The sequence below is a fragment of the Streptomyces sp. NPDC001381 genome, assembly GCF_042895685.1.
Taxonomy (GTDB): domain Bacteria; phylum Actinomycetota; class Actinomycetes; order Streptomycetales; family Streptomycetaceae; genus Streptomyces.
In genome coordinates, this window is the sequence record NZ_JBIAWO010000002.1 from 623,283 (window position 1) to 736,022 (window position 112,740).

General features: G+C 73.1%; 99 protein-coding genes and 3 pseudogenes (2 of these 102 running past the window's edge). 53 read left to right on the forward strand and 49 right to left on the reverse strand.

Features of this window, described 5'->3' with window-relative positions; all coding sequences use genetic code 11:
* The 3 genes from ACFY2L_RS09835 to ACFY2L_RS09845 all read right to left on the reverse strand — a co-directional run.
* Window positions 1-799 carry the 5' portion of an FAD-dependent oxidoreductase gene (locus ACFY2L_RS09835; protein ID WP_390821984.1) on the reverse strand. It extends 431 nt beyond the left edge of the window, so only the first 799 of its 1,230 coding nucleotides appear in the window; it begins with the start codon at window positions 797-799; the stop codon falls past the left edge of the window.
* 47 nt (window positions 800-846) lie between these two features.
* On the reverse strand, window positions 847-1,173 hold the full coding sequence (locus tag ACFY2L_RS09840; RefSeq protein WP_390821985.1) for a rhodanese-like domain-containing protein: 327 nt from the start codon (window positions 1,171-1,173) through the stop codon (window positions 847-849).
* Window positions 1,174-1,327: 154 nt separating this feature from the next.
* Window positions 1,328-1,498: an ATP-binding protein gene (locus ACFY2L_RS09845; protein ID WP_390821986.1), complete on the reverse strand. Its 171-nt coding sequence runs from the start codon at window positions 1,496-1,498 to the stop codon at window positions 1,328-1,330.
* A gap of 32 nt (window positions 1,499-1,530) precedes the next feature.
* Between ACFY2L_RS09845 and ACFY2L_RS09850 the strand changes: the two are divergent.
* The 3 genes and pseudogenes from ACFY2L_RS09850 to ACFY2L_RS09860 all read left to right on the forward strand — a co-directional run.
* A pseudogene (locus tag ACFY2L_RS09850) lies at window positions 1,531-1,884 on the forward strand (multicopper oxidase family protein); the annotation flags it as partial.
* Between the two features lie 481 nt (window positions 1,885-2,365).
* Window positions 2,366-2,719 (forward strand): general stress protein, encoded by a 354-nt coding sequence (locus ACFY2L_RS09855; RefSeq protein WP_390821987.1) that lies wholly within the window; start codon window positions 2,366-2,368, stop codon window positions 2,717-2,719.
* Between the two features lie 228 nt (window positions 2,720-2,947).
* Window positions 2,948-5,482, forward strand: a complete 2,535-nt coding sequence (locus ACFY2L_RS09860) for a heavy metal translocating P-type ATPase (RefSeq protein WP_390821988.1) — start codon at window positions 2,948-2,950, stop codon at window positions 5,480-5,482.
* A 370-nt stretch (window positions 5,483-5,852) separates the two neighbouring features.
* On the opposite strand, the gene ACFY2L_RS09865 is transcribed toward ACFY2L_RS09860, so the two are convergent.
* On the reverse strand, window positions 5,853-6,521 hold the full coding sequence (locus ACFY2L_RS09865) for an ArsR/SmtB family transcription factor (protein ID WP_390656397.1): 669 nt from the start codon (window positions 6,519-6,521) through the stop codon (window positions 5,853-5,855).
* A gap of 85 nt (window positions 6,522-6,606) precedes the next feature.
* Here ACFY2L_RS09865 and ACFY2L_RS09870 point away from each other — a divergent pair, with 85 nt between their 5' ends.
* From ACFY2L_RS09870 to ACFY2L_RS09885, 4 genes are all read left to right on the forward strand, one after another.
* Complete coding sequence (locus ACFY2L_RS09870) at window positions 6,607-7,971, forward strand: rhodanese-like domain-containing protein (RefSeq protein ID WP_390821989.1); 1,365 nt, start codon at window positions 6,607-6,609, stop codon at window positions 7,969-7,971.
* Window positions 7,968-9,230, forward strand: a complete 1,263-nt coding sequence (locus ACFY2L_RS09875) for an MFS transporter (protein WP_390821990.1) — start codon at window positions 7,968-7,970, stop codon at window positions 9,228-9,230. Before ACFY2L_RS09870 ends, ACFY2L_RS09875 begins: the two co-directional genes overlap by 4 nt.
* Before the next feature lie 574 nt (window positions 9,231-9,804).
* Window positions 9,805-10,224, forward strand: a complete 420-nt coding sequence (gene panD / locus ACFY2L_RS09880) for an aspartate 1-decarboxylase (RefSeq protein WP_390656400.1) — start codon at window positions 9,805-9,807, stop codon at window positions 10,222-10,224.
* A gap of 47 nt (window positions 10,225-10,271) precedes the next feature.
* The gene (locus tag ACFY2L_RS09885) at window positions 10,272-10,619 is read left to right on the forward strand and encodes a GNAT family N-acetyltransferase (protein WP_390656401.1); all 348 of its coding nucleotides are present in this window, start codon (window positions 10,272-10,274) and stop codon (window positions 10,617-10,619) included.
* 493 nt (window positions 10,620-11,112) lie between these two features.
* Here the strand turns inward: ACFY2L_RS09885 and gndA are convergent, their stop codons facing one another.
* Window positions 11,113-12,552, reverse strand: coding sequence for an NADP-dependent phosphogluconate dehydrogenase (gndA, locus tag ACFY2L_RS09890; protein WP_390656402.1), 1,440 nt, complete (start codon window positions 12,550-12,552; stop codon window positions 11,113-11,115).
* Window positions 12,553-12,713: 161 nt separating this feature from the next.
* On the opposite strand from gndA, the gene ACFY2L_RS09895 reads away from it, so the two are divergent.
* The gene (locus tag ACFY2L_RS09895; RefSeq protein WP_390657108.1) at window positions 12,714-13,874 is read left to right on the forward strand and encodes a transglycosylase family protein; all 1,161 of its coding nucleotides are present in this window, start codon (window positions 12,714-12,716) and stop codon (window positions 13,872-13,874) included.
* Here the strand turns inward: ACFY2L_RS09895 and ACFY2L_RS09900 are convergent.
* The gene (locus tag ACFY2L_RS09900; protein WP_390656403.1) at window positions 13,864-14,979 is read right to left on the reverse strand and encodes a DMT family transporter; all 1,116 of its coding nucleotides are present in this window, start codon (window positions 14,977-14,979) and stop codon (window positions 13,864-13,866) included. The two genes, ACFY2L_RS09895 and ACFY2L_RS09900, sit on opposite strands and share 11 nt — an antisense overlap.
* 227 nt (window positions 14,980-15,206) lie before the next feature.
* On the opposite strand from ACFY2L_RS09900, the gene ACFY2L_RS09905 reads away from it, so the two are divergent.
* The 5 genes from ACFY2L_RS09905 (at window position 15,207) to ACFY2L_RS09925 (ending at window position 21,509) form a co-directional block, all read left to right on the forward strand.
* Window positions 15,207-15,956 (forward strand): (2Fe-2S)-binding protein, encoded by a 750-nt coding sequence (locus ACFY2L_RS09905; protein ID WP_390821991.1) that lies wholly within the window; start codon window positions 15,207-15,209, stop codon window positions 15,954-15,956.
* 39 nt (window positions 15,957-15,995) lie between these two features.
* Window positions 15,996-17,168, forward strand: a complete 1,173-nt coding sequence (gene glgA / locus ACFY2L_RS09910; protein ID WP_390656405.1) for a glycogen synthase — start codon at window positions 15,996-15,998, stop codon at window positions 17,166-17,168.
* 51 nt (window positions 17,169-17,219) lie between these two features.
* A complete protein-coding gene (glgC, locus tag ACFY2L_RS09915; protein WP_390656406.1) occupies window positions 17,220-18,440 on the forward strand; it encodes a glucose-1-phosphate adenylyltransferase in 1,221 nt (406 codons plus the stop codon).
* A gap of 102 nt (window positions 18,441-18,542) precedes the next feature.
* Window positions 18,543-19,901, forward strand: a complete 1,359-nt coding sequence (locus tag ACFY2L_RS09920; protein ID WP_390656407.1) for a wax ester/triacylglycerol synthase family O-acyltransferase — start codon at window positions 18,543-18,545, stop codon at window positions 19,899-19,901.
* 102 nt (window positions 19,902-20,003) lie between these two features.
* Complete coding sequence (locus ACFY2L_RS09925) at window positions 20,004-21,509, forward strand: SDR family NAD(P)-dependent oxidoreductase (protein ID WP_390656408.1); 1,506 nt, start codon at window positions 20,004-20,006, stop codon at window positions 21,507-21,509.
* Between the two features lie 23 nt (window positions 21,510-21,532).
* On the opposite strand, the gene ACFY2L_RS09930 is transcribed toward ACFY2L_RS09925, so the two are convergent.
* Entirely contained in the window at window positions 21,533-21,982 is a 450-nt protein-coding gene (locus tag ACFY2L_RS09930) for a hypothetical protein (protein ID WP_390821992.1), read from the reverse strand.
* A 465-nt stretch (window positions 21,983-22,447) separates the two neighbouring features.
* Here ACFY2L_RS09930 and ACFY2L_RS09935 point away from each other — a divergent pair, with 465 nt between their 5' ends.
* Complete coding sequence (locus ACFY2L_RS09935; protein ID WP_390656410.1) at window positions 22,448-22,621, forward strand: hypothetical protein; 174 nt, start codon at window positions 22,448-22,450, stop codon at window positions 22,619-22,621.
* 88 nt (window positions 22,622-22,709) lie between these two features.
* Here the strand turns inward: ACFY2L_RS09935 and ACFY2L_RS09940 are convergent, their stop codons facing one another.
* On the reverse strand, window positions 22,710-24,056 hold the full coding sequence (locus ACFY2L_RS09940) for an amidase (RefSeq protein WP_390821993.1): 1,347 nt from the start codon (window positions 24,054-24,056) through the stop codon (window positions 22,710-22,712).
* Between the two features lie 171 nt (window positions 24,057-24,227).
* Entirely contained in the window at window positions 24,228-25,655 is a 1,428-nt protein-coding gene (locus ACFY2L_RS09945) for a lipase maturation factor family protein (protein ID WP_390821994.1), read from the reverse strand.
* 444 nt (window positions 25,656-26,099) lie between these two features.
* Here ACFY2L_RS09945 and ACFY2L_RS09950 point away from each other — a divergent pair, with 444 nt between their 5' ends.
* Window positions 26,100-28,190: a SpoIIE family protein phosphatase gene (locus tag ACFY2L_RS09950; RefSeq protein ID WP_390821995.1), complete on the forward strand. Its 2,091-nt coding sequence runs from the start codon at window positions 26,100-26,102 to the stop codon at window positions 28,188-28,190.
* 22 nt (window positions 28,191-28,212) lie between these two features.
* Window positions 28,213-29,076, forward strand: a complete 864-nt coding sequence (locus ACFY2L_RS09955; protein WP_390656414.1) for an Fpg/Nei family DNA glycosylase — start codon at window positions 28,213-28,215, stop codon at window positions 29,074-29,076.
* Window positions 29,077-29,091: 15 nt separating this feature from the next.
* Here the strand turns inward: ACFY2L_RS09955 and ACFY2L_RS09960 are convergent, their stop codons facing one another.
* From ACFY2L_RS09960 to ACFY2L_RS09980, 5 genes are all read right to left on the reverse strand, one after another.
* A complete protein-coding gene (locus ACFY2L_RS09960) occupies window positions 29,092-31,776 on the reverse strand; it encodes a caspase family protein (RefSeq protein ID WP_390821996.1) in 2,685 nt (894 codons plus the stop codon).
* A gap of 3 nt (window positions 31,777-31,779) precedes the next feature.
* On the reverse strand, window positions 31,780-32,169 hold the full coding sequence (locus ACFY2L_RS09965; RefSeq protein WP_390821997.1) for a hypothetical protein: 390 nt from the start codon (window positions 32,167-32,169) through the stop codon (window positions 31,780-31,782).
* 158 nt (window positions 32,170-32,327) lie between these two features.
* Window positions 32,328-32,984, reverse strand: coding sequence for a zf-HC2 domain-containing protein (locus tag ACFY2L_RS09970; RefSeq protein ID WP_390656417.1), 657 nt, complete (start codon window positions 32,982-32,984; stop codon window positions 32,328-32,330).
* A 141-nt stretch (window positions 32,985-33,125) separates the two neighbouring features.
* Window positions 33,126-33,638, reverse strand: coding sequence for a hypothetical protein (locus tag ACFY2L_RS09975; RefSeq protein WP_390656418.1), 513 nt, complete (start codon window positions 33,636-33,638; stop codon window positions 33,126-33,128).
* A gap of 157 nt (window positions 33,639-33,795) precedes the next feature.
* Window positions 33,796-34,344 carry a sigma-70 family RNA polymerase sigma factor gene (locus ACFY2L_RS09980; protein ID WP_390656419.1) on the reverse strand — a complete coding sequence of 183 codons (549 nt, stop codon included), beginning with the start codon at window positions 34,342-34,344 and terminating at the stop codon, window positions 33,796-33,798.
* A 275-nt stretch (window positions 34,345-34,619) separates the two neighbouring features.
* On the opposite strand from ACFY2L_RS09980, the gene ACFY2L_RS09985 reads away from it, so the two are divergent.
* Entirely contained in the window at window positions 34,620-35,768 is a 1,149-nt protein-coding gene (locus ACFY2L_RS09985) for a CapA family protein (protein ID WP_390657109.1), read from the forward strand.
* A gap of 14 nt (window positions 35,769-35,782) precedes the next feature.
* Here ACFY2L_RS09985 and ACFY2L_RS09990 read toward each other — a convergent pair whose 3' ends face one another.
* Window positions 35,783-36,295, reverse strand: a complete 513-nt coding sequence (locus tag ACFY2L_RS09990; RefSeq protein ID WP_390656420.1) for a MarR family winged helix-turn-helix transcriptional regulator — start codon at window positions 36,293-36,295, stop codon at window positions 35,783-35,785.
* A 71-nt stretch (window positions 36,296-36,366) separates the two neighbouring features.
* On the opposite strand from ACFY2L_RS09990, the gene ACFY2L_RS09995 reads away from it, so the two are divergent.
* The gene (locus ACFY2L_RS09995; RefSeq protein ID WP_390821998.1) at window positions 36,367-37,182 is read left to right on the forward strand and encodes an alpha/beta fold hydrolase; all 816 of its coding nucleotides are present in this window, start codon (window positions 36,367-36,369) and stop codon (window positions 37,180-37,182) included.
* A 9-nt stretch (window positions 37,183-37,191) separates the two neighbouring features.
* Here ACFY2L_RS09995 and ACFY2L_RS10000 read toward each other — a convergent pair whose 3' ends face one another.
* A complete protein-coding gene (locus ACFY2L_RS10000) occupies window positions 37,192-37,665 on the reverse strand; it encodes a universal stress protein (protein WP_390821999.1) in 474 nt (157 codons plus the stop codon).
* 166 nt (window positions 37,666-37,831) lie between these two features.
* Here ACFY2L_RS10000 and ACFY2L_RS10005 point away from each other — a divergent pair, with 166 nt between their 5' ends.
* Window positions 37,832-38,674, forward strand: a complete 843-nt coding sequence (locus tag ACFY2L_RS10005) for a polysaccharide deacetylase family protein (RefSeq protein ID WP_390656423.1) — start codon at window positions 37,832-37,834, stop codon at window positions 38,672-38,674.
* A 34-nt stretch (window positions 38,675-38,708) separates the two neighbouring features.
* On the opposite strand, the gene ACFY2L_RS10010 is transcribed toward ACFY2L_RS10005, so the two are convergent.
* Window positions 38,709-39,380 (reverse strand): class F sortase, encoded by a 672-nt coding sequence (locus ACFY2L_RS10010; protein WP_390656424.1) that lies wholly within the window; start codon window positions 39,378-39,380, stop codon window positions 38,709-38,711.
* A 333-nt stretch (window positions 39,381-39,713) separates the two neighbouring features.
* Between ACFY2L_RS10010 and ACFY2L_RS10015 the strand changes: the two genes are divergently transcribed.
* Window positions 39,714-40,229 carry a hypothetical protein gene (locus tag ACFY2L_RS10015; RefSeq protein WP_390656425.1) on the forward strand — a complete coding sequence of 172 codons (516 nt, stop codon included), beginning with the start codon at window positions 39,714-39,716 and terminating at the stop codon, window positions 40,227-40,229.
* 147 nt (window positions 40,230-40,376) lie between these two features.
* Here the strand turns inward: ACFY2L_RS10015 and ACFY2L_RS10020 are convergent, their stop codons facing one another.
* The 3 genes from ACFY2L_RS10020 to ACFY2L_RS10030 form a co-directional block, all read right to left on the reverse strand.
* Complete coding sequence (locus ACFY2L_RS10020) at window positions 40,377-40,916, reverse strand: hypothetical protein (protein WP_390656426.1); 540 nt, start codon at window positions 40,914-40,916, stop codon at window positions 40,377-40,379.
* Window positions 40,917-41,141: 225 nt separating this feature from the next.
* A complete protein-coding gene (locus ACFY2L_RS10025) occupies window positions 41,142-41,906 on the reverse strand; it encodes a hypothetical protein (protein WP_390822000.1) in 765 nt (254 codons plus the stop codon).
* A 21-nt stretch (window positions 41,907-41,927) separates the two neighbouring features.
* Window positions 41,928-42,545: a hypothetical protein gene (locus ACFY2L_RS10030; protein WP_390656428.1), complete on the reverse strand. Its 618-nt coding sequence runs from the start codon at window positions 42,543-42,545 to the stop codon at window positions 41,928-41,930.
* Between the two features lie 343 nt (window positions 42,546-42,888).
* Here ACFY2L_RS10030 and ACFY2L_RS10035 point away from each other — a divergent pair, with 343 nt between their 5' ends.
* From ACFY2L_RS10035 to ACFY2L_RS10045, 3 genes are all read left to right on the forward strand, one after another.
* Window positions 42,889-43,851 (forward strand): SCO0930 family lipoprotein, encoded by a 963-nt coding sequence (locus ACFY2L_RS10035; protein ID WP_390656429.1) that lies wholly within the window; start codon window positions 42,889-42,891, stop codon window positions 43,849-43,851.
* Between the two features lie 323 nt (window positions 43,852-44,174).
* Window positions 44,175-44,987 carry an SAM-dependent methyltransferase gene (locus ACFY2L_RS10040; RefSeq protein WP_390656430.1) on the forward strand — a complete coding sequence of 271 codons (813 nt, stop codon included), beginning with the start codon at window positions 44,175-44,177 and terminating at the stop codon, window positions 44,985-44,987.
* Window positions 44,984-47,131, forward strand: coding sequence for a putative bifunctional diguanylate cyclase/phosphodiesterase (locus ACFY2L_RS10045; RefSeq protein ID WP_390656431.1), 2,148 nt, complete (start codon window positions 44,984-44,986; stop codon window positions 47,129-47,131). Before ACFY2L_RS10040 ends, ACFY2L_RS10045 begins: the two co-directional genes overlap by 4 nt.
* Window positions 47,132-47,378: 247 nt before the next feature.
* On the opposite strand, the gene ACFY2L_RS10050 is transcribed toward ACFY2L_RS10045, so the two are convergent.
* Window positions 47,379-48,263, reverse strand: a complete 885-nt coding sequence (locus ACFY2L_RS10050; protein ID WP_390656432.1) for a LysR family transcriptional regulator — start codon at window positions 48,261-48,263, stop codon at window positions 47,379-47,381.
* Between the two features lie 120 nt (window positions 48,264-48,383).
* Here ACFY2L_RS10050 and ACFY2L_RS10055 point away from each other — a divergent pair, with 120 nt between their 5' ends.
* The 7 genes from ACFY2L_RS10055 to ACFY2L_RS10085 all read left to right on the forward strand — a co-directional run bounded on the left by ACFY2L_RS10055 (window position 48,384) and on the right by ACFY2L_RS10085 (window position 57,711).
* Window positions 48,384-49,055, forward strand: coding sequence for a succinate dehydrogenase (locus ACFY2L_RS10055; protein ID WP_390822404.1), 672 nt, complete (start codon window positions 48,384-48,386; stop codon window positions 49,053-49,055).
* A 1-nt stretch (window position 49,056) separates the two neighbouring features.
* Entirely contained in the window at window positions 49,057-51,006 is a 1,950-nt protein-coding gene (locus ACFY2L_RS10060; RefSeq protein ID WP_390822001.1) for a fumarate reductase/succinate dehydrogenase flavoprotein subunit, read from the forward strand.
* Entirely contained in the window at window positions 51,003-51,752 is a 750-nt protein-coding gene (locus ACFY2L_RS10065) for a succinate dehydrogenase/fumarate reductase iron-sulfur subunit (protein ID WP_390656434.1), read from the forward strand. Before ACFY2L_RS10060 ends, ACFY2L_RS10065 begins: the two co-directional genes overlap by 4 nt.
* A gap of 225 nt (window positions 51,753-51,977) precedes the next feature.
* Complete coding sequence (locus tag ACFY2L_RS10070; RefSeq protein ID WP_390822002.1) at window positions 51,978-52,751, forward strand: GNAT family N-acetyltransferase; 774 nt, start codon at window positions 51,978-51,980, stop codon at window positions 52,749-52,751.
* Complete coding sequence (locus ACFY2L_RS10075) at window positions 52,748-53,608, forward strand: lysophospholipid acyltransferase family protein (RefSeq protein WP_390822003.1); 861 nt, start codon at window positions 52,748-52,750, stop codon at window positions 53,606-53,608. Before ACFY2L_RS10070 ends, ACFY2L_RS10075 begins: the two co-directional genes overlap by 4 nt.
* 788 nt (window positions 53,609-54,396) lie before the next feature.
* A complete protein-coding gene (locus tag ACFY2L_RS10080) occupies window positions 54,397-56,583 on the forward strand; it encodes a bifunctional polysaccharide deacetylase/glycosyltransferase family 2 protein (protein WP_390822004.1) in 2,187 nt (728 codons plus the stop codon).
* Window positions 56,584-56,643: 60 nt separating this feature from the next.
* The gene (locus ACFY2L_RS10085; protein ID WP_390822005.1) at window positions 56,644-57,711 is read left to right on the forward strand and encodes an NAD-dependent epimerase/dehydratase family protein; all 1,068 of its coding nucleotides are present in this window, start codon (window positions 56,644-56,646) and stop codon (window positions 57,709-57,711) included.
* A 39-nt stretch (window positions 57,712-57,750) separates the two neighbouring features.
* Here the strand turns inward: ACFY2L_RS10085 and ACFY2L_RS10090 are convergent, their stop codons facing one another.
* The gene (locus ACFY2L_RS10090) at window positions 57,751-60,141 is read right to left on the reverse strand and encodes an ATP-binding cassette domain-containing protein (protein ID WP_390822006.1); all 2,391 of its coding nucleotides are present in this window, start codon (window positions 60,139-60,141) and stop codon (window positions 57,751-57,753) included.
* Between the two features lie 137 nt (window positions 60,142-60,278).
* The gene (locus ACFY2L_RS10095; protein ID WP_390822007.1) at window positions 60,279-61,292 is read right to left on the reverse strand and encodes an LLM class flavin-dependent oxidoreductase; all 1,014 of its coding nucleotides are present in this window, start codon (window positions 61,290-61,292) and stop codon (window positions 60,279-60,281) included.
* A gap of 135 nt (window positions 61,293-61,427) precedes the next feature.
* On the opposite strand from ACFY2L_RS10095, the gene ACFY2L_RS10100 reads away from it, so the two are divergent.
* Complete coding sequence (locus ACFY2L_RS10100; protein ID WP_390656441.1) at window positions 61,428-61,919, forward strand: hypothetical protein; 492 nt, start codon at window positions 61,428-61,430, stop codon at window positions 61,917-61,919.
* Between the two features lie 9 nt (window positions 61,920-61,928).
* On the opposite strand, the gene ACFY2L_RS10105 is transcribed toward ACFY2L_RS10100, so the two are convergent.
* Window positions 61,929-62,144, reverse strand: coding sequence for a dodecin (locus ACFY2L_RS10105; protein WP_390656442.1), 216 nt, complete (start codon window positions 62,142-62,144; stop codon window positions 61,929-61,931).
* Window positions 62,145-62,434: 290 nt separating this feature from the next.
* On the opposite strand from ACFY2L_RS10105, the gene ACFY2L_RS10110 reads away from it, so the two are divergent.
* From ACFY2L_RS10110 to ACFY2L_RS10120, 3 genes are all read left to right on the forward strand, one after another.
* Window positions 62,435-63,796: a sugar transferase gene (locus tag ACFY2L_RS10110; RefSeq protein WP_390657111.1), complete on the forward strand. Its 1,362-nt coding sequence runs from the start codon at window positions 62,435-62,437 to the stop codon at window positions 63,794-63,796.
* A gap of 109 nt (window positions 63,797-63,905) precedes the next feature.
* A complete protein-coding gene (locus ACFY2L_RS10115) occupies window positions 63,906-64,472 on the forward strand; it encodes a putative colanic acid biosynthesis acetyltransferase (RefSeq protein WP_390822008.1) in 567 nt (188 codons plus the stop codon).
* On the forward strand, window positions 64,469-65,614 hold the full coding sequence (locus ACFY2L_RS10120; RefSeq protein ID WP_390822010.1) for a glycosyltransferase: 1,146 nt from the start codon (window positions 64,469-64,471) through the stop codon (window positions 65,612-65,614). The genes ACFY2L_RS10115 and ACFY2L_RS10120 overlap by 4 nt, the downstream gene beginning before the upstream one ends.
* A 54-nt stretch (window positions 65,615-65,668) precedes the next feature.
* Here ACFY2L_RS10120 and ACFY2L_RS10125 read toward each other — a convergent pair whose 3' ends face one another.
* Together ACFY2L_RS10125 and ACFY2L_RS10130 are read right to left on the reverse strand one after the other, a co-directional pair.
* On the reverse strand, window positions 65,669-66,883 hold the full coding sequence (locus ACFY2L_RS10125; RefSeq protein ID WP_390822011.1) for a glycosyltransferase family 4 protein: 1,215 nt from the start codon (window positions 66,881-66,883) through the stop codon (window positions 65,669-65,671).
* Between the two features lie 32 nt (window positions 66,884-66,915).
* Window positions 66,916-67,896, reverse strand: coding sequence for an NAD-dependent epimerase/dehydratase family protein (locus tag ACFY2L_RS10130; RefSeq protein WP_390656446.1), 981 nt, complete (start codon window positions 67,894-67,896; stop codon window positions 66,916-66,918).
* 187 nt (window positions 67,897-68,083) lie between these two features.
* Between ACFY2L_RS10130 and ACFY2L_RS10135 the strand changes: the two genes are divergently transcribed.
* From ACFY2L_RS10135 to ACFY2L_RS10155, 5 genes and pseudogenes are all read left to right on the forward strand, one after another.
* The gene (locus ACFY2L_RS10135) at window positions 68,084-69,556 is read left to right on the forward strand and encodes a hypothetical protein (protein ID WP_390656447.1); all 1,473 of its coding nucleotides are present in this window, start codon (window positions 68,084-68,086) and stop codon (window positions 69,554-69,556) included.
* Window positions 69,553-71,127 carry a hypothetical protein gene (locus ACFY2L_RS10140; RefSeq protein WP_390822012.1) on the forward strand — a complete coding sequence of 525 codons (1,575 nt, stop codon included), beginning with the start codon at window positions 69,553-69,555 and terminating at the stop codon, window positions 71,125-71,127. The genes ACFY2L_RS10135 and ACFY2L_RS10140 overlap by 4 nt, the downstream gene beginning before the upstream one ends.
* Complete coding sequence (locus ACFY2L_RS10145) at window positions 71,124-72,665, forward strand: oligosaccharide flippase family protein (protein ID WP_390822013.1); 1,542 nt, start codon at window positions 71,124-71,126, stop codon at window positions 72,663-72,665. Before ACFY2L_RS10140 ends, ACFY2L_RS10145 begins: the two co-directional genes overlap by 4 nt.
* Before the next feature lie 88 nt (window positions 72,666-72,753).
* On the forward strand, window positions 72,754-74,334 hold the full coding sequence (locus ACFY2L_RS10150; protein ID WP_390656450.1) for a fibronectin type III domain-containing protein: 1,581 nt from the start codon (window positions 72,754-72,756) through the stop codon (window positions 74,332-74,334).
* Window positions 74,331-74,741: pseudogene (locus ACFY2L_RS10155) on the forward strand (adenylyltransferase/cytidyltransferase family protein); the annotation flags it as partial. The gene ACFY2L_RS10150 and the pseudogene ACFY2L_RS10155, both read left to right, overlap by 4 nt.
* Window positions 74,742-74,768: 27 nt before the next feature.
* On the opposite strand, the gene ACFY2L_RS10160 reads toward ACFY2L_RS10155, so the two are convergent.
* A complete protein-coding gene (locus tag ACFY2L_RS10160; RefSeq protein WP_390656451.1) occupies window positions 74,769-75,470 on the reverse strand; it encodes a CDP-alcohol phosphatidyltransferase family protein in 702 nt (233 codons plus the stop codon).
* Between the two features lie 40 nt (window positions 75,471-75,510).
* Between ACFY2L_RS10160 and ACFY2L_RS10165 the strand changes: the two genes are divergently transcribed.
* The gene (locus tag ACFY2L_RS10165; protein ID WP_390822014.1) at window positions 75,511-77,109 is read left to right on the forward strand and encodes a glycosyl hydrolase family 28-related protein; all 1,599 of its coding nucleotides are present in this window, start codon (window positions 75,511-75,513) and stop codon (window positions 77,107-77,109) included.
* 18 nt (window positions 77,110-77,127) lie between these two features.
* On the opposite strand, the gene egtD is transcribed toward ACFY2L_RS10165, so the two are convergent.
* The 4 genes from egtD to egtA are packed head-to-tail and all read right to left on the reverse strand — an operon-like array spanning window position 77,128 to window position 81,507.
* Window positions 77,128-78,090 (reverse strand): L-histidine N(alpha)-methyltransferase, encoded by a 963-nt coding sequence (gene egtD, locus ACFY2L_RS10170; protein ID WP_390656453.1) that lies wholly within the window; start codon window positions 78,088-78,090, stop codon window positions 77,128-77,130.
* The gene (gene egtC / locus ACFY2L_RS10175) at window positions 78,087-78,878 is read right to left on the reverse strand and encodes an ergothioneine biosynthesis protein EgtC (RefSeq protein ID WP_390656454.1); all 792 of its coding nucleotides are present in this window, start codon (window positions 78,876-78,878) and stop codon (window positions 78,087-78,089) included. Before egtC ends, egtD begins: the two co-directional genes overlap by 4 nt.
* Entirely contained in the window at window positions 78,878-80,197 is a 1,320-nt protein-coding gene (gene egtB / locus ACFY2L_RS10180; RefSeq protein ID WP_390822015.1) for an ergothioneine biosynthesis protein EgtB, read from the reverse strand. The genes egtC and egtB overlap by 1 nt, the downstream gene beginning before the upstream one ends.
* Window positions 80,194-81,507, reverse strand: a complete 1,314-nt coding sequence (egtA, locus tag ACFY2L_RS10185; protein WP_390656456.1) for an ergothioneine biosynthesis glutamate--cysteine ligase EgtA — start codon at window positions 81,505-81,507, stop codon at window positions 80,194-80,196. The genes egtB and egtA overlap by 4 nt, the downstream gene beginning before the upstream one ends.
* Before the next feature lie 300 nt (window positions 81,508-81,807).
* Here egtA and ACFY2L_RS10190 point away from each other — a divergent pair, with 300 nt between their 5' ends.
* Entirely contained in the window at window positions 81,808-82,656 is an 849-nt protein-coding gene (locus tag ACFY2L_RS10190) for a TIGR02452 family protein (protein ID WP_390822016.1), read from the forward strand.
* Here ACFY2L_RS10190 and ACFY2L_RS10195 read toward each other — a convergent pair.
* The 4 genes from ACFY2L_RS10195 to ACFY2L_RS10210 all read right to left on the reverse strand — a co-directional run bounded on the left by ACFY2L_RS10195 (window position 82,641) and on the right by ACFY2L_RS10210 (window position 86,311).
* Window positions 82,641-83,087 (reverse strand): type II toxin-antitoxin system PemK/MazF family toxin, encoded by a 447-nt coding sequence (locus tag ACFY2L_RS10195; RefSeq protein ID WP_390656458.1) that lies wholly within the window; start codon window positions 83,085-83,087, stop codon window positions 82,641-82,643. The genes ACFY2L_RS10190 and ACFY2L_RS10195 overlap by 16 nt on opposite strands.
* A gap of 38 nt (window positions 83,088-83,125) precedes the next feature.
* Window positions 83,126-84,508, reverse strand: a complete 1,383-nt coding sequence (locus ACFY2L_RS10200; RefSeq protein WP_390656459.1) for a flotillin family protein — start codon at window positions 84,506-84,508, stop codon at window positions 83,126-83,128.
* A 135-nt stretch (window positions 84,509-84,643) separates the two neighbouring features.
* Window positions 84,644-84,859 (reverse strand): hypothetical protein, encoded by a 216-nt coding sequence (locus ACFY2L_RS10205; protein WP_390656460.1) that lies wholly within the window; start codon window positions 84,857-84,859, stop codon window positions 84,644-84,646.
* Between the two features lie 27 nt (window positions 84,860-84,886).
* Window positions 84,887-86,311 (reverse strand): amidase, encoded by a 1,425-nt coding sequence (locus ACFY2L_RS10210; RefSeq protein ID WP_390656461.1) that lies wholly within the window; start codon window positions 86,309-86,311, stop codon window positions 84,887-84,889.
* Window positions 86,312-86,549: 238 nt separating this feature from the next.
* Here ACFY2L_RS10210 and ACFY2L_RS10215 point away from each other — a divergent pair, with 238 nt between their 5' ends.
* Complete coding sequence (locus ACFY2L_RS10215) at window positions 86,550-87,944, forward strand: glycoside hydrolase family 43 protein (RefSeq protein WP_390822017.1); 1,395 nt, start codon at window positions 86,550-86,552, stop codon at window positions 87,942-87,944.
* A 20-nt stretch (window positions 87,945-87,964) separates the two neighbouring features.
* Here the strand turns inward: ACFY2L_RS10215 and ACFY2L_RS10220 are convergent, their stop codons facing one another.
* Both ACFY2L_RS10220 and ACFY2L_RS10225 read right to left on the reverse strand, forming a co-directional pair.
* The gene (locus ACFY2L_RS10220; RefSeq protein ID WP_390822018.1) at window positions 87,965-90,043 is read right to left on the reverse strand and encodes a TerD family protein; all 2,079 of its coding nucleotides are present in this window, start codon (window positions 90,041-90,043) and stop codon (window positions 87,965-87,967) included.
* Between the two features lie 89 nt (window positions 90,044-90,132).
* Window positions 90,133-90,723: a TetR/AcrR family transcriptional regulator gene (locus ACFY2L_RS10225; RefSeq protein WP_390822020.1), complete on the reverse strand. Its 591-nt coding sequence runs from the start codon at window positions 90,721-90,723 to the stop codon at window positions 90,133-90,135.
* A 155-nt stretch (window positions 90,724-90,878) separates the two neighbouring features.
* Between ACFY2L_RS10225 and ACFY2L_RS10230 the strand changes: the two genes are divergently transcribed.
* Together ACFY2L_RS10230 and ACFY2L_RS10235 are read left to right on the forward strand one after the other, a co-directional pair.
* Window positions 90,879-91,898: an aldo/keto reductase gene (locus ACFY2L_RS10230; protein ID WP_390822021.1), complete on the forward strand. Its 1,020-nt coding sequence runs from the start codon at window positions 90,879-90,881 to the stop codon at window positions 91,896-91,898.
* 54 nt (window positions 91,899-91,952) lie between these two features.
* Window positions 91,953-92,828, forward strand: coding sequence for an LLM class flavin-dependent oxidoreductase (locus ACFY2L_RS10235; RefSeq protein WP_390822022.1), 876 nt, complete (start codon window positions 91,953-91,955; stop codon window positions 92,826-92,828).
* A gap of 603 nt (window positions 92,829-93,431) precedes the next feature.
* Here ACFY2L_RS10235 and ACFY2L_RS10240 read toward each other — a convergent pair.
* Window positions 93,432-94,001, reverse strand: a complete 570-nt coding sequence (locus tag ACFY2L_RS10240) for a hypothetical protein (RefSeq protein ID WP_390822023.1) — start codon at window positions 93,999-94,001, stop codon at window positions 93,432-93,434.
* A 173-nt stretch (window positions 94,002-94,174) separates the two neighbouring features.
* On the opposite strand from ACFY2L_RS10240, the gene ACFY2L_RS10245 reads away from it, so the two are divergent.
* Window positions 94,175-94,846 (forward strand): formylglycine-generating enzyme family protein, encoded by a 672-nt coding sequence (locus tag ACFY2L_RS10245; protein WP_390822024.1) that lies wholly within the window; start codon window positions 94,175-94,177, stop codon window positions 94,844-94,846.
* A 150-nt stretch (window positions 94,847-94,996) separates the two neighbouring features.
* Here ACFY2L_RS10245 and ACFY2L_RS10250 read toward each other — a convergent pair whose 3' ends face one another.
* The 4 genes from ACFY2L_RS10250 to ACFY2L_RS10265 form a co-directional block, all read right to left on the reverse strand.
* Window positions 94,997-96,106, reverse strand: a complete 1,110-nt coding sequence (locus tag ACFY2L_RS10250; RefSeq protein WP_390822025.1) for a helix-turn-helix domain-containing protein — start codon at window positions 96,104-96,106, stop codon at window positions 94,997-94,999.
* A gap of 103 nt (window positions 96,107-96,209) precedes the next feature.
* The gene (locus tag ACFY2L_RS10255; protein ID WP_390656470.1) at window positions 96,210-97,184 is read right to left on the reverse strand and encodes an alpha/beta hydrolase; all 975 of its coding nucleotides are present in this window, start codon (window positions 97,182-97,184) and stop codon (window positions 96,210-96,212) included.
* Window positions 97,185-97,609: 425 nt separating this feature from the next.
* On the reverse strand, window positions 97,610-98,620 hold the full coding sequence (locus tag ACFY2L_RS10260; RefSeq protein ID WP_390656471.1) for an FkbM family methyltransferase: 1,011 nt from the start codon (window positions 98,618-98,620) through the stop codon (window positions 97,610-97,612).
* 178 nt (window positions 98,621-98,798) lie between these two features.
* Window positions 98,799-99,359, reverse strand: coding sequence for an NADPH-dependent FMN reductase (locus tag ACFY2L_RS10265; RefSeq protein WP_390656472.1), 561 nt, complete (start codon window positions 99,357-99,359; stop codon window positions 98,799-98,801).
* A gap of 117 nt (window positions 99,360-99,476) precedes the next feature.
* Here ACFY2L_RS10265 and ACFY2L_RS10270 point away from each other — a divergent pair, with 117 nt between their 5' ends.
* From ACFY2L_RS10270 to ACFY2L_RS10280, 3 genes are all read left to right on the forward strand, one after another.
* The gene (locus tag ACFY2L_RS10270; RefSeq protein ID WP_390656473.1) at window positions 99,477-100,130 is read left to right on the forward strand and encodes a TetR/AcrR family transcriptional regulator; all 654 of its coding nucleotides are present in this window, start codon (window positions 99,477-99,479) and stop codon (window positions 100,128-100,130) included.
* 112 nt (window positions 100,131-100,242) lie between these two features.
* A complete protein-coding gene (locus ACFY2L_RS10275; RefSeq protein ID WP_390656474.1) occupies window positions 100,243-101,292 on the forward strand; it encodes a LacI family DNA-binding transcriptional regulator in 1,050 nt (349 codons plus the stop codon).
* 110 nt (window positions 101,293-101,402) lie between these two features.
* Window positions 101,403-102,848, forward strand: coding sequence for an aldehyde dehydrogenase family protein (locus ACFY2L_RS10280; RefSeq protein WP_390822026.1), 1,446 nt, complete (start codon window positions 101,403-101,405; stop codon window positions 102,846-102,848).
* A 73-nt stretch (window positions 102,849-102,921) separates the two neighbouring features.
* Here the strand turns inward: ACFY2L_RS10280 and trxA are convergent, their stop codons facing one another.
* Window positions 102,922-103,302, reverse strand: coding sequence for a thioredoxin (gene trxA / locus ACFY2L_RS10285; RefSeq protein WP_390656476.1), 381 nt, complete (start codon window positions 103,300-103,302; stop codon window positions 102,922-102,924).
* Window positions 103,303-103,445: 143 nt separating this feature from the next.
* On the opposite strand from trxA, the gene ACFY2L_RS10290 reads away from it, so the two are divergent.
* A complete protein-coding gene (locus ACFY2L_RS10290) occupies window positions 103,446-104,864 on the forward strand; it encodes a dihydrolipoyl dehydrogenase family protein (protein ID WP_390822027.1) in 1,419 nt (472 codons plus the stop codon).
* A 407-nt stretch (window positions 104,865-105,271) separates the two neighbouring features.
* Here ACFY2L_RS10290 and ACFY2L_RS10295 read toward each other — a convergent pair whose 3' ends face one another.
* Window positions 105,272-105,919: a peptide deformylase gene (locus tag ACFY2L_RS10295; RefSeq protein WP_390822028.1), complete on the reverse strand. Its 648-nt coding sequence runs from the start codon at window positions 105,917-105,919 to the stop codon at window positions 105,272-105,274.
* A 132-nt stretch (window positions 105,920-106,051) separates the two neighbouring features.
* On the opposite strand from ACFY2L_RS10295, the gene ACFY2L_RS10300 reads away from it, so the two are divergent.
* Entirely contained in the window at window positions 106,052-107,455 is a 1,404-nt protein-coding gene (locus ACFY2L_RS10300; protein WP_390656479.1) for a PepSY-associated TM helix domain-containing protein, read from the forward strand.
* A gap of 100 nt (window positions 107,456-107,555) precedes the next feature.
* On the opposite strand, the gene ACFY2L_RS10305 is transcribed toward ACFY2L_RS10300, so the two are convergent.
* Complete coding sequence (locus ACFY2L_RS10305; protein ID WP_390656480.1) at window positions 107,556-107,933, reverse strand: tetratricopeptide repeat protein; 378 nt, start codon at window positions 107,931-107,933, stop codon at window positions 107,556-107,558.
* 48 nt (window positions 107,934-107,981) lie between these two features.
* Complete coding sequence (locus tag ACFY2L_RS10310) at window positions 107,982-108,464, reverse strand: MarR family winged helix-turn-helix transcriptional regulator (protein ID WP_390656481.1); 483 nt, start codon at window positions 108,462-108,464, stop codon at window positions 107,982-107,984.
* A gap of 139 nt (window positions 108,465-108,603) precedes the next feature.
* Between ACFY2L_RS10310 and ACFY2L_RS10315 the strand changes: the two genes are divergently transcribed.
* Window positions 108,604-109,323, forward strand: a complete 720-nt coding sequence (locus ACFY2L_RS10315; RefSeq protein ID WP_390822029.1) for a DinB family protein — start codon at window positions 108,604-108,606, stop codon at window positions 109,321-109,323.
* Window positions 109,324-109,392: 69 nt separating this feature from the next.
* Here the strand turns inward: ACFY2L_RS10315 and ACFY2L_RS10320 are convergent.
* The 3 genes and pseudogenes from ACFY2L_RS10320 to ACFY2L_RS10330 form a co-directional block, all read right to left on the reverse strand.
* Window positions 109,393-109,758, reverse strand: a pseudogene (locus tag ACFY2L_RS10320) (amidohydrolase family protein); the annotation flags it as partial.
* A 214-nt stretch (window positions 109,759-109,972) separates the two neighbouring features.
* Window positions 109,973-110,536, reverse strand: coding sequence for a rhodanese-like domain-containing protein (locus ACFY2L_RS10325; RefSeq protein ID WP_390822030.1), 564 nt, complete (start codon window positions 110,534-110,536; stop codon window positions 109,973-109,975).
* Window positions 110,537-110,638: 102 nt separating this feature from the next.
* The gene (locus ACFY2L_RS10330) at window positions 110,639-111,880 is read right to left on the reverse strand and encodes an FAD-dependent oxidoreductase (RefSeq protein ID WP_390822031.1); all 1,242 of its coding nucleotides are present in this window, start codon (window positions 111,878-111,880) and stop codon (window positions 110,639-110,641) included.
* Between the two features lie 249 nt (window positions 111,881-112,129).
* Between ACFY2L_RS10330 and ACFY2L_RS10335 the strand changes: the two genes are divergently transcribed.
* Complete coding sequence (locus ACFY2L_RS10335; RefSeq protein WP_390656485.1) at window positions 112,130-112,666, forward strand: DUF2231 domain-containing protein; 537 nt, start codon at window positions 112,130-112,132, stop codon at window positions 112,664-112,666.
* On the forward strand, window positions 112,644-112,740 hold the 5' end (the start) of the coding sequence (locus ACFY2L_RS10340) for a hypothetical protein (RefSeq protein WP_390656486.1). 164 nt of this gene lie beyond the right edge of the window; 97 of the gene's 261 nt are visible here — the first part of the coding sequence; the start codon lies at window positions 112,644-112,646; its stop codon lies off the right edge, out of view. The genes ACFY2L_RS10335 and ACFY2L_RS10340 overlap by 23 nt, the downstream gene beginning before the upstream one ends.

Consider the following 112,740-nt stretch of genomic DNA (forward strand, 5'->3'; position numbering starts at 1 on the left):
GCGGCACGGCGTGCAGGAGGTCGTAGCCGATGGTCTCCTTGGTGCCGGTCGCGTGGTCGGCGACCGTGATCTCGCGGCGGTCGCCGTCGACGGCGGTCATCTCCGAGCGCAGCCGCACCTCGATGCCGTAGCGGGCGGCCACCTGCTCCAGCACCTGTGACCACGCAGGCACCTTGAACAGGGCCGGATCGGGGATGACGAGGATGATCCGTATCCGGTCGAGGACCTTCTGCCTGCGCCAGTGATCGGCGGCCAGATAGGCGATCTTCTGCGGGGCGCCGCCGCACTTGATCGGGGTCGCCGGGTGGGTGAACACCGCGGTGCCCGAGCGCGTCTGCCTGATCAGCTCCCAGGTGCGCGGCGCGTACTCGGGAGCGTAGTTGCTGCTCACCCTGTCGTGTCCGACGGCCTCGGCCAGGCCGGGCACGCCGTCCCATTCGAGCTGCAGGCCGGGTGCCAGCACCAGGTGGTCGTAGGTGAGTTCGGCGTCGTCGGACAGGGTCACCGTGCGGGCGTCGGGATCGACGGCCAGCGCGCGCCGGCGGATCCAGCGCACCCCGTCGGGGATGACGGAGCCCTCGGGGCGGCGGGAGGTGTGCAGGGGGGCCTGGCCGCCGCCGACGAGGGTCCACAGGGGCTGGTACCAGTGGGTGTCGGACGGTTCGATCAGGGTGATGTCGGTGACGCCGGCGCGCCGCAGGCGGGCGGCGACGCTGACGCCGGCGCTGCCGCCGCCGACGACGGCGACGCGGTGGCGGCCGGAGATCGGTGCGTCGGTGGGTGAGGGGTTCGCGGCCAAGGCGTTGCTCCTTCCGGGCTGGCCGATGTGCGGGTGGCGCACGGGGGTCAGAGCGCGTGCGCGCGGGATCCGGTCGCGATCGGGCGGCCGCCGCGGGCCCAGGCGCCGGTGCCACCGGCCACGGAGTAGGCGTCGATGCCGCGGGCGGTCATCAGATCGGCGGCGGTCCTGCTGCGGTTGCCGCTGGCGCAGATGACGTACACCGCCCGGTCCGTGGGCAGCTCGCCGCACCGGGCCGGCACGGTGCGCAGTGGCATCGGCTGTGCGCCGGGCACATGTCCGGCGGCGTACTCGTCCGGTTCCCGCACGTCGACCACCAGTCCGCCGTCGGACCAGGCCGCGGCGAGGTCTTCTTGTGTCACTTCACGAGCCACTCGGTTGCCTCCTCAAATACCCCCCGGGGTGTCCTGTTGGTGAGAGTACGGCGACTCCGAGAGGAGCGTCAAATACCCCTGGGGGTATTTGCCCGACAGGCAACATCGGGTCGGCGTCGGCGCGCCGACGGCCTGCGCCGGCTTCGCGGGCGGCTCACGGGCGTCGTGTGCGGGCTCGGGGCAGGCGGATGGCTATCCGGGTTCCGCCGCCCGGTCCGGAGGCCGCCGTAACCGTGCCGCCGTGAGCGGTGACCAGTTCCCGGACGACGGCCAGGCCGACGCCGCCGCCGGTCCCGCGGGCGCGGGTGCCGCGCCGGCACGCCACGGAGATGAGACCCGAACAACCACCGTCTCCATGGCGAGCCCGGCCGCAGGGTGCGGCTGCGGATCATCAACGCCGGCTCCGACACCGCCTACCGGGTCGCGCTCGGCGGCCACCGGCCGACCATCACCCACACCGACGGCTACCCGGTCCGGCACCAGCAGGTGGACGCCCCGCTCATGGGTAGGGGCGAACGCTATGACGTCCTGATCACCCTCGGCGACGGCGTCGTCCCTCTGGTCGCCGCGGCCGAGGGCAAGAACGCAGGGGGCCTGGCTCTCGTCCGTACGGGTTCCGGTCGCGCACCGTCGGCCTCCGTACGGCCGAAGGAACTCAGCGGCCTGATCATGACCGCGTCCCAGCTCCGTGCGGCCGACGACGTGCACCTGAATCGACTACGCCGCGGCCCGGCGCGCGATCCTGGTGGCGCTCGACGACATCGGGCTGGCGCGACACCGGGTTCACCACGCGCGTGATCGCCGACCGCACCGAGGCCGAGCGCGACGGCTTCACCGGCTCCCCGACCATCCTCGTCGACGGGCGCGACCTGCACTGCGCCGGACCGCTGACAGGAGTGAGGAATCAGCCAGGCCACTCCGCGCACACCATCAGGCTCGGCCCCGTGGTCCGGGCCCCAACCTCGGTACCTGGTGTACCCGGCCATCCTCACCCTTCGATACCCGGCAGGGGTGTGGGCCGGCGGCCCAGACCCAGGGGCGGTCGGGCCCTCACGCTGTGCCGCCGGATCACCGCCCGTGCCCCGGCGCTGCCACCCTGCCTTTCCGCACCGCGCGCGCTCGCCCACGGCAATGTGCGTTGCATGAGAGGTGGCGCGGGCGCAGGCTGCTTGATGACGAAGGGAGCCCTTCGATGACCCAGCACCCGCCCACCGCAGGGGCCGATCGTCCGGTCATCGGCTCGTGCCCGACTCACACCGGGGCCCAGCGCACCGTGGACTTCCTGTCCGACAGCGGATTCCCGGTCGAACGCGCCGCGATCATCGGTTCGGACGTTCGCCTGGTCGAGGCCGTCCTCGGCCGGCTCACCCGCAGCCGGGCCACCCTGGCCAGGGCGGGTACCGACGCGTGGTCCGGGCTGCTCGTCGGGCTTCTGCTGTCGGTGTTCGCCGCCCGGCAACCATCACGTCCTGGTCCTGATGCTGAGCGGGCCGGCCTACGTCGCCGTCTTCGGCGCGGTCTTCGGGTTCGCCGGTCATGCTCGTAGCGGCGGCCACCGCGAACTCTCTTCCCGCAGCCAGATCGAGGCCGCCCGCAGCCAACTCGCCTGGCGCGAAGAGCGACCTGTTCCCGACCCTGCCACGCGGGCAGACCGCGGACGCCGCACTTTCCGGCGCAAGACAGGCAGGGCCTCGTGCCCTTTCGGCCCAGCTCCATGTGGCCGACGGCTCTGCCCCCTGCCGCCCTGGCCTCACTCGCCGAAGGAGGAGTGACCGTGCAGCACCACGCGCATCACCACGATCACGAGACGTCTGGGCACGAGGATCCTGGTAAGGAGCGCAGCACGGCGGTTCTGGACGTGCGCGGGCTGGCCTGGGCGTCCCAGCAGAGCACCGTCGCCGCTGCGCTGGGCCGGCGGCCTGGCGTGCTTCAGGTCGAGGTCAACCCGGTCGCGCAGTCGGCGACGGTGGTCTTCGACACGTGGCGTACGTCGCTGGCCGAGCTGCGACGCTGGGTCACCGAATGCGGCTACCACTGCGACGGCCAGTCCGTGCCGTCCCATGTCTGTGATCCGATGGCCGAGCCGGACCCTGGTGTCGAAGCCGCTGAGGACCGTCATGCGACTCATGAGGGCCCTGCCGCGCGGGCAGCCGCTCCGAGCGCGCCCGCGGGGCACGCCACGGTGGCCGAGGAGATGACGACACCGCACGAGCTGACGGGGCACGGCGGCCACGAGGCCATGTCGATGGCGGCGATGGTGGCCGACATGCGCAACCGCTTCCTGGTGGCGTTGGTGTTCTCGGTCCCGATCGTCATCTGGTCGCCGATCGGCGAGGACGTCTTCGGTCTGGACGTCCCCGTGCCCTTCGGGCTGCGCCAGGATGTCTGGGCGCTGCTGCTGAGCCTGCCGGTGATCTTGTACTCGTGCTCGATCTTCTTCGTCGGCGCGGTCCGGGCGTTGCGTGCCCGCACGCTTGACATGATGGTGCTGGTCGCGGTCGCCGTCGGCTCCGGCTGGACGTACTCGCTGATCATCACGCTCACCGGGGGCGGCGACGTCTTCTACGAGGCGGCCACCGTGCTGGCCTCGTTCGTGCTGCTCGGCCACTGGTTCGAGATGCGGGCCCGGGGAGGCGCCAACGACGCCATCCGCACCCTGCTCGACCTGGCCCCGCCCAAGGCACTCGTCGTGCGGGGCGGAGAGCCGGTGGAAGTGCCCACCGCCGAGGTCGTGGTCGGCGATCTGCTGCTGGTCCGGCCCGGAGCCAAGATCGCTGTCGACGGGATCGTGGAGGAGGGGGAGAGCGAGGTCGACGAGTCGATGGTCACCGGGGAGAGCCTGCCCGTGCACAAAGCCCCCGGCTCGCAGGTCGTCGGCGCGACCATCAATGCCAACGGCACGCTCCGTGTGCGCGCCACCAAGGTCGGCTCCGACACCGCGCTGGCACAGATCGTCAAGCTCGTCCAGGAAGCCCAGAACTCCAAGGCCCCGGGCCAACGGCTCGCCGACCGGGCCGCGTTCTGGCTGGTCTTCGTCGCCCTGATCGGCGGTGCCGCGACGCTGGCGGTCTGGCTGCTGGCCACCGACCGCTCGCTGGGCACCGCGATGCTGTTCGCCATCACCGTCGTCGTCATCACCTGCCCGGACGCCCTGGGTCTGGCCACCCCTACGGCCATCATGGTCGGCACGGGACTGGGAGCCCGGCGCGGGGTCCTGTTCAAGAACGCCGTCGCCCTGGAGGCATCGGCGGGGATCCAGACCGTGGTCATGGACAAGACCGGCACCCTGACCAGGGGCGAACCGGAGGTGACCGACCTGATCACCGCCCCGGGAACGGACGAGGACCAACTGCTGCGGCTGGTCGCGGCGGTGGAGCGCGAGTCCGAGCACCCCTTGGCCGAAGCCGTCGTACGGTACGCCGAGAGGAGGGCCGTGGCGGCAGTGAGCGCGCGGCACTTCGAGAACGTCCCCGGCCACGGTGCGACCGCGGTCGTCGACGGCCACCGAGTTACGGTCGGCAACCGCAGACTGGTGATGCGTGAAGGCGTCGACCTCGGCCAACTGGCCGCCCGACGCGAGATGCTGGCCGCCACCGGCCGTACCGTCGTCATCGCCACCGTTGACGGACAGGCGGCGGGCCTGATCGGGATCGCCGACGCGCCCCGGGAGACCTCGGCCGCCGCCGTGGCCGAACTGCACGCCCTCGGTGTCGAAGTGGTCATGCTCACCGGCGACAACCAGGCCACCGCCGAGCGGATCGCGGACCGTCTGGGCATCGACACCGTCATCGCCGAGGTCCTGCCCGGGGACAAGGCGGCCAAGGTGGCCGAACTGCAACGCGGCGACCGCAGGGTCGCCATGGTCGGCGACGGCGTCAACGACGCACCCGCCCTCGCCCAGGCCGACCTCGGCATCGCCATCGGCGCCGGCACCGACGTGGCCATCGAGACCGCGGACCTCGTCCTGATGCGCTCCGACCCCCTCGACGTGCCGACCGCTCTGCGTATCGGCCGCGGCACCCTGCGCAAGATGCGGCAGAACCTCGGCTGGGCCATCGGCTACAACGCTGTCGCGCTGCCCATCGCCGCGGGCGTCTTCGAACCCGCCCTCGGCCTGGTGCTGCGGCCGGAGATCGCTGCTTTGTCCATGTCCGGGTCCAGCGTCATCGTCGCCGTCAACGCCCTCGCGCTCAAACGCCTGCACCTTTCCGGCGCGGCACCGTCGCCCGCCGGCCAACCTCCCGGCGCCCCAGCCGCCCTCGCCACCAGCGAGGACGCGGGGCTCGACACCGGCCGCCGTGCCGCCTGACCTCCAGGGCCAGGGGTGATGGACGGCCTGCCCGCCGCACCGCACGGCGCACAGGAGCCCGAAGACGTACATGATCACGACCATCCCCGCGAGGCACACCAGCGGGCCGATGGTGTCGAAGCGGTCGGAACGGCAGCCGCCGGTGACCGCCCTCAGCACCCGATCGTGATCTTCAGCGGGTCACCGGACGCCTGCGGCCGCACCCGTCCTCACCTGCGGCCTTCGGCGAGCAGGCGTAGGAGCCCCGGTGACCTGGATGATCACATGGGGGCGGCTCCTCCAGATACGGGCGCATGGCCTCGGCGGTCCGTGGGCCGACCGGTGTGGTCGAGTTGCAGTCCAGGTGGACGGGCTGCCGTCGAGCGCGGGATCACGCGGCGGCCCCGCCGGCCACGGGCAGCTCGGCCAGTCGCCATTCCAGCATCCCGTCGGTCAGCCGGACCGCCCTGCGGCCGTGGGCGTGCATCAGGCGTACGGCGTCATGGGCGAGGACGCAGTAGGCGCCGCGGCAGTACGCGACCACCTCGGCGTCGTCCGGCAACTCCGCGATCCGCTCGGCGAGTTCTTCCACCGGGATGGAGAGGGCACCGGGAATGTGGCCGGCGGCGTACTCCTCGGCCGGGCGGACGTCGAGGACGACGACCTCACCCGTCCGAGCGCGGGCCAGCAACTCCTCACGACCGATCTCCTCCGCCTCGTCGGTGCCGAGGTAGGCGGTGCGGGCGGCCTCGACGCCTGCCTGGTGGGTCTGGGCGACCTGGCGCAGCAGGGCGTAGAGGGCGGCGACATCGTCTCCGGCGAGCCGGTAGTGGATGCGTACGCCCTCGCGGCGGGTGGCCACGAGCCCGGCCTGCTTGAGGGTCTGCAGGTGCGCCGAGGCGGTGGTCAGGTTCAGCCCGGCCGCCTTGGCGAGTCCGTCGACACTCCGCTCGCCCTGGGCCAGCAGATCGAGCAGTTCCAGGCGCTTTCCACTGCTCAGTGCCTTGCCGGTGCGTGCGAAGGCGTCGTACAGAGCGGCTTTGCGCTCGGGGTCTCCCATGACATCCTCCATTATTCCATGGAATATTGTAACCAAAGGTGAGGGCTGAAGCGACGCGCACCCACCGTGACACCTGGAGGACCTGATGGGCTTCGCCGACGATCACCTGATACCGCTGGTCGACGAGGGGCTGGGCAACAGCGCCCATCTCGTCGACCTCGGCGACGGCCGAGCCCTGGCCGTGGACGCGAGCCGCGATCTGCGCGCCCTGCGTGCGGCTGCCGACCGGCGCGGCCTGACCGTCGCCTTCGCCGCCGACACCCACCTGCACGCCGACTTCCTCTCCGGTGCGGTGCAGCTCGCACACGATGACGGCGCGGCCGTCCTCGCCTCCGCCGCCGGGAACCGCGCCTTCGAGCACACCGCGCTCGCCGACGGCGACGAGACCGATCTGGGCGGACTGACCCTGCGGGCGTTGGCCACCCCCGGCCACACCGACGAGCACGTGTCCTTCCTGCTCCTGGACGGCACCCGCGAGCTCGGCGTGTTCACCGGAGGCTCCCTGATCGTCGGCTCGGCCGCCCGCACCGACCTGCCCGGCGCCGAGCGCGCCGAGGAACTGGCCCGCGCCCAGTACCACTCGCTGCGGCGCCTGGCCGAACTGCCGGACACCACCGCCGTGTGGCCCACCCACGGCGCCGGATCCTTCTGCTCCGCCCCGCCCGGCGCCGAGCGCACCACCACCATCGGCGCCCAGAAGCGGGCCAACACGCTGCTCGCCGCCCCGGACGAGGACACCTTCGCACGGCAGCTGCTCGGCAGCCTCGGCTCCTACCCCGCGTACTTCGACCGGCTGGGTGAGATCAACCGGCGCGGACCCGCGATCCTCCGCGCCGCCCTCGGTCTCACCGCGCTCACCGCGGACCAGGTCCGCAGCCTCCTCGACCAGGGCGCGCAGCTTGTCGACGTACGCCCGGTGGCGGACTTCGCCGCCGGCCACATCCCCGGCGCGCTCTCCATCCCGCTGCGTGAGGCGTTCGCCACCTGGCTGGGCTGGCTGCTGCCCGACACCACCCCGCTCGTCTTCGTCACCGGCCCCGGTCAGGACCTCGCCGAGATCGCCTGGCAGGCGTGGAAGATCGGGTACGAAGGGCTGGCCGGACACCTTGAGGGCGGCATGGCCGCCTGGACCGCCGACGGCGGACCCCGCGAGCGCATCGACCTGCTCACCGCCGACCGCGTCGCCGAGCGCCCCGTCCTCGACATCCGGCAGGCTGCCGAGCACGGGGCCGGGCACATCCCGGGCGCGGTCCACATCGAACTCGGCGACCTCGCCAGCCGTTCCGACGCGGCCCCGAAGGGGGCCGTGGTCGCCTGCGGGCACGGCGAGCGGGCCATGACCGCCGCCAGTCTGCTGCAGCGTGCCGGGCACCGCGGTCTCGCGGTGCTCGACGGCGGCCCTGCCGACTGGGCCAAGGCCACCGGCCGCCCCCTCGAGGAGGGCGCGTGACCACCGCCCGCACCGCACCCGCCGACAGCGGCATCCGCCTCGGACTGCGCGCCAACCTCGCCCAGTTCATCCTGCTGGTCGCCGTCAACGCCCTGGTCGGCGGCATGCTCGGCCAGGAACGCATCGTCCTGCCGCTGCTCGCCGACCAGGTCTTCCACCTGTCCGCCTACACCAGCGCGCTCACCTACATCGTGGCCTTCGGCACCACCAAGGCGATCACCAACTTCCTCGCCGGCACCCTCTCCGACCGCCATGGCCGCAAGCCGGTCCTGGTCGCGGGCTGGCTGGTCGCCCTGCCCATTCCCGCCATGCTGGCCTGGGGCCCGTCCTGGGGCTGGATCGTCGCCGCCAACGTCCTGCTCGGCGTCAGCCAGGGCCTGACCTGGTCCACCACTGTCATCATGAAGATCGACCTGGTCGGCCCGGAACGCCGTGGCCTCGCGATGGGCTTCAACGAGGCCGCCGGCTACCTGGCCGTGGCCGCCACCGCCATGGCCACCGGAGCGATCGCGGAACACGCCGGGCTGCGGCCCGAGCCCTTCCTCCTCGGCGCCGCCTACGCCGCCCTCGCCCTGGGCCTGTCGGTCTTCGCCCTCCGCGAGACCCGCGACCACGCCCGCGTCGAAGCCGCCCGCCACCCCGTCCAGGAGAGCGCAGACGTGGACTTGACCACCGGTCAGATCGCCTGGCGCACCAGCGTCCGCGAGAAGGCACTGTCGGCCGCGAGCCAGGCAGGGATGGTCAACAACCTCAACGACGCCCTCGCCTGGGGTGTCTTCCCCCTCCTGTTCGCCGCCCACGGCCTGTCCATCGCCCAGATCGGCATCCTCGCCGCCCTCTATCCGGCCGTCTGGGGCGCGGGCCAGCTCCTGACCGGCTGGTGGTCGGACCACATCGGCCGCAAGCATCTGATCACAGCGGGCATGCTGCTGCAGGCCGCCGCCATCGGCCTCGTCGCCGGCGGCACCGGATTCCCCGTGTGGGCAGCCGCCCAGGTCCTGCTCGGCGTCGGCACCGCTCTGGTCTACCCGACCCTGCTCGCCGTCATCGGGGACGTGGCCCATCCCGCCTGGCGTGCCCGCGCAGTGGGCGTCTACCGGCTGTGGCGCGACGGCGGCTTCGCCGTCGGCGCCCTGCTGGCCGGAGCCCTCGCCGACGCCTACGGTCTGCGCCCCGCCATCTGGGCCGTCGCCGCGCTGACCGCCGCCTCCGGGCTCGTGGTGGCGGCGCGGATGTACGAGACGCATACCCGGCCCTGACTCCGTCCGGGGCCCGGACGACCCGCCCCCGACCGCCATCCGAAGCGGCCGCGGGGCGAGCAGCGTCCGATCGCTCTCCCAAGGCTCGGAGGGCTGAGTGGTGTCGATCAGGTCGCGGGCCTGCTGGTCCAGGCCCTGCTCCATCCAGGGCCATGATCTTGATCTGGCGGCCGTCGAGGAGCAGGTTGTCGATGCCGCGGTGCTGGGACATGGCGTCAGCGGGGTCGGTCCACCGGCCGATGCGGGCGAGGGCGCGGGCGCCGTCCACGAGCAGGTGAGGCAGAGCTCCCGGCACACCGTGCGGTGGTCCTCGTACATGACGTCCGCGTGACGGTGATCACGGACGTCCTTCGGGGGGTGCTGCGTAGGCTTGGGCCGTCGCCACGGTGGGGTCCGCGAGAGTGGGGGAAGTCCTCCCTCGGTCACCTGACGGGCGTCAGAAGAGTCGGCAAGTGGTCAGCACGAGTCCTGAAAACCTGGGACAGCTGCCCGGACATGCGACTCGTTGTAGGGTGTGGAAACAGCCCTTGACCTGCAAGAACGCAGGCAGGGAGCCGTCCTCTAGGAGTGCTACATGCTGCGCACCATGTTCAAGTCCAAGATCCACCGCGCCACCGTCACCCAGGCCGACCTGCACTACGTGGGATCCGTGACCATCGACGCCGATCTGCTGGACGCCGCCGACCTGCTGCCCGGTGAGCTGGTCCACATCGTCGACATCACCAACGGCGCGCGGCTGGAGACGTACGTCATCGAGGGGGAGCGCGGCTCCGGGGTCGTCGGTATCAACGGTGCCGCCGCCCACCTCGTCCATCCCGGAGACCTGGTGATCATCATCAGTTACGCTCAGGTCACCGACGCCGAGGCGAGGGCGCTGACGCCGCGGGTCGTGCACGTGGACCGCGACAACCGGATCGTGGCCCTGGGGGCCGACGCCTCGGAGCCGGTACCGGGCTCCGACCAGCGGCGCAGCCCGCAGGCGGTGTCCGTCTGAGCGACGCGTCGGCCACAGAGTCCGTACGCAGCGCACCGGGAGTGCCCATGAGCGACACAGAGATCCGCGACGACCGGGCGGCGGGCCGCCTCGAAGCCGTCGGTGACGGCGGCGAGGTCGTGGGCCGCATCGAGTACTTCGTGCTGGAGTCGCCGGCGCGGGCCCTCGTCCCGGTGCACACGATCGTGGAGCCGGCCCACGAGGGCAAGGGCATCGCGGGCTCCCTGGCCCGTGAGCTGTACGCCACCGCCGCGCGCGAGGGCATCCCGGTCGCCCCGCTCTGCCCGTATGTCGTGAAGTGGGCCGCCCGCCATCCCGAGGAGGCCCCGGTGGCCGACCCCGGGCTGCTGGCCGCCGCCAAGGACTGGCTGCGGGCGCACCCCGGCCGGTTCTGACCGCAGGGCGCACCCCGGCCGGTTCCGACCGCAGGGAGTCCACCCGGGTGAGTGCCCGGGGCGGCGCCGGGTACGCGGGGGAGTAGTCCAGAGCCACGCTTCACCACTGGCCGGAGGACATGATGACGAACCCGCAGCCCGACCCCGTCCCGCCCACTCCCGGACCGCCGGACCCGTACCCCAGCCCGGTACCCAGCCCGGAGCCCACGCCGGCCCCCCAGCCGCCCCCCGTCCCCGGCCCACCGCCCGGGCCCTCGCCCTCTCCGATCCCGCCGGGCCCGGAACCCGTTCCGAACCCGGAACCCGGACCACCCCTGTCGTGACGACCGGTGGGCGGTGCCTGTCAGGAGGGCACCGCCCACCGCTCACCGCCCACCAGCCGCCGGGGCGGGCGCGGACGACGGAGCCACAAGCTCCCCCGCGCACCCGCACCCGCGCCCGCACCCGAACGCGCCCCGGTCCGGTCCGTCGCGCCGCGGACGGTCCCCCCGTGTCAGGCGGACACCTCCGACCGGTCCCCGCCCCACAGCGTGTGGAACGAACCCTCCCGGTCCACCCTCCGGTACGTGTGCGCCCCGAAGAAGTCCCGCTGCCCCTGCGTCAGCGCCGCCGGCAACCGCTCCGCGCGCAGTGCGTCGTAGTACGCGAGCGCCGCCGAGAACCCGGGCGTGGGCACCCCCTGCCGCGTCGCCGCCACCAGCACCTCACGCCAGTCGTCCTGCGCGGCGGCGATCTCGGAGGCGAACGTCCCGTCCGACAGCAGACTCGGCAGATCCGCCCGCGCGTCGTAGGCCGAGCGGATCCGGTCGAGGAAGGCCGCCCGGATGATGCAGCCGCCGCGCCAGATCGCCGAGACGGCACCCAGGTCGATGTCCCAGCCGTACTCCTCGCTGCCGGCGGCGATCTCGTGGAAGCCCTGCGTGTACGACACGATCTTCGAGGCGTACAGCGCCTGCTCCACCCGGTCGGCGAAGGCCGCCGCCTCCGCCTCGCCCAGCGCGGCCGCCTTCGGCCCGGCCAGCCCGCGCGAGGCCTCCCGCAGCGCCGCGTGCCCGGAGAGCGAGCGGGCGAACACCGCCTCCGCGATGCCCGACACCGGCACACCGAGGTCGAGGGCGATCTGGACCGTCCAGCGGCCCGTGCCCTTCTGCTCGGCCTGGTCCACGACCACGTCCACGAACGGCTTGCCCGTCGCCGCGTCGACGTGCGACAGGACCTCGGCGGTGATCTCGATCAGGTAGGAGTCGAGCCGTCCCGTGTTCCAGGTGCGGAAGATCTCCGCGATCTGCGCCGGCGTGTACCCGGCGACCTCGCGCAGCAGCTGGTACGCCTCACCGATCAGCTGCATGTCGGCGTACTCGATGCCGTTGTGGACCATCTTCACGAAGTGCCCGGCGCCGTCCGGCCCGACGTGCGTCACGCACGGGGCGCCGTCCGCCGCCTTCGCGGAGATCTTCTCCAGCATGGGGCCGAGCGAGTCGTACGACTCCGGCGAGCCGCCCGGCATGATGCTGGGCCCGTGCAGGGCGCCCTCCTCGCCGCCGGAGATGCCCGTGCCGACGAAGTGGATGCCCTGCTCGCGCAGTTCGCGCTCCCGGCGCCGGGTGTCCGCGAAGTGCGCGTTGCCACCGTCGATGATCATGTCGCCGGGTTCGAGGAGCGGGGCGAACTCCTGGATGACCGCGTCCGTCGGCTCACCGGCCTTCACCATGATCACCAGGCGGCGGGGCCGTTCCAGCGCCGCCACGAAGTCCTTGGCGGTCTCCGCCGCGACGAACACGCCCTCGTGCCCGAACTCCTCCACCAGCGCGTGCGTCCGCGCCACCGTCCGGTTGTGCAGCGCCACCGTGTAACCGTTGCGCGCGAAGTTGCGGGCGAGGTTGCGGCCCATGACCGCGAGTCCCGTCACGCCGATCTGCGCTGTAGTGCTCATAGGGCTGGCTCCTAGGGGGTGGTGCCTCTCTTCTTTCCGGGGCCATCCTTACGCGTTTTCCGGTCTTCGTGGGGGAGCCGGAGCGGCTGATTGACGTCTTGTCACGGCCTGTCGGCACCCCTTACTTTTTGCCCTCCTGACGCATGTCGAGGGGGATCTCCATGGCCGTACGCGGCCGGCACCGCCGGTATCAGCCGAACAGGATCAACCGGGCCTCGCTCACGGTCACGGCCGGCGGCGCCGGCATGGCGATACCGCTCATCGGCGCGGGCGCCGCCCAGGCGGCCGACGTCGACACCTGGAACAAGGTCGCCGCCTGCGAGTCCAGCAACAACTGGCACATCAACACGGGCAACGGCTACTACGGCGGCCTGCAGTTCACCCAGTCGACCTGGGAGGCGTACGGCGGAAAGCGGTACGCCGGGCGCGCCGACCTGGCCACCAAGGACCAGCAGATCGCCGTGGCGGAGAAGGTCCTGGAGGGCCAGGGCCCCGGCGCGTGGCCGGTGTGCTCGGGGCGGGCCGGGCTGACCCGGGGCGGCGACACCCCCGACATCCGTCCGAGCGGGACGTCGGGCGGCACCTCCAGCGGGACGCCGACGTCCGGGAAGACGTCGCTGCGGGACGTGCAGCCGCAGTCCACGCCCCAGTCCCGGGCGGGCAAGGCCGAGATGTACACCGTCGTCCACGGCGACACCCTCTCCGGCATCGCCGACCGCCAGGACGTGCGGGGCGGCTGGCGCCGGCTCTACGCCGCCAACCGGACCACGATCGGCGCCGATCCCGACCTGATCATGCCGGGTCAGCGGCTGAAACTGCGCGCCCCGGCCGGCACGTCCACCTCCGGGAAGAGTCCGAGCACCGCCCCGTCCCGCACCGAGAAGGACTCCGGCGCCGACGACAAGGCGCAGACCGGCCATTCCCGTGTCGCCCCGGTCGCCGCGGCCACCGGAACGCCGTACCACGCGACCGGCTCCTCCTGGTCGAAGGGCTACCACACCGGCGTCGACTTCCCCGTCCCCACCGGCACCTCCGTGAAGGCGGTCGCGGCGGGCACGGTGGTCAGCGCGGGCTGGGGCGGGTCCTTCGGCTACCAGGTGGTCATCAGACACGCCGACGGCCGGTACACCCAGTACGCCCACCTGTCCGCGATCTCCGTGCGGGACGGGCAGTCGGTGGGCGGCGGCCAGCGCATCGGGCGTTCCGGCTCCACCGGCAACAGCACGGGCCCGCATCTGCACTTCGAGGTGCGGACGGGGCCCGGATTCGGAACGGACGTGGACCCGCTGGCCTATCTGCGGGCCGGCGGGGTCAGGATTTGACGCGCACCCGGTGCCGGTCGACGGCCGGCACCGGGAGGTACGCGGCGCCGTAGAACGGACTGTGGAAGAAGACCGGCTGCCCCTCGACCGGGTCCGCCGGGCTCTCCCCGTAGGGGGGTTCCCCGGCCTGGGCCGGCACGAGCAGCTTCTCCTCGTCCACCTCGTCCCGCAGCGGCGGGGCGACCGGCCGGCGCAGCAGGTCCTCCGGCACCTCCTCGACGGACCGCGTCAACGCCGCCTGCGCCGGTGCGGCCGGAAGCCCGGCCACAGGGGATCCGCCTGGAAGACGCTCGATGGTCAGCAGGATCAGGCCGCCCGCCGCCACCACCCCACAGCTCAGGGCGAGCACGGTGCCCGTCGTGCCGTAACGGAAGGTCTCGCCGAACATCGTGATGCCGACCGCGGCCGCCACCACCGGGTTGACCACGGTCAGCGTCGCCAGCGGGGCCGCCAGGCCCGCGCCCCGGTAGGAGGCTTGCGACAGCAGCATGCCGGCCGTGGCCAGCACGCCGATCACGGCCAGGGAGGGCACGTCGGCCGCCGAGACGCCGTCGGTCCAGTCGACCGCGACGGTCTTGGTGAACACCGAGGACATGCCGAACGCGATGCCCGACGCCGTCGCCAGCAGCATGCTGCGCACCGCCGGGTGCCGGTGCGCGGCCCGCCCGGCGGCCATCAGCGCCACCACCGCACCGGCGGTGACCACGGCCACGCTCACCCGCTGCGGGGTGCTCAGCGACTGCGCGTCGGAGGCGCCGACCAGGGACAGCAGACCGGCCAGACCAACCGTCGCCATGATCGCGCCCCGCCAGGCCGTCGCCCCGGCCCTGCGGCCGACGAACAGCGCGGCCATGGGCAGCGCGAACACGATCGTCAGCGCGCCCAGCGGCTGCACCAGACTCAGGGGGCCGTACGCGAGCGCCACCACGTGCAGCAGCCCGCCGAGGCCGTTCAGCGCGACCGCCGCCCACCAGCCGGGGCGGCGCAGCGGCGCGTACTCCTCGTGGGGCGAGGACACCGCGACCTGCTCCTGCACGATCGCCCCGGACGCGTACGCCACGGCGGAGATCAGTGACAGGACCACGGACAACGCGAGGGCGCTCATGAGCAGCTCCTCTGCGTGAGGCCGGAGCTCGGGGCCCGGCGCGGCGAACGGTCGGCTTCCATAACCAACACGATGCCCTGCCGATCTGTTCCCGTCGTCGTCCCTGAGCACGCATTGCGTCCTACTGCCGATGGAGTACGCGGCACCCCCCGTCCTCCCTCAGACGGGTGACGTCTGGGGGATCCCCCTGATCGAGGCTCCGACGCCCCTTGGTACTACTGCGGATCGTGGACCTCGACCCCGATCTCGCCGCGCTGCGCCCACTCGGCGGCTTCTTCCTCCTACGCGTCGCCGGAGAACCGCCGCGGCCTCTGCCGACCCTCGCCCAGACCTACGCCGGCCAGTCGTCGGATGTTTACGGAAATTCCCTGACTTTCCGCGTCGGGAAGGTGACCCGGGCCCTGCGCGCCTCCGAGGAGCGGATCGGAGCCTCCGTGGCCCAGCAGGGACTCGCGGCCCGGCTGTGGTCGGCGGCGCTGGGCTGTGCCGCCCTGTACGGCACCCTCCCCGACCTGGATCCACGGCTGCTGCGCTGGGACCCCGACGGCAGCGCGCCCGACGACCTGTGGCTGACCGAGGTCAGGGTCCTGCCCGGCGACGCGGCCACCCTGGCCGCGACCGTCCTGGACGCTCACCTCGAACCCCTGTCGGCGGCCCTGCGCGCCCACCACCCCGTCGCCCAGGGCCTGCTGCGGGGCAACGCCGCCTCCGCCCTCGCCGGAGCCGCCCGGCAGCTGCAGCTGTGGGCGGGCGCGCACGGCCGCCCCGAGACCGCCGCCCGCGCGCGTGCCCTCACCGCCGAACTGTTCACCCACCCCCTCCTCGCCGGCACCGGCACCCGCACCGAGACCCCGGCCGGCACCGCCTTCCGCCGCCGCAGCTGCTGCCTCTACTACCGGGTGCCCGGCGGGGGCGTCTGCGGCGACTGTTGCTTCACACGACCCCCGCGCTCTTCCCCGCGCGCCCCGTCTGGGTGACCATGAAAGGAACCAGCCGTTGAGAATGGGGGGTTCCGGGTGCGTGTGGGACTGCTGACCCGGGAGTACCCCCCGGACGTGTACGGCGGCGCGGGCGTCCATGTCGAGTTCCTCGCCCGGGAGTTGCGCCGGCTCGTCGATCTCGACGTGCACTGCTGGGGCGAGGGCTCCCTCAGGGAACGCGCGGAGGGCGTCCGGCGCCACCGTCCCTGGTCCGCCCTCGACGGCGCCAACGACGCGCTGCGCACCTTCTCCGTGGACCTCGCCATGGCCGCGGGACTCGAAGGCCGCGAGCTCGTCCACTCGCACACCTGGTACGCCAACCTCGCCGGCCTGCTCGCCCAGCAGCTCCACGGCATCCCGCACGTCGTGACCGCGCACTCCCTGGAGCCCCTGCGCCCCTGGAAGGCCGAGCAACTCGGCGGCGGCTACGCCCTGTCGAGCTGGGCCGAACGGACCGCCGTGGAGGCCGCGGACGCGGTGATCGCCGTCTCCGGCGCGATGCGCGAGGACATCCTCACCTGCTATCCGGCGCTCACCCCTGACCGGGTCCACGTCGTGCACAACGGCATCGACACCGGCCTGTACCGTCCCGACCACGGCACCGACGCCGTCACCCGCCTCGGCCTCGACCCCGACCGCCCGTTCGTGCTGTTCGTCGGCCGCATCACCCGCCAGAAGGGCGTGCCCCGTCTGCTGCGCGCCGTACGGGACATCGACCCGGCGGCCCAGGTCGTGCTGTGCGCGGGCGCCCCCGACACCCCGGAGATCGACCAGGAGTTCCGCGACCTCTTCGCCGAGCTCAGCCGCGCCCGCGACGGCGTGCACTGGATCCCGCGCATGCTGCCACGCCCCGAGGTGATCCAACTCCTCACCCACGCGGCGGTGTTCGTCTGCCCCTCCGTGTACGAGCCCCTCGGCATCGTCAACCTGGAGGCGATGGCCTGCGGCACTCCCGTCGTGGCCTCCCGGGTCGGCGGGATCCCGGAGGTCGTCGAGGACGGGGTGACCGGCCTGCTCGTCCCCGTGGACGGCGGCGACGAGGCGTTCGAGGCGGGGCTGACCCGGGCGCTGGACTCGGTGCTGGGTGATCCGGAGGCCGGGCGCCGCATGGGTGAGGCCGGGCGGGAACGCACGGTGCGGGAGTTCGGCTGGGACGCGGTGGCCCGGCGGACGGTCCGGCTGTACGAGGAGATCGTCAAACAGGCGTAGCGGGCCCCGCAGCGGGGCATTGATCGGTTCCAACAGGTGAGGGGAGCGGCCATGCGTCGTGGCGGACCTTCGGTGCTCGGCATCGTACTCGCGGGCGGTGAGGGCAAGCGTCTGATGCCCCTGACCGCGGACCGCGCCAAACCAGCGGTCACCTTCGGCGGCACCTACCGGCTCGTCGACTTCGTCCTGTCCAACCTCGTCAACGCCGACGTCCTGCGCATCTGCGTGCTCACGCAGTACAAGTCGCACTCGCTGGACCGGCACATCACCACCACCTGGCGGATGTCCAGTCTGCTCGGCAACTACGTCACGCCGGTACCGGCCCAGCAGCGGCTCGGCAAGCGCTGGTACCTGGGCAGCGCCGACGCCATCCTGCAGTCGCTGAACCTGGTCCACGACGAACAGCCCGAGTACATCGCGGTGTTCGGTGCCGACCACGTCTACCGCATGGATCCGCGCCAGATGCTCGCCCAGCACATCGACAGCGGCGCGGGCGTCACCGTCGCCGGCATCCGCGTCCCCCGCACCGAGTCCTCCTCCTTCGGGGTGATCACGCCGGGCTCCGACGGCCGGACGGTCGAGCGCTTCCTGGAGAAGCCCGCCGACCCGCCCGGCCTCGCGGACGACCCGGAGACCGTGTTCGCCTCGATGGGCAACTACATCTTCACCACCAAGGCCCTCATCGAGGCCCTCCAGCGGGACGCCGAGGACGAGGACTCCGTGCACGACATGGGCGGCTCGATCCTGCCCCAGCTCACGGAGCGCGGCGAGGCCGGGCTGTACGACTTCAACGACAACCACGTCCCCGGCGAGACCACCCGCGACCAGGGCTACTGGCGGGACGTCGGCACGCTCGACGCCTACTACGACGCCCACATGGACCTGATCGCCGAGCGCCCCGCCTTCAACCTGTACAACCGCAGCTGGCCCATCTACACCCACTCCTACCAACTCTCCCCGGCCCGCTTCAACGCCGGCGGCATGGCCAGCGAGTCGATCATCAGCGCGGGATGCCTGATCCGCGGCCAGGTCACCCGGTCCGTGCTGTCGCCGGGCGTCAGGGTCGACCCCGGAGCGGTCGTACAGGGCTCGATCCTCCACGACAACGTCCACATCGGACGGGGCGCGGTGGTGCGCGGGGCGGTCCTGGACAAGAACGTCGAGGTCCCGCCCGGCGCGACGATCGGAGTCAATCCGGAGCGTGACGCGGAGCTGTACACGGTGTCGCGGGCAGGGGTGATCGCCCTCGGCAAGGGGCAGCAGGTGTCATGAACTTAATCGGCTGTTAACTGTGCGTAGCCTGGAGGTGCTTGACCGTAATCATCTCGAAGGGGTTGACTGCTTCCTCACCCGTCGTCGACGCGAGGCAAGCCCTTGTCTGCTGATGATCTCCTGGCACCCCTCGACCTTGCGTTCTGGAACATCGAGTCCGCGGAGCACCCGATGCACCTCGGTGCGCTCGGTGTCTTCTCCGCCCAGTCGCCCACCGCCGGTGCCCACGCGGCCGACCTGCTCGCCGCCCGCGCGGCCGCCGTCCCCGGACTGCGCATGCGGATCCGGGACGTGTGGCGGCCCTTCGGCACCACGCTGCCGCTCGACCTGCGCCGGCCGCTCGCCTTCGGGGGCGCGGTGCGCGAACCCGACCCGGACTTCGACCCGCTGCGGCACGTCCGGCTGCACGCGCCCACCGCGGACTTCCAGGCCGAGGCCGGCCGGCTCATGGAACGCCCGCTGGAGCGCGAGCGCCCACCCTGGGAGGCGCACGTGCTGCCGGGGCGGGACGGCGTGTCCTTCGCCGTGCTGTTCAAGTTCCACCACGCCCTCGCCGACGGACTGCGCGCCCTGACGCTGGCCGCCGCCGTCCTGGACCCCATGGACATGCCCGCGCCCCGGCCCCGCCCGGCGGAGCCCGCCCGAGGTCTGATCCCCGATGTGCGCAGGCTCCCCGGACTGCTCCGCGGCGCCGTCTCCGACGTGGGGCGCGCCCTGGACATCGGCGCGTCCGTGGCCGTGTCGACCCTGGGCGTACGGTCCACCCCCGCGCTCGCCGCCGAACCCACCGGCACCCGCCGCACCGCCGGCGTGGTCCTCGACCTCGACGACGTGCACCGCGTCCGCAAGGTCGTCGGCGGCACCGTCAACGACGTCCTGATCGCGGTCGTGGCCGGGGCCCTGCGCCGCTGGCTGGACGAGCGCGGCGACGGCAGCGAGGGCGTACGGCCGCGCGCGCTGATCCCCGTCTCCAAGCGCCGCCCGCGCACCGCGCACCCACAGGGCAACCGGCTCTCCGGGTACCTGATACGGCTTCCGGTCGACGACCCCGACCCGCTCGCCCGGCTCGCCCACGTCCGCACCGCGATGGACGCCAACAAGGACGCCGGACCCGGCCGGGGAGCGGGCGCCGTCGCCCTGCTCGCCGACCACGTCCCGGCGCTCGGCCACCGGCTCGGCGGACCGCTGGTCGGCCAGGCCGCCCGGCTCTGGTTCGACATCCTCGTCACCAGCGTGCCCCTGCCCGGCTTCGGCCTGAAGCTCGGCGGGAACCCGGTCACCGAGGTGTACCCGTACGCGCCGCTGGCCCGCGGCCAGTCCCTCGCGGTCGCCGTCTCGACGTACCGCGGACGCGTCCACTACGGGCTCGTCGCCGACGCCGAGGCCGTCCCGGACCTCGACCGGTTCGCGCACGCGCTGACCGCCGAGGTGGAGACACTCATCACGGCCTGCGGTTCCTGACCGGAACGGGTTTGGAGGAGGGGCCCGGCGCTCCGTAGACTTCCCCGTTCGAAAGCGGACGCGGTCGGAGCGCCGCACGGCTCAGCAGGGAACGGCAGCGCGATGACGGTGACAGAGGACGGCTCGGCGATCACGGACGAAGCCGTGGACGAGGTCGTGTACGGGCCCGGCATCGACCCCGAGCGGCTGGCGGTCTGCCTCGGCGTGCTCGAGGAACTCGACAAGCTGGAGGTGGACCACCCCGACGCGATCGCCGTGCGCCGGGCCACCGCCGGCATCTACCGCACGGTCAAGCAGCGCCGCCGCCAGGAGCGCCGGGCCGCCAAGACCGCCCACGACAAGGCGGTCACCGAGGCCACCGCGACCGGCTCCGCCCAGCGCATCGACGACGAGACCGAGGGCATCCTCCCCTCGTCGGTCACCGAAGAGGGGAAGATCGCGGGGATACTCCAGCGCCCCCGCTCCTGCTACACCTGCAAGACCCGGTACGTGGAAGTCGACTACTTCTACCACCAGCTCTGTCCCGACTGCGCCGGCCTGAACCGCGCCAAGCGCGACGCCCGCGCCGATCTCACCGGCAAGCGCGCGCTGCTCACCGGCGGCCGCGCCAAGATCGGCATGTACATCGCGCTGCGGCTGCTGCGGGACGGCGCCCACACGACGATCACCACGCGCTTCCCGAAGGACGCCATCCGCCGCTTCAAGGCCATGGACGACTCCGGCGACTGGCTGCACCGTCTGGAGGTCGTCGGCATCGACCTGCGCGACCCGGCGCAGGCCGTGGCGCTCGCCGACCAGGTCGCCGAGGCGGGCCCCCTCGACATCCTCATCAACAACGCGACGCAGACCGTACGCCGCCTGCCGTCCGCCTACGCCGCGCTGGTCGACGGCGAGAGCGCCCCGCTGCCCGCCGGTGAGCTCCCCGCCCACCACGTCATCGGCGCCTTCAACTCCGGCGCGGTCGACGGTCTGGCCGCGCTGCCCGTCGGCACCAGCGGTCTGGACGCGCAGAAGGTCGCCGACCTCGCCCTCGTCGCGGGCAACGCCAGCGTCGCCCGCCACCTCGACGGCACCGCCATCGACGCGGGCGGCCTGGTCCCCGACGTCGTCGAGACCAACACCTGGGTGCAGACCATCGAGCAGATCTCCCCGGTGGAGCTCCTCGAGACCCAGCTGTGCAACTACACGGCGCCGTTCATCCTGATCAGCAAGCTCCGCCCGGCGATGGCCGCCGCCGCGAGGAAGGCGACGAGCGGGCGCTCGTACGTCGTGAACGTCTCGGCCATGGAAGGCGTCTTCGGCCGCGGTTACAAGGGTGCGGGCCACCCGAACACGAACGCCGCCAAGGCCGCGATGAACATGGTCACGCGGACCAGCGCGCAGGAGATGTTCCAGGCCGACGGCATCCTCATGACCTCCGTCGACACCGGCTGGATCACCGACGAGCGCCCGCACTTCGACAAGCTGCGGCTCGCCGAGGAGGGGTTCCACGCGCCGCTCGACCTGGTGGACGGTGCGGCGCGGGTCTACGACCCCGTGGTGCGGGGCGAGGCCGGCGAGGACGTGTACGGGGTCTTCCTGAAGGACTACGCGCCGGGCAAGTGGTGACGGCCGCCTCGGCGCGCGGGTCCTCAGTCGACCGCGCCGAGGCGTGAGGTGCGGGCGGCCACCAGTTCCAGGACGGTCCGCCAGTCCTCCAGCACCCCCGCGTCGACCCCGGCGGCCCGGCCGTCCTCGTCGGCCTGCCGCAGACGCAGCAGGTCGTCGTCGGCCGGCGCGCCGAGCCAGGGATGCAGACCGACCAGCCGGGCGACCCGGGCGCCGAGCAGCGGCCGTACGGCGTCGGCCGCGCGTTCCGCACGCCGGGCGGGGTCGGTGGGGCTCAGGAGGTGCCCGACGGGGTGGACCAGCCCGGTCAGCTGGAGTTCCTTGTCCGCGGGGCGACTTCGGCGCAGGAGCGCCGCCGTCTGCAGTGCGTGGTCGTGCAGGTCGACCCCGCGGGCCGGGCCGCCCGGGTTCTCCCGTACGCCGCGGCACGCGTACAGCAGGTCCATCAGCTCCTCGACGCTGCGCAGCTCCATGCGTCGGTCCTCCCGCGAGACAGCCGTTCGGTACCTCAGCAGATCATGGCGTGCTTGCGGTCGGGCGAACGGGACCTGAACGCCGTGACGGGGCCGCTGCCTTGTTCACCGTGTACGCCGGACGGGTGAACCCGGCGCAGGCAAAAGCGGCGGATAGACGGCGGAAAGGGTTCAATTCACCTGCGAGGACATGTGGGTGACGCGCCATGGTTACCCCAAATTTTCGGCGCTATCGAGCAGCACCCCGCTCATTTGGTTAATCTGTATCGACGGACAGCAGGACGGAGTGCCACCCACACCCACCGTCCGTCTGGGACAAGCCGGTTCACAACGGCCAGCTCTCCGAGGAGTCACCGGCACCACCGCGTCGCCACCGACTCCAGCCAGACCCCAGGGAGCGTTCAGTGCCGGACCGCAGACTGGCCGGCCCGCCCCCAGGGTGACCCGACACATAAGGAGTGCGCGGTGACACCGGAGAAGACGAATCGAGAACAGCGCCCCAAGGAACGCGCGGAGCGCGCCCACCGCAGGCCCGGCGAGCTCGGCAGCCTCGACGTGTGGGCGCGCTCCGCCCCGATCCGCCTGGCGGGCTACGAGGAAGACCTGGCCGAGGACCACATCCTGCCCAGCGTGGACTGAGTCCGGACGGACCGGACCCGCACGAGGACCCTGTCCATGGGCGTGCGCTAGCGCGAGCCACGCCCATACGGACCCCGGCCGCTCGCTCTCAGTCGAGCGGCGCCGTCCGCCGCCAGGGACGCAGACCCTCCAACTGCTCCGCCACCCGCAGCAGTTCCGCCTCCGAGCCCGGCCGCCCCACCAGCTGCACGGCGGCCGGCGCACCGGACGGCAGGGTGCCGAAGGGGACCGCCATCGCGGGCCAGCCCGTCAGGTTCCACGGCGGGGTCAGCGGCGAGTAGTTCGTGTTCACCAGGACATTGCGCAGCCAGCCCCGCTCGTGCCAGGGCTCCGACCGGGGCGAGCGCCGCGCCAGCGCCGGCGTGAGCAGCACGTCGTGCTCCTCGAAGAACGGCTCCAGCCGCCGGCGCAGGTCCTCCCGCGCCGTGCCGCCCCGCACGCCGTTCAGGAAGCGCCGGCCGAGGGCGGCGTGCACCCGGGTGCGGCGGGTCAGCAGCCGGGCGTCGAGACCTCCCGCGTCCACGGCCGTGCCCGCCGTCCAGTGGGCGAGCGAGGTGACCCCCAGCGAGAGCGGATACCGCGGGTCGGCCCGCCGTACCTGATGGCCCGCCTTCATCAGCACCCCCGCGGCGTCCCGCGCCGCCCCCGCGTACGGGGCGCTCACCGTGACACCGGCCAGCGGGCTGCGCACCGACACCGCGATCCTCAGCGCACCGGGCTCCCCGTCCCGCCGTACGGCCTCGCCGTCCGCCAGGACCGACAGCATCAGCCGGGCGTCCGCCACGGTCGTGGCCAGCGGCCCGTTCTCCGACATACCGAACCAGTCGCCGTCGCCTATGCCCGCAGGCACCACCCCGTGACCCGGCTTGACGGTCACCAGACCGCAGTTCGCGGCCGGGATGCGCAACGAGCCCATGCCGTCGTTGCCGAGCGCGACCGGCACCATCCCGGCGGCCACCGCGGCCGCGCTGCCGCCCGACGAGCCGCCCGCCGTGCGCGAGGTGTCCCACGGATTGCGGGCCGTGCCGTGCACGCCCTCCGTGGTGCCGAAGACGCACAGCTCCGGCACGTTCGTCAGCCCCACGACCACCGCGCCGGCGGCCCGCAGCCGGGCCACCGTCACATGGTCGGCGCCGGCCGGTGTGTCCGGGGTCGCGGCCGAGCCCACCCGCATCGACTCGCCCCGCACGCCCAGGTTGTCCTTGACCGCCACCGGCACCCCGGCCAGCGGCAGTTCGGCCAGATCACCCCGGGCGGCCACCTCGTCGGCCTCGGCGAGCGCGGCCTCGGCCCGCACCACCCGGAACGCCCCGATCCGCCCGTCCAGCCGTTCGATGCGCGCGAGGTGCTCCGCCACCACCTCGCGTGGCGTGGCCTGCTTGTCCCGCACGGCGGCGGCGATCTCGACGGCGGTCCGGCCGACCCAGGTGGTCACGGCAGCTCCCTCGGTGTGCGTGCACGACGGGCACGCACGACGCCCACGACCGGCGCGCACATGCCGTCCACTACTGGCGAGTACGTAGGGAGAACTGTGCCCCGCCCGGGCCCCCGCGTCGAGGGTCCGCCGCGCGCCCGCGGCCGTCCGCGTCGCCGCGGCCGTCCGCGTCTACGGCCTGTGCGCCACCGCCGTCAGCCGTGTCGGCGGCAGATACTCGCGCACGTACGTCCGGTCCCAGCACGCGCCCGTCTCCCGCAGCTCCCGCCAGGTGGTGTACCGGTAGCGGAACAGCCGGGCCCGGACGTAGCGGGGCGGCTCGTCGGGCGGGAAGGGGGAGCGGCGCAACAGCCTCAGTGTGTCGCGGTCGTTCTCCAGCAGCCGTTCCACCAGTGCCCCGAACCACGGTCCCGCGTACGCCGGGGAGAGCGCCGCGAACCACATCAGCCAGTCCAGGCGCAGATGATAGGGGGCGAACTGGCGGGGCCAGTGCCGGAGATCGCCCGGTTTGCCCCGGAACTCGTACTCCCGCCAGTCGGAGTCCTCACGCGGGACGTCGTCCAGCGTGCCCTCGACCACCACCTCGTAACGGATCCGGCTCACGCTGCCGAACGCGCCGTAGGTGTTGACCAGGTGCAGCGGGTCGAAGGAGCGGTTCATGACCTGGCGGCGGGAGAGCATGTTGACCACCGGGCGGTAGCTGAGGAAGACGATCAGCGCCGCCGCGGCCAGGACCACCACCTCGTACCAGAGCGGTGTGCTCCCCCCGGCGGCCGGCCGGTGGCCGGAGGGCAGCTCCAGCGCGGGCACGGCGAGGACGACCGTGATCCAGTTCAGCCAGGAGAAGTTGCCCGACAGGATGAGCCACAGCTGGGTCAGGATCATCAGGGCGGCGGCCGCCGTGGCCACCGGCTGCGGGGCGAACAGCAGGAACGGCACGACGAGTTGGGTGACGTGGTTGGCGGCCGCCTCCACCCGGTGCAGCGGCCTGGGCAGATGGTGGAAGAACCAGCTCAGCGGGCCGGGCATCGGCTGGGTCTCGTGGTGGTGGTACAGACAGGTCAGCTTCCGCCAGCAGGCGTCTCCCCGCATCTTGATCAGACCCGCCCCGAACTCCACCCGGAACAGCAGCCAGCGCACCAGGAACAGCACCACGACCGGCGGCTCCACCTCGTCGTTGCCGAGGAACACCGCGAGGAAGCCGGTCTCCAGCAGCAGCGACTCCCAGCCGAACGAGTACCAGGTCTGGCCGACGTTCACGATCGACAGGTACAGCGCCCACGGCACCAGCCACGACAGCATGCCCGCCCACAACGGGAGCAGGCCGTCGAGCCCCGCCAGCAGCGCCGCCGACACCGCGCACCCGGTCCAGGCGCACAGCGCGAACAGGCGGTCGGAGTAGCGCCACTGGAACAGGCTCGGCGCGCGCCGGAACGGCACCCGCTCCACGAACCGGGGAACCGGGAGCATCCCCCGCTCGCCCAGCAGCGGACGGAACTGCAGGGCCGCCGTCAGGAACGCGACCAGGTACACACCGGCCAGCGCCCGCTGGAAGACGAGACGGCTCAGCCAGTAGTCGGGTGCGGTGAACCAGTCCACGTCCGTTGCGCTCCTTCTCTCCGTTCCGGCCATCGTGACGCTGCGTGTTCCATGCCCCCGCTTGCGTGACCCGGACGGGTGAAGCGGACCAGGGCGGGTGGACGACCCCGTCGTCGGGGAGGCCGAGGTACGAGTACCCGTTGCGACCCGCACCGCCCGCGGCAGCCCGGGCCCGCCGGCGGCGCCCGCGCCCGGGACGACCCCCTAGGGGGTGTTTCGTAAGTCCCGCACAGCACCCGCGGCGCCCGGCACGCACCCTCGCCGTACCGGCCGAAGACCCAAGTAGCTCCGCTACGAGGGCCTTCGTCCGGCACGCCGAGGGCACGCACCGAACACCGCGGGCACCGCACAGGACTTTCGAAACACCCCCTAGGACGACCCGCCGCGGGGCACCCGTACCGCTCCCCGGTCGAAGAATCGGACGAATCCTGGCAAGGTGGCCCCATGGTTGATCGGGGAGCGAGTGCCCTGTCACTCCCGGACGACTGGCCCGCCCACCCGGATCCGATCCTGGCGCTCAACCGCATGGGCAGCTTCGACTGGGACCTGGACTCGGGGCTCTTCCACATGGATGCCCGGGCGCACGAGATCTTCGACCTGCGGCCGGACGAGTACGACGGCAACCCGGCCTCCCTCGCCGTCCGCGTGCCGCCGGCCGAGGGCATCCGCCTGGACGAACTGGTCGCCCAGGCCATCAAGGACGGCAGCGAGAACTACGGCGCCTACTTCCGTCTGCGGCTGCGCGACGGCACCCTGCGCTGGACCCACACCCAGGGCTACATCCGCCGCGACGGCACCGGCCGCCCCCGCCGGATCGTCGGCATCGTCCGCGACGCCACCGACGAGCTCCACGACCTCGCCGACCGCCACGAGGCGGCCGCCCTCGACGACGCGCGCCGCGAGCAGACCAACGTCGTGCAGCTCACCACGGCCGCACTCGCCCACGCCCGGACCGTGCAGGACGTCATCGACGTCCTCAAGGACACCCAGGGCCTCACCCACCTCGGCGCGACCAGCCTCGTCATGGGCCTGGTCGAGGCCGGCCGCATCAGACTGGTCGCCGAGGGCCCCGAGGGCAGCTTCGTCCCCGGCACCCTGGTCACCCGGATCGACGAGCCGTACCCGATGAGCGAGGTCGTGCGCACGCTCACCCCCCGCTTCATCGAGTCCCCGGAGGAGTTCGCGGCCGGCTATCCCGTGCTGTGGCCGCACATCACCGACCTGAGGATCACCTCCGCGGCGTATCTGCCGCTGATCGTGCAGGCCCGCCCGATCGGCGCGATGGGCCTGCTCTACAGCAACCGCGAGGGCTTCTCCCAGGACGAGCGCAACATCCTCGTGGCCCTCGGCAGCAGCATCGCGCAGAGCCTGCAGCGGGCGATGTTCTACGAGCAGGAGAAGGACATCGCCCAGGGCCTCCAGCAGGCCATGCTGCCGCGCACCATCCCCAGCGTGCCCGGCGCCGACGTCGCCGTCCGCTACCGCGCCGCCACCATCGGCGGCTCCCACGGCCGGGACATCGGCGGCGACTGGTACGACCTCATCCCGCTGCCCGGCGGCCGCGTCGGCGCCGTCATCGGCGACGTCCAGGGCCACGACACGCACGCCGCCGCCGTCATGGGCCAGCTGCGCATCGTCCTGAAGGCCTACGCCGCCGAGGGCCACACCCCGGCCACGGTGATGGCCCGCGCCTCCGTCTTCCTCCACGAGCTCGACACCGACCGCTTCGCCACCTGCCTCTACGCCGAGGCCGACCTGTCCACCGGTGTCGTCCAGGTGGTCCGGGCCGGGCACATCGACCCCCTGCTGCGCGGCCCCGACGGCGCCTGCCGGCGCGTCCCCGTGCCCGGCGGGCTGCCGCTCGGGCTGTCCGCCGAGTTCGGCAGCCTGGAGTACCCGGTCGGCACCATCGAGCTCGACCCCGGCCACACCCTGCTGCTGTGCACCGACGGCCTGGTCGAACAGCCCGGCGTCGACCTCGACGACGGCATGCGCCGGCTCGCCGCCCTCATCGCCGCCGGCCCCGACGACGTGCGCCGCCTCGCCGACCAGCTGATCGACGTCGCCGACGAACGCGGCGGGGACGACGACGTCGCCCTGCTCCTGCTGCGCCGGCGCGGCCTGGACACCCCGCGGACCGGCGGCCGGCTCCAGCAGCACGTGGCGACCGGGGACCCCGAGGCGCTCACCGCCGCCCGGCACATGATCAGGGCCGCCGTCCGGGCCTGGGGCGCGCGCGACAGCGCCGACGAGATCGAACTGGTCGCCGACGAACTGATCACCAATGCCCTCATGCACACCGAGGGCGCCGCCATCGTCACCCTGCGGGTCCTCACCGGCGGCGGGGAACGACGGCTGCGCGCCGAGGTCGAGGACTCCTCCAGCGCCCTGCCGCGCCGCCGCGAGGCCGGCGAGTCGGGCGTCTCCGGGCGGGGCCTGCTCCTGGTGGACCTGCTCGCCGACGGGTGGGGCGTGGAGGCGCGCGGCGGCGGCAAGTGCGTGTGGTGCGAGTTCGTCGTACGGGATGACCGCTGACTCCTCGTGGCACTCTGGACCCATGCCGGAACTCCCCGAGGTCGAAGCGCTCAAGGACTTCCTGACCGAGCACGTGGTCGGCCACGAGATCGTGCGCGTGCTGCCGGTGGCGATCAGCGTCCTGAAGACGTACGACCCGCCCGTCACCGCCGTCGAGGGCCACGAGGTCACCGCGGTGCGCCGGTACGGCAAGTTCCTCGGCCTGGAGACCCGTGACGGACCGCACCTCGTCACCCACCTCGCCCGCGCCGGCTGGCTCCAGTGGAAGGACCGCCTGCCCGACGGCCCGCCCCGCCCCGGCAAGGGCCCCCTCGCCCTGCGGGTCGCCCTGGAGACGGGCGAGGGCTTCGACCTCACCGAGGCCGGCACCCAGAAGCGGCTCGCGGTGTACGTCGTCCACGACCCGCGGGAGGTCGCCGGTGTGGCCCGCCTCGGCCCGGACCCCCTCGCCGCCGACTTCGACGAACCGCGCCTGGCCGCGCTGCTGGCGGGCGAACGCCGGCAGCTCAAGGGCGCGTTGCGCGACCAGAGCCTCATCGCGGGCGTCGGCAACGCCTACAGCGACGAGATCCTGCACGCGGCCAGGATGTCCCCGTTCAAACTCGCGGCCTCCCTGACCCCGCAGGAGACCCACACCCTCTACGAGGCCCTGCGCGGCACGCTCACCGAGGCCGTGGAGCGCTCCCGGGGCCTGGCCGCCGGGCGGCTGAAGGCCGAGAAGAAGAGCGGTCTGCGCGTCCACGGCCGTACCGGCGAGCCCTGCCCGGTCTGCGGGGACACCGTCCGCGAGGTGTCCTTCAGCGACTCCTCGCTCCAGTACTGCCCCACCTGCCAGACCGGCGGCAGGCCGCTCGCCGACCGGCGGATGTCGCGGCTGCTGAAGTGACGCCGGGGGACGGGGTCACCAGACGCTGTTGGTGATCGGATACGCGATCACCATGACCGCCCCCACGACCAGTGCGGGGACCGCCAGCAGCCGTGCCGTCCAGACCACCGATCTCGTCGTGCTCGACGAGGACGCCGGATACCGGCGCGGGTGCGCCTCCAGCTCGTGCCGGGCGAGGGCGCACAGCAGCAGCGCCACCGCCGCGGTGAGCAGCGAGACGACGAGCGCCGTGAGCATGCCCGAGTCGCGCACGTGGTCCCCGAGGTCCCCCTTCAGGTCGTGCAGCGCCTCCAGGGCCGCCCTGGCCTTGAAGACGGCCCGGGCGACGGTGCCGACCGAGGCGACGGCCAGGGCCAGCGCGACGCCCGCGAGCACCGGTGCGCGCCGGGGCGTCGACCGCCGCCGGTCGCGGCCGACGGTCCCGGCCGGGGGCCGGGGCGAGCGTTCGGGCGACGGCGTCCGGTGCGGTCGGGCTGGAGGCGCGGACTCCCGACGGACCGGCGTGGGCGTCGCGCCCGGCCGGACCGGTGCTCCGCCGCCCCCGGCGGGCGGCGCCTGAACCGGCCCGGCGGCCCTGCTCCACGGCCGCCGTCCCCGCCCACCGTCCGCCGGCTCACCCTGACCGACGCCCCGGCCGCTGCCGACGGGTCCCGTGCGAACGGCGCGCAGGCCCTCACCGGTCGGTCCGCCGTGGACGGCGTCTCGGCCGCCGGCGGGGGGTCCGGTGGGGGCGGCGGCCTGGCCGTCGCCAGTCGGCCCGTGCGCCACGGCGTCTCGGCCGCCGGCCGGGGGTCCGGTGTGGACGGCGGCCTGGCCGTCGCCTGTCGGCCCGTGAAGGGTGGCGTCCCGGTCGCCGGCGGGGGGTCCCGTGGGGACGGCGCCTCGGCCGTCGCCTGTCGGTCCGTCGTGGAGGGCGTCCCGCTCGCCGGCGGGGGGTCCGGTGGGGACGGCGCCTCGGCCGTCGCCTGTCGGTCCGTGGGCGATCGCGTCCCGGTCGCCGGCGGGGGGCCCGGTGCGGAGGGCGCCCTGGCCGTCGGCCGTCGGCCCGTGCGCGACGGCGTCCCGGCCGCCGTCGGCGGGGCCGTTGCGGAAGTCGTCCCGCCCGGTGCTCACGGGGCCGTCGTGGACGGCGTCTCGCGCAGTGCCCATGGGACCGTGGGGAACGGCGTCCCGCCCGGTGCCCGTGGGGCCGTCGCGGACGGCGACCCGGTCACCGCTCGTGGGGCCGTCATGGACTCCGCCCCGGCCGCCCCGGTCCGGCGGCCCGCCGTGGACGGCGTCCCCGGCACCGCCGGCCGGTCTGTCGTGGACCTCGCGCCCGCCCAGGGCCGGCCCCCGCTCCATGGGGGGCGGGATCTTCTCCACCGGCCGGACCATCGTCGTCGTGGGGCGCGGTGGCTCGGGAGGCGGAGGCTCGGGCTCGGGCAGCGGGACCGGAGCCGGTACGACCTCCGCCTCCACGCACAGCGTCGCCTCGTCGGCGATCCCCTTCAGCCGCAGTTCCCCGCTCAGCCGCCCCGGCTTCGACGTGTCGACACTGACGTCCAGCCCCTCGGGCGACTCCTCGACCCGCAGCCACTCGCCCGCCGGAGGCGTGGGGTGCGGGGTGCAGGCGCGGGCCAGGGGCGGGCCGAGCAGATGAACGGGCCGGTGCGGGGCCTGCGCGTCCTGCGGCACCCGCCCGAAGTCCAGACACATCGGGTCGGGCCGCAGCACGGCGTCGGCCAGCGCCTTCCTCGCCTCGTCCGAGACCACCCGGATGTCGTTCTGCACGATCTCCTCGAGGGCGTCGCGCGCCCCCAGCGCCTTCGCCAGGTCGGGACTCTCCAGCCAGGCGTGCAGCTCCGCCACCGCACCCAGCCTGGTGTAGAAGTTGGCGGCACCCATGGCCTTGCGCAGGGCGGGCGGGACCGGCTTGGCCACGATGCGCCGACGCCGGCTGTGCGCGAGGTACATGTCGCCCCGCATGTCGACCGTGCGGCCCGGCGTCTGGTTCGGGCTCTGCTTGCGGACGTGGTCGAAGACGTACTCGTACAGCTCGTCCAGGGAGATCTCGCCGTCCGCGTCGAGGTCGGCCTCGCCGGTGGTCAGGCCCTCCACCACCGCGCGGGTGAACACGGAGGGCCGGGGGGCGGCGGTCCGGGTGAGCTGGGTGCCCTCGAAGGCGTACTCCATGGAGTCGGAGGCGGTGATCACGGCCCAGCCGCGTCCGCCGCCGAGCCGCTCCCCGGCGAAGGACTCCAGGACGTGCACGTCGCCGGCGGCGCGGACCGAGGACGACCCCCGGGAGAACGCGCCGCCGTAGCAGCAGTCGAGGAACAGCACGGTGCGCCGCGCGCGGGTGCGGAACATGCAGTGGCGGATGAACCGCGCCGAGACCGCCGTCGCCTCCAGCAGCCGGGGCTCCGTGTCACGGGCCGCGAAATACAGGGAACCGGATTCGCTTTTCAGTCCGTGGCACGAGAAGTGCAGCATCAGCGTGTCGTCGCGCCGGCCCTCGGAAAAGAAACGCTCGACGCCCCGCCGGATGGCGTCCACCCGTTCATTTCTCAACACTTCCACATCGAAATCGCCGATCTCCGGATCGCCCAGGACTTCCGCGAGACAGACCGCGTCCTGCGCCGGTGCCCGCAATTGTCCGAGGCCCTGGTCGTCATACCGGTCATTGGCGATGATCAGCGCATGCCGGGTGGTGGTCATGGCTCACGCCTCGATGGTGGAATGGCGGCTGACGAAGAGGTCGAAGGCCTCCGACACCTGCTCCGTCGTCGCCTGGGAGATCTCCAGCTCGTCGTTGTCCAAGGTCAGCCGCAGGGTGGGCGGGGAGCCCCGGCAGCGGCCGCGCCACTCCCGGATGGCGTTCATCACCTGGGACAGTCCGGCCGCGGAGCTGCCCAGGCTCACCAGCAGGGCGCCGATCGTGGTGATGTCCACGGCCCGGGCACCGGGCGGAGCCTCCTGCTCACCGACGACCGTCGTGACGTCGTCCACGTCGAGCTGCAGCAGTTCCGCGCGCAGAAATCCGGTCAGCGCCGCGATGTCCTCGGCTTCCGCGCCTTCCTCGGTCAGGAGGATTCGCAAAGTCTTTTCCATCGGTGGCTCCCACGTCCTCGACAATATTTTCTGCCGAAGCACGGTGCGCCGCAAATCGCGGTCAACGGATTTCTCCGGCGGAAATACGGTGGAATCACTGACGGGGATTTTGGTTGAACGTCGGCAGAGAAGTGACCTGAACTCACTCCGGGCCGGTGTCAGCTGGAGGGCAGCGTGACCAGATGCTCGCCCTCGGCCGTGCGCAGCTCGTACCGGGCCACCTCGTCGGGGTGGTAGGCCGTTCCGCCCTTCATCGTGTTGGGGCGGGCGTCGTGCAGGGGAACGTTCCAGCTGGTGACGGTCTGCTCGGAGCCGTCGTGACCGACGGCGATCAGCCGGCAGTCACGCGGGCCCGCGCCGTCCTTCACCTTCAGCTCGATGCCGCTGCCCCACGCCTCGTCCTCGATGGTCACCTGCGCCCACACGCCGGACTTCTCGTCGGTGGCGGTGACCCGTACGGCGTCGCTGTCGCCGTCACCGCCCGCCATCATCGCGACCGCGGGGCCGACGAGCGCGATCACCACGGAGGCCGCCAGGGCGAACATCATCCGCCGGCGCGCGGCCCGGCGCCGGACGGACACCTCGGCGAGCAGTTTGTCCAGCAGCCGCGGCCCGGGCCCCGCGAAGGGGTGCACGGTGCGCGGGGTGGCCCGCCGGTAGAGCATCATCTGCCGCGCGGTGGGGCCGAACTCCGTGACCTGCGCCGCGCATTGAGGACACTCCATGAGGTGGTCCTCGAAGCGGAAGGCCTCCGCCTCGTCCAGCACGCCGAGCGCGTACGCGCCGACGTCGCGATGCCTCTCCAGGGACCTCATGCCGAAACCTCGTGCCGTTGAGTGCCAGTGGGGTTACTCCTTGCTCCCACCGGTACGGACCAGGCACCCGAATCACTCAAGACGCATACCGAATCGTGACCCAAGTGTTCGGAGCGGCCGGGCTCCCGGATTGGTCGGAATCTAAAAAAGATGGATCGCGAGGTGTCCGAGGGGCAGTCCGAGCTGCCAGGCGGGCGTCCAGACCTTGGGTCCCTCGTCCTCGCCGGCCGGCGCGCCGCCCGGGACCGCGTTGAGGTCGGGGGCGAGCAGCTCGGTCTCCTCCAGCCATCGCCAGGCCGCCGCGGCCAGCTCCAGATCGGGAGCGGGCCCCTCCGACTCGGCGGCCTCGGCCGTCAGTTGTTCCATACGTTCGGCGACCCAGTCCTGCCACGGCTGGTCGTACGCCGTGAGCGAAAGCCAGGTCTCCAGCTGGGTGACGACCCGGATGCCGGGCAGTTCGCCGTCGGTGTCGGACAGGAAGATGGTGAGCGCCAGGGCGTCGCGCCCGGCGCGGAACTCGAAGGACGTCGGCGGCATCAGATCGCCGGTCCGCAGCAGTTCGTCGGCGATGTACTCGGCATACAACCAGGCCATGGGGACGGTCAGTTCACCGCCGCCGGCGCCGTCCGTGCTCTGGTGACCTCTGTGCTGCATCCCTTCCTGCCTTCCTCCGGTGCGTGCGCGTCGCCCGTCGCCGGGCCCCTGGAGTCCGGTGGCCGGCCTTCAGTCCGGAACACGGATAAGGACACCCGATTACTCAACCGAGGTCCTCGGCAAGGCGCTTTGCGAAGGCTTGACTCGACCGTGGGTTTCAGCCCAGGTCGGGCGCGTATCCGGGAAGCACCCGGCGCAGGGCGCGCAGCGCGTAGTACGCGCGGGACTTCACGGTACCGGGCGGGATGCCGAGGGCCGCGGCGGCCTCCGCCACACTCGCCCCCTGGAAGTACACCAGCACCAGGACTTCACGGTGTTCGGGAGTGAGTGTCTTCACAGCCTCGCGCACATCGAGGGCCGCGGCGGCGCGCTCGGCGTGGTCGGCACAGACCGGCGCGTTCTCCAGGACCGCGTCCCCGACCTCCGGGGGCCGCGCCTGCCGGGCCCGCCGTGCGTCGATCGCGAGCCGCCGGCCGACGGTGAGCAGCCAGGGCCGTACGGAGTCGAAGGCGTCGGCGCGCAGGGCCTCGGGATGCTGCCAGGCGCGGACGAGGGTCTCCTGCACGAGGTCCTCGGCGCGCTGGCGGTCGCCGTCGCAGAGCCTCAGCAGCAGCGCGAAGAGCGGCCGGCCGTGCTCGCGCTGCAGCGCGGCGAGTTCGTGGTCGGCGGTCGTCGTCCTGGCGGCGAGGGTGGTTCCGGCGGTCATGGGCGTATGGCACCGCAAGGGGCCGGTTCCGGACAGGGCGCGCACACGGCTGTGCGGCGGACGGTCGATCGCGTCGACGAACGGTTCGACGAACGGTCTGGGCCACGCCGATCGGCGAAGGCACGGGGCCGCGCCGTCCGGTGAACGGTCGGGCTACGCCGATCGCGCGCATCGGGCGGACCGCAGGGAGCGGCGGGTCGGTCTGTCCGGAGCCATGCGCTAGGAGTGAGAGGTGCGTAAATATGACAATCCATCCGAAGCAGGGGTGATCCGTGATCCTCGCACGCAGACACCTGGTGGCCCTGGCGGTGACCGCCCTCCTCGCCGCGGGCGCCGCCTGCCAGGCCCGTGACCAGCGGCCACCCCAACGGCCGGGCCCCCCGGCCCCCTCCGCCGCCCGCGGCTTCACCCTCGTGGCCTCCGGCGACGTCCTGCCGCACAGCTCGGTCATCGACCGCGCCCAGTTCGACGCCGGCGGCGCCGGGTACGACTTCCGCCCGATGCTCGAGGCCGTCAAGCCGGTCGTCTCCCGGGCCGACCTGGCCCTGTGTCACATGGAGACCGTGTACGGCGCGAACGGCGCCTACACCGGCCAGCCCCTCTTCAAGTCCCCGCCGGAGATCGCCCAGGCCCTCGCCGCCACCGGCTACGACGGCTGCTCCACCGCCTCCGACCACAGCCTCGACGACGGTGTCGCCGGTATCCAGCGCACCCTCGACGCCCTCGACGTCGCCGGTGTACGGCACGCGGGCACCGCACGCTCCGAGGCCGAGGCCCGCTCGGTCACCCTCCTGCGCGCGGGCCCCGCCACCGTCGCCCACCTCGCCTACACCTACGGCACCAGCCAGCCGGTGCCCCAGGACCAGCCCTGGACCGTCGGCCTCATCGACGAGAACCGCGTCCGGGCCGACGCCCGGGCCGCCCGTGCGGCCGGCGCCGACGTGGTCGTCGTGTCCCTGCACTGGGGCACGGAGTGGCAGGAGGCGCCGGACGAGCGCCAGCTCGCCCTCGCCCGCACTCTCACCGCCTTCCGCACCGGGGACCGTCCGGACATCGACCTGATCCTCGGCTCCCACGCCCGCGTCCCGCAGGCGTACGAGAAGGTCAACGGCACCTGGGTCGTCTACGGCATGGGTGACCAGATCGCCGGTGAGATGTTCAACCAGCAGGGCGTCCAGGACCCGCGCGGCAACGAGTCCACCGTCGCCCGCTTCACCTTCGCCCCGCCCGCCCGGCCCGGCGGCCGCTGGGAGGTGGCGAAGGCGGAGTTCGTACCGCAGCAGTTCGACGTCGACGCGGGCCGGGTGGTCGACCTCGACCGGGCGCTCGCCCAGGGCGCCGGCGTGGAGGGCGTGCGCGACCGGATCCGGGACGTCGTGCTCAGCCGCGGCGCGGCGAAGGACGGCCTGGTGATGGGGGAGTAGGCCGCGGCGGGCGGTCAGTCGTCGACGTCGACGTGCTCGAACGTCCTCAGCATCTGCGTCAGGACCCGCACGCAGGCCCGCACCTCGGCGTCCGTGAGGTCGCCGCCGACCTGGCGGTTCAGCATGTGCTCGCGGCCGAGGACGAGCGTGATGAGCCGGCGGCCCTCCTCGGTGAGCCGGATCAGCGACGAACGCTGGTGCGCGGGGTTCGGGATGCTCTCCACCCAGCCCCGGGCCGCCGCGTCGTTGACCATGCGCTGGACGAACTGCCGGCTGAGCGCCATGACCCGGCCCATCTGCGGGACCGTCATGTCCCCCTTTCTCTGCAGCAGGTCCAGCACCGAGCGCACCCCCACCGAGGCGCCTTCGACCGCCTCGCCCTGCTCCACCTTGCGCAGGGCGCGCCGGTAGAGCGGGCCGACCAGGTCGAAGACCTCGGTGAGGCGGTGGCCGAGTTCGTCGGGCGGGAGGGGGGCGTCCGAGGGGACGGGCGTGCCGGAGGGGAGGGGCTGGGGGCTCTCGTTCACCCGGTCATCATGACACCCCGAAGATGACACCTTGGTTGCCAAAGTCGGCTGAAGATGACACCTTGGTTGTCATGACAGCTGCTGCGCAACTGACCTACTTCGCCTCGGCCGACGGCGACCTCGCCTACCGCGAGGCCGGCACCGGGGACCTCGTCGTCCTGGTCCACTCCGGATTCGCCGACCATCGCGTCTTCGACGCCGTGATACCGGATCTCGCCGGGACCCACCGGGTGATCGCGGTGGACGTACGCGGCCACGGCGCCTCCGCCAACGCGACCCGGCCGTTCCGCTGGGCCGACGACCTCGCCGGCCTGCTGCGCCACCTCGACGCGGGCCCCGCCGTACTCGTCGGCGTCTCGATGGGCGGCGTCATCGTCGGCGACACCCTGCTGGAGTACCCGGAACTGGTCCGCGCGGCCGTGGTGTGCGGAGCCTCCACCGGCGAGTTCGAGGACTCCGACCCCTGGCACAAGGAGATCCAGGCCGCGACCGCCCGCGCCCTGGCGGCCGGTGCCGTCGATGACTGGCTGAAGGCCTTCCTGAACTACGTGCCCGGCCCCCACCGCACGCTCGACCAGGTCGACCCGGACATCCTGCGCCGGCTGCGCGAGATGGCCCTGAACACCCTCTCCAAGCACACCCCCGGAGAGAAGGACTGGCACGTGCCGGTGACCGACACCTGGTCCCGGGTGCCGGACATCGAGGTCCCCGTGCTCACCGTGAACGGCGCCCTGGAGACCGCAGACGTCCTCACCGCGGCCCAGCGGCTGGCCGACGGCGTCCGGCACGGTCGGGCCGTACTGATCGAAGGCACGGGGCACTACCCGAACATGGAGAAGCCCGCCGAGTTCACCGAGGTGATCCGGGAGTTCCTCCGCACCCTGTGACGCGGGCCGTTACGGCACCACCGTCACCGGCCACCGCCCCGCCTTCACCAGCCGCACCGCGACCGAGCCCACGATCCGGTGCCCGGCCTGCTCGGAGGCGCCCACCACCACCGCGTCGGCCGTCAGCTCGTCCGCGGCCTTGGCCAGACCCGTGTACGGGTCGCCGGGGAAGGTGTGGAACTCCCAGCGCACGTCGAATATCCCGCGCGTGCGCTCGGTGGCCTCCCGGATCTGCGCGACCAGGTCCTCGGCGATCTGCCCGGTCGTCTCCGCGACGGGCACCCCGAAGGCCGCCCCCGCCGCCATCACCGGCTGCACGTACACCACGGCGAGCAGCGCGTGCTGGCGGCGGGCCAGACCGGCCGCGTAGGCAGCGGCCCGCAGGGAGGATTCGGAGCCGTCGACCCCGACCAGGATGACCTTGGGGCCGTCGGTGCCCCGCTCGAACCGCTGCGAGGGCTGCTGCGAGTGCTGTTCCGTCACGGCCCGAGGCTATCGGACCCCCCGGACCCGTCCGGGTCCGGGCGGCGGACGGGGTGCCCGGGCCCCGTCGGCGGCCGCGTTCCGCGACCCGCCGGCGCTGCGCCGGTGGGAGGAATCGTGTGACCGGTGCGGTGCGCCGCGGGCCGGGCGGGCGACTGATGACTGCATGAAGAAGGATCAGTTGTTCACGCGGCGCCGGCTGTTGCTCTTCGGCGCCACGGCCGCCGCGGGGGCGGCCGGTACGGCCGGACTCCTCGCGTGGGGCCCGGACGGGGAACCGGCCGACCCCGCCGGCCCGGCCGCCGGTGCCCCCGCCCGCCGCCTCGCGCTGAAGCCCTCCGCCTACCGTCTCCAGCCGCTCACCGGATACGGCGCCCCGCGCGCCGCACCCGGCCGCACCCCGGTCCGCCGCGAACCGCTGCTGCGGATGTCCGGCCGGGGCCGCACCATGGTGCTGACCTTCGACGACGGCCCCGATCCCCGCTACACCCCGCGCATCCTGGACACCCTCGCCGAGTACGGCGTCCGCGCGATGTTCTTCGTGTGCGGGGAGATGGCCGTCGACCACCAGGACCTGCTCGCGCGGATGGCCGACGAGGGCCACGTCGTCGGCAACCACACCTGGTCCCACCCCCTGCTCACCGCCCTGTCCCGCCGACGGATCCGCTCCGAGATGACCCGCACCAGCGAGGTGATCGAGGCGGGATACGGAGAGCGGCCCCGCTGGTTCCGCGCCCCCTACGGCGCGTGGAACCGCGCCGCCTTCCAGCTGGGCGCCGAACTCGGCATGGAACCCCTCGCCTGGACGGTCGACACCCTGGACTGGACCACCCCCGGCGTCCGCACCATCGTCGACCGGGTCGAGGAGGGCGCAGGCTCCGGCGTGGTGATCCTCTCGCACGACGCCGGCGGCGACCGCACCCAGAGCGTCAAGGCGCTGCGCCGCTATCTGCCCCGGCTGCTGGACTCCGGCTACCACATCACCGTCCCGCAACGGCAGCACACCTGAGCGGGACCGCCCCGCCCGCCCGGCCGGGATCCGCTCAGCGGACCTCGACGAGGCGGGCGAAGGCGACGACGTTCCCGTCGTATCCGTTCGCCTTCGAGAAACCGCCGCCGCAGGTGATGACCCGCAGTTCGGGCGCGCCCTTCGAGGCGTAGACACGGTCGCCGGGGAAGTTGTTCTTGGCGAAGACCTCGATGCCGTAGATCTCGAACACCGCCGTCCTGCCGTCCTTGCGCGCCACCTCGACGCGATTTCCCTTCTTCAGGGCCCCGAGGCCGTAGAAAACAGCCGGGCCCAGTTTGTTGTCGACGTGGCCGACCACGACCGCCGTTCCCTTCTCACCGGGTGTGACGCCCCCGGTGAACCAGCCCGCGAGGTTCGGGTCCTCCGGCGGCGGCGCGCCGACCCAGCCGTCCGCGTCGAGACCGACCGGCATCACCGGGGCGTTCACCTGGATCGCGGGAATCATGACCCGGTCGGGCAGGGCGTACGGCAGCGGGTCCGGCGTCCGGCCGAAGGTGCCCGGGACGGTACGGCTGTCCGCGGCCGCCGCCGAGGCGGGCTGCGGGGGGCCGATGTCGAACTCCCCCGAACCGTTCCGGATGAGCGCGAGACCGGTCAGCAGAACCAGCGCTATCACTCCCCACGGGGCACGCTTTCTCCGCCGCTCCTCCTCTTCCGCCACCTCGGACAGTTCGTACGCAGACATGCGGCATCCCCTTTCGACGCGGCCGTCGCCACGTCCTTTCGCGCATATCAGAACGCTAAGTCCCCCACCGGAAACCGGCGACGCCTCACGTGCGAACGGGTGGCCGCCGCGCCTTTCGGTGCGCCATCCGAGTCGCCGTCGAAAGGAAATTTCTGACGGTCCGTGACCTGCGGCGATATCCGATCGCGCGCTTTTCCCCCGGCGTGTCCTCTCACCAGGACGGACCATTCCCGAAATGCGGGCGCGTGCACGGCATCTGAGGGTCGTTCCGGGAGGCGTTCTCTCGCCGACAGACCGGGGACGGGACCCGGGGCGCCTTCCGCGGAGGATCACATGCGCACCACTCGTTCCCTGAGAGTCTCGACGGCCTCGGCGGTCTCGGCCGCCGCGGTCGCCGCCCTGAGCCTCGCCGCCCCCGTGGCCGTCGCGCGCGACGGCATGAACGTCAACCCGACCAACATCGTCGTCCAGCCCAGCGTGATCGCCCGCGGCGGCCAGATCACGGTCACCGTCGACGGCTGCCCGGCCGGCGGCACCATGACCTCGGACGCCTTCGGGACCGCCACCCTGACCTCGATCAACGGCGCCAACCAGACCGCCAGGGGCACCGCGACCATCAGCAACAACGCCCGCCCCGGCAGCTACGACCTCACCGTCACCTGCTCCGGCCGCACCCTGGTCAGCCCCCGTGCCTTCACCGTCCTCGGCGGGGTCCGCGGCGGTCTCGGCGGCGGCAGCTCCACCGGCGCCACCCCGACCGACATCGCCATCGGCGGCGGCCTCGTCGCCGCGGCCGTGGCCGGCGGCGGACTGTTCTGGATGCGCCGCCGCGCCGAACGCCGCATCTGAGGAGTGACCCTTCGGGAGGCCGCACAGGAAGACCCCGAGCAAGACCACACAGGAAGACCCCCAGCAAGACCGCACGGGAAGTGCACCGACCGGCCTTCGCCCCCTCCCTGCCGGGAACCGGGGCGAAGGCCCCCTTCGCTGCCCCCGTCAGGCGGCGTCCGCGTCCGCGCCGTCGCGGCGGCGCGACAGGCGGTACGCCGCTCCGACGGAGCCCGCGATCAGCGCGGCGCCCAGTCCGATCTCCTTGAGGTCGAAGCCGGCGACGGTGCCGCCCTCACCGGCACGCACCCCCTGGGGGACCGGGTACGGCACGGGGGCGGGCCGGTGGCCCGCGGCGATGGTCAGCTCCTTGACGGCGCTGACGCCGCCGCAGCTGAACGTCACCCGGTACATCGCCCCGGCCTTCGCGTCCCAGTCGACCAGCGCCACCGCCGATGACGAGCCCCTGGGGATGGTGACCGCGTCGAACACCCCCGACGAGACCGTCACGGAGCCCCGGCAGCCGCTGGCCGAGCGGTCCACCTGCAGCGTGACCTGGCCGCTCGCCACCACGGTGGCGGGCAGGACGCTGTAGCCGTTGGACATGACGTAGTGGTCGTCACCGTCGCTCGCGACGGCGGCCGGTGCGGTGAGAGCGAGGGCGGTCATGCCCAGCAGCGCGGCCGAAGCGACGCGTATCGCGCGCATGGTGGATCCTCCGGTCCCCGAGGGGCAGCGGCGGACCTGTTCCGCTCGTGCCGTACATGCACCTCGGTGACCGAAACGCTAGGAACAGCTGTGCGCCCGCGCGATCGCAGTCGCGCGAATGGGGCACACCCGTGGGCCACTCGGGGGACGTCCCTTCCCGCGACCGGGGGACGGCCACGGCGTGGCGGCCGCCTCCGTCCCCCTGATGTGTGCCGGTGCCCGGCCTCACCCCGTGGCGTCCGGGAAGAGGTACAGGAAGGGCTCGGCGGACGCCGTGATGCCCCGGCTGTAGGGCGCGTCGAAGTCCCAGATGAGGAACAGCAGGAAGGCGATCAGGGCGGAGAACAGGCCGGCCAGGACCAGCTCGCGGGGCGTTCGCCGGATCTGCAGCGCGAAGACCATGCCGATGGTGATGACGGCGCCGGCCAGCAGCCCGAACCACACCACCCCGGGCATGGTCGCCCCGGTCGAGCCCGCCCGGGCGTTGCGCGCCTGGTCCGCGGCGGCCATCTGGTCCAGGAGCGGCTGATAGGCCTGGGCCTGGAAGTCGTCCCGGGGCCGGTAGTCCGTGACGTCGGCCCGCACCCGCTGCAGCAGTTCGTCGCCGCGCGGCGTCACCTCGCCCCGGTCGGCCATCGCCTTCCACTCCGTGGTGACGACGTGTCCGACATAGGCGTTGACATCCTCCCGAATGCGGTCGCGGACGTCGGGCGGGTACACCCGCACCCGCTCCGAGATCTCGTGCAGGGCCTGGGCCTCCGCCTGGACGTGGTCCTCGGCGCTGCCCCGGGCGTCCCAGACACCCGCGATGGCCAGCCCCAGGACGATGGCGTACACCACGCCGATCCACATCGTCATGTACTCGATGACGTCCGGGGTCTCGGAGGGGTCCTCGTCCTCGGCCGCCGTGCGGTCCCGTACGAAGGTCACGACGATCACCACCGCGCAGGCGGCGAGCATCGCGAGGGTGAGAACAAGCCATTCCGGCAAGACATGCCTCCAGGGTGGGCCCTAGCGGGGCCGCAGCGCGGCGACGGCGGCCAGGGCGGGCACGGTGATGAGCAGGACGTAGGTGACCGGCGGGGTGCGGTCGGAGGGGGGCCGCGGGCGCGGCGGGGAGTGGTACGCCGGGTAGCTCACGGGGGTCGCCGAGGGGCGCGGAGTGGGGCTGGGCGGCGCGGGGGAGGGCTTCGGCTCGGGGGCCGGCCGGGGGAGCGGCGCCGCGGGCGGGGGCGGCGGGGGCTTCGCCGCGGGCCGGTGGGTCGGGACGGGACGCGGCTTCGGGGGAGGTGTGGGCCTGGGCGTCGGCTTCGGCGTGGGCGTGGGGGTCGGCTTCGGAGGCGGGGGCGGCGGCGGTGGGGGCGTCGGCTTCGGTACCGGGCAGACCGTGGGCATCACGGGCTCCGGGATCTTCGGGGGTGCCGGGACGGCCGGCGGCGCCGGCGGGGTCGGCCAGGAGCGACGTCCCGCGACCGCCACCGCCGCGGTGCCGTCCGGGCCCGTCGAGGCGTACGCGCACGCGTCGGCCGCGGCCACCCCTGCCGGCGCGGCCGTGAGGATCCAGGCCGCGGTCACCAGGCACAACGTCCTGATGACGAGGGCGGATCGGGTCGGTTCGGGTCCATCCACGTCGGAGATCATGCGGCCCGGCGGACGGGCGTACGCCCGCCACCGAGGGGATTGCCCCCGAACGGAGGGAAGTCCGAGTCCGGAGGTTTGGCGGACGGATGTCCGCGTGCCCCCTTCCCGTACAGGCGTACGATCATGGCGGCCGCGCCGCGGGTCGCCGCCCCTGCCCACGGCCCGTTCCGCCGTCCGGCCCGAACCGGTCCGTGGGCCCCCGGATCACAGGCGCCGGAAAGAATTTTGTGCCGCGTTTGAACACAACGACCACCGCCATGCGTACCCAGTGCCGTGCGGCGGCGCAGCAGGGCGCTGCAACACCCTTTGGACTATCGGGGAGTTGTTGACGATGAAGACCTCCTGGCGGAGCGCCTCACTCGTGGCGAGCGCTGTGGGCGTGCTGGCGCTGACGACGGCGTGCGGTCAGGAAAGCGGCACGTCGGCGTCGAGCCAGAACGTCGGCGCCACGGCCCAGGCCGGCGGCATCGGCGGCGTCGGCACCGGCATCACGGGCGGCGCCGGCACGGGTACGAGTGCCAGCCCGAGCGCCGCCGGTGAGGCCGGCGCCGAGGGCAGTGCCGCCGGTGAGCTGGCCATCTCCACGAACACCGAGCTCGGCAACATCCTGACCGACGCGAAGGGCATGACGCTCTACCGCTTCGACCAGGACACCGCCGAGCCGCCCAAGTCGAACTGCGACGGCGACTGCGCGACCACCTGGCCGCCGGTGTCCGCCGACGACGTCTCCGCCGGCGACGGCATCGACAAGTCGCTGCTCGGTGAGGTCACCCGGTCCGACGGCACCAAGCAGCTCACGGTGGACGGCTGGCCCGCCTACTACTACGCCAAGGACGCCAACCCCGGTGACACCTCCGGCCAGGGCGTGGGCAACAAGTGGTTCGCGCTGGCGCCCGACGGCAAGAAGGCCAAGTCGGACTCCGCCCTGGCAGGCCTGTCCGTCCGCAAGGACCCCAACCTCGGTGAGATCGTCGTCGACAAGAACGGCATGACGGTCTACCGCTTCCTGAAGGACAAGGCCTGGCCCGAGCCGGTCTCGAACTGCAACGGCGCCTGCCTGGAGAAGTGGCCCGCCGTCGCGCCGGTCGAGGCCAACGACACCGAGGGCGTCCAGAAGAAGGGCCTGATGAGCTTCACCCGGTCCGACGGCGTGAAGCAGCAGACGGTCAACTGCTCGCCGATCTACACCTTCTCGGGTGACAAGTCCCCCGGCGACATCAACGGCCAGGGCGTGGGCGGCCAGTGGTACGCCGTGGCCCCCGACGGAAAGCTGGTCGGCGCGCCGGAGCAGTAGAGATCACCTCCCCAGGGCTGATCCCCGCAACCGCCCCGGCACGTACGACCCTTGGTCCGCCCCCTCCGCGCCGCACGGAGGGGGCGGACCGCTGTCCGTCCGTTCACGCCTTGTATGCGTGGACTTCCGCCGCCTGCGGCCGCTTCGGGACTCTCCGGAACGCCCCGGGTACTTTTCGTAGGCCCCTTCGAGGGTGCCGATCCGGCACGTGCCGCAGGCAGTGACCGGGAACGGACGGTCAATTTCCGTTTCCACTCGCCCCTTTGGCGGGCGATCAGTAGCCTCAGCTCGAACACCGGATCGCCTACGCCTTGGAGAGATAGATGGAGCGTCCCGCCTGGGCCCCTCGGAGCATCGACATCTCGGTGCCCAGCGTCTCGCGGATCTACGACTACTTCCTGGGCGGTTCGCACAACTTCGAGGTCGACCGGGAAGCCGCCCGCCGGGCCATGGAGTTCGCGCCGGGACTGCCGAAGATCATGCAGGCGAACCGGGCGTTCATGCGCCGGGCGGTGCGCTGGGCGGCGGGCGAGGGCATCACCCAGTTCCTCGACGTCGGCTCGGGCATCCCCACCTTCGGCAACGTCCACGAGGTCGCCCAGTCCGCGAGCCCCGGCGCCCGCGTCGTCTACGTCGACCACGACCCGGTGGCCGTCGCGCACAGCCAGGCCGTCCTGGAGGGCAACGAGCACGCGGGCGTCGTCGCCGCGGACCTGTGCAAGCCGCAGGAGATCCTGGGCAGTTCGCAGGTGCGGGACCTCATCGACCTGGACCGGCCGGTGGCGCTGCTGCTCGTTGCCATACTGCACTTCGTGGAGGACGCGGACGACCCGTACCGGGCGGTGGCCGAGCTGACCGAGGCGCTCGCGCCCGGCAGCGTGCTCGTCCTCACACACGCCTCGTACGAGGGAATGCCGCTGCCCCGGGAGCAGACCGAGGCGATGGTGGACGTGTACGAGGACATTCGCAACCCGCTGATCATGCGCACGCGTGACGAGGTCGCGCGGTTCTTCGAGGGGTACGACATGGTGGAACCGGGACTGGTGCCGATGCCCTGCTGGCGGCCGGAGTCGGAGCCTCAGGACGAGGATCCGTACGCGTTCTGCGGCTTCGCCGGCGTGGGGCGTACCGCGTGACCGCCGAGCCGGACGGGCCGGAGGACAGACTGCGCCGGTTCGCGACGATCTGGAGCCGGGCCGTGTTCCCGGTGACGTCGACGTCGCTGACCCGGCCCGAGTTCGAGGAACAACTCCTGCCGTCGGCGCGGCGGTTGCGGGAGGCGCTGCTGGCCCGGACCTTCGACGCGGACGCCGGCCGAGCGGTCGGCGCGGCCCTCGTCGAGGCGCACTGCACCGACCCCGAGGCGCTCAGCCGCGCCCTCGACTGCGTCGACGCCTACCTGGTGCTCTACTGCGGCGAGGACGGACCCCAGGAGGACCTGCGCACGCGTGCCGCGCGGCTGCAGCACGCCATGGCCGCCGGGTACGCGCAGGCCCTGCGGGAGCGCACCCTCGCCGAGCAGGAGGCCATCGCCCAGGCCGCGTTGCAGGCCCAGGGGGTGGTGGCGCAGGCGCTGCACGCGAGCGAGGCCCGCTTCCGCACCGTCTTCGAGGGCGCCGCGATAGGGATCGGCATGGCCGACCTGGACGGCAACATCCTTCAGGTCAACGGCGCGCTGCTGCGTATGTTCGGCGTCTCCGAGCAGACCATGCACGGCCGTAACGTGAGGGAGTGGACGCACCCCGAGGACGCGCCGCAGACCTGGAAGCTGTACGACGAACTCGTGCGCGGCGAGCGGGAGCACTACCACCTGGAGAAGGCGTTCTACCGTCCTGACGGAACGGTTCTGTGGACCAATCTGACCGTCTCCCTGCTGCGGGACGCGGACGGCGAGCCGCAGTACCAGCTGGCCCTGATGGAGGACACCACCGAGCGCCGGCTGCTCAACCTGCGGCTGCGCTACGAGGCCACCCACGACGCGCTCACCGGCCTGCCCAACCGCACGCTGTTCTTCGAACGTCTGGAGAAGGTGCTGGGCGCCGGGGACCACCAGCGCTTCGGCCTGTGCTACCTCGACCTGGACGGGTTCAAGACCATCAACGACAGCCTCGGCCACGCGGCCGGCGACCGGCTGCTCGTGGAGGTCGCCGACCGGCTGCAGTCGTGCGCGACCGCGCCCGGGGAGATGGTGGCCCGTCTCGGCGGCGACGAGTTCGTGGCGCTGACGACGGGCTCCGACACCCGCCGCGAGGTCGACGACCTCGCCGCGCGCATCCAGAACGCCCTGGTCGCGCCCGTGCGCATCGACGGCCGTGAGCTGACCGTGCGCGGCAGCATCGGCATCGTGGAGGGCCCGGCGGCGGAGCGCAGCGCGGCGGAGGTGCTGCGCAGCGCCGACATCACCATGTACCGGGCCAAGTCCGCGGGCGGCAACCGCTTCGAGCTCGCCGACCCGGAGGCCGACGCCCGCGCGATCACCCGCCACGGCCTCACCACCGCCCTCCCGGCGGCGCTGGAGCGCGGTGAGTTCTTCATCGAGTACCAGCCGCTGGTCCACCTCGGCGACGGCAGTGTGCGCGGCGCCGAGGCGCTGGTGCGCTGGCTGCACCCGCAGCACGGGGTGCTCGGCCCCGACCGGTTCATCCCGCTCGCCGAACACACCGGTCTGATCGTGCCGTTGGGCCGGTGGGTCCTCGAACAGTCCGTCCGCCAGGCCCGCGCGTGGCGGGAACGCGGCGAGGACACCAACCCTCCGGGCAGCCCGCTCCGCATCAACGTCAACCTCTCACCGTGCCAGCTGCACCACCCCGGTCTGGTGCAGGACACGGTCGACATCCTGGAACGCACGGGCGTCGCACCGGACGCCCTCTGCCTGGAGGTGACGGAGTCGGCACTGATCGGCGCCGACGACGACCTGCTCAAACCGCTGCGGCGGCTCGCCGAGATGGGCGTCGACATCGCCCTGGACGACTTCGGCACCGGGTACTCCAACCTCGCCAACCTGCGCCGTCTTCCGGTGAGCGTCCTCAAGCTGGACCGTTCCTTCACCCAGGGCATGCAGCAGTTCCCGGCCGACCCCGTCGACCTCAAGATCGTCGAAGGGATCGTCTCGCTCGCCCACAGCCTGGACCTCGCGGTCACGGTGGAGGGCGTGGAGACCGGCGCCCAGGCCGAACAGCTCCGGATCCTCGGCTGCGACACCGCCCAGGGCTGGTACTACGCCCGCCCGGGCCCGCCGGAGCGGCTGCACGAGCTGGCCCTGGCCGACGCGACGGGCTGACCGGCCCGCCGCACCCGTGCACCACGCGCCCCTCGCCCGCCGCTTCCGGCACCAGTACCACCCGGAGGCGGACGGCGGGGGGCGTTCGCCCGAACCCGGGAATCCAAGCCGGACTCCCCCTTTCGCGAGCACAGTTGGTCCCGCACACGGGCCGGAAGGAACCGCCCTGAACGGCGTTCGCCCCGTCAGGCAGCGGGACCGCCGTCGCGGAACAGCGGGAGGAGGTTCCCGCACCGGCCATCGGCGCTCACCGCTCCAGCAGCATCCGCTGCAACTCCCGCGCGGCCCGGGGCGGGGCCACATCGCTGCGGTGCGCGAGGGCGATCGTACGGTGCAGTCCGGGCCGGGCGAGCGGGGTGACCCGCAGTCCCCGGCCCGAGCGGGCCGCGACCATCCGGGGCACGACGGCCACCCCGAGTCCGGCCCGGACGAACCCGAGCACCGCGTCCATCTCGCCGCCCTCGACCGCGAAGTCCGGCTCGAACCCCTCCGCCCGGCACGCGGCCACGGTGAGTTCCCGCAGGTCGTAGCCGTGCCGGAACATCACAAGGCGTTCGCCCTCCAGATCGGCGATCCGGACCGTGCGCCGTCCCCCGCCCGGCTTGGGCGCCTCGGGGGAGGACACCACCACCAGGTCCTCGCGCAACAGCTCCACCGTCGTCAGCGCGGGGGAGGGGGTCGGCAGCGGCAGCACCACCAGGGCCAGGTCGAGCGCGCCCCGGGCCAGCTGCCGTACGAGATCGTGCGAGCCGCCCTCCTCGATCAGGAGCCGGATGCCCGGGTAGCGGTCGTGGAAGGCGCGCAGCACGTCCGGCAGCAGGCCGGTGCACAGACTCGGCGTGGCCCCGAGCCGCACCCGCCCACTGCGCAGCTGCACCAGTTCCTGCACCTCGTACCGCGCCGTCTCCGTGTCCGCGAGGATCCGCCGGGCCAGCGGCAGCAGCGCCTCGCCCGCGTCGGTGAGCGTGATGTTGCCGCGTGCCCGCAGAAAGAGATCCGCCCCCAACTCCCTCTCCAGCGACCGGATCTGCTGGGAGAGCGAGGGCTGGGCGACATGGACCAGCTCGGCGGCCCGGGTGAAGTGCCGGGTCTCGGCGACCGCCACGAAGTACTGGAGCTGCTGGAACTGCACCCACCCAGCATAGGCCCTTCCTATGGAAACGAGCCGTTTCATGTCTTGGACCGATGGGGCCGAACGGCCCTAGCGTCTTGACCCATGGCTCTGGCAACGCGGACGGACCGACGGCCGTCGATGGCGCGTACCGTGTGGAACTCCTCCGTCGGCAAGAAGACGGTGATGGCCGTCAGCGGCTTGATCATGCTGCTGTACCTGGTCGCCCATGTCATCGGCAATCTGAAGATCTTCTTCGGCCCGGGGGAGTTCAACCACTACGCGCACTGGCTGCGCACGGTCGGCGAACCGTTCATGCACTACGAGTGGACGCTCTGGCTGGTCCGCGTGGTGCTGGTCGTGGCCGTGGTCGCCCACGCCACCTCCGCCTACCAGCTCAGCCGCCGCGACATCAGGGCGCGCCCGAGCAGGTACGTGCACAGGAAGCCCCGGGCGAGCTACGCCACCCGCACCATGCGCTGGGGCGGGATCATCCTCGGACTGTTCATCGTCTGGCACATCCTGGACCTGACGACGGGCACCGTGCACAGCGGCGGCTTCCAGGAGGGCCACCCGTACCAGAACGTCGTGGACACCTTCTCCACCTGGTACGGCAACGTCGTCTACATCGTCGCGATGCTCGCGCTCGGCCTGCACATCCGGCACGGCTTCTGGAGCGCCGCCCAGACCCTCGGCGTCGGCAGCCGCACCCGCGACCGCGCCCTCAAGACCGTCGCCGACATCCTCGCGCTGTTGCTCACGGCCGGATTCATCGCCGTGCCCGTGGGCGTCATGACCGGAGTGGTGAGCTGATATGACCTCCTACACGGACTACCGGACCGGCGAGCCCCTCGTCGACGGCAAGGCGCCGTCCGGCCCCGTCCACGAGCGCTGGGACAAGCGCCGCTTCGAGGCCAGGCTGGTCAACCCCGCCAACCGCCGCAAGCACACCGTGATCGTCGTCGGCACCGGCCTCGCCGGCGGCTCGGCGGGCGCCACCCTCGCCGAACAGGGCTACCACGTCGTCCAGTTCTGCTACCAGGACTCCCCGCGCCGCGCCCACTCGATCGCCGCCCAGGGCGGCATCAACGCGGCGAAGAACTACCGCAACGACGGCGACTCCGTCCACCGGCTGTTCTACGACACCGTCAAGGGCGGCGACTTCCGGGCGCGCGAGTCCAACGTGCACCGCCTCGCGCAGATCTCCGTCGAGATCATCGACCAGTGCGTGGCCCAGGGCGTGCCCTTCGCCCGGGAGTACGGCGGCCTGCTCGACACCCGCTCCTTCGGCGGCGTACAGGTGTCGCGGACCTTCTACGCCCGCGGCCAGACGGGCCAGCAGCTGCTGCTCGGCGCGTACCAGGCGCTGTCGCGGCAGATCGCCGCCGGGAACGTGGAGATGCATCCGCGGACCGAGATGCTCGATCTGATCGTGATCGACGGGCGGGCGCGCGGGATCGTGGCCCGGGACCTGATCACCGGACGGATCGACACGTACTTCGCGGACGCCGTCGTGCTCGCCAGCGGCGGCTACGGCAACGTCTTCTACCTGTCGACGAACGCCATGAACTCCAACGCGACCGCGATCTGGCGGGCGCACCGGCGCGGCGCCCACTTCGCCAACCCGTGCTTCACCCAGATCCACCCGACCTGCATCCCGCGCACCGGCGACCACCAGTCGAAGCTGACGCTGATGAGCGAGTCGCTGCGCAACGACGGCCGGATCTGGGTGCCCAAGGCCAAGGGCGACACCCGGCCGCCGAACAGGATCCCCGAGGACGAGCGCGACTACTACCTGGAGCGCATCTACCCGTCCTTCGGCAACCTGGTCCCGCGCGACATCGCCTCCCGTGCCGCGAAGAACGTCTGCGACGAGGGCAGGGGCGTCGGGCCGGGCGGACAGGGCGTCTACCTGGACTTCGCCGACGCCATCCGGCGCATGGGCCGCAAGGCCGTGGAGGCCAAGTACGGCAACCTCTTCGACATGTACCAGCGGATCACCGACGAGGATCCGTACGAGGTGCCGATGCGGATCTACCCCGCCGTGCACTACACGATGGGCGGCCTGTGGGTCGACTACGACCTCCAGACCACCGTCCCGGGCCTGTTCGCGATCGGCGAGGCCAACTTCTCCGACCACGGCGCCAACCGGCTCGGCGCCTCCGCGCTGATGCAGGGCCTGGCCGACGGCTACTTCGTCCTGCCCGCGACCATCAACGACTACCTCGCCCGCAACCCGCACCAGGGCGAGGTGACCGACGAACACCCGGCCGTGCAGGAGGTGCTGGCCGAGACCCAGGACCGGCTCCACCTGCTGCTGTCCGTGGACGGCGACCGCACCCCCGACTCCTTCCACCGCGAGGTCGGCGAGCTGATGTGGGAGTTCTGCGGCATGGCCCGCACGGACGCCGGACTGCGCAAGGCGCTGGAGCGCATCCCGCAGATCCGCGAGGAGTTCTGGCGCCGCATCAAGGTCCCGGGCACCGGCGAGGAGTTCAACCAGTCGCTGGAGAAGGCCAACCGGGTCGTCGACTACCTGGAGCTCGCCGAGCTGATGTGCCTCGACGCGCTGCACCGCGCCGAGTCCTGCGGCGGCCACTTCCGCGAGGAGTCGCAGACCCCGGACGGCGAAGCGGCGCGCAAGGACGAGGAGTTCGCGTACGCGGCCGCCTGGGAGTTCACCGGCACCGGCGAGGCCCCCACCCTGCACAAGGAAGACCTGGTCTTCGAGTACGTCCACCCCACCCAGCGGAGCTACGCATGAAGCTCACCCTGCGCGTCTGGCGGCAGCGCAACGCCGAGACCGACGGCGCCATGTCCACGTACGAGGTGGACGGCATCTCGCCCGACATGTCGTTCCTGGAGATGCTCGACACCCTCAACGAGGAGCTCATCCTCCGGGGCGAGGACCCCGTCGCCTTCGACCACGACTGCCGGGAGGGCATCTGCGGCGCGTGCAGTCTGGTGATCAACGGTGACGCGCACGGACCCGAACGCACCACCACCTGCCAGCTGCACATGCGGTCCTTCGAGGACGGCGACACCATCGACGTGGAGCCGTGGCGGGCGTCGGCGTTCCCGGTGATCAAGGATCTGGTCGTCGACCGGTCGGCGTTCGACCGGATCATCCAGGCCGGCGGCTACATCACCGCCCCGACCGGCTCCGCGCCGGAGGCGCACGCGACGCCGGTGCCCAAGCCGGACGCCGACTTCGCGTTCGAGCACGCGGAGTGCATCGGCTGCGGGGCATGTGTCGCCGCTTGCCCCAACGGGGCGGCGATGCTGTTCACCTCCGCCAAGGTCAACCATCTCAACGTGCTGCCGCAGGGAGCTCCCGAGCGCGAGACACGGGTGCTCGACATGGTGGCGCAGATGGACGAGGAGGGCTTCGGGGGCTGCACGCTGGCGGGCGAGTGCGCGACGGCCTGCCCCAAGGGCATCCCCCTGGTGTCGATCACCAGCATGAACAGGGAGTGGCTGCGGGCCACCCGCAAGGTGGCCGAGCGGTAGGGCCACCCGGGCAAGGAGAACGTTCGCCGAACAGTGCGGACGGGCGGGACCGGGTGTGGTGCTCAAGCCCGGTCCCGTCTCGTGTTCCCGCACCGGCGCGAGCGCCTGGCATTCAGCATCCCCACATCCCCTCTCCCGGCACCGGTCACGTACACGCCAACCGGGGTCGGGAGAAACAGGGGGAGCGCCACCGTCCCCGATGTGGCCCGTGCCCAGGAGTGAGCCATGACCGGCGTTTCCACGCTCGACCGTCCCCAGCAGTCCACGGCACCCGTCCGCTACACCGTCACCCTGGCCCGCGACGAGGCCGACGTGCGGGCCGCGCAGCGGCTGCGGCACGACGTGTTCGCCGGGGAACTGGGCGCCCTGCTGTCCTCCCCGCAGCCGGGCCTCGACGTCGACCCGTTCGACGCCTACTGCGACCACCTGCTCGTGCGCGACACGGACACCGGGCAGGTCGTCGGAACGTACCGGCTGCTGCCGCCGGAGCGCGCCGCGGTCGCCGGACGCCTCTACTCGGACGGGGAGTTCGACCTGACCGCGCTCGACGCGATCCGGCCCGGCCTGGTCGAGGTCGGCCGCTCCTGTGTGCACCCCGACCACCGCGACGGCGCGGTCATCGGCCTGATCTGGGCCGGCATCGCCCGCTACATGGTGGACCGCGGCCACGACTGGCTGGCCGGCTGCTGCTCGGTCCCGCTCGCCGACGGCGGCGCCCTCGCGGCCGGCACCTGGGACCGGGTCCGCGACCGGCATCTGGCGCCCGAGGAGTACCGGGTCCGCCCGCGGCTGCCGTGGCTGCCGAAGGAGGCGGCACCGGCCGCCCGCACCGAACTGCCCGCCCTGCTGCGCGGCTACCTCCGCCTCGGCGCCTGGGTCTGCGGGGAGCCCGCACACGACCCCGACTTCGGCGTCGCCGACCTCTACGTGCTGCTGCCGATGCGCCGGGTCAACCCCCGCTACCTGCGGCACTTCCTCTCCCTCGTCCCGGCCTCATGAGCGTCTGGCTGCCCGGCGCGCCCTGCACCCCGCGGGCGTGCGTCGAGGCGACGGCGTCCGTGAGGGCCGTGCCCCGGGCCGTGCTGCGGCTCCTGGCGGTGGCCGCGCTCGTCCTCGCCGGGATCGTCCTGTCACCGCTCGGCCGGAGGCTTCCGGCCGGCGCGGTACGGCGGTGGAGCCGGGCGGTCGTCGGCGCGGCGGGCGTCCGGATCCGGGTGACCGGCGCGGCCGCCCCGCCCGTCGGCGGGCTGCTCCTGGTCGCCAACCACATCTCCTGGCTCGACATCCCGCTGCTGGCCGCCGTCCGTCCGGCGCGGATGCTCGCCAAGGCCGAGATCCGGCGCTGGCCGGTGGCGGGCGCGCTGACCGCGCGCGGCGGCGCGCTGTTCATCGACCGGGACCGGCTGCGCGCCCTGCCCGGCACGGTCGCCCGGATCGCCGGGGTGCTGCGCGCCGGGCAGGCCGTCGCGGCGTTCCCGGAGGGCAGCACCTGGTGCGGCCGCGCCCAGGGCCACTTCCGGCGGGCGGTGTTCCAGGCGGCGCTGGACGCCCGGGTCCCGGTCCAGCCGGTCCGCATCCGCTACCGCGACAGCTGGGGAGCGGCCAGCACCGCACCGGCGTACGTGGGCGACGACTCCCTGGCGGCCTCCCTGTGGCGGGTGGTGTCGGTGCGCGGGCTGGTCGCGGAGGTCGAGGTGCTGCCGCTGATCGAGCCGGACGGCCACCGTGACCGCAGGACACTCGCCCGTGCCGCCGAGGCCCGCTCACTGGGCCGGACGCGTCGGACGCACGTCCTCGCCCCGGGCGGCCGGCACCTCGTCACGCGCGCCCCGGTGGGCCGGCGCCCCGACGCGTGAGAGAGGGCGCGGGGGTCGGCCCGTGGTGGTGTCCGGCCCCGGGCGGGGACCCCCTGCTGGGCATGCCCCGTACGGACGTACGCTTTCTTCATGTTGCTTAAGCATGCTAAATCCAGACATGTCGGGTCAGGGGTGCCGACCGGTACGCGTACCCCCGTGTTCGTCGACGCCTCGGGCCGACGCGCCCTGATACTCCGGCGCGCCGGATACGGGCTCGCCGGGCTGGCTGCCTCGTACATGGCGGTGCTGGGGCTGAGCCTGATGGGAGCGACGCCCTTCGCGCCGCAGACGATCCTCCCCGTCCCCGCCCCCGGCGACGGGACGGCGCCCGCCGCACCGGAACGGGACCCGCCGGGCCGGACGCCCGACGCGCCCGGCGATCCACCCGAGCCGGACCGCCCGGGGCCGTACGGTCCGGGCGCCCTCCTCCTTCCACAGCTCGCTCCGCCCGCCCCGCCCGGTGTTTCGCCTCTCGCGCCCGGAATCCCCTCGATCACCATCACGCCGGCACCCCCGGCCACCGCCGCACCGACGGCGCCGACGACACCGGTGCCCTCCTCGCCGGACGCACCCACGACCCCGGCCGGCGAGCCGTCCGCGTCCGCACCGGAACCAGGCACCGGCGGCACGCCCGCACCACCCCCGCCGTCGCCCGAGCCCGCTCCGGGAACCAGTGAGCCGCCCGCCCCACCGCCACCCGCGTCCCCGCCGCCGGTCACCCCCTCCGTACCGTCCGCGGACCCGGGCACGACCGCGCCCTCCGCCACACCGGTCGCCGAGGTTCCCTGATGCGCCGGCGCCCCCACCGGCCGGTCCGCCGCTCACCGGCGCGACCCGGTCGCCGGCGGAGCCGGGCGCCGCTGCCCTCCCGGCACCGCTTCCGTATCGTCGTACCGCTCGTCCTGCTGGCCTTCCTCGTCTCGGTCCTCCTGGTCGAGGCCTACACCACCCGGGGCTTCGCCGGCGACCAGGCGGGGCGCGGCGGGGGACCGGCCGCCGGTGTCCCCCGGGAGGTCGCCGAGGGCGGCCCGGTCGTCGACACCACTCGTGATCACCTGCGCACCCACCGCACCCCGGACAAGACCGTGGTGCTGACCTTCGACGACGGCCCCGACCCCACCTGGACGCCCCGCGTACGGGCCGTTCTCGACCACTACGGCACCCCCGGCACCTTCTTCGTCACCGGGCAGCAGGTCGCCCGCCACCCCGGAGTGCTGCGCGAGCTCATCCGCTCCGGCCACGAGATCGGCGTGCACACCTTCTCGCACCGGGACCTGACCACCCAGTCCGCGAGCCAGGTCGACCGTGAGCTGGCCCTGACGCAACTCGCCCTCGCGGGGGCCGCAGGCATCAACAGCTCGCTCATGCGGATGCCCTACTCGGCGACCCCCGCGGCCGTGGACGGCCCGGCATGGTCCGTGGCCCGGCACCTCGGTGACCAGGGATACCTCCTGGCGTTCATCGACCAGGACACCAACGACTGGCGGCGGCCGGGCGCCAGGGCGATCGTCGAGGCGGCCACCCCGCGCACGCCGGGCCGGGGCGCGGTCGTCCTCCTCCACGACGCGGGAGGGGACCGATCACAGACCGTCGAGGCCCTCAAGACCCTGATCCCCCGGCTCCAGGCGCAGGGCTACCGTTTCACCACCTTCGCGGACGTCCTCGGCACCGACCGTCTCACCGGCCCCGTCGACACGGCGCAGCTGTGGCGGGGCCGGATCTTCGTGACCGCCGTGACCGTGTCCAGGACAGCGGTGTCGGTCGCCGGCGTGCTGCTGCTGGTGGTCGGATCCCTCGTCCTCGCCCGGTGCGTGCTGCTCCTCGTACTGGCCCGGCACCACGCCCGTCGGGCCCGGCGATCCCGTACCGGCCGCGGCCGGCCCGTCACCCGGCCGGTCAGCGTCGTCGTCCCCGCCTACAACGAGCGGGTGTGCATCGCCAAGACGCTCCGCTCCCTCGCGGCCGGCGACCACCCCGTCGAGATCATCGTCGTGGACGACGGCTCCGACGACGGCACCGCGGACGTGGCGGAGTCCCTCGCCATCGAGGGTGTCACCGTCGTCCGAAGGCCGAACGGCGGCAAGTCGGCCGCCCTCGACACCGGCATCCTGCGGGCCTCGAACGACCTCGTCGTCATGCTGGACGCCGACACGGTCTTCGCCCCCTCGACCGTCCACCGCCTGGTACAGCCGTTCGCCGACCCCCGCGTCGGCGCCGTCGCCGGGAACGCCAAGGTCGGCAACCGCCGGCGGCTGCTCGGCCGGTGGCAGCACATCGAGTACGTCATGGGCTTCAACCTCGACCGCCGCGCGTACGACCTGCTGCGCTGCCTGCCCACCATCCCCGGTGCCGTCGGGGCGTTCCGCGCCGCGGCGCTGCGGGACGCCGGAATGATGAGCGGGGACACCCTCGCCGAGGACACCGACATCACCATGGCCCTCCACCGGGCCGGGTGGGAGGTCCGCTACGCGGAGGACGCCCTCGCCTGGACCGAGGCACCGGCCTCGCTGCGGGAACTGTGGCGCCAGCGCTACCGATGGAGCTACGGCACCATGCAGGCCGCGTGGAAGCACCGTCACGCGCTGTTCGAGCGCGGCCATGCGGGCCACTTCGGCCGCATCGGTCTCCCGCTGCTGGCCGTCTTCCAGATCTTCACCCCGCTCCTCGCCCCGCTGATCGACATCCTGACCGTCTACGGCCTGGTGTTCGGCAACCGGCTCGGCACGATGCTGGCCTGGACCGGTGTGCTCGCGGTGCAGGCCGTCTGCGCCGTCTACGCGTTCCACCTCGACGGCGAGAGGCTCCGCCCGCTCTGGGCGCTGCCCCTGCAGCAGGTGGTCTACCGTCAGCTGATGTACCTGGTTCTCGTCCAGGCGTGTCTGACCGCGATCAACGGATACCGACTGCCCTGGCAGCGGCTCAAGCGCAGCGGAGACGTGGTGCTGCCTCCTCAGCCGTCGACCCGCGAACCGTGAGGGTCCGTCGAGCGGTTGTGGTGGGATCATGACAGGGCCGACGATCCGAGGGGAGCACCTGTGGGAGGGAACCCGGCCGACGAGACGGTCCTGGTGACAGGGGGCAGCGGCTTCGTCGCCGCCCATCTGGTGCGGCAGCTCCTGGAGCGCGGTCACCGGGTGCACACCACCGTGCGCAGCACGGCGAACACGGCGAAGCTCGCCCCCCTGCGCGCCCTCCAGGACGCCCACCCCGGGCGCCTCGACCTCTTCGAGGCGGACCTGCTGGCGGACGGCTCCTTCGACGAGGCGATGAAGGGCTGCTCGGTGGTCTTCCACGTGGCCTCGCCCTTCCTGATGCCGGAGAAGATCAAGGACGGTGTGCGGGACGTCGTCGGACCCGCCCTCCAGGGCACGCGCAACGTCGTCGCCGGCATCGACCGCACGGAGTCCGTGCGGCGGCTCGTCTTCACCTCCACGGTGGGCGCGATCTTCGGGGACTACTCGGACGTCGACGCGATGGAGGGCCGCACCCTCTCGGAGAAGTACTTCAACACCACCAGCACGGTGGCGAACAACCCGTACCACTACGCCAAGACGGTCGCGGAGAAGGCGGCCTGGGAGGCCGAAGCGGCCCAGAGCCGCTGGCGCATGGTCTCCCTCAACCCCGGTCTGATCCTGGGTCCCTCGCTCACCCCCGCCTCGGACTCCGGCAGCCTCTTCCTCCTGGACGAGCTGTTCAAGGGCTACTTCTTCTACGGCGCCCCGGACTTCAGCTTCACCACGGTCGACGTGCGGGACGTGGCCGCGGCCCACATCGCCGCGGCGGAGCACCCCGAGGCGCACGGCCGGTACATCCTCGCGGCCGAGGAGATGACCTCCTTCCACCGGATGGCGCGGATCCTGCTGGAGCACCATCCGAGAAACCCGCGCCTGCCCCGAACGGCCCTCCCGCACTGGCCCGTCCGCGTCCTGGGCCCCGCCTTCGGCCTCTCCCAGGACTACATCCGCAACCACCTCGGCATCCGCTTCCGCGTCGACAACCGGCGCAGCACCGAGGAACTGGGCCTCACCTACCGCCCGATCGAGGAGACCCTGGTGGACCACTACCGGTCCTGGCGGGAGCAGCGCACCACGCGTACGCGTTGATCCAGACCCGCATCACGTAGAGGTCCTGGTCCCGCTCGGTCACGACGCCCCCGGGCCGGCAGCCCGTCCCGCGTCGGAACCCCGCAGCGCCCGCCTCAGACAGGGCGCCGTCCTGCTCCCCTCCACCCCGGCCACCTCCGCCGGTGTCCCCGTCGCCACGATCCTGCCGCCCGCGTCCCCGCCGCCCGGGCCCAGGTCGACCACCCAGTCCGCGCCCGCCACCACCGACATGTCGTGCTCGACGACGACCACCGTGTGCCCCGCGTCGACCAGGCCGTGCAGCTGCCGCATGAGGACCTCGACGTCCGCCGGGTGGAGACCGGTGGTGGGTTCGTCCAGGAGATGGAGCGTGTGGCCGCGCCGGCCGCGCTGCAGCTCCCCGGCCAGCTTGATGCGCTGGGCCTCCCCGCCGGACAGCTCGGTCGCGGGCTGACCGAGCCGCAGATAGCCCAGGCCCACGTCCAGGAGCGTGGTGAGGCTGCGGGTCACGGCCGGGGTGTCGGCGAAGAAGTCCGCCGCCGACTCGACCGTCAGATCCAGCACCTGCGCGATGTTCCGTCCCCGGTACGTCACCTCGAGCGTCTCGGGGCGGTAGCGCGCCCCGCCGCAGTCCGGGCACGGCGCGTACGTGCTCGGCAGGAACAGCAGCTCCACGCTCACGAAGCCCTCGCCCTGGCAGGTCTCGCAGCGCCCGCCGGCCACGTTGAAGGAGAAACGGCCAGCCCCGTAACCCCGCGACCGCGCCTCCCCGGTGGCCGCGAAGACCTTGCGGACGACGTCGAACAGACCCGTGTAGGTGGCCAGATTGGACCGCGGGGTCCGGCCGATGGGCCTCTGGTCGACCGCGACGAGCCGGTCCACACCCGCCAGGTCCTGGGTGATCTCCCCGACGAGCGTCGACTTCCCGGACCCGGAGACACCGGTCACCGCCGTGAGCGCCCCCAGCGGGAACTCCGCCGTCACCCCGCGCAGGTTGTGCCGGGTCACCGGACCGACCGTCAACCAGGCTCGAGCGGTGCGGACGGCCCGTGCGGGGGCGGGGGAGCGGTCGAAGAGGAACCGGGCCGTCGCCGACTCCCGGACGTGCTCCAGCTCCGGCACCGGCCCGCTGTGCAGCACCCGGCCGCCGTGCTCACCGGCCCGTGGGCCCACGTCGACCAGCCAGTCGGCGGCGCGCACCACGTCCAGGTGGTGCTCCACCACGAACACCGAGTTGCCCGCCGCCTTCAGCCGCGCCAGCACCGTGAGAAGGGCCTCCGTGTCCGCCGGGTGCAGCCCCGCCGACGGCTCGTCGAGGACGTACACCACCCCGAACAGCCCGGACCGCAGCTGGGTGGCCAGGCGCAGCCGCTGCAGCTCACCCGCCGAGAGGGTCGGGGTGGCGCGGTCCAGGCTCAGATAGCCGAGGCCGAGTTCGACGACCGGGGCGATCCGGGCGGCGAGGTCCCCGGTGAGCACCCGGGCGGTCTCGGAACCGGCCCCCTCCCGCAACAGGCCCGTCAGCTCCGTGAGCGGCAGCGCGGCCAGGTCCGCGATCGTACGGCCCGCGAAGGTCACGGCGAGGGACTCCGGGCGCAGCCTGCGGCCGCCGCACCCCGGACAGGGGGCGGACGTCAGGAAGCGCTCGGCCCGGGCCCGCAGGGCGGGACTCCTGGAGTCCGAGAACGTCTTCAGCACATAGCGGCGGGCGCTCATGTAGGTGCCCTGGTAGGGCCGCTGGATGCGGTCGGCGTCCCGCACCGGATGGACCGTGACCACCGGCTGCTCGTCCGTGAACAGGATCCACTCCCGCTGCTCGGCGGGCAGTTCGCGCCACGGGACGTCGACGTCGTGGCCGAGCGCGTCCAGGACGTCCCGCAGGTTCTTGCCCTGCCAGGCGCCCGGCCAGGCGGCGATCGCGCCCTCCCGGATCGACAGCGACGGGTCCGGGACCAGGGACTCCTCCGTCGTCCCGTGCACCTCGCCCAGCCCGTGGCACGCGGGGCAGGCCCCGGCCGCGGTGTTCGGGGAGAAGGCGTCCGAGTCGAGGCGTCCGGCGCCCGTCGGGTAGTGGCCGGCGCGGGAGAACAGCATCCGCAGCGAGTTCGACAGGTTCGTGACCGTGCCGACCGAGGAGCGCGCCGAGGGCGCCGAGCGGCGCTGCTCGAGCGAGATCGCCGGGGGCAGCCCGGTGATCTCGCCCACCTTCGGCGCGCCCACCTGGTGGATCAGCCGGCGCGCGTACGGCGCGACCGACTCGAAGTAGCGCCGCTGGGCCTCCGCGTAGATCGTCCCGAACGCCAGCGACGACTTGCCGGAGCCGGACACACCCGTGAACACGGCCACCACGTCCCGGGGGACGTCGACGTCCACGCCCCGGAGATTGTGCTCCCGGGCCCCGCGGACCCGGACGTACGGATCCTGCGCGGAGGGGTCGTGTGCGCTCGGCATGGGGCGGGACTCCGTACGGCTCGTGGGGTCGGCTGCGGATGTGTGCCGGGTGGACAAACCCTGCGATTCTATGCGCGTGATCCGTCACCCGGGGACTGCTCCACGAAGCCTGCGTACGCCCCTGCGCAGGTCCGCGGTCACCCGGTGGCGCTCTCCCCGTTCACGATCCCGGCCAGGCGCCGGTAGGAGTCCAGCAGCGCCTCACGGTCGTAAGTGCTGGTCGTGACGAGGATCTCCTGGGCCCCGGTCTCCTTCAGCAGGGTTTCCAGCTCGCCGGCCACCTGCTCCTCGGTGCCCGTGACGTGCCCGGTCAGGCCGGACGCGTAGAGGCCGCGCTCCTTCGCGGTCATCGCGCGCGCCTCGACCCGGTGGGCGGGCGGCAGCGGCGGGAAGGTGCCGTGGGTGCGGGAGTACGCCATCGACCAGGCCTCCGGCAGCAGCAGGCGGCGGGCCGCCTCGGGGGTGGCGGCCACGGCGACCGTGCCCGAGACGACGACGTAGGGCTCTTCCGCCCAGGGGGAGGCGCGGAACAGCGCGCGATAGGTGTCGATCCCACGCCGCATCCGCTCCCGGTTCCGGAGGTCGCCGATGACCATCGGCAGGCCCGCCCGGGCGGCGATCGCCGCGCCCTCGCCCATGGCCAGCACGAACGGCGGAACGGCCAGACCCTCCGCCGGGTAGGCGTGCACCCGCGTCGGGGAGGTGCCCCGGAACCAGCCGAGCAGTTCCTCCAGCTGGGCCGCGAAGTCGCCGGCGTCGTCCTTGTCGCGGCCGAGCGCCCGGCGCACTCCGTCGGTGAAACCCACCGAGCGGCCCAGGCCCATGTCGATCCGGCCCGGGAAGAGGGACTCCAGCACCCCGAACTGCTCGGCCACGACCAGGGGCCGGTGGTTGGGCAGCATCACCCCGCCGGTGCCGACCCGGATCGTACGGGTCGCGCCGGCCACGGCGGCCGCGAGGACGGTGGGCGCCGCACCCGCGACCCCGGGGACACCGTGGTGCTCCGAGACCCAGAACCGGTGGTACCCGAGCCGTTCGGCCTCCCGCGCCAGCGCCACCGTGTCGCGCAGCGCCTCCGCGGCGGTGTGGCCCTCGCGGACGCGGGAGCGGTCGAGCACGGAGAAGCGGGCCGAGGCGATCACGGAGCTCATGCCTCGTTCAACACGCGACGGTCCACAGGATTCCCGGGCTTCTCCGGGGACCGCGGGGCGGCGGGCACCGGGGGAGGGCCGGCCGGGTGCTCCACCGGAGGGTGCCGCGTGGCCGGGCCTGTCTAGGGTGGACGCGTGACCGACAGCAGCACACCGGCGCTCGCCGTGTTCGACCTGGACAACACGCTCGCCGACACGGCCCACCGGCAGCGGTTCCTGGAGCGCAGACCGCGCGACTGGGACGCGTTCTTCGCGGCCGCGCCGCAGGACCCGCCGATCCCGCGGGGTGTCGCGCTGGTGCGGGAGAGCGCGGGGGAGTGCGAGATCGTCTACCTCACCGGCCGGCCCGAGCGCTGCCGGCGGGACACCGAGGAGTGGCTCGCCGCGCACGGGCTGCCCGAGGGGCGGGTGTACATGCGGCGCGACCACGACCGCCGGCCCGCCCGGCGCACCAAGCTGGAGATCCTGCGCCGGCTCGCCCGGGACCGCGAGGTGCGGGTTCTGGTGGACGACGATCCGCTCGTGTGCGAGGACGCCGAACGGGCCGGTTTCACGGTGGTCCGGGCGCGCTGGACGGCCCCGTCGTCCGAGCTGCGCGAGGCGCAGGAGCGGGAGGGCCGTACCTGACCCCGGCGGTCAGTCCGACTCCTCCAGGCGGAAGCCGACCTTCAGTCCCACCTGCCAGTGCGCGATCCGGCCGTCCTCGATCTGCCCGCGCACCTGGGTCACCTCGAACCAGTCGAGGTTGCGCAGCGTCTGCGAGGCGCGCTCGATGCCGTTGCGGACGGCCTGGTCGACGCCGTCGGGCGAGGTGCCGACGATCTCCGTGACCCGGTAGGTGTGGTTCGACATCAGGTGCTCCTCTCGGCCGTGACGGCGGCGTCACGTCTGTCACACGTCACTCCACCGTGCCCCAGCGGGCGGCACACCGCCATGCCACACCCCGACATAAAAGCCTATTTTCTTACCCACATGGTGATATAAGGATCATGTGAGGATTGTGATCTGTGAGTGGGGGTTTGAGGGAGACCATGCGCCGGTTCAGAATCGCGATGTCCCGGCAGGCGCCGGTTCCCGTGGTGCGTCACCCCGTCCATCGTGAGGAGACACGGGCGCGCTGGTACGGCCCCTTCTCGGTCTGTGTGGACCTGGTCGCCGCGGCCACGCCGGTCGCGGCGACGATCGTGGAGGTCCACGAGCCCCACCCGCTGCGCCTGGCGGCCGCCGCGGCCCTGCTGTGGCCGCTGACCGGGGTGGTGAGCAAGCGCTACACGCCCGTGGCCTGGGGCGACGGAGGCGGTCTGCGGGCCGTCGTACGGGACTGGCTGGTCCTGGTCGGCGCCCTGGCGACCCTGCGCGTGGTCTGCGGACTGGACAGCGTGCCCGCCGAGGCGTTCACGGCGCTCATCCCCGCGCTGGTGTGCACCGGCGTCTGCCAGAAGGTGATCCACCGTCATCTGCTCGCCGCCCGGCGCAACGCCCGCGCCCTGCGCCACGTCCTGGTCGTCGGCGAGACCTCGGCGCTCGACGCCGTGGTCGAGCAGCTGGCCCAGCGCACCGACCACGAGTACGTCATCGTCGGCGCCTGCCCGGTCGGCGAGGGCGAGGTGACCTCCGGGGTGCCGGTGTGCGTCCGGCTGCCGCGCGAGACGCCCGAGACACCCGAGTCGGACGCCGCCGCCGTCCTCGGCGCGGCCGACGAACTCGGGGCCGACCTGGTCTTCGTGGCGCCGGGCCCGCACCTGTCCGGTGAACGGATGCGCCGGCTGTCCTGGGCGCTGTACGACCGGGGCCGCTCGCTCATGGTGCTGCCCGGCATCACCGACGTGTCGCGCCGGCGGGTACGGCTGACCTCGGCGGCCGGCCTCACCCTGCTGCACATCGCCCCGCCGCCGCAGCGCGGGGTGCACACCGCCGCGAAGACGGTGCTGGACCGGGTGGGCGCCCTGCTGCTGATCCTGCTGTCCTCTCCGCTGCTGCTCCTGCTGGCGCTGGCCGTCCGGCTCGGCTCACCGGGCCCGGTCCTCTACCGCCAGACCAGGGTCGGCCGGCACGGCATGCGGTTCGCCATGTGGAAGTTCCGCACGATGGTGGTCGACGCGGACCGGCTCAAGAGCGGTCTGGAGGCGGAGAACGAGAACGACGGGCACATGTTCAAGATGCGCCGGGACCCCCGGGTCACCCGGGTGGGGCGGGTCCTGCGCCGCTACTCGCTGGACGAGCTGCCCCAGTTGTTCAACATCCTCTTCGGCCACATGTCCCTGGTCGGCCCCCGCCCCCCGCTCCCGGAGGAGGTCGTCAAGTACAACGGGGTCGAGATGCGCAGGCTCAACGTCCGGCCGGGCCTGACCGGCCTGTGGCAGGTGAGCGGCCGCTCGGACCTGTCCTGGCGCGAGACGGTCGCGCTCGACCTGCGCTACGTCGACAACTGGTCGCTGTCCGGGGACGTGAACGTCATGGCCCGCACCGTGCGGGCGGTGCTCGACGGCCAGGGCGCGTACTGAGGACGGGCGCGGCCTCCCGCCGGGGCCGCGTCCGCCATCCGGGCAGGTCTGCCGCCAACACGCCGTTCACCGGCGGTGGTCCGTCCCCGGTGGCGTGAAGGATCGCGTCATGGTAGAGACCACATCCGTCCGGGACGCGACGCCACGCCCCGTCGCGGCACGGCACCTGCGCGGTTTCACGGGCGCGGGATACGACAAGGGGCGGCCCCTGCTGGCGCAGGCCGCCTGGTTCGCCGCCCTTCATCTGCTCTTCGTCAAGTGGTGGTTCCCCGCCCGCTGGCGGCCACCCCTGCTGCGCGCCTTCGGCGCCCGCGTCGGACGGCGGGTGCTGATCCGGCGCGGGGTGCGGGTGCACTGGCCGTGGAAGCTGGACGTCGGCGACGACGTCTGGATCGGCGAGGACGCCTGGATCCTCAACCTCGAACCGGTCAGCATCGGCCACGACTGCTGCGTCTCGCAGAGCGCTCTGCTGTGCACCGGCAGCCACCGCCGCCGCAGCGCCACCTTCGAGTTCGACAACGGCCCCATCCGGCTGGAGCCCGGCAGCTGGGTCGCGGCCCGCGCGGTCGTGCTGCGCGGGGTCACCGTCGGCCCGTGCGCCGTGGTCGGCGCCGGCGCCGTCGCCCATCAGGACGTTCCGGCGCACTCGGTCCTGACCACGGGAGGCGCGGCATGAGAGTCGTCCACGTGGTCACGCTCGTCAGCGACGACGGGGCCTTCGGCGGCCCCACCAGCGTGGCGGCCGCCCAGTTGGAGGAGTGCGCCGCACGCGGCCACGACGTGACACTGGTGTCGCTGTGGCGCACCGCCGACGGCACGGCCCGGGCCCCGGAACGTGTCGGAGCCGCGGGCGCCGTCCCCTTCGTCTCCCGCCCGGCCCTGCGCCTCGTCCCGGGCCGGGGATGCCTCGGGCTCATGCACCCGCTGCTGCTGCGGGACCTGTGGCGGGCCATGGGCCGCGCCGACGCCGTCCACCTGCACGCGGGCCGCGACCTCGTCTCCCTCGCCGCGCTCGCCGTCGCCCGGCTGCGGCGCAAGGACTTCGTCACGCAGACCCACGGGATGGTCGAGCCCCGCACGGCCGGCGTGGCGCGGATCTTCGACCGGCTGTTCGTGCCCCTGCTGCGCGGTGCCCGCGCCTGTCTCGTGCTCACCGACCGGGAACGGCGCGCCCTGTCCGCCGTCCTCGGCCCGGACGGACCCCCGCTGGTCCCTCTGCCCAACGGCCTGCGCGTGTCCGCCGGGGGCGACGCCGCCGGGACGCGCGGCGACCACGAGGTGATCTTCCTGGCCAGGCTGCACCCGCGCAAACGCCCCGAGGCGTTCGTCGAGATGGCCGCCCTGGTCCACAAGGAGTTCGCCGAGGCGCGCTTCACGCTCTACGGAGCCGACGAGGGCTCGCTCGCCGGCGTGCGGCGGCTCATCGGGGACCGCGGGATCGGCGAGGTGGTCTCCTACGGCGGCGCGCTGGACCACCGTGCCGCGCTGGAGGCCTACCGCAGAGCCGCGGTGTACGTCCTGCCGAGCGTGCGGGAGCCGTTCCCGATGACGGTCCTGGAGGCGCTGGCCGAGGGAACTCCCGTGGTGTGCACGGACAGCAGCGGCATCGCGGCCGAACTGGCCCGCAGGGAAGCGGCGCTGGTCACCGACGGCAGCCCGGAGGCCCTGGCCGACGCGGTGGGCCGGCTGCTCGCCGACGCGGAGCTGCGCCGCCGGCTGGCCGAGGCGGGCCGGCGGGCCGTCGACGAGGTCTTCTCCATCGGCGCGGTCGTGGACCGCCTGGAGGAGCTCTACCGGGAGTGCCCGGGACGAGGGTGACGGGAGCGGTTCGGCCGCGGGGCGCGGCCGAACCGCCGGTTCTCCGCGGCCGGTTCAGCGCCGCCGGTGCGGCGCGGCGGGGGCGCGGCTCGCCGTACGGAGGATGTCCTCGAAGCGCGAGGCACAGTCCTGCAGCGCGAACTCCCGCTCGGCCAGCGCACGGCTCTCCTTGCCCAGCGACTCGGCCCGCGCCGGGTCGGCCAGGACCTCCGCCGCCCAGGCGGCCGCCTCGTCGAGCGCGGACTCCTGCGGCGGGAACACCGCCGACCCCGCCCGGCGCAGCAGTTGCGCGGCCAGGTTCCCGGCGGGCATCAGGCCGAGCACCGGGCGCCCGGCGCACAGGTACGACAGGGTCTTGGACGGCACCGAGAACTCGCCGGCGTCCGCGCCCAGCAGTACCACGAGGAGGTCGCCCGAGCCCAGCACCTCGGGCAGCCGCCTGTACGGCTGGAAGGGCAGCAGGGTCAGGTCGACGTCCCGCGCCGCCGCCTCCTTCCTGAGGACGGGCACGGCCGGGCCGTCGTTGACGACGACCAGCCGAACCGGGGTGCCCCGCTCGCGCAGCCGCTCGGCGAGCCGGACCAGCAGGGCCGGGTTGTGCTTGAGGCCCAGCGTGCCGGAGTACAGCACCGTGCGCACTCCGTCCAGGCCCTGCTCGGCCGACCAGGCGTTGGCCCGCTCCACCGGCACGATCTCGTCCAGCGGCGCCCAGTTGGGGATGACGGTGACCTTGCCGGCCGTGCCCCACTCGCGGTGGACGCGCACGAACGACTCGGCGATCACCACGACGGCCGCCGCCTGCCGCGCCGACCACTTCTCACCGGCCCCGAAGACCTTGGCGGCGATCCCCATGGACCTCGCGACACCCTCGGCGGCGAAGCTCTTCAGCGCCACGGCGGTCACGTCCTGGTGCCACAGCACCCAGGGGATGCCCATCCGCCGCAGCACGCCCGCCGCCACCACCAGCACCGGGATCGGCAGGTTCGACAGCAGGGCCACGTCGGGCCTCTCCTGCCGTACCTGCCGGGCCAGTTCGAGACCCAGCAGGGTCTCCTGGCGCAGCCGGCGGACGTAGGCGTCCTTCTTCAGCGCGGTGCCGTCCCCGATGGTGACGAAGCGCAGCCCCGGCGTGTCGGCGGTGAGATTGCCCTTGCCGGAGACGTAGGCCGTGCAGGTCGAGTGGACGACGTCATGACCGCGGCGCGCCAATTCCCGGCTCAGCTGGGCCTGGAAGGGGTGGCCGCTGTAGTCGTGGACGAGGATCCTCATGCGTTCTCCGTCTCCCCGTGCTCGGTCGCGCGTCACTGCTGGGAGCGCTTGACCTGGTCGTAGACCCAGGCGTAGGTCTTCTCCAGACCGTCGGCCAGGGTCACCGACGGCTCCCAGCCGTGGATCTCCCGGATCAGGCTGTTGTCGGAGTTGCGGCCGCGCACGCCCTGCGGGGCGTCGAGGCGGTAGGCGCGCTCGCAGCGGACACCGGCGATCTCCTCGACGATGTCGACCAGCTGGTTGATGGTGACCAGCTCCGAGGACCCGAGGTTGACCGGGACCCCGCTGTCCCCGTTCATGATCATCTGGCTGCCGTGCAGGCAGTCGTCGATGTACATGAACGAGCGGCTCTGCAGTCCGTCGCCCCAGATCTCGATCCGGTGGTCGCCGGTCAGGGCCGCCTCGGCGACCTTGCGGCACACCGCGGCCGGTGCCTTCTCCCGGCCGCCGGTCCAGGTGCCGTGCGGGCCGTAGACGTTGTGATAGCGGGCGACGCGGGTGACGAAGCCGTAGTCCTCGGCGTAGTGCCGGCACATGCGCTCGGAGAAGAGCTTCTCCCAGCCGTAGCCGTCCTCCGGCTGCGCGGGGTAGGCGTCCTCCTCCTTGAGGGCGGTCACGTCCGGGTCGGTCTGCTTGCCGGCGGCGTACACGCAGGCGGAGGAGGAGTAGAAGTAGCGCTCGACCCCGGCCTCGTGCGCCGCCTGCAGCATGTGGGTGCTGGTCAGCACGGACATCATGCAGGCGGCCTTGTTGTTCTCGATGAAGCCCATGCCGCCCATGTCGGCGGCCAGCATGTACACCTGCCGCGCACCCCGCACGCCCGCGCGGGCGGCGTCCAGCAGCGACAGGTCGGCGACCACGTTCTCGGCGTCCGGGTGGACCTGGTACCACTCCTGCCGCGGCTTGATGTCGATGGAGCGGACGCTCAGTCCCTGAGCGAGAAGGTCGCCCACGAGGTGACCGCCGATGAATCCCCCGCCCCCGGCGACGACGACGTCTACCTGCTGGCTCATGCACAACTCCTCTGTGAATCGGGAGATCTGATGGCCGATAAGCTATGCAGACTTGTCATGATTTGGGGTAATTGGCGCGCCGAGAATTTATCGATTTCTGCGCGCCTGGGGTGATTAGCGCGATCTAAGCGCTATATATCCTTCAGTGATGTTTCAGCCTAAATATTCGCTCGACGGAGAGGCCGGGATGCAGGACGCTCGCGTCCGCAGTGTGGCTGCGGTCTCCCTCTGGGCCGTGGTGCTGACGGTTCTGCTGCCGGGGCTGATCCTCCAGTCGCAGGGTGTGCACCTGTCGGCCGCGCTCGCCCTCCAGGGCGTCGTCGTGATGCACGCCGGCGGCGCGCTCGCCCGGGTGCTCACCGCGTCCCGGGTGCGGTTCGTCGCCCTGGGCTTCTGGATCTTCGCCTACGTCTGGCTGGGTCTGGCGGCGCTCGCGATGCTCGCCGCCGACGCGTACCCCTGGTCGTACCGGACCGGCGAGACGACCGCCCTCGGGGCCGTGGCCCTCGTCGAACTCGGGCTCCTCGCCTACAGCGCGGGCACGGCGCTCGCCGCCCGCCGGGAACGCGCCCGCGCGGACACCGCACCGCCGGGGTTCCTGGAGCGCTACCTCGCCCGCCGGATCGCACCCTGGCGCCTGCTGGCCCTGTGCGGGCTCGCCCTCGGCCTCGCCGCCGTGCTGATCGCCGGCCAACCCGGCCGACTGGGCGCGTACTTCACCAGCCGCCAGGCCATCACCGAGGCCGGCGGGGAGGACGCCTCGATGCGGTCCCTGCTCAGCTGGTCGCTGTCGGTTCCCGCGTTCTGGGCGCTGCTCGGCCTGCTGCGGGTCCCGCGCCGGCCCGGCGGCGACCGCTGGCTGCGCGCGGTGCGCTGGCTGCTGCTGCCGGTGCTGCTCGCGCTCAACGTCGTCGTCAACAACCCCATCAGCAAGCCGCGGTTCTGGGCCGGCATGGTCCTGCTGACCCTGCTGTTCTCGGTGCCCCGGCTGTGCCGGCTCCGCGCCTTCCGGGCCACGGCGGCGGCCATCCTCGCGGCGCTGCTGTTCGTCTTCCCCTACAGCGACTACTTCCGCTACAGCGACCGGGAGGACTTCGCCGTCGTCTCCCTCGCCGACCAGTTCACCGGCAACGGCGACTACGACGCCTTCCAGCAGGTGCAGACCGGCGTCGACTACGCGCACGACAACGGCTTCTCCCCGCAGAACGTGCTAGGCCCGCCGCTGTTCATGGTGCCGCGCTCGATCTGGCCGGGGAAACCCTCGGACACCGGCATCTCGCTGGCCGAGTACGCCGGCTACGACTTCCACAACCTCTCCGCGCCGCTGTGGATCGAGAGTTACCTGTGGGCCGGCCCGTTCGCGGTGGTCCTCGTGTTCTGTCTGCTGGGCGTCCTCGGCCGACGGGTGGACGACATCCGCCACCGGCTGCGCGAGAGTCCGGGCGCTCTCGCGGCCCTGCTCGTTCCGGCCTTCGCCTTCTACCAGATGGTCTTCCTGCGCGGCAGCCTGCTCGCCATCGCGGGGCCGCTGAGCCTGCTGGTGGCCGTCCCGCTGCTCATCACCTCCCCCATCGCCCGGGCATCCCGGTTCCGCTCATCGGCGATGCCGACCGCATCCCCCCGTCACGCATCGATCCCCGGAACAGGAGGGCACCCGTGACCGGCCCCATCCACCTCGACGACCGGTACGACGAGCCGGACCAACTACGCGACCAACTGCGCCGCATCCTTCGCCACCGCGCCCTGATCGCGCTGGGCCTCCTCCTGGGACTGCTCGGCGGGCTGGCGCTGGCCCAGTACCGCGCGAACACCTACTCCGCGAGCAGCGAGGTCCTGGTGCGCTCCACCGCCGACCCGTTCGGCGCGGTCGGTGTCTCCGCCGACAACCAGGTCAGCATGACCACGGAGCAGCAGATCGCCACCAGCGCGGAGGTCGCCCGGCGCGTGGCGCGGACCCTGGGCCGGCCCCAGAGCCAGGCGAACGGACTCGCGGCCCGGCTGCGGGTCTCCAACCCGATGAAGTCCCGGGTGCTGCGCTTCGAGTTCACCGCCGGCACCCCGCTGCGCGCGGCACGCGGCGCCAACGCCTTCGCCGAGGCCTACCTCGCCGACCGCAAGGCCCGCAACGACTCCGCCGTGCGGCGCGCCACCGGCGCCCTGGACGAGCAGATCGGCGTGCTCAACCAGCAGCTGGCGAAGGACCAGCTGGAGCGCCCGGACTCCAAGACCGCCGCGCAGAGCCAGCTCTACAACCTGCAGAAGCGTGTCCTGGACATCAAGTCCCGGGACACCGACGCCGGTGACGTCGTGCGCCGCGCCTCCGCGCCCCGCCTGCCGGTGGGTCCCGGCCTGCGCACCCTGCTCGCCCTGGGCCTGGTGTGCGGTCTCCTGCTCGGTGTGGTGCTGGCCTGGCTGCGCTCCGCGCTGGACTCCCGGATCCGCTCGGTCGGCGAGCTGCGGGCCGCGCTGCGCGCGCCGGTGCTCGGCATCCTGCCCGACGACGAGGCGGGCGAGGACCTGCTGAAGGTCGGCCGCGCGGGCGGCGTCCGCACGGAGGCGTTCCGGGCCCTGGCCTTCCGCCTGCGCAAGGCCGTCGGCCCGGAGGGGCCCGGCCGGATCCTGGTCGTCGCCCCGCGTGACGCCGAGCCCGCCGAGGAGGTCGCCGCCAACCTGGCCGCGGCCCTCGCCGAGGACGGCGCGGAGGTGCTGCTGATCGACGCCGACCCCGACGCCTCCGGGCTCGCGGACCGGCTGCCGCTGATGCCGTACGAGGCGCCCACCCTGGAGGAGGCGTTCCTGCCCAGCGGGAGCGTCCTCGTCGACACCGAGGTGTCCGGGCGGTTCGCCTTCCGCTCCGGCGGCGGCATGGGCCCGCTCTCCCGCTCGGCCGTCTCCGAGGTGGGCCGGGGGCTGCCGGGCACCGACTCCTGCACCGTCGTCGTCACCGGGCCGTTCCTCGCGCACGCCGACGCGCTCGCCCTCGCCCAGCGCGTCGACGGCGTCCTGCTGGTCGCCGGCCTCGGCGCCACCCGGCAGGACGACCTGCGGCAGGTGCAGGAGCTGATCGACTGCTCCGGCGGACGACTGCTCGGCACCGTGCTCGACGCCGCGCGGCCCCGCCGGCGCCTGAGCCTGCCGCGCCGCCGCCCGAAGTACCGTCCGGCGTCCCACACCACCACGCCGATGGAGCTTCCCGCGCAGGACAGCACCCTCACGGTCTCCCGCCGATGACCGCTTCCGAAGCGACCGCTCTCCCCCGCGCCGGGGCCCAGGCCCCGCGCGGGGTGGCCGCGGTCGCCCGGGGAGGGTGGTGGGGGATGGCGGGGTCCGCCGCGAACGCCGTCTTCTCCTTCCTCCTGGTCGGCCTGGTCACCCGCGCCGTGGGAGCGGACGGATCGGGCGTGATCTTCACCGGCGTCGCCCTGTTCACCATCCTCAGCAACACCTGCAAGCTCGGCGCCGACGCCGGGCTCATCCGTTTCATCCCCCGGGACCTCGCCCTCCACGACGGCCGCTCGGTACGCGCGCTGCTGCGCATGGCCGTCCTGCCCGCGGCCGCCGTCTCCGCCGCGGCCGCCGCGCCCCTGCTGCTGTCGTCCACCGTGGCCACCCTGCTCCTGCCCCAACTGCCCCCGGCGGACGCCGTCGCGCTGGTCCGGCTCTTCGGACTCTTCCTGCCCGTCGCCACCGTGGGCATGGTCCTGCTCGGCGCCACCCGGGGATACGGAACGGTGGTGCCGTTCGTCGGCGTCGAGCAGATCGGCAAGCCGGCCCTGCGCCTGCTGATCGCCTTCCCCGTGGCCTGTTTCCTGCCCGGCCTGACGGCCCTGGCCTCCGCCTGGCTGCTGCCGACGCTGGCGGGATCCGTGGCGGCCTGGTTCGCCCTGCGGCGCTGCCGGGCCGGCCGCGACGCGAGCCACCCGGCGGCACGGGAGCCCGTGTCCTGGCGGACGTTCTGGGCCTTCGCCGCGCCCCGCGCGGTCTCCTCCGTCTTCGACATCAGCGCGGTCTGGGTCGGCGTCATCCTGCTGTCCGCCCTGGCCACGGCCTCCGAGGCGGGCGTCTACACGGCGATCGGCCGGGTCGTCACCGCGGGCACCCTCCTCCAGCTCGCCGTCCGGCTCGCCGTCGCCCCCGAGATCAGCCGGCTGCTCGCCCTGCGCGAGGACACCGAGGCACACTCCCTGCACCGTGTGTCGACCTGCTGGATCGTGCTCTTCTCCTGGCCGCTGTTCGTCCTCGTCGCGGCCTTCCCCGAGACCTTCCTGTCCGCCTTCGGACCGGAGTTCGTCCAGGGCGCGCCCGCCCTCGTGGTGCTGTGCGCCGCCGCCATGGTCAACGTCGCCGTCGGCAACGCCCAGACCGTGCTGCTCATGGCCGGCCGCAGTTCCTGGCATCTGGCCGTCACCGCGGTCGCGTTCACGGTGCAGCTGTCCGTCGGCGTGCTCGCCGTCCCCGTCTGGGGCGTGCTCGGCGCCGCCGTGTCCTGGGGCGCGGCCATCGTCGTGGAGAACGTCGCGGCGGCCCTGCTCATCCGGCTGCGCCTCGGCTTCACGACCGTGGACCGCGGTTACACCACCGCGCTCGCCGTCGCCCTGACCGTCTCCGTGGTGCTGGGAGCCGCCCGTACGAGGGAAGGTGACACCCCGTCAGGACTCGCCGTGGGGATGGCCTTGGGAATGTGTGTATTTGCTATTAGTTTGTGGCGATATCGGACGTCGCTGAGGGTGAGCGAGCTGGTCGGAGTGCTGCGCCGCCGCGCCGCATGAGACCGGCCGCGGCCGCAGCGTTCCGGCACCCACCCGGCGGAGGTCCCTCCCTCCGTCCCACTCCCAACCACTGTCACCCGGGGTTCCCTTGCACCTGAGAAAGCTCCGCTCGAAGCCGGTCACCAGGGTCGCCGCCATCGCCCTCGTGTGCACCACCGCCCTGCTCGACGCCTCCCTGGCCGCGGCCGCCGACGGCGGCCCGAAGACGCTCGCCGCCGACGCCCTGCCCACCTGGCAGACCGAGGGCATCGTCTGGTCGCTGGCCGCCGCGAACGGCGTCGTCTACGTCGGAGGATCCTTCGACGCGGTCCGGCCGCCCGGTGCCGCGCCCGGCCAACGCCTGGTGACGCGCCGCAACTTCGCCGCGTTCGACGCCGCGACCGGCAAACTCCTGCCCTGCGCCCCGGCCTTCACCGGTCACAACCACACCGTGCGGGCCATGAAGGCCTCGGCGGACGGACGCGTGCTGTACGTCGGCGGTTCCTTCGACAGCGTCGGATCCGCCAAGGCGGCCAACGTCGTCGCGATCAACACCGCCGACTGCTCCGTGCGCAAGGAGTTCAAGCCGACGGTGTCGTCCACCGTCCGGGCCATCGAGACCACGGGCCAGGCGATCTACCTCGGCGGTGACTTCGGCCGGGTCTCCGGGCAGACCAGGAGCCGCATCGCCGCCGTCTCGCCCAAGGGCGCGGTGCTGCCCTTCAATGCGGACATCGACCAGCCGGTGCGTGCCCTGTCGGCCGCGCTCCCTCACGGGCGGCTGTTCGTCGGAGGTGACTTCGAACAGGTCAACGGACAGACCGCGCGCTCCCTGGTGGCGCTGAACCCCGTCACCGGCGGCACGGTGCTCACCTACCCGGGCTGGTTCCCGACCCAGTCGTCGGTGAAGACCATCGCCCAGGACAACACCCGCTTCTTCGTGGGCGCCGAGGGGCATGGGCCGGGCATCTACGACGGCCGGATCGCGGGCCGGCTCGCCAACGGGACGATGATGTGGAACGACACCTGCCGCGGCGCCACCCAGTCCGTGGTGCCCTTCAGGGGCGTCCTCTACAGCGCCTCCCACGCGCACGACTGCAACGAGACGCCCGGCGGCTTCCCCGACCGCGGCGACCGCCAGCACTTCCTGGCCCAGCGGGTCGAGGACCGCAGGATCCTGCACTGGTTCCCCGACACCAACGGCGGGCTGGGGGAGCAGGTCGGTCCCCGCACCCTGGTGGTGTCGCGGGGCTTCCTGTGGGCGGGCGGTGAGTTCACCGAGGTCAACGGGCGGACCCAGCAGGGCCTCACGCGCTTCGGGGACAAGGACACCGGAGCCCCGGAGGTGCCCGCCCTGTCCCTGGCCTCCACCGAGCCCGGCAAGGTCACCCTCGCCTGGCGCGCCGCCTGGGACCGCGACGACGCCTCACTGACGTACCGGATCTACCGCGACGGGAAGCTGGTGGCGCGGCGGGCCAAGTCGTCCACCTTCTGGGACCGTCCGAAGATGACCTGGACCGACTCCGTGCCGGCCGGTTCGCGCCACCGCTACGCCATCGAGGTCACGGACGGCTCGAACACCTCGGCCAAGTCGCGTTCCCTGGCGGTGAGCGTGCCGAAGAAGCCCGCGGCGCAGACCGCGGCCGCACCGGCGGAGACGGCGCAGCGAGGGGCGGGTGAGGCGAGGTGACCCGCATCGGATTCGCGCCCGGCGTCTACGACCTGTTCCACATCGGCCACCTCAACATCCTGCGTGAGGCCCGCCGGCACTGCGACCGGCTCGTCGCGGGGGTCTCCTCCGACGACCTGACGGCGCGGCTGAAGGGCAAGGTGCCGGTCGTCCCGCTCGCCGAGCGGCTCGACATCGTCCGCAGCGTACGGTTCGTCGACGACGCCATCGTGGAGACGGAGACCGACAAGCTGAAGACGTGGAAGCGCGTCGGCTTCCACGTCATCTTCAAGGGCGACGACTGGCGGGGTACGCCCAAGTGGGAGGAGTACGAGCGGCGGTTCGGGGAGGTCGGCGTCGAGGTCGTCTACTTCCCGTACACCATGCACACCTCCAGCACCCTGTTGCGCAGTGCCCTGCGGATGCTGTCCGCGCACGAGCCGCCGGCGATCCCGTCAGCGCAGCTCGCGGAACCACTTGACCAGGAAGGCGGCCATGAACAGGACGTGTGCCAGCAGCAGTGCGCAGTACACCGCAAGGAAGACGTCCTGGCTGCCCAGGAATAGGAAACTGAGGCAGGTCAGGCCGTAGTCGACCGGCAGCAGCAGGACGGCACGCAGCGCCGGGGGCGAGCCGGGCGGAACCTCGCCCGGCGCGCGCCGCCTGAGCTTCTCCGTCAGGATCCCGGCGAAGAAGATCACCACGGCGGCGAGCTGGAAGACCATCGGCGCCAGCAGCCAGAGCGGGCCGGGCAGGCTGAAGAACCGGTAGAACGACACCAGCACCACCAGGTGCAGGGCGAGGATCTTGACGCAGTCCAGGACATGGTCGAGCCACTCGCCCGACGGGCTCCCCGAGCGCTGCCCCCGCGCCAGCTGACCGTCCGCCGAGTCCAGCACGAACCCCACGGCCAGGGCCGCGCTCACGCAGGCCGCCATGGTCGGCGCGGGCGGGAGCAGGGCCACCGCGGCAAGGGCCGGGAAGGTGAACAGGGCGCCGAGGACGGTCAGCTGGTTCGGCGTCGCCCCCACCTGATAGGCCAGCGCGGCCAGGACCCGGCCGGCCGGGCGGTTGACGAACCGGGTGTAGAGCGAGACCCCCTTCGCGGGCTTCTGTGCCGCCGACAGCTGCCTGAGAACCTCGGCAAACTCGGTCATTACCCTCCTTAAGTGAAAAACCGCTGGAAAGAAGGCAATTATGGCAGAACGGGGAGGCGGGAAGTCCCCTGTCAGCCGTCGGCAGCTTCTGCGTGGCGGAGCGACCCTGATCGGCGCGACAGTCCTCACCGCCCACAGCGCGTCCGCCGCGTCGGGACCCGGAGTCGGCCCCGCCGCACCGGTCGGCCCCGCCGGCCCCGGGCAGGGGCCGGGCTCGGCCGGCCTGCTGTCGCGCGTCATCAACGTCCGTGACCTCGGAGCGGTGGGCGACGGACGCGCCGACGACAGCGCGGCGTTCGAGTACGCCTACCAGCTCGCCGCCGCCCGGGTCTCCCGCGGTGTCGGCCGCACCGTGATCGAGATCCCGCCCGGCGAGTTCCTCATCACCCGCCCCTGGGCCCTGCTGAACGGAGCCGCGCCGCTGCGCCCGTCCAACGGGCTGCGCTTCTCCGGCGCGGGCAAGCGGATGACCACCCTCGTCTTCCGCCCGCCCGTCGGCCCGGGCTCCTACCTCTGCCGCAACGAGGACATCTGGTCCAACCTCTCCTTCGAACGCATCCAGTTCCGCTCGGCCACCCCGGGCGCCTCCTTCCTCAGCTCCTACTCCACCGGGCAGGCGCAGGACTACCGGTTCTCGGAGTGCGAGTGGATGGGGGAGTGGGAGTACGGCGTCTCCCTGGACGGCACGGACACCAACTCCGAGATGCGCTGGGAGGCCTGCCGTGTGGGCGGCGCCTACCGCAGGGCGTTCCTCTACTCGGGCCTCACCGGCCGCGGTCAGCAGCCCAACGACCAGGACCAGTTCCTCAACTACTGGTTCACGGACATGAAGGTCGAGTACGAGTGGGGCAACTTCCTGGAGTTCCCCTACGGCGGCTCCATCACCTGCCGGGGCGGCTCGTACATCATCACCGGCACCCGGCCGCCGAGCCAGGAGTACGGCACCACCAGCACGTTCTTCCGGTTCCCCGTCGCCCAGCACCACGACTCGGTGCAGCGGTTCCACGCCCAGGACATCCGGTTCGAGGTGCGCAACCCCGACGCGCGGGTCATCGACTGCGTGTGGAAGAGCGGCACGGTCCACTTCAGCGACTGCGACGACACCGGGCAGGCCTTCAAGGACTTCGCGGCCGAGGCCCGGCCCCACCGCTACGTCGTGGGCCCGCGCGGACCGCTGATCCGCTACGACTCCTGCCAGCTGGTCGGCCGCCACGAGTACCGGACGGACGGCGCACGCGACTCCCTGCCCCCCGTGGCCCGCTACGACATGTGTCTGCTGCGCAACCACCCGGAGGCCGAGTTCGCCGTCACCGACGGCGCCGGCCGGCCCGGCTTCGTCACCTTCGTCGACTGCCTGGACGGAGCCGGTGCCGCCGACCCGGTCGGCTCCCGGACCCCGGAGGCGGCGAACGGCTCGCCGAAGACACCGGCCGGTCCGCAGGCGCAGCCCCCCGCCAACCCGGTCAGGCCCGAGAACCCGGTCAGGCCCGCCGAGCCGGTCAGGCCGGCGAACCCCGTCCGGCCGGCGAACCCGGTCAGGCCCGCGAATCCGTCACCCGCCGCTCCGGGCAGGCCCGCCGGCCCGGCGCCGGCGCCCGCACGGACGTCACCGCCCGCGACGAGCCCTTCGCCTGGCTGACGGTGCCCGCGCGGTGCCTCAGCGCACGGTGCTCAGCGACAGCGCGAAACGCCCCGCGCGGTCCGTCCACCAGTGGGTCAGCTCCAGCCCCGCGTGGGCCAGTTCGGCCCGCACTCCCTCCTCGCGGAACTTCGCCGACACCTCGGTGCGCAGTTCCTCGCCGGAGGCGAAGTCCACGGCCAGGTCCAGCGCGGGGATCTTCACGGTCTGCCCGGTGCGCGAGCGCAACCGCATCTCGATCCATTCGTTGCGCGCGTCCCACAGGGCGACATGGTCGAAGGCGGCGGGATCGAAGTCGGCGCCCAGCTCGCGGTTGACCACGGTCAGGACGTTCTTGTTGAACGCGGCCGTCACCCCGGCCGCGTCGTCGTACGCCCGGACCAGCACCCGCTCGTCCTTGACGAGGTCCGTGCCGAGCAGCAGGGCGTCGCCCGGGGCCAGCAGCGCGCGCAGCGAACCCAGGAAGTCCGCGCGCTCGGCCGGCAGCAGATTGCCGATGGTGCCGCCGAGGAACGCCAGCAGGCGCGGGCCGGGAGTGTCGGGCAGGGCTAGTTCGCCGGTGAAGTCGGCGATGAGGGCGTGCACGTCCAGTCCCGGCCGCTCGGCGATCAGGGCCTGTCCGGCCTGGGTGAGGGCGCTGTCGCTGACGTCGACGGGCACGTAGGTGTGCAGCCCGGTCAGCGCGTCGAGGAGATGGCGGGTCTTCTCCGAGGAGCCGGAGCCGAGTTCCACGAGCGTGCGGGCGCGGGCCGCGGCGGCGATCTCACCGGCGCGGTCCCTGAGGATCTCGCGCTCGGCGCGCGTCGGGTAGTACTCCGGGAGTTCGGTGATCTGCTCGAAGAGCTCGCTGCCGTGGGCGTCGTAGAACCACTTCGGCGGGAGGGTCTTCGGGGTGGTGGTGAGGCCCTGGAGGACGTCGGCGCGCAGGGCGGCGTCCGTGGCGTCCTCGGGGAGGGTGCGGGTGATCTGGAACGGGCTCACGTGCGGGTCTCCTTGGGTGGTACGGGTGCCGCGTCCGTGGTCGGGTCCTTGAGCGGGGTGAGCAGCACCTCGGTGCGGCTCGCCACCAGCAGGGTGCGGTCCGGAACCTCCTGCCAGCGCGGATCGTCGTCGTACGGTTCGGAGGCCACGACCGTGCGGCCGCCGGGCTCCGTCAGATACCAGAGGGTGTCGCCCCAGGCCGTCGCGGTGATCGTCCGGCCGTTGGTGAGCAGCAGGTTGAGGCGGGAGCCGGGGGCCGCCGCGGCGACCTCCGGCACGGTGTCCGCCAGCGCCTGGCTCTCGCCGTCCCCGGCCCGCAGCCGGGCCAGGACCAGCGCCCACACGAACGCCGAGTCGTTGCGCGCCTCCATGGACAGCAGGTCGGCCGGGGGCAGGCCGTGCGCGAGGGACTCCAGGGAGGCCGGCCAGCCCGTCACCGCCCCGTTGTGGCTGAACAGCCAGGGGCCGGTGGCGAACGGCGCCGCGGCGGCCTCCGCGTCGGCCCCGGCCAGCGTCGCGTCCCGTACGGCGGCCAGCAGCGCTCCGGAGCGCACCACCCGCGCCAGGTCGGCGAAGGACAGGTCCGCCCAGACGGGGCCGGCCCGGCGGTACCGGGCCGGCACCGGGTCGCCCTCGGCGTACCAGCCCACGCCGAAACCGTCGGCGTTGACCGTCCCGTAACGCTGCCGGCGGGGCGCCCACGACTGGCGGTACAGGCCGTGCGGGGGCTCGACGAGGACGCGGCCGAGCGGTTCCTCCGGCCCGAGACAGGCGATGTGACGGCACATCAGACGGCCCCCGAGCGGGCGGTGCGGAAGCCGGAGAAGATCTGCCGCCGGATCGGGTAGTCCCAGTTGCGGAACGTGCCCCGGCAGGCCACCGGGTCCACCGCGAACGAACCGCCGCGCAGCACCTTGTACTCGGGGCCGAAGAACACCTCCGAGTACTCCTTGTACGGGAAGGCCCGGAAGCCGGGGTACGGCAGGAAGTCGCTCGCCGTCCACTCCCACACGTCGCCGATCAACTGGCGTACCCCGAGCGGGGACGCACCGGCCGGGTAGCTCCCGGCGGGGGCGGGCCGCAGATGGCGCTGGCCCAGGTTGGCGTGTTCGGGGGCGGGGTCGGCGTCGCCCCACGGGTAGCGCATCGAGCCGCCGGTCGCGGGGTCGAAGCGGGCCGCCTTCTCCCACTCGGTCTCGGTGGGCAGCCGGCGGCCTGCCCAGCGGGCGTAGGCGTCGGCCTCGTACCAGCACACGTGCAGCACCGGCTCGTCGGGCGGCACGACCTCGGTGATCCCGAACCGCCGGCGCAGCCACTGGCCGCCGTCGCGGTGCCAGAACAGCGGGGCGTGGATGCCGTGCCGGCGGATGTGGTCCCAGCCCTCCTTCGTCCACCAGCGCTCGTCGTCGTAGCCGCCGTCGTCGATGAAGGCCTGGTAGGCGGCGTTCGTGACCGGGGTGGTGTCGATGTGGAAGGGGGCCACCTCGCGCTGGTGCGCGGGGCGTTCGTTGTCCAGCGCCCATGGTTCGGCGGAGGTGCCCATCGTGAACGGGCCTCCGGGGACCAGGACTTCGGCCGGACCGGTGAACAGCGGGACCGGGTCCGGATCCGGGGCGGTGAGGACCTGCGGGCCGGTGCGGAGCTGATGGGTGATCAGCATCGTCTCGTCGTGCTGCTGTTCGTGCTGGGCGATCATCCCGAAGGCGAAGCCCGCCTCGGTGAGCCGGGTGCCGTGGAAGTCGGCCGCCTCCAGCACGTCCAGCACCCTGCCGCGCACCTCCGCCGCGTACCGGCGGGCCTCGGGGGGCGGCAGCAGGGGCAGTGAGGGCCGCTCGGCGCGCGGGTGCTCGAAGGCGTCGTACAGGCCGTCGATCTCGGGGCGCATCGCCTCCCGGCCGGCCACCGTGCGCAGCAGCCACAGCTCTTCCTGGTTGCCGATGTGCGCGAGGTCCCACACCAGCGGGGACATCAGCGGGGAGTGCTGGGCGGTGAGGTCGGGGTCCTCGACGCAGCTCGTCAGGAGGGTGGTGCGCTCGCGCGCGGTGGTGAGGGTGGTCAGCGCGCGGTCGCGCAGTGCGTCGCCGTCCAGGACGGGCTCGGTGGTCATGGGCGGAGGTCCTTCCCGTACGCGCGGGTGTCCGTGCCGCGCAGGCGGTCGAGCTGGTCGTCGGCGGGGGTGCGGCCCTTGAGCACATAGCGGTCCCGGTACGCCGAGACGGCGTCCACGACGTCGGCGGAGGCGCCGAGCCGGGGGAGTGCCTGCAGGGCCGCCGTGAAGCAGGCGACGGCGGTCTCGTGCAGTTCGGGGTCGGCCAGGCCGTGGCGTGCGGCCTCGATCCACAGCGGATTGTGCGGGGCGGGCTGCGGCAGTGCCCGCTCGGCGAGGGGCTTGACGGCGCGGTAGGCGGACTCGGCGGCCTCCGGGTCGTCGAACAGCGCCGTGGTCACGGCCACCGGCACGATCCAGCCGTCGTCGCCCGGCTGTGCGTCGATCATGCGCAGCTCCAGGTGACCGCGCGGTCTGACCGGCGGGAACAGCGTGGTCAGGTGGTAGTCGAGGTCCGCCCGGGTGGGCTGCCCCGTCCTGGTCCACTCGCGGAACGTCAGCCGCTCGGGCACGTCCCACGGCCCGCTGTCGCGGCGTACGCACATCACCGGCGCGTCCAGCACATGCCGGGCCCAGGCGTCGCGCGGTTCGCCGTCCAGGGCGGGGGCGCCCGCGCGGCCGGCGCCGATCTCCATCCACAGCAGCTGCCGGGTGGAGCACCAGCCGGTGGGGTCGCCGCGCAGCAGCGGGGAGTTGGCGAAGGCCGCCGTCAGCACCGCGCCCAGGGTGTGCGCGAGCCACCAGCGCCGCCCGTGGCCCAGCGGACCGGGCTCCTCGTACCCGGCGTCCAGGCAGACCTGCACGGAGGCCGAGGTGCACATCATGGCGCGGCCGGCCGGGCCGGTGCGGTCGAGGCAGGCCTCCATGGCGTCGTAACGCGGCTCGCGCAGGAACCGGCGAGGGGTGTGCCAGGGGTCCGTGCCGAGGCCGGCGAGGACGAGGCCGTGCTCGCGCAGGACCGCGCGGACGGCGTCCAGGTCGGCGGAGAGGGTGTCCACGCACTCCATCAGGGAGCCGGCGGGCGGCGAGCTGAGTTCCAGCTGGCCGCCGGGTTCGACGGTGAGCGCCGACCGCACGGGCACGGTCTCCAGAGCGGCGTAGGCCGCCGCGAGCCGTTCGGGTGTCACGGGGAGCTGCGGCTCGCACAGCTCGTGAACCAGCCATTCCAGTTCGACGCCCACGGTCCGGGGCGGGCCGGTCTTGAAGCAGATGCCCCTGACCAGGGCCTCCACCTCGGCTTCGGAGAGGGTGTCGCGATGCTCCGTACAGTCGGTGGGGCTGTCGGTACAGTCGCTGACCGAATCGGACATGTCGGGATCCTCCTGAGGTTCCACCATGCCACCGGACCGGCATCCGGGCCGCCGGACCGGCATCACATCTGTCCCACCCAAGACCCTCGACCCGAAACACACAAGGGTGCAAATCGGAGTGTATCGATCAGGTGGCCTTCGAATCCGTGCCGCTTGCACGCTGTTGGCCCGGAATTCCCCGGGTGTTCCCGGTGCCGGAAAAATCTCGTTGCACCGCCTGTCCGCCATCGCTCACGATGCGTGCGTGAACACGACGACGGGGGAGACCGGGACGCCCATGGGGTGCACGGGGGTGGCGCCATGAGCGCGCGGCTGCGCGGCATCGCCCGCGAGACGGAGGAGATCGTCGCGGCGGGCGCCTACCGGGCGCCCGACGGGCGGGAGGTGTCCCTGGCGGCGGCCGTCGAGGCCGCCCGCGCGGGCACCCGGACGGTCGGACCGGAACCGGTCCCGGTCCCGGACCCGCCCGCTGCCGCCCCGGCCGGCGGGGCCACGACCGTCGAGGTCACCGGCGAGAGCAGCCTGGAAGCCGCCCGCCGGCTGGCCGGCACCCCGGTCGCGGTGCTCAACTTCGCCTCGGCCCGCAACCCCGGCGGCGGCTTCCTGAACGGCGCGCAGGCCCAGGAGGAGGCCCTGTGCCGCGCCTCCGCGCTGTACACCTGCCTGCTCCGGGCCCGCGGGTTCTACGAGCACCACCGCGCCCACCGCGACCCGTTCTACACCGACCGGGTCATCCACTCACCGGCCGTGCCCGTCTTCCGCGACGACCGGGGACGGCTGCTGGACGAGCCGTACACCGCCGGCTTCCTCACCGCCGCCGCGCCGAACGCGGGCGTGGTGCTGCGCACGGTGCCCGAGCGGGCGTCCGAACTGCCGCGCGCCCTCGCCATCCGCGCCGAGCGGGTCCTGGAGACGGCCGCCGCGCACGGCTACCGGCGGCTGGTGCTGGGCGCGTGGGGCTGCGGCGTCTTCCGCAACGACCCCGCGCAGGTGGCGGAGGCGTTCCGGGCGCTGCTCGCACCCGGCGCGCGGTTCGGGCGGACCTTCGAGCACGTGGTGTTCGGGGTGCTCGACCGTACGCCGCGGAGCGAGGTGCGGGGTGCCTTCGAGCGGGCGTTCGGCGCGGGGCGGGTTCAGGTCCAGCCGTAACGCTCGTGCAGCCGGTGCCGCACCAGGTTGAACCGCATCCGGTCCAGCGCGCACGCCTCCCGGCGCATGCCGTCCTCGTGCAGCCGCAGGACACGGTCGACGTCCACCCAGGAGTCCCGCCCGGAGCGGTCCCAGGGCCCGCTGCCGATGGCCACCCAGTCCCGGTCGTCGTCATGGCGCCTGCTGGACAGCTGGACGGCCAGGAAGGTGCCGCCCGCCTCCCGGGCCACGACGAGCACCGGGCGGTCCTTGCCCCGCCCGTCGTTCTCCTCGAAGGGCACCCAGGTCCACACGATCTCACCGGGATCCGGGTCGCCGTCGTGCGCGGGCGAGTACTCCGTACGGACCCGGCCCACCTCGCGCGGGTCGGCCTCGGCGGTGGCGGTGCGGCCGAAGCGGCCGGGAACGTTCTCATCGGTAAACGCGGTCACGGAGGCACCTTAAGGGCTGCCTCCGTGACCGCGTCCCTTCACCTGTCCTCGACGGGCACCTTCTCCGACGGCGGGGCGGCGGACCCGTTGACGGACGGAGGTCCGCCCGGGGCCTGCCCGTTCTGGTTCATGGACGCCAGCAGCTGCCGTGCCAGGCCCAGCCCGGTCCCGCCCATGGTGAGCGCCTTGGCGAACAGATCGGCCATGCCGTCGGCGCCGTTGAGCAGCACCATGTTGTCGACGTTGCCGAACGCGGACGCGCCGGCCTGGACGATCTCCGGCCACTTCTCGGCGAGTTGCTGGGCGACGACGGCCTCCTGGTTCTCGGCGAGGGCGGCGGCCCGTGCCTTGATGGCCTCCGCCTCGGCGAGTCCCATGGCCCGGTTGGCCTCGGCCTTGGCGAGACCCTTCGCCTGAGTCGCGGCGGCCTCCGCCTCACCCGTGGCCCGGGTCTCCGCCGCCTTCGCCTCGGCCACCGAGATCCGGGCGTCGCGCTCGGCCTCGGCCAGCGTCCGCTTCTCGTACGCCTTGGCGTCGGCCGGCTTGCGCACGTCCGCCTGGAGCTGCTGCTCGCGCCGGCGCGCCTCCAGTTCGGCGACCCGTGTCTCCTGGACCACGACCTCCTGGCGGGCCGCGGCGTCGGCGAGCGGCCCGGCCTGCCGCGCCGAGGCGGCGGCCTTGTCCTGTTCGGCCTGGTAACCGGACTTGAGGATCTCGCTGTCGCGGGTGGCCTCGGCCATCCGGGCGAACGCCTGCTGCTCGGCCTCGGTGGCGAACCGGTCGGCCTCCGCCTGCGCGATCCGGGCGTCCCGCCGTACGGCCGCCAGGTGCGGGGCCGACAGGTTCTTGATGTACCCGGTCGGGTCCTCGATCTCGTGGATCTGCAGCGAGTCCACGATCAGGCCCAGCTTCTCCATCTCGGTGCCGCACGCGGCACGGGCCTGGCCGGTCAGCTTCTCCCGGTCGCGGATCATGTCCTCGACCGTCAACCCGCCCACGATGGCCCGGAGATGACCGGCGAACACGGTGTGCACCCGCTCCGCCATCAGCTTCTGCTGGTCCAGGAAACGGCGGGCGGCGTTGGCGATCGACACGAAGTCGTCGCCCACCTTGAAGATGACCACGCCCCGCACCTTCAGCGGAATGCCCTGGTGCGTCACGCAGTCCACGTGCAGTTCCGTCTGGTTCAGGTCGAGCGAGAGCTTGCGGACCGCCTGGACACCGGGCAGCACGAGCGTGCCCCGCCCGGTGACGATGCGGAATCCCATCCCCTCCTCGAGGCCTTCCAGCCGGTGCTTCGAACCGGAGATGATGAGCGCCTCGTTGGGCTCCGCGACACGCCACATCAGCTTGAAGAGACCGATCAGGACGAGGGCGGCACCGACCACCGACCCCGCGATGAAACCGACATCCATCGGCATGCACTCCCCCAGTGCAGGGTGCCCGCGGGCACCGAACGTAACCGGAGTGTGGGCCCGCGCACGAGCCGTGTACAGACGTCGGGGAACCCCTGTTGCCCGCTTGGTACACACGGCGCCGCACGGGCCCGCGCGGCCTCAACCGCCGTACACCGCCGAGACGTAGACGGTCCGCGGCGCCAGGTACTCCACCACGGTGACCATCGTCCCCCGCTCGATGCGTTCCGTGCCGGAGGCGGGGTAGGCGAGAAAGTGCTCGGCACCGCCGCGCACGCGGACGATCACCTCGCCGACGAGCCCGGGCCCGACCGTTCCGGTGACCCGTCCCATGAGCCCGACCATCGTATCGTCCATGGTCACAGGGTAGGGGCGGGAACGCCGTTACACCGCCGGGGTTTCCACACCGGCCGTTTCCGGCGGGCGCTTCTCGTGCCAGCGCAGCTCCGCCTCCAACTGCGCGGCGAGCGAGAGCAGCAGCGGCTCGCTGTGCGCCGGGCCGAGCAGTTGCGCGCCGACCGGCAGACCGTCCGGCGTGAAGCCGGCGGGCACGTTGACGCCCGGCCAGCCCAGCACGTTCCACGGCCAGGCGTAGGGACAGGCCGCGATGATCGCGCGGTCGGTGGCGAACCCGCTCAGGTTCATCATCGCCCCGATACGGGGCGGGGGAGCGGCCGTGGTCGGCGCGAGGACGACGTCGTACGACGCGAAGAAACCGCCGATACGACGGTGCAGGACCGCCTCCGCGCGCCGCGCCGCCCGCAGCGGTGCCCCGCCGAGCAGCCGGCCCAGCCGGGCGGCGCCCCGGGTGCGGGGGTCGAGGAGGGCGGGGAAGGGCGCCTCGGCCACCCATTCGGCGATGCCCGCGGTCGCCCGGGGCACGAAGGTGAGCCCGATCTGCCCGTACGGCGGGTCGGCCTCCTCGACCTCGTGTCCCAGGCCGGCGAGGTGCGAGGCGAGTTCGACGACCCGCGCGCGCACCTCGGGCGCCAGCCGGGCGGGCACCGCGGTGAACGGCGGCTTCAGCGCGAGCGCGATCCGCAGCCGTCCGGGGTCGCGGCCCACCGCCGCCGAGGCGTCGATCGCGGGCGGCCGGTGCGGGTCGAGGTCGTGGTTGCCGCTCGCCGCGTCGAGGAGCAGGGCCGCGTCGCCCACCGTCCGGGCGAGGGTGCCGTTGACGGTGATGCCCTGGAAGGACTCGCCGCGCGGCCAGGTCGAGACGCGCCCGCGCTGCGGCTTGATGCCGACGAGATGCGTCCAGGAGGCCGGGATGCGGACCGAACCGGCGCCGTCCGACCCGAGCGCGGCCGGCACCAGGCCCGCCGCCACCGCGGCCGCCGAACCGCCGGAGGATCCGCCCGGGGTGTGCTCGGGGTTCCACGGGTTGCGGGTCGCGCCGAAGGCCGCCCCCTCGGTGAAGGGCCACTGCCCGAGCTCGCAGGTGTTGGTCTTGCCGACGATGACGGCCCCGGCCGCGCGCAGCCGCCGTACCGCCTCCCCGTCCCGGGCGACGGCGGGGTGGGCGCCCGCGCAGCCGAAGGCGGTCGGCTCACCGGCCACGTCCATGTCGTCCTTGACGGCCACCGGCACGCCCAGCAGGGGCCTGCGTGTGCCGGCCGCCAACTCCCGGTCCGCGGCGTCGGCTTCGGCGAGCGCGGCCTCGGTCCGGACGATCCGGAAGGCGTTGAGGGTGCCCTGCGTGGCCTCGATCCGGGCCAGGGTCCGCTCGACCAGCGTGCGCGAGGAGACCTCCCCCGCGGCCAGCGCACGGGCGGTCTCGGCGAGGCCGGCGGCACGGTCGGGTGTCATACGGGGGCACCTCCGGGACGACGTCGTCTGCCACTACCGAACGGTAACGTCTCGCGGCCCGATGGGGGAACGGCACGCGGGGGCGGAGCGATCGGCTGCCCGGCACAGCGGTACCACAGGCGTCTCCCGTTCCTGCGCAAAGCATTGACGTGCCCCTGCCTCACCCCTACCTTCTGATCGACTTTCCGAACCTTGTTCGGTATGTCGGACCACTGAGCCGCAGTGAAGAGAGCCGACCATGACCTCACCCCGCCCCGCCGACTCCCCCTCCCGCCGTGCCCTGCTGCGTGCGATGGCCGTCCTGCCCGCCTCGGCGCTCGTCCTCGGCGAGCTGCCCGGTCTGCTCGGCACCGCCCTCGCCGCCGCCCCGCCCAGCGGCTCCGCCACCCGCTACACCATCGTGCCGTTCCTCAACAGCAACGACGGCACGGTGAACGTCTACCAGTCCGACGACGCCACCGACTTCCGGCTGGTGCAGTCCTCCGCGTACACCCCGCCCGCGGGCCGCATCCGGGACGCGAGCATCTTCAAGCACACCAACGGCTACTACTACCTGACCTACACCACGCACACCTGGCAGGACGTCAGCGCCACGATCGGCTTCGCCCGCAGCTCCGACCGGGTCAACTGGACGTTCCTGTACGACTACACGGTCCCGATCACCAACCTCTCCCGGGCCTGGGCGCCGGAGTGGTTCGTCGACAGCGACGGCAGTGTCAACGTCATCGTGTCCTGCTCGCTGACCAGCGACGAGTGGATCTTCACGCCGTATCTGCTGAAGGCCACCAACTCCTCCCTGACCGCCTGGAGTTCACCGGTCGCCCTGTCCGGCATCGGGGCGAACCACATCGACACGTTCATCGTGAAGATCGGCTCGACCTACCACGCCTTCACCAAGAACGAGACGGCCAAGTACATCGAGTACGCCACCGCGACCAGCCTCACCGGCCCCTACACGATCTCCAGGACCGGCGACTGGGCCGGCTGGGGCAGCTACCGCGAGGGCCCGGCCCTGGTCCAGCTCGACAACGGTGCCTGGCGGATCTTCTTCGACGGCTACGGCGACGGCAACTACTACTACAGCGACAGCTACGACACCTTCGCCACCTGGAGCGCGCCCAAGGCCCTGCCGGCCATCTCGGGCACCGCCCGCCACTTCACCGTCGTCAAGGAGACGGTGTCCGGCGGCGTGAGCATCACGAAGAACGCCACCCGCTCCTTCCAGTCGGCCAACTACACCACGCGGTACTGGCAGGAGCAGTCCTCGCTGCTCAACCTGCCGGTGGTCACCGGCTCCAGCACCACCGCGGAGAAGCAGGCGTCCACCTTCACGGTCGTGGCGGGACTCGCCGACGCGAACGCCTACTCCTTCCGGGACGCCGCCGGCAACTACCTGCGCCACTACTCCTTCCGCGGCCGCTTCGACGCGAACGACGGCACGGCGACCTTCGCCAAGGACGCCACCTTCGTCGCCCGCACGGGCACGACGAGCGGCTCGGTGCGCTTCGAGTCGTACAACTATCCGGGCTACTACCTGCGGCACTACAACTACCAGCTGCGCGTGGAGCAGTCGGACGGGACGGACCTGTTCCGGCAGGACAGCTCGTTCACGCCGGTGACGGCCTGGGCCTGACGGCCCGTACGCCGGACGGGTCAGCCGGCGACGTCGACGCCGTAGCCGCGGGCCAGGGCGTCCAGGCCGTGGTCGTAGCCCTGGCCGACGGCCCGCAGGCGCCAGCGCGGGCCGCGGCGGTAGATCTCCGCCAGGAGCAGGGTGCGTTCGGTGGTGGCGGCGTCCAGGGTGGCCTGGACCAGGGGCGCCGCGCTGGTGCCGGGGCCGGCGCTGATCTGGATGGCGCCGACGTCGCCGAAGGTGGACGTGCCGTCGATGGCTGCCGCGACGACGACCTTGCGGGCCGAGGGCGGCAGCGTGGCCAGAGCGATGCCGACGGTCTGCTCGGTGGGCCCGTCGCTGTGGAGCCGTACCGTCCCGCCGGGGTTCTCCGGAGCGCCGTAGAAGACGAAGTCCTCGTCGAAGGCGACCTGGTCGTCCTCGTCCACCACGAAGGCGACGACGTCGATCTCGCACACCGTCTGCGCCGCCCAGGAGGCGGTGACCGTCCACCGGGCGGTCGCCGCCGGTCCGTCCGGGTACGGCAGGTCGACGACCCCGCCCCGCGGCAGGACGTGGGTGGCCGTGCGGGGCTCCCCGGCGTCCGGCCGGTGTGCCACCACCGGCGCGTCGAGCCATTGCGGAGCGCGGGTGGGCAGCGCGAGCGTGATGATCCGGCACATGCGGCGGTCGCTGTCGCCGCCCGCCAGCAGGACGACGTCGGTGACGCTCGCGGACAGGTTGATCGCGGCCGCCCCGCCGAGCTCGACGACCCGGGCGCGGGCGGCGACGGCTTCGGGATGCGTGCCGCCGAGAACGAGGACCCGCCGGCCGGTCAGCGGCCCGCCCGGCCTCGCGGGGCGCCGGGTCGGTGCCGGTGAGGGGAGGGGCGCGGTCGGCTCGGTCCGCGACCCGGGCCGGGGGGCGGGTGCGGACGGCGCGGCGGGTGCCGACGAGGCGGCGGGTGCGGAAGGTCGGGGTGCCGGCTCCGGGGGTGCGGACGCCGGCAGGGGCGCCGACTCGGGCAGGGGTGCGGGCGGTTCGGGCCGCGGTTCCGGGCGTCCGGCCGGGGCGGGCTGGGCGGAGTCGGCCGGGGCCGGCTTCCGGGGGGCCGGTACGGCCTCCAGGGAGGACGCCGGTACGGCTTCCGGTGGGGACGGGGGAGCCGGGGCCGGGGCCGGAGCGGGGGCCGAACCCTCGTGGGGGGTTCCCGGGCGTACGTCGTCCAGCAGGCGCAGGAAGCTGTGCTCGTCGACGACGGGCACGCCCTCGGCCAGGGCGCGGCGGACCTTGGCGGTGCCGGAGGCGGGGTCGTTGGCGACCAGCACACTCGTGTGCCGGCTGACCGAGGTCACCGTGTTCAGCCCCGCGGCGGCGGCCCGTGCCACCAGCTCGGCCCGCGCGGTCCGGGTCTCCCCGGTGACGGCGACCTTCATGCCCTGCACCAGCGCACCGCCCGCCGCGAGCCGGCCGGGGTTGACGAACGGGCAGGCGGTCTTCGCCGGTCTGGGCGCGAACCGCGGGTCCTGCCGGGGCGGACAGGCCACGAGCGGCAGCGGGAGATCGAGCCGCCCGGCCTCCCGCAGGGACGCGCGCAGCACCCCGGCCAGGACGCGTGTGTCGTCGAGCGCGTCATGCGCCTTGGTCCGCGGGACGCCGTAGTGCGCCGCGAGCGTGCCGAGCCTGAGGTCGTCGACGGGCGGATCGACCCGCCGGTTCAGCGCGAGCGTGCACAGCCGCTGGGAGACCGGCAGCCACAGCCCCGCCCGCGCGAACTCGTGCGCGAGGAAGTCGTAGTCGAACTGCGCGTTGTGCGCGACCATCACCCGGTCCTGCAGCATCGCGCCGATCTGCCCGGCCACCTGGTCGAACGTGGGCGCCCCGTGCAGCCGTTGCGCCGTCAGCCCGTGCACATGCACCGGTCCCGGATCGCAGCCGGGGTTCAGCAGGGTGGAGAACTCCCCGGTCTGCTCCCCGTCCGGACCGAGCGTCACCACCGCCACGGACAGCACCCGGTCGCGGCGCGGCGTCAGCCCGGACGTCTCCACGTCCACCAGCGCCCAGTCGACGGCGTAGCCGCGCAGGTCGGACAGGTCCGGGACGGGGGCCGTGAGAGACATGAGGGCAGGATGATGGACATAGTCCCTTCCTTCAACCCGGATGCCTCTTCATCCCCGTTCCTCCCCGGGGCAGTTGGGCCGGCCGGTGGTCATTCCGGCCGGCACAGTCCCGCGACCAGGAGCTCGATCAGCCGACGTGCGTCGTAGCGGGGATCGTTCTCCGCGCCGATGCAGAGGTTCCCGACGCCGCGCATGAGCGCGTAGGCGGGGATGCCGGAGCGGATCTCGCCGGCGGCGGCCGCGGCGTCGAGCAGCTCGCCGCACACGGGCACGAGCCGGTCGAGGAAGTAGGTGTGCAGGGTCTCGAAGCCGGCGTTGTCGGACTGCAGCACGGCGGCGAGTCCGTGCTTGGTGACCAGGAAGTCGGCGAAGAGGCCGATCCACTGCCCCAGTGCGGCATAGGGGGTCGGGGCGCTCGCCAGCAGGGCCGGTCCGGCCTCGGCGCAGGCTTCGACCTGGTGCCGGTACACGGCGATGACGAGGTCCGCCCGGGTCGGGAAGTGGCGGTAGATCGTGGCCGTGCCGACGCCGGCCCTGGCCGCGATGTCGCGCACCGGCGCCTCCACGCCCGACGCGACGAAGACCGCGGCGGCCGCCTCCAGCAGGGCCTCCTTGTTGCGCCGGGCGTCCGCCCTCCTGGGGCGTGCCGCCTGCCCCGCGCCACTGTCGCCGTCGTTCACCGCGCGTTCCCTCCCTGACAGGTTTGATAAACGGGACACTGTTCCGTATCGTCGAAACGGGACGTCGTTCCGTTTGCTCATGATGGCAGAGCTGCGGGCCGTCGGCCAAGTCGTGCCATGTCGCCACGCCTCATCCGCAATGGAGGAACACGGTCATGCAGTACCGCACCTTGGGCCGCACCGGTGTGCAGGTCAGCTCCCTCGCGCTCGGCGCGATGAACTTCGGCAGGATCGGGCGGACCACCCAGGACGAGGTCACCGCCCTCGTCGACACCGCCCTCGAGGCGGGGATCAACCTCATCGACACCGCCGACATGTACGGCGACGGCGAATCGGAGGAGATGGTCGGCAAGGCCGTCGCCGGCCGCCGTGACGACATCGTGCTGACCACCAAGGCGGGCATGCCGATGGGGCGGGAGCGCAACCACCGGGGCGGCTCGCGCCGCTGGCTGGTCACCGCGCTGGACGACAGTCTGCGCCGGCTCGGCGTCGACCACGTCGACCTCTACCAGATCCACCGATGGGACCCGAGCACCGACGACGAGGAGACCCTCTCGGCGCTGACCGATCTGCAACGCGCCGGAAAGATACGCTACTTCGGCTCCTCGACGTTCCCCGCCCATCGCATCGTGCAGGCCCAGTGGGCCTCCCGCGAGCACCACCTCGGCCGTTACGTCACCGAACAGCCCAGCTACTCCGTCCTGCAGCGGGGCGTCGAGGCCCATGTGCTGCCCGTGACCGAGCAGTACGGGCTCGGTGTGCTGGTGTGGAGCCCGCTGGCCTCGGGCTGGCTGTCGGGCGCGGTCCGCGCGGGCCGGGAGGTCACCACCCACCGCTCGGCGTTCATGCCGGAGCGCTTCGACCTCACCGTCCCCGCCAACCGGGCCAGGCTGGACGCCGTCGAGCGGCTGGCCGAGGTCGCCGACCAGGCGGGTCTGACGATGATCCAGCTCGCGCTGGGATTCGTGACCGCCCACCCCGCCGTGACCGGCGCGCTCATCGGCCCCCGCACGCTCGACCACCTGCACGCGCAGCTCGCCGCCGCCGACACCGTGCTCTCCGCCGACGTCCTGGACGCGATCGACGCCGTCGTCGCCCCCGGCACCGACCTGGCCGCGCACGAGAAGCACGACACCCCGCCCGCGCTGCTCGACACCTCGCTGCGCCGGCGCTGACCGCTGGCAGCGCGGTCCGCACGACCACCCCTCGCCGAAAGGAGCGGCCGCTCCATGTCCCACCCGCCCCAGCCCAGTTTCGGGATCATGACCGCGCCCATGCAGGTCGACCACCACGACGTCCTGCGGGTCTGGCGCGACGCGGACGCGATCCCGGAGATCGAGCACGCATGGCTGTTCGATCACCTCATGCCGATCGGGGGCGACCCGGACGGACCGGCCTACGAGGGCTGGACGCTGCTCTCGGCGCTCGCCGCCCGGACCCGGCGACTGCGGCTCGGCGTCATGGTGACGAGCAACCGCTTCCGGCCGCCCGCGATGCTGGCCAAGATCGCCACGACCGTCGACGTCGTCTCCGGCGGACGGCTCGACTTCGGCATCGGCGTCGGCTCGCGCCCCGGCCTTCCGGCGGCCCGCCGTGAGTACGCGGCACACGGCCTGCCCTTCACCGGCACCGCGGAGGCCGTGGAGAGCCTCGCCGAAGCCTGCACGGTGATCCGGCGGCTATGGACCGAGGAGGCGCCGTTCGACTTCCACGGCACCCACGTCCGGCTCACCGGAGCGTTCGGCAACCCCAAGCCGGTCCAGCGGCCCCACCCGCCGATCCTGATCGGCGGACGCTCGTCCGCGACGCTGCGCGTGGTCGCCGAGCACGCCGACCTGTGGAACTTCCCGGGCGGCGACCTCGACGAGGCCGTCCGCCGCGGCGCACTGCTGGACCGCCACTGCGCCGAGATCGGCCGCGACCCCGCCTCGATCACCCGCTCGATCCCCCTGCCCGTCTCCTACGACCGGCCCGGCGACACCCGCCGCGCGATCGGCGCGGCCCTCGACGCGGGATTCCCGCACATCGTCCTCGGGCTCCCGGCGCCCTACCCCGCCGGGGTCGCGCAGTGGGTCGCCGAGGAGCTCATCGGCGCGTGGACCTAGCGGGGCCGGGCCGGTACCGGCTGCGCGGCGGCGAGGGGAGCCGGGCGGGTCACCCCGCGCTTCGGCCTCCACGCGAGGACACCGTCACGCCGTACGGTCGGCCCGGTGCCCGGCAACGGGCACTTCACCCCGGCCGGCGTGGAGCACTCGCCGGGACCGGCCGAACGGCGTGCGGGCTGAGCGCGGTGCGGGCGAGGAGGAGGGGGCGGACGACCGGTCGTCGCGGGTGCCGGTCGCCATCGCGGGTGCCGGCCGGTCGCCGTGGCCGCCTGTTCCGGGCGCCGGGAGCGGTGGGGGCGGCGGGGGCGCACGCGGGGGATGCGCGCCGTGTGTTCCCAGGGGGCGCGCCGGGTGTTCGCCGGGGTTGCGCACAGCGCGTCCGCAGGGGATGTGTGCTGGTCATGCGCGGACTCCGCACCTCCCGGGTGTCCGGGAGCCGCCCCTCGCGGCCCGTCCCGGCAGCGGCCATCGCCCCCCCGGAGCCGCCACCGCGTGATCAGCCGCGCTCGCGCAGCTTCCGCCGTCCGCCGGCCGGTTGCCGGCGTCGGCCGCGACCACGGCACCGTCGCCGCCGGCCGGGACACCGTGCCGCAGGATCCGTCGCTACTGCCGCAGCAGGTAGTGCGTCAGCAGTGACTCGGCCCGGTCCGGGGTCAGGCCCAGGGCCGTGCCGATCCGGTCCCATGGCACCTCGTCCTCCTGGATCGCGTACGCCGCCTCCTGCGCGATGTCGGCGGTGAGGCGCTGGAGGGCGGTGGCGGCCCGGAGGGCGGCGACCGGGGCCTGATCGGCCAGGGCGGCCAGTTGGTCCTCCAACGCGTGCATCAGGTAGGTGAGTTCGTCGGGAAGGGGCACGGTACGGCGTTCCACGCCTCGGATGTGCTCACTCCAGTCGCGATAGGCGTCGCCGGTGTCCGGGTCGGGCCGGCGGCCGTCCGTCAACTCCTGCCAGTCGATCGGATACGGCTCGCCCCGCCAGCCGCACGCGCACGCCGCGCGGAAGGCGGCGGCCCTCGGGCGGCCCGACCGGCCGTCGTACGCCCACCATTCACCGGTCTCCGCACCGCTGTCGGTGCCGCTGCCGAAGTCCAGGTACACCGGCTTGGGTTCGTCACCCCCGGCGAGAACCGCGCCCGCGATCCCCTCGTGGGACTCCCCGAACTGCTCGGTCATCCACCCCACGGATCTTCCCCCCTGTGTCGGGTCGGTAGGTCCGAGTTCCCTCGAACACCCTGCGGGGCGCCGTACGGTGACGAGTGCCCCGGGAGCGAGCATGCCCCGGGCCGCCCGCCCGCGAACGGTGCTTTCCCCGGCGCCCGGGGCGCGCGGGTGAGATCATCTTCACCATGGACAGGGGACCGCAGCACCGGATGACCGCCGTGCCGCCGGGGGAGGTGACGCTGTCGGACCGGCGTACGCGCCGCTCCTGGACCGTGCAGGTGGCGGGCTGCCTGCTCGGGGCCCACCCCGTCACCCGGGACCTGTACGCGCACGTCACCGGTGCGCCGGAGGACGCCGGCGGGGAGGGCCGGCTGCCCGTGGCGGACGTGTCCTGGTGGGACGCGGTGCGCTTCTGCAACGCCCTGTCCCTGCGCGCCGGTTGCACCCCCGTGTACGACCTGCGGCCCGACGGCGAGACCGTCGTCCAGGACACCGAGGCGGACGGATACCGGCTGCCCACCGAGGCGGAGTGGGAACACGCCTGCCGGGCCGGCACCGATGGCCCGCGCTACGGCCCGCTGGACGACATCGCCTGGTACCGCGAGAACTCCGGCGACCGGATCCACGAGACCGGCGCCAGACTCCCCAACGCCTGGGGCCTGTACGACATGCTCGGCAACGTCTGGGAGTGGTGCTGGGACGTCTACGACGCGGAGGTCTACGGCTCCTACCGCGTTCTGCGGGGCGGCGGCTGGTTCGACGAGCACTGGAGCTGCCGCGCCTCCGTACGGCGTCGTAGCCACCCGACGTTCCGGGTGGACGACGTGGGGTTCCGGCTCGCGCGGAACGCGGGATGAACCGCGTACGCCGTAACGGCCGGAGCGCGGGGGCGGCAGCGGCTCGTACGGCCGGCCGAGCCCAAGTCGTACGCGCGCTGGAGGCGGGCCCCGGGGGGGCGGGTGCTGAAGGCGGGCCCGCGGGAGGGGCTGGTCCTCGGCGGGACCGTCCTACGGCCGTGCCAGTCGCCGCATCGTGAGGGCGAGGTGGAGCCGCAGCCGGCCCTGGGGGGTGCGCACCGGCCAGCCCAGCAGGTGTTCGGCGTGGACCAGCCGGTCCTGGAGCGTGGAGTGGTGCACGTTGGCCTCGGCGGCGGCCGCCCGCAGGCTCGCCGTCGCGGTGACGGCGTACAGCGTGGTGAGCAGCCAGGGCGCGTCCGCGGCGGCGGCCTCCACGGCCTGGACGTCCGGTGGCGGCTCCGCGCCCGGCGCGACGAGGTCGGCCAGCAGGGCGATCCCGCCGAGTTCGTCGGCGTGCACCACCCGGGGGCCGGGGTCCTGCGCGGTGCCCTCGGCGGTGAACCGCAGCGCGGTGCGGGCGGCGTTCCAGGAGCTCGGCAGGCCGAGCACGGGGACGGCGGGACCGACACCGGTCCGCACGGCGGTCCGCACGCCGGGCGGCTCGGCGGGCCCCTCCGGGACCGTGTGCGCCCGCCCGCCCGGCGTGGCCGGCGCGGGGAGGCGCGCCGGGCGATCGACGCCGTTCCGGCCCGCGGATCCGGCGGCGCCGTGCTCCTCCCCGGTCGCCGGGACGATCCGGGGCCGTCCGCCCGGGGTGGCGAGGGCGCGGGCGGTGGCCGACGGGTCGAGGCCGAGGCGGCGGGCCGCGTGCAGGCGGGCCGGTTCGGGGGCCGTGGCGTCCAGCAGTGTCTCGACCAGAGCGGGATCGTCGAGCGGGGCCCGTCCGCGCGTACGGTCGAGCACGAGGCGCGCGGCTCCGGCGGCCCGCTCCAGGATCACCGCGTCGACCACGCTGGGCGCCGCACCCGAGCGTTCCAGCCACAGGGCGGGCGCCCCGTCCGGGGTCAGCGCGGCGGACGGCCACTCCGGTTCCGGCGGCAGGTCCGAGTCCCGGCGGGTGCCGTCGGCCTCGACCCGGACCCGCACCCGCCGGTCGGCGTCGACGAGCCGCGCGGGCACCCCGGCCAGGACGGCGGCCCCGCGCACCAGCGCCTCCACCCCGGCCCGGGCCTCGGCCAGCCGGTCGAAGTAGGCGATGACCCGTACGGCGGCACCGGCATCCGGATCGAGCGCGGTCAGGCGCCCGGCCAGCTCTTTCATACGGCCATGATGCGGCACGCGTCCGCCGGTGAGGAGAGCCGGGCGCCGCCCGTCCCGCCGGCGGTGCCCGGCGCCTGTGCCGGAGACCCCGGGGCGAGGCGGGTCACTCGGCGAGCAGCCTGCGCAGCCAGTCCATGTGGGCCGCCCGCGCCGACCTGGACAGCGCGGCCTGCGGGGCGAACCCGTCGAAGCCGTGGAAGCCGCCCGGCCAGACGTGCAGCTCGGCGATCCCGCCCGCCTGCCAGATCCGGGAGGCGTAGGCGACGGCCTCGTCCCGGAAGGTCTCGGCGGAGCCGACGTCGAGGAAGGCCGGGGGCAGCCCGGACAGGTCCTCGGCGCGGGCCGGCGCCGCGTACGGGGAGACGTCCGGGCCGCCGCGCTGCTCGCCGAGCAGCGCGCCCCAGCCGGTCTCGTTGGCCGTGCGGTCCCAGACGCCGAGGCCCGCCATCTGGTGTGCGGAGACGGTGTCGTTGCGGTCGTCCAGCATCGGGCACATCAGCAGCTGGCCGATCGGCCGCGGGCCGCCCCGGTCGCGCAGCAGCAGGGCGAGCGCCGCGGTGAGGCCGCCGCCCGCGCTGGCCCCGGCGATCACGATCCGCTCCGGGTCCCCGCCCAGCTCCTTGGCGTGCTCCGCCGTCCACAGCAGACCGGCGTACACGTCCTCGACCGGGGCCGGGTGCGGGTGCTCCGGCGCCAGCCGGTACTCCACCGACACCACGACCATGTCCAGCTCGCGCGCCCAGTCCAGGGCCACGTCGACGCCGACCCGGTTGTTGCCGATGACCATGCCGCCGCCGTGCACGTGATAGACGACCGGACGCGGCCGGTCGGAGGCCGGCGAGGCCGGGCGGCAGATCAGCAGCGAGATGTCGGGAGCGCCCTGCGGACCCGGCACCGCCCGGTCCTCTGCCTCGAAGGCACCGCCCGCCGTCAGGTCCAGGTCGGTCAGCAGCGCGAGGCCCGGCCCCTGACGGACGGCCTCGATGTCCTCCGGGGCCATCCCGGGCTGGACCACGTCCTTGATCAGCTCCAGTGCGGCGGCGAGTTCGGGATCGAACGGCGGCGGAACGGGCGTCATGGCTTCTCCTCACACGGAATCGCGACTCGTGCGGCCATGATCCGCGCAGCCCGGGCCCGCGGGAGCACCGCCGTCCGGCGGAACCTCCCCGCCGTCCGGCGGGTGGCGCCGCGCCGGGAGCACGCTCCCTCATGCGCTGCCTCGCTCGCGCGGGAGCCCCACGACGCCGCACGGCCGTCCTTCGGGCGACGACGGGAAGGTGACGACCGGGCCCAGGTCGTGTCCGCACAGTCCCGCCTGCCTCGCGACGCCCGGCACGTGCTCTCCCCGCACCGGGCGAAAGCCCGGGTACACCCGGTACGAGGCCGTCCGCCCGGCACGCCGGGAGCACGCTCCCCCACGCTCGGCTTCGCTCGCGCGGGAGGGCCCCCACGACGCCGCGAGGCCCGCCCTGCGGGCGAACGGCGGGACTTCGCGGACACGACCTAGGAAGCCTGCTCGGGTGCCGCCTCCGCGCGCATCATCACGCAGTCGAACTCGATCACGCGGCCCGTGGTCGCCTCGCGGGTCACCGGGTACATCCCGGTGATGCCGAAGCCCTCCGCCTCGTACACGGCGACGGCCTCGCCCATCCCGGGGCTGCCCTCGTACAGCCGCAGACAGGCGACCTCGGACTGCAGGCCCACGAACTCCTCGACGCGCTTGCCGGCCCCGGCGAACACCTCCAGGTCGTAGCCCTGGGTGTCCATCTTCAGATACGGGACGGGGTCGGCGAGGCCGTCCAGCGCCTCGTCCATCACCTCGTCGAGGCGGCGGATGCGGATCTCCTCGGTGTCGGACTTCTTGAACCGGCTGTAGCGCCCCTTGCCGTAGTCGCTCGGCGGCAGCAGGGAGTTCATCGTCATCCAGCTCTTGTGGATCTCGGCGGTCGTCTCCTCGCGGCCCAGTCCGCACTGGAAGACCAGCCAGTCGGGGTCGTTCTCGGCGGCCTTCGCCAGCCGGGCGAACGTCTCGGACGTGGGCTCGAAGGACACGATGCGGCCGGTGTAGCCCGCCTTGCGCAGCCGCTTCGCGTACTGGCCGGTGTTGGCGCCGACGTCGAAGACGCAGTTCACGCCGTACAGCCCGAGCATGGCGGTGACATGCTGGACGCACAGGTACTCGGCAGCCGAAAGCTGCAGCTTGCGCTCGTCCTGGTGCTCCGGGTCCTCGATGAGCAGCATGGCGCCGGTGTCCCCGAGCGGCACGACACCCTTCTCGGCGACCTCGGTCCGGGCACCGCCCCGCGTCCGCCGCAGGATCCAGGTGTCCTTGTCCACGCCGGTCACCCGGTAGGGGCCGCCGCTCCGGGAGAGCACCTTGGTCCCCTGGCCCACGTCGGTCACCTCGTACGGGCCGCCGCGCCGGGACACCACCGCCGCCCCCGGGCCGAGGTCGGTCACCTGAAGGCCGATACGGGGCATCAGGCCGAGCAGTCGTCGATAAAGGGTCTGCATCTCTCAAGCCTTATCAGACCGGGTGGGCGGCGGTCTGCGGGTTGAACGACTTTCGACACTCGTTACCCGCGGGAAACGAGGGGCCGGGCCGTCCGGCGGGCGGCACGACGGCAGGGGGCCGCGGCAGTCGTGCCGCGGCCCCCTCGTGACGTACCGGACGCCGGGGACGTGCCCGAGGTCAGGCGGCGAGCTCGCCCGCCTGGCCGTGCAGCCGGGCCACGACCTCGGTCAGCTGGGCGGCGACCTCGGCGTCGTCGACCGGGTGGGTCTCGGCGAAGCGGGTCAGGGAGCCCGGGATGGAGAGCTTGAGGTCCTCGATGACCTTGCCGCCGGCGATGCCCACGGCCTTGCGGGCCTCGTCCTGCGCCCACACGCCGCCGAACTGGCCGAAGGCGGTGCCGACCACGGCGACGGGCTTGCCGCCGAAGGCGCCGGCGCCGTACGGGCGGGACAGCCAGTCGATGGCGTTCTTCAGGACGGCGGGGATGGTGCCGTTGTACTCGGGGGAGAAGAGCAGGAAGGCGTCGGAGGCCTGGGCGGCCTCGCGCAGCTTGACGGCGGCGGCCGGGACGCTGCCCTCGACGTCGATGTCCTCGTTGTAGAAGGGGATGTCGGCCAGGCCCTCGAAGAGCTCGACCTCGGCGCCCTCCGGAGCGACCTTGACGGCCGCCTCGGCGAGCTGGCGGTTGGTGGAACCGGCGCGAAGGCTGCCGACGAGCGCAAGGATGCGGACAGACATGGGTACTCCCAAGGGCTGAAACATTGCGTTTACGATCCGGACCGGGGTCCGTTTAATGTTCTAGCACCCTAACCGGACCGCGGTCCAGTTTCATTCCCCGTGCTTTACGCTGAGTTCATGTCCAGCGTTCTGCCCCCGTGTCCGGAGCCCGAGGAGAGGATCGGCGAGCCCCAGCAGCTGCTGCGGCTCGGGCCCGACGGCGGCGAGCCGTGCCTGCGTGCCGACGCCGCCCGCAACCGCGCCCGGCTGCTGGACGCCGCCGCCCGGCTGATCGCCGAACACGGCGCCGCCGGGGTGACCATGGAGGCGGTGGCGGCCGCGGCGAACGTGGGCAAGGGGACGGTCTTCCGCCGCTTCGGCGACCGCACCGGCCTGCTGACCGCTCTCCTGGACCACTCCGAGCAGAAGATGCAGGCCGCCTTCCTGAGCGGCCCCCCGCCGCTCGGGCCGGGCGCACCGCCCGTGGAACGGCTGCGGGCGTTCGGTACGGCCATGCTGAGGCGCTGCGTCGACGAGATGGACCTGCTGCTGGCGGCCGAACCGGGTCCGGAGCGCCGCTACGCGGTGCCCGCCCGCCGCGTCCACCACAGTCACCTCGTGCTGCTGCTGCGTCAGGTGCTGCCGGACGCGGACCACGACCTGCTCGCCCACACGCTGATGGGCTACCTCAACCCGGGCCTGGTGCACCATCTCACCCGGCAGTGCGGGGCGCCGCTCGAGCGTCTGGAGCGGGGCTGGAGCGACCTGGTCGACCGGGTGACGGGCGCCTGACGGCGGGGCGTGAACGGCCCCGCTGGTCAGAGGGCCCGACCGTCTGGTATGTTGACGGCTCATCAATCTTGGGCGTCCCCCGCGCGTACCGCGGGTCACAGCTTCTGCCAAGATGCCGTACGTCATGGTGCAGATACCCAACACGCCCGCGCCGACGAAGTCGCCGGCGCCGCGCTCCGTGCCCACGAGCGCCGACGTGGCCCGTCTGGCCGGCGTCTCACGCGCGACCGTCTCCTACGTCCTGAACAACACCAGCGCCGTACGCATCAGCGAACCCACCCGGCGCCGCGTCCACGAGGCCGCGAAGGAACTCGGCTACGTGCCGCACGCGGCCGCCCGCAGTCTGCGCGCCGGACACAGCCGTATGGTCCTGATGCCCACGCTGCCCGTCCCGGCGGGACCGCTCTACAGCCAGTTCGTGCACGAGTTCCAGGGCGGACTCAGCCGCCTCGACTACACCGTCGTGCAGTACGGGGCCACCGGTCTGCGCGGCGACGACGCCGCCCGGGCCTGGGCCGAACTGCGGCCCGTGGCCGTGCTCGTGCCCACCCCCGGCATCGGTCCGGAGGGTGTCGCCGTCCTCAAACGGTCCGGGGCCCGGGCCGTGGTGACCCTCAGCCCCGAGGCCGTCGAGGGCGCCCACGCGCTGCTGCTGGACCACGCCGACGTCGGCCGCAGCGCCGCCGGCCACCTGTACGCCCGCGGCAGACGGCACATCGGCGTCGTCGTGCCCGAGGAGTCCGGCCTGGAGATCTTCTCCGCGCCCCGCCTCGCGGGCGCCCGCGAGGCCCTGCAGGGCACCGACGCCACCGTCACCGAACTGCCCCTCGCCTACACCGAGCGGTCCGCGGCCGCCCTCGCCGCCCGCTGGAGCGAACTCGGCCTGGACGCCGTCTTCGCCTACAACGACGAATACGCGATGCTGCTGATGCGGGCCCTGCAGGACGCGGGGGTGCGCGTCCCCGCGGACACGGCCGTCATCGGCGCAGACGACCTGATGCTCGGCCGGCTGCTGCGGCCCCGGCTCAGCACCGTCCGCATCGCGCTGCCCTCCGGCCGCGACCTCGCCTCGCTGGTCGACCGCGCGGTGCGCAATCCGGGCGCCGAGCCCGAGTCGCACGACCTGTTCGGAGCAACTGTCGTGCGACGCGACTCCAGTTGACCCGGGGAGGCTGCGTCGGACAGGACTAGGATGTTGCATGCTCAACCAGATGGGACCGCCGGCCCCCTGCGCGCCGCGCGTCCCGCGGGTCACCGATCGGAGAGCCATCCATGCCGCTGCTCGACCCCCAGACCTGGCAGACCTCGTCGTCCCGCGCCCTGACCGGCGGGCAGCACACCGTCACCGAACCCGCCACCGGCGACGCGCTCGGCACGGTCACCCTGGCCGCCGCCGAGGACGTGGCCCCGGCCGCCGAGGCAGCCCGGGCCGCCCAGACCGAGTGGGCCCGCCTGCCCCACTTCGTCCGCGCCGGCGTGCTGCGCAAGGCCGGTGACCTGTTCACGGCGCACGCCGGTGAACTGCGCGAGTGGATCGTCCGTGAGTCCGGCTCCATCGCCGGCAAGGCCGACTTCGAACTGCACGTCGCCGCCCAGGAGTGCTACGAGGCCGCCGCCCTCGCCTCCCGTCCGGCCGGCCAGGTCCTGCCCAGCGAGGCGCCCCGGCTGTCGTACACCCGGCGGGTGCCCGTCGGTGTGGTCGGCGTGATCTCCCCGTTCAACGCCCCGCTGATCCTGTCCATCCGCTCGGTGGCGCCCGCCCTCGCGCTCGGCAACGCGGTCGTGCTCAAGCCGGACCCCCGCACGGCGGTCTGCGGCGGCCTCTCCCTGGCCGCGGTCCTCGCCGAGGCCGGACTGCCCGAGGGCCTGCTGCACGTGCTGCCCGGCGGTGCCGAGACGGGCGCCGCCCTGGTCGCCGACCCGCGCGTGCCGGTGATCTCCTTCACCGGCTCCACCGCCGCGGGTCGCGCGGTCGGCGAGGCCGCCGGACGCCACCTCAAGCGCGCCCACCTGGAACTGGGCGGCAACTCCGCCCTGATCGTGCTGGAGGACGCCGACCTCGACGCCGTGATCTCCACGGCCGCCTGGGGCTCGTTCTTCCACCAGGGCCAGATCTGCATGACGACCGGCCGTCACCTGGTCCACGCCTCGCTCTACGAGGAGTACGTCGAACGGCTCGCGGCCAAGGCGGACTCCCTGGCCGTCGGCGACCCGCACCGCGCGCAGGTCCATCTCGGCCCGCTCATCGACGGCGGCCAGCTCGGCAAGGTGCACGGCCTGGTGGAGGCCAGCACGGCGGGCGGCGCGAAACTCGCCGCGGGCGGCACGCACGAGAACCTCTTCTACCGGCCGACCGTCCTCGCGGGCGTGGACGACGCCACGCCCGCGTACGCGGAGGAGGTCTTCGGGCCGGTGGCCCCCGTACGGCCTTTCACCGGCCCCGACGAGGCCGCCGCGCTGGCCGCCCACAGCGCCTACGGGCTCTCCCTGGGCATCGTCACCCGGGACGCCGCCCGCGGCCTGGACCTCGCCGAACGCATCCCCACCGGCATCGTCCACATCAACGACCAGACGGTGAACGACGAGGCCGTGGCCCCCTTCGGAGGTGTCGCCGCCTCCGGCACCGGCGCCCGCTTCGGCGGCGAGGCCAACCTGGAGGCCTTCACCGACGTGCGCTGGACGACGGTGCGTGGCGACGTGGCGCCGTACCCCTTCTAGGGGGTGTTTCGAAAGTCCTGTGCGGGACTTTCGAAACACCCCCTAGATCCGGGCCACGCGCACCGGTCCGGGACTACTCGCCGGCGGACTCGGCCTGCTGGGCCTCGACGGCCTTGCGGACCTCGTCCATGTCCAGCTTGCGCGCCTGTCCGATCACGTCCGCGAGGGCGGGCTCGGGCAGGGCGCCGGGCTGGGCGAACACCGCCACCCGGTCGCGGACGATCATCAGGGTGGGGATGGACTGGATGCCGAAGGCCGCGGCCAGCTCCGGCTGCGCCTCGGTGTCCACCTTGCCGAAGACCAGGTCCGGGTTCTCCTCGGCGGCCTTCTCGTAGACCGGGGCGAACTGACGGCACGGCCCGCACCAGGACGCCCAGAAGTCGATCAGGACGAAGTCGTTGTCGGTGACCGTCTGGTCGAAGTTCTCCTTGGTGAGCTCCACGGTGCTGCTCATGACCTGAATCCTTCTTCCCGGTGCTTCCTGCCGGGCGGCTCCCGGCATGGGGTGAAGCCGTCCGCACAACACGGGCGGCCGGCCGCGTATTCCGCGCCCCTACCCGTGTGGCCACCCCGCACACCACCCACCAGACTGACCCCATGACGGAAACGGAAACCATCGCGTACGACGTCGTGGTGCTCGGGGCCGGGCCCGTGGGGGAGAACGTCGCCGACCGCACCCGCGCGGCCGGTCTCACCACCGCGGTCGTGGAGAGCGAACTGATCGGCGGCGAGTGCTCGTACTGGGCCTGCATGCCCAGCAAGGCCCTGCTACGACCGGTCATCGCCCGGGCCGACGCCCGCCGCCTGCCCGGCCTGCGCCAGGCGGTACAGGGCCCGCTGGACGCCGCGGCGATCTTCGCCCGCCGCAACTGGTACACCGGCGACTGGACGGACGACGGCCAGGCCGACTGGCTGCACGGCATCGGCGCCGACCTCTACCGCGGCCACGGCCGACTCGCCGGCCCCCGCACGGTGACGGTGGGGGACCGCACGCTCACCGCCCGCCAGGCCGTCGTCGTCTCCACCGGCACCCGCGCCGTCCTGCCCGATCTGCCGGGCCTCGCCGAGGTCAGGCCCTGGACGAGCCGCGAGGCGACCAGCGCCCAGGCCGTGCCCGGCCGGCTCGTCGTGGTCGGCGGGGGAGTCGTGGCCACCGAGATGGCCACCGCCTTTCAGGCCCTCGGCGCGCAGGTCACCATGCTGGTGCGCGGCAAGGGCCTGCTGAACCGGATGGAGCCCTTCGCGGGCGAACTCGTCGCCGAGGCGCTCAGCGAGGCCGGAGCGGACGTACGGACCGGCATCTCGGTGAAGTCGGTGACCCGCTCGGACGGCACCGTCGTGGTCGTCACCGGCGACGGCGACCGCGTCGAGGCCGACGAGATCCTCTTCGCCACCGGGCGGGCCCCGCGCACCGACGACATCGGCCTCGACACGGTCGGCCTGGAACCCGGCTCCTGGCTCACCGTCGACGACAGCCTGCGCGTCACCGGCACCGACTGGCTGTACGGGGTCGGCGACGTCAACCACCGTGCGCTGCTCACCCACCAGGGCAAGTACCAGGCCCGGATCGCGGGCGCCGCCATCGCCGCCCGCGCCGCCGGCAACCCCCTGGACCGGACCGAGCCGTGGAGCGCCCGGGCCGCGACGGCCGACCACGAATGCGTCCCCCAGGTCGTCTTCACCGACCCGGAGGCGGCCGCGGTCGGCCTGTCCCTCGCGGAGGCCGAACAGGCCGGGTACCGGGTGCGGGCCGTCGACGTCGACATGACGTCGGTGGCCGGGGCCGGCCTGTACGCCGAGGGCTACAAGGGCCGCGCCCGGATGGTCGTCGACCTGGACGAGGAGATCCTGCGCGGGGTCACCTTCGCCGGCCCGGGCGTCGGCGAACTCATCCACTCCGCGACCGTCGCCGTCGCCGGCCAGGTCCCGATCGCCCGCCTGTGGCACGCGGTCCCGTCCTACCCCACGATCAGCGAGGTCTGGCTACGGCTGCTGGAGGCCTACCGGGACAACTGACCCACCCCACCGGCCGACCGGCGCCCCTCGGCCGGGATACGGGCGGGGCGGGCGCCCCCGGGCGGACTGGTGTTCCTCGGCGGGGGGTGCGCGGGACGGGGCGCGTCGGGGCGTCCGGTGTTCCTCGGCCGATGTGCGCTGGGCGGGTGCCGCCGGGCGGGCTGGTGCTCCTCGGCCGTGACGTGTGTGGTCGCGACGCGGCGGGCGGGTTGCGGAGGCCGGGTGACCGGGGCGGCGGCTGCCATGGGCGCGTGGCTCGCGCCGGCCCGGTGCTGGTGCCGCGCGGCTGCTGGGTCACCGTGGAAAGGGGTCGGGCACGCCGGGAGCGCGGCCGCCGTGGTCGGGTGGGCCGGTGTGGGATGTGCTGCCGGGGGCGGAAGGGGGTGGGGTGTGGGCCTGTGGGCGGGTCAGCGCGGCAGTTCGAAACCCAGTGCCCGTGCCGCCTCCTCCGGGGTCGGCTGTGACCATCGCTCCAGGACGGCCTGGTTGGCGGCGAGCGAGCGTGGTTCGGCGCGGTCGAGGTAGAGGAGGCCGTCGAGGTGGTCCGTCTCGTGCTGGACGATGCGGGCGGGCCACCCGGCGAACACCTCGTCCAGCGCCCGCCCCTGCTCGTCCTCGCCCGTCAGGCGGACCTCGGCGGGGCGGGCCACCACCGCCTGGTAGCCGGGCACGCTCAGACAGCCCTCGAAGAACGCCGCACGGGCCGGACCGACGGGCTCGTACGACGGGTTGACCAGCACCCGGAACGGCTGCGGCACCCGGCCGCGGGCCACCCGCACCTCCTCCGGCACCGGTGCCGGGTCCTCGATCACCGCGATCCGCAGTTCCACGCCGACCTGCGGCGCGGCCAGGCCGACGCCGGGCGCCGCGTGCATGGTGACGCGCAGCGCCTCCACGAACCGGGCCAGCAGCGCCGGGCCGAGCTGTCCCTCGTAGCGCCCGGTGCCGCGCCGCAGGACCGGGTCGCCGGCCGCGACGATGGGCAACGGGCCGCCGGGGGCGAGGAGTTCCTCGATGTGGTCGACAAGGGGCGTGCGGGGAGGGGGAGCTGCCATCGGGCCAGCATGCCACGGCCGCAGGACGTGTGACGCAGGTCACTGGAAGTGGCGGGAACTCGGCCCCGACCCGGTCCGACTACTGGACCGTCACGGCTCCACACGTCCCCCTGACCCCGGAGAAGCCCGCCGATGTCCACCGCCCCCCCGACCACCACCCCGGACGAGGCCCCCGAGGCAGCCGCAGCGCCCGCCCCGAAGTCCCCCGGTCCATGGGCCCCGTTGCGCCCCCTGGTTCTGCGCCTGCACTTCTACGCGGGCGTGTTGGTCGCTCCGTTCCTGCTGGTCGCCGCCGTCACCGGTTTCCTGTACGCGGGCGCGTTCCAGGCCGAGAAGATCGTGTACGCGCACGAGATGACCGTCTCGGTCGGCGACGCCAGACTGCCGATCTCCGAACAGGTGGCCGCGGCGCGCAAGGCGCACCCCGAGGGCACGGTCGCGGCGGTCCGGCCCTCCCCGGAGGCCGACGCCAGCACCAGGGTGATGCTGTCCGGCGTGGAGGGAGTCGACCCCGAGCACACCCTCGCCGTGTTCGTCGACCCGTACACCGGCGAGGTGCGCGGCGCTCTGGAGCAGTACGGCTCGACCGGCGCGCTGCCGCTGCGCACCTGGGTCTCCGGCCTCCACCGCAACCTGCACCTCGGTGAAACCGGCCGCCTCTACAGCGAGTTCGCCGCGAGCTGGCTGTGGGTCATAGCCGCCGGCGGCATGGTGCTGTGGTTCTCCCGCCGCCGCGCCCTGCGCAAGGTCCGCGGCACCAGCGGCCGCCGCCGCACCCTCGGCCTGCACGGCACCGTCGGCGTCTGGGCCGCCGCCGGGTTCTTCTTCCTGTCCGCGACCGGTCTGACCTGGTCGGCCTACGCGGGCGCCCACATCGACGAGCTGCGCACCTCCCTCAAGCAGGCCACCCCGTCGATCTCGGCCACGGTGGGCGGCGGTGAGCACGCCGGCCACGACACGGCCTCCGGCGCGGGCGGTGACGGCGAGCACGGCGTCGGCCTCGACAGGATCCTGGCGGCCGCGCGGGCCGAGGGGCTGGGCGACCCGGTCGAGATCGTCCCGCCCGCCGACGCGACCTCCGCGTACGTCGTGAAGCAGGTGCAGCGCAGCTGGCCCGAGAAGCAGGACTCCGTCGCGATCGACCCGGCCACCGGCGAGGTCACCGACGTGCTGCGCTTCGACGACTTCCCGCTGCTCGCCAAGCTGACCCGCTGGGGCATCGACCTGCACACCGGCGTCCTGTTCGGCCTGGTCAACCAGATCGCGCTGATGCTGCTCGCGCTGTCCCTGATCCTGCTGATCGTGTGGGGGTACCGCATGTGGTGGCAGCGCGGCCGCGGCCGCGCCTTCGGCCGCCCGGTCCCGCGCGGCGCCTGGGCGAAGGTCCCGCCGTACGTCCTGGTCCCGCTGATGGCGGTGATCGCCGTGCTCGGCTACTTCGTCCCGCTGCTCGGCATCCCGCTCGCCGGGTTCTGGGCGCTGGACGTGGTCCTCGGGGAGATCGCGCACCGGCGGGGGCGGCCGACGGCGGCGTGAACCCGCACCGGCGGGTGGGGGCCGGCGAAGGCCCCGACGCGTGCGCACGGGAGCGGCCCGGCGGTGGAGTCCACCGCCGGGCCGCTGCCTTCCGTGCCGGTCAGTCCTGCGGGAAGTCCCCCGCCAGCGCCGAGGCGATCCGCAGATGCGGTCCCGCCTCCGCGTGCCGCCCCTGCCGCTCCAGGGTGCGGCCCAGCATCAGCCGGGCGTAGTGCTCCACCGGGTCGCTCTCGACGATCCGGCGCAACTCGGTCTCGGCGCGGCGCAGTTGGGCCGAGTGGTAGTAGGCGCGGGCCAGCAGCAGCCGGGGACCGGTCTGTTCCGGCACCTCCTCGACCAGCCCGACCAGCACCCGCGCAGCCGCGGTGTAGTCCCGCGCGTCGAAGAACAGCTGCGCGCGCTCCCAGCGCTCGGCCGGAGTGCCGTGGGAGTAGTACCCGGACTCCTGCGCCGTGTCGTACGCCGTGGTGTATGTCATGTCCACTCGTGACCTCCTCCGCGGCCGTCAACCGCGCCGGGCGGCCGCCTATTCCGCTGCCTTCCCCGGGGTCTCGGCGAGATCGAGCGGTACGTCGAGCAGGGCGGTGAGTTCGGCGGTGAACGCCTGGGTCCGGGCGCTGTCCAGGCCGCCGAGGGGCTCCAGCAGCCGTTCCAGCAGCCCCTGGACGACCTTGATCGCCCGCCGGCTGACGTCCTGGCCCTGCTCGGTGAGCGCGAGCTGCACCGCGCGCGGGTCCCGGGGGTCCCGGGTCCGCTCGATCAGGCCGCCGGCCTCCAGGGCGCGGGCCAGCTTCGAGACGTAGAGCGGCTCGAGGCCGGTGTGGTCCGCCAGCCGGCGCTGGCTGGGGCGTTCGCCCCGGAGCTGCATGCCGTACAGCGACGTCACCAGTGCGTACTGCGCGTGGGTGAGGCCGAGCGGGGCCACCGCCCGGTCGACCGCCACGCGCCACTTCGTCGACAGACGCCACACCAGGAAGCCGGGCGTGGCCTGCGCGGAACCCTTGCTCATGGCCGATACATTACATGGCTACCATGTCCATGGCTGCTTTCTCCGCCCACGAGGAAATCGGTCGCGCCCCGTGAGGCGAGCCGTTACCTTCCGCCTGGGCACCACGAGGTGCCCGACGTGAGGGCGAGGGGAACCCGGCATGCAGACCGAGGGCACACGGACGGACCGTCTGGGCCTCCTGCTCCAACAGTTCGACCAGGCCAGGGAGATGGCCGAGGTGCGGCTGACGGGTCTCGGCGACGAGGAGCACCTGTGGGAGCCGGTGCCCGGCTGCTGGTCGGTCCGGCGCAGGGGGGAGGCGACGACACCCAGGGCCTTCGGGCCGGGGGAGTGGGTGCTGGACCTGGGGGCCCCCGACATCCCGGCGAGCGAGTACGCCGAGGTCGCCCGGCAGGCCGCCGGGGGCATGACCGTCGACAGGATCGCCGAGGACTGGAGCGTGAGCGTCGAGCGGGTCGAGCAGGTCCTCGCCCACACCGGCACGCCGGAACCCGACACGACACCGGTCACGACCATCGCATGGCGGCTGGCGCACCTGCACTTCTGCTTCGCGGGCGGCTGGGAGTGGACCTTCGGCGCACGGCGGCAGGATCCGAAGCTGCTGGTCGACTTCACCCCCTCCGCCACCCTGGCGCTCGAGCGGTTCTGGACCGTGATCGACCGCTGGCGCGAGAGCGTCGGCGCCGTCACCGACGAACAGCTCGACACGGTCGGCTTCTCGCAGTACCCGTACGGCTCGGACCCCGACGACCCGTTCGTCGACGTGCTGTCGGGGGCCAACCTGGAGTTCATCCACCACATGGCCGAGATCGCGCTGCTCCGCGACCTGTGGCGGACCCGCTTCACCGCTTCCGGGTAGTCCGGGCGGGCCCGGGGAACCCCGTGGGCCGTCAGGCGTCGGGGGCCGCGTGGACGCGGCGGCCGGGTGGACGGGCCGGTTCCGGACCACCGCGTCGAGGGCCTGCCGGGTGGGGATCCCGCCCTCGAAGCTCTCCATGGACCAGCCGCCCCCGGTGATCCACTCCTTCTCGGGGTGGGCGTCGGCGTAGGCGCGGACGCGGCGGAGGTACACGCCCGCGTCGGTCGTTCCGGTCAGGTCGCACTCGCCGAGTTCCACTCCGCCCATCACCGCGTGGACATGGGCGTCCTGGAAGCCGGGCAGCAGCAACCGGCCACGCAGGTCGACCACTTCGGTGTGCGGTCCGGCGAGTTGCTTCACCTCGTCGTGTCCGACGGCGGTGACGCGTCCGTCGGTGACCGCCAGGCTGGTGGCCCGGGTGCGGGCGGAATCCATGGTGACGACAGCGCCTACCCGCAGGCGCTGGAGCTGTTCCTCGACGGCCTCGAAGCCGCCCTCGCCAGGAGTGTCCAGGCCTCCGGCTGGTGCGAGGCGCCCCCCGTGGTGTGAGGCGCCCTCTCAGGTGAGGCGCCCGCCTCGGGTGAGGCGGGCGGGACGTGACGCGCGGGACGTGTCCCACCTCCACAGATGACCCCGGGGGTACTCGGGCTCAGACGCCGGCCGGTGTGGGCAGGGTGAGCCAGGCGCCGTAGCCGCCGAGGAGGTCGGAGACGTCGGAGCGGTTCATGCGGCGCAGCAGGCCGGCGGCGACGGAGGAGCGGTGGCCGCCGGCGCAGTGGAGGACGAGGGGGCGGCCGGCCTGTTCCAGGTCGTCGGCCAGTGCCGGGAAGGCCAGTGCCGGAAGGCGCCTTCGGGCTCGCGCAGGTAACCGCCGACCTTGTCGAAGCCGATGCGGGCGAGCCGGGTGACGATCTCCTCCTCGCGGTCCTGGGGCGCGATGACGACGATGTCCTGTCCGGGGGCCCGACGACCATGCCGGCCTGTTCGGCGACGCGGCCGTCGGCGGGCACGTTGACGGAGCCGCGCAGGTGCCCGGCGGCCGCGTCGAACAGGCCGTGCGGCCGAGTCCGTCGGCGGTCACGCCGATCGAGGCGAGCAGGTCGGGGCGGCCGACGTCGCCCGACGTGGAAGTGGGTGTTGAGGACGGCTTCGATGGTGAAGCCGTGCGTCGCGGCGTCGGTGAGGTATTCGGTGTGGTCTCGCCGGCGATCATGTACGACGCCTGGGCTCGATGTCGGACGAGACGACGTGTCCGCCGGGGGTGAGGGAGGGGCGGGGGAGGCCGGCCCGGGTCGGGGGAGCCCGGGCCGGCCGGTCAGAGGCGGCCGGTGAGCATGCCGTGCCAGTACACCGGCGGCAGCCCGTACCGCTTGAACAGCCACATCGTGCGCCGCTCCTTGAAGGGGTCGAGCAGCGGGAAGGTGGGTGTGGGGTTCAGGTCGTAGTCGAACTCGGCGAGCAGCATCCGGTCGCGGGCGGTCACCAGCGGACAGGAGGTGTAGCCGTCGTAGCGGTGCGACGGGGGGCGGCCGTTCATGACGTCGAGCAGATTGCCGGCCACGACCGGGGCCTGCTTGCGCACGGCGGCCCCGGTCTTGGAGGTGGGCAGGTTCGCCACGTCCCCGACGGCGAAGACGCTCTCGTAGCGCGGGTGTTGGAGGGTGTGCCGGTCGGCGGCGATGAATCCCTGGGCGCTCGCGGGGTCGGCCAGCGGGCTCGCCTTGACCCAGTCGGGCGCGCTTTGCGGCGGCACGGCGTGCAGGAGGTCGTAGCCGATGGTCTCCTGTGTGCCGGTCGCGTGGTCGGTGACGATGATCTCGCGTGCGTCGCCGTCGACGGCGGTCATCTCCGAGCGCAGGCGCACCTCGATGCCGTAGCGGGCGGCCACCTGCTCCAGGACCTGTGACCAGGCGGGCACCTTGAACAGGGCCGCGTCGGGGATGACGAGAATGATCCGGATGTCACCGAGGACCTTCTGCCTGCGCCAGTGGTCGGCCGCCAGGTAGGCGATCTTCTGCGGGGCGCCGCCGCACTTCAGCGGGCTGGCGGGATGGGTGAAGACGGCGGTGCCGGAGCGCATCCCTCTGATCAGCTCCCAGGTGCGCGGGGCGTACTCGGGCGCGTAGTTGCTGCTCACCCTGTCGTGTCCGACGGCCTCGGCCAGGCCCGGCACACCGTCCCAGTCGAGTTGGAGACCGGGCGCCATGACCAGGTGCTCGTAGGGGAGTTCGGCACCGCCGGACAGGGTCACCAGGCGTTCCTCGGGGTCGACGGCCACGGCGCGGCCGCGCAGCCACCGCACCCCGTCGGGTATGACGGAACCCTGGCGGCGGCGCGTGGTGCGCAGGGGCGCCTGGCCGCCGCCGACGAGGGTCCACAGGGGCTGGTACCAGTGGGTGTCGGACGGTTCGATCAGGGTGATGTCGGTGACGCCGGCGCGCCGCAGGCGGGCGGCGACGCTGACGCCGGCGCTGCCGCCGCCGACGACGGCGACGCGGTGGCGGCCCGGGGCCGGCGCGAGCGGGCCGGGCGCCTCCTGCGGTGTCTGACGAGCCACTTGATTGCCTCCTCAATTACCCCAGGGGGTATCTTGGAGCGAGGCTACGGCTGCCGCGAGACGCGCGTCAAATACCCCAGGGGGTATTTGCCTCCCAGGCAAAACGCGGTCAACCCTCCCGCCGCCCAAGGGGCGGAGGGGTTCAGAAGAAGCTGAGAACTTCCTGTGCAAGGCTGACGCGCCCACCGGCCGGCACGGGCGACCGTGCGAGCGCCGATTCCTCAGTGCTGCCTTCTGAAGGAAGATTTGATGAGCCTCACCGTGGTCAACGGTCTGCCCGCACACATCCTGATCGTGCACTTCGTCATCGTGCTCGTCCCCCTGAGCGCGCTCGCGGTCGTGGCCGGCGCGTTGTGGCCGGGTGCCGCCAGACGGATGGGGATCGTGCTGCCCCTGCTGGCCCTGGTGGCGCTGGCGAGCGTCCCCCTGGCCGCGGAGGCCGGCGAGTGGCTGGAGGAGCACGTCGACAGCAACGCCCTGGTACGCCGGCACGCCGCACTCGGCGACGGGCTGCTTCCCTGGGCCGCGGGCCTCTTCGTGCTGGCGACGGTGATCTGGTGGACGACCCGCGGGCGGGCCGCGACGGAGGCGGCCCCCGGGAAGCGGTCCCGGTCCACCGGGTCGCGGTCCGCGACGGTCGTGCGCGTCGCGGCGGCGGTGCTGTCCCTCGTGGTGGCCACGGGTGCCGTCGTGGACGTGTACCGGATCGGCGACTCCGGAGCGAAGGCCGCCTGGCAGGACGGTTTCTCCGGGACCGCCACCGGTGACGGGGACGACAACGGCTGACGCGGCCGGCCCGGCCACCGCGGACACCGGTGTCGAGCGCGTCGACGGCGGTGACCCCGACGGCGGCGAGCCCG

Excerpts from the sequence above, each read along its gene's own strand:
- ACFY2L_RS10055 (WP_390822404.1), top strand. The coding sequence starts at position 48,384 with ATGGCGCGTACCGTGTGGAACTCCTCCGTCGGCAAGAAGACGGTGATG.
- ACFY2L_RS10060 (WP_390822001.1), top strand. The coding sequence starts at position 49,057 with ATGACCTCCTACACGGACTACCGGACCGGCGAGCCCCTCGTCGACGGC.
- ACFY2L_RS09930 (WP_390821992.1), bottom strand. The coding sequence starts at position 21,982 with ATGGAGCTGCGCAGCGTCGAGGAGCTGATGGACCTGCTGTACGCGTGC.
- ACFY2L_RS10135 (WP_390656447.1), top strand. The coding sequence starts at position 68,084 with ATGCAGGACGCTCGCGTCCGCAGTGTGGCTGCGGTCTCCCTCTGGGCC.
- ACFY2L_RS10035 (WP_390656429.1), top strand. The coding sequence starts at position 42,889 with ATGAAGACCTCCTGGCGGAGCGCCTCACTCGTGGCGAGCGCTGTGGGC.
- ACFY2L_RS10165 (WP_390822014.1), top strand. The coding sequence starts at position 75,511 with ATGGCAGAACGGGGAGGCGGGAAGTCCCCTGTCAGCCGTCGGCAGCTT.
- ACFY2L_RS09975 (WP_390656418.1), bottom strand. The coding sequence starts at position 33,638 with ATGCAGCACAGAGGTCACCAGAGCACGGACGGCGCCGGCGGCGGTGAA.
- ACFY2L_RS10005 (WP_390656423.1), top strand. The coding sequence starts at position 37,832 with ATGAAGAAGGATCAGTTGTTCACGCGGCGCCGGCTGTTGCTCTTCGGC.
- ACFY2L_RS10235 (WP_390822022.1), top strand. The coding sequence starts at position 91,953 with ATGTCCCACCCGCCCCAGCCCAGTTTCGGGATCATGACCGCGCCCATG.
- ACFY2L_RS10160 (WP_390656451.1), bottom strand. The coding sequence starts at position 75,470 with ATGACCGAGTTTGCCGAGGTTCTCAGGCAGCTGTCGGCGGCACAGAAG.
- egtC (WP_390656454.1), bottom strand. The coding sequence starts at position 78,878 with ATGTGCCGTCACATCGCCTGTCTCGGGCCGGAGGAACCGCTCGGCCGC.
- ACFY2L_RS10065 (WP_390656434.1), top strand. The coding sequence starts at position 51,003 with ATGAAGCTCACCCTGCGCGTCTGGCGGCAGCGCAACGCCGAGACCGAC.
- ACFY2L_RS10095 (WP_390822007.1), bottom strand. The coding sequence starts at position 61,292 with ATGAGCTCCGTGATCGCCTCGGCCCGCTTCTCCGTGCTCGACCGCTCC.
- ACFY2L_RS09925 (WP_390656408.1), top strand. The coding sequence starts at position 20,004 with ATGACGGTGACAGAGGACGGCTCGGCGATCACGGACGAAGCCGTGGAC.
- ACFY2L_RS10300 (WP_390656479.1), top strand. The coding sequence starts at position 106,052 with ATGTCCACCGCCCCCCCGACCACCACCCCGGACGAGGCCCCCGAGGCA.
- ACFY2L_RS09865 (WP_390656397.1), bottom strand. The coding sequence starts at position 6,521 with ATGGGAGACCCCGAGCGCAAAGCCGCTCTGTACGACGCCTTCGCACGC.
- ACFY2L_RS10080 (WP_390822004.1), top strand. The coding sequence starts at position 54,397 with ATGCGCCGGCGCCCCCACCGGCCGGTCCGCCGCTCACCGGCGCGACCC.
- ACFY2L_RS09855 (WP_390821987.1), top strand. The coding sequence starts at position 2,366 with ATGACCCAGCACCCGCCCACCGCAGGGGCCGATCGTCCGGTCATCGGC.
- ACFY2L_RS09885 (WP_390656401.1), top strand. The coding sequence starts at position 10,272 with ATGAGCGACACAGAGATCCGCGACGACCGGGCGGCGGGCCGCCTCGAA.
- ACFY2L_RS10215 (WP_390822017.1), top strand. The coding sequence starts at position 86,550 with ATGACCTCACCCCGCCCCGCCGACTCCCCCTCCCGCCGTGCCCTGCTG.
- ACFY2L_RS10250 (WP_390822025.1), bottom strand. The coding sequence starts at position 96,106 with ATGAAAGAGCTGGCCGGGCGCCTGACCGCGCTCGATCCGGATGCCGGT.
- ACFY2L_RS10115 (WP_390822008.1), top strand. The coding sequence starts at position 63,906 with ATGGTAGAGACCACATCCGTCCGGGACGCGACGCCACGCCCCGTCGCG.
- ACFY2L_RS10125 (WP_390822011.1), bottom strand. The coding sequence starts at position 66,883 with ATGAGGATCCTCGTCCACGACTACAGCGGCCACCCCTTCCAGGCCCAG.
- panD (WP_390656400.1), top strand. The coding sequence starts at position 9,805 with ATGCTGCGCACCATGTTCAAGTCCAAGATCCACCGCGCCACCGTCACC.
- ACFY2L_RS10270 (WP_390656473.1), top strand. The coding sequence starts at position 99,477 with ATGTCCAGCGTTCTGCCCCCGTGTCCGGAGCCCGAGGAGAGGATCGGC.
- ACFY2L_RS10335 (WP_390656485.1), top strand. The coding sequence starts at position 112,130 with ATGAGCCTCACCGTGGTCAACGGTCTGCCCGCACACATCCTGATCGTG.
- ACFY2L_RS10070 (WP_390822002.1), top strand. The coding sequence starts at position 51,978 with ATGACCGGCGTTTCCACGCTCGACCGTCCCCAGCAGTCCACGGCACCC.
- ACFY2L_RS10020 (WP_390656426.1), bottom strand. The coding sequence starts at position 40,916 with ATGCGCGCGATACGCGTCGCTTCGGCCGCGCTGCTGGGCATGACCGCC.
- ACFY2L_RS09995 (WP_390821998.1), top strand. The coding sequence starts at position 36,367 with ATGACAGCTGCTGCGCAACTGACCTACTTCGCCTCGGCCGACGGCGAC.
- ACFY2L_RS10090 (WP_390822006.1), bottom strand. The coding sequence starts at position 60,141 with ATGCCGAGCGCACACGACCCCTCCGCGCAGGATCCGTACGTCCGGGTC.
- ACFY2L_RS10325 (WP_390822030.1), bottom strand. The coding sequence starts at position 110,536 with ATGATCGCCGGCGAGACCACACCGAATACCTCACCGACGCCGCGACGC.
- ACFY2L_RS10260 (WP_390656471.1), bottom strand. The coding sequence starts at position 98,620 with ATGCAGACCCTTTATCGACGACTGCTCGGCCTGATGCCCCGTATCGGC.
- ACFY2L_RS09950 (WP_390821995.1), top strand. The coding sequence starts at position 26,100 with ATGGTTGATCGGGGAGCGAGTGCCCTGTCACTCCCGGACGACTGGCCC.
- ACFY2L_RS10245 (WP_390822024.1), top strand. The coding sequence starts at position 94,175 with ATGGACAGGGGACCGCAGCACCGGATGACCGCCGTGCCGCCGGGGGAG.
- ACFY2L_RS10130 (WP_390656446.1), bottom strand. The coding sequence starts at position 67,896 with ATGAGCCAGCAGGTAGACGTCGTCGTCGCCGGGGGCGGGGGATTCATC.
- ACFY2L_RS10015 (WP_390656425.1), top strand. The coding sequence starts at position 39,714 with ATGCGCACCACTCGTTCCCTGAGAGTCTCGACGGCCTCGGCGGTCTCG.
- ACFY2L_RS09965 (WP_390821997.1), bottom strand. The coding sequence starts at position 32,169 with ATGGAAAAGACTTTGCGAATCCTCCTGACCGAGGAAGGCGCGGAAGCC.
- ACFY2L_RS10210 (WP_390656461.1), bottom strand. The coding sequence starts at position 86,311 with ATGACACCCGACCGTGCCGCCGGCCTCGCCGAGACCGCCCGTGCGCTG.
- ACFY2L_RS10305 (WP_390656480.1), bottom strand. The coding sequence starts at position 107,933 with ATGACATACACCACGGCGTACGACACGGCGCAGGAGTCCGGGTACTAC.
- ACFY2L_RS09960 (WP_390821996.1), bottom strand. The coding sequence starts at position 31,776 with ATGACCACCACCCGGCATGCGCTGATCATCGCCAATGACCGGTATGAC.
- ACFY2L_RS10105 (WP_390656442.1), bottom strand. The coding sequence starts at position 62,144 with ATGTCGAACCACACCTACCGGGTCACGGAGATCGTCGGCACCTCGCCC.
- ACFY2L_RS10290 (WP_390822027.1), top strand. The coding sequence starts at position 103,446 with ATGACGGAAACGGAAACCATCGCGTACGACGTCGTGGTGCTCGGGGCC.
- ACFY2L_RS10315 (WP_390822029.1), top strand. The coding sequence starts at position 108,604 with ATGCAGACCGAGGGCACACGGACGGACCGTCTGGGCCTCCTGCTCCAA.
- ACFY2L_RS09895 (WP_390657108.1), top strand. The coding sequence starts at position 12,714 with ATGGCCGTACGCGGCCGGCACCGCCGGTATCAGCCGAACAGGATCAAC.
- ACFY2L_RS10265 (WP_390656472.1), bottom strand. The coding sequence starts at position 99,359 with ATGTCTGTCCGCATCCTTGCGCTCGTCGGCAGCCTTCGCGCCGGTTCC.
- ACFY2L_RS09900 (WP_390656403.1), bottom strand. The coding sequence starts at position 14,979 with ATGAGCGCCCTCGCGTTGTCCGTGGTCCTGTCACTGATCTCCGCCGTG.
- ACFY2L_RS10075 (WP_390822003.1), top strand. The coding sequence starts at position 52,748 with ATGAGCGTCTGGCTGCCCGGCGCGCCCTGCACCCCGCGGGCGTGCGTC.
- ACFY2L_RS10240 (WP_390822023.1), bottom strand. The coding sequence starts at position 94,001 with ATGACCGAGCAGTTCGGGGAGTCCCACGAGGGGATCGCGGGCGCGGTT.
- ACFY2L_RS10255 (WP_390656470.1), bottom strand. The coding sequence starts at position 97,184 with ATGACGCCCGTTCCGCCGCCGTTCGATCCCGAACTCGCCGCCGCACTG.
- ACFY2L_RS10205 (WP_390656460.1), bottom strand. The coding sequence starts at position 84,859 with ATGGACGATACGATGGTCGGGCTCATGGGACGGGTCACCGGAACGGTC.
- ACFY2L_RS10280 (WP_390822026.1), top strand. The coding sequence starts at position 101,403 with ATGCCGCTGCTCGACCCCCAGACCTGGCAGACCTCGTCGTCCCGCGCC.
- ACFY2L_RS10220 (WP_390822018.1), bottom strand. The coding sequence starts at position 90,043 with ATGTCTCTCACGGCCCCCGTCCCGGACCTGTCCGACCTGCGCGGCTAC.
- ACFY2L_RS10010 (WP_390656424.1), bottom strand. The coding sequence starts at position 39,380 with ATGTCTGCGTACGAACTGTCCGAGGTGGCGGAAGAGGAGGAGCGGCGG.
- ACFY2L_RS09970 (WP_390656417.1), bottom strand. The coding sequence starts at position 32,984 with ATGAGGTCCCTGGAGAGGCATCGCGACGTCGGCGCGTACGCGCTCGGC.
- ACFY2L_RS09955 (WP_390656414.1), top strand. The coding sequence starts at position 28,213 with ATGCCGGAACTCCCCGAGGTCGAAGCGCTCAAGGACTTCCTGACCGAG.
- ACFY2L_RS10230 (WP_390822021.1), top strand. The coding sequence starts at position 90,879 with ATGCAGTACCGCACCTTGGGCCGCACCGGTGTGCAGGTCAGCTCCCTC.
- trxA (WP_390656476.1), bottom strand. The coding sequence starts at position 103,302 with ATGAGCAGCACCGTGGAGCTCACCAAGGAGAACTTCGACCAGACGGTC.
- ACFY2L_RS09980 (WP_390656419.1), bottom strand. The coding sequence starts at position 34,344 with ATGACCGCCGGAACCACCCTCGCCGCCAGGACGACGACCGCCGACCAC.
- glgC (WP_390656406.1), top strand. The coding sequence starts at position 17,220 with ATGCGTCGTGGCGGACCTTCGGTGCTCGGCATCGTACTCGCGGGCGGT.
- ACFY2L_RS10120 (WP_390822010.1), top strand. The coding sequence starts at position 64,469 with ATGAGAGTCGTCCACGTGGTCACGCTCGTCAGCGACGACGGGGCCTTC.
- ACFY2L_RS10275 (WP_390656474.1), top strand. The coding sequence starts at position 100,243 with ATGCCGTACGTCATGGTGCAGATACCCAACACGCCCGCGCCGACGAAG.
- ACFY2L_RS10040 (WP_390656430.1), top strand. The coding sequence starts at position 44,175 with ATGGAGCGTCCCGCCTGGGCCCCTCGGAGCATCGACATCTCGGTGCCC.
- ACFY2L_RS10200 (WP_390656459.1), bottom strand. The coding sequence starts at position 84,508 with ATGCCGATGGATGTCGGTTTCATCGCGGGGTCGGTGGTCGGTGCCGCC.
- ACFY2L_RS09870 (WP_390821989.1), top strand. The coding sequence starts at position 6,607 with ATGGGCTTCGCCGACGATCACCTGATACCGCTGGTCGACGAGGGGCTG.
- egtA (WP_390656456.1), bottom strand. The coding sequence starts at position 81,507 with ATGTCCGATTCGGTCAGCGACTGTACCGACAGCCCCACCGACTGTACG.
- ACFY2L_RS10310 (WP_390656481.1), bottom strand. The coding sequence starts at position 108,464 with ATGAGCAAGGGTTCCGCGCAGGCCACGCCCGGCTTCCTGGTGTGGCGT.
- ACFY2L_RS10190 (WP_390822016.1), top strand. The coding sequence starts at position 81,808 with ATGAGCGCGCGGCTGCGCGGCATCGCCCGCGAGACGGAGGAGATCGTC.
- ACFY2L_RS10295 (WP_390822028.1), bottom strand. The coding sequence starts at position 105,919 with ATGGCAGCTCCCCCTCCCCGCACGCCCCTTGTCGACCACATCGAGGAA.
- ACFY2L_RS10145 (WP_390822013.1), top strand. The coding sequence starts at position 71,124 with ATGACCGCTTCCGAAGCGACCGCTCTCCCCCGCGCCGGGGCCCAGGCC.
- gndA (WP_390656402.1), bottom strand. The coding sequence starts at position 12,552 with ATGAGCACTACAGCGCAGATCGGCGTGACGGGACTCGCGGTCATGGGC.
- egtB (WP_390822015.1), bottom strand. The coding sequence starts at position 80,197 with ATGACCACCGAGCCCGTCCTGGACGGCGACGCACTGCGCGACCGCGCG.